Origin of the sequence: Neorhizobium fuzhouense (assembly GCF_042611105.1) — a bacterium.
Lineage (GTDB): Bacteria > Pseudomonadota > Alphaproteobacteria > Rhizobiales > Rhizobiaceae > Neorhizobium > Neorhizobium galegae_A.
Genome location: NZ_JBHFFP010000002.1, coordinates 359434 through 472514 on the forward strand (window position 1 = coordinate 359434; position 113081 = coordinate 472514).

Below are 113081 nucleotides of genomic sequence, written 5' to 3' on the forward strand. Positions count from 1 at the left end.
CGATGGGCAATGGCGAGCACCGTCTTTCCCTTCATCAGGGCGTCGAGATGCGTCTGGATAGCCGCTTCCACCTCCGAATCGAGCGCCGATGTTGCCTCGTCCAGCACCAGGATCGGCGCATCCTTTAGCATGACGCGGGCAATGGCGATGCGCTGGCGCTGGCCGCCGGAGAGCTTGACGCCGCGCTCGCCGACATGGGCATCGAACCCCTTGCGGCCGCGCTGGTCCTCCAGCGCCAGGATGAAACTGTCGGCTTCCGCCTGACGGGCGGCGGCAAGCAGTTGCGCGTCGCTGGCATCGGGACGGCCAAACAGGATGTTGTCGCGGATCGAGCGATGCAGCAGCGATGTATCCTGCGTCACCATGCCGATCTGCTGGCGCAGCGTCTCCTGGCTCACCCTGGCGATATCCTGCCCATCGATCAGGATGCGCCCGGACTCCACGTCGTAGAAGCGCAGGAGAAGGTTGACGAGCGTGGATTTTCCAGCCCCCGAGCGCCCGACGATCCCGACTTTTTCACCGGCCCGGATGGTGAGGTTCAAGCGATCGATCACGCCGGAGGCGCGGCCGTAGTGGAAGCTCACATCCTCGAAGCGGATGTCCGGCTGGCGCACGACAAGCGCCGGCGCGTCCGGTACGTCAGTCAGCGACACCGGCTGCGAGATCAGCTCGGCGGCATTCTGCACCGTGCCGAAATTGCGCATGATGCCGTTGAACTGCGTCATCAGGCGCCCGAGCAGGAAATTCAGCCTCAGCACCAGCGCCAGCGTGAAGGCGACCGCGCCGGAACTGATGCGCCCGTCGAGCCACAGATGGATGCACAGCGCCGCCATGCTGGTGATCATTACGCCCGACAGCAGCGCCATCGAGGCCCGCACGCCGGTGATGAAGCGGGTGAACATCATGGTCGAGGCCTGAAAGATATCGAAGCCTTCGCGCATGTAGCGGTCGTTCACCTCGTCGCGGCCGAACAGCCGCAGCGTCTGGATATTGCTGTAGGCATCCACCATGCGCCCGGAGAGCATGGAGCCGGCTTCCGCCGTCTCGCGCGAGTGAAAGCGGATGCGCGGCACAAAATACCGGGCAAGAAACGAGAAGATGCCGACCCAGACCAGCACGATGACGGCGAGCCGCCAGTCGAGCCCGCCGATCAGCGCCAGCATCGAGACCGCATATATGCCGACGAACCACACGCTTTCCATGAGCGAGGTGACGAGATCGCCCGTCGATTGCCCGCCGGACCAGACCTTCGTGACGATGCGCCCGGCAAAATCGTTCTGGAAGAAGGACAGCGACTGGCGCGCCACGTGCTGGTAGGACTGCCAGCGCACCATGTTGTAGAAGCCGGGTGTGATCACCTGCTGGTCCACCAGCGCCGTCAGCATCGTCACCAGGAAACGCACGGCGCCGATCAGCACCAGCATGCCGGCCAGTTCATAGCCGTGGGACGCCAGAAGCCCCGACCAGCCCGCCGCCCGGTCGACGCTTGCGAGAATATCGACAAGCCGGCCGACGAACCAGAACAGCGCCGCCTCGATGGCGGCCGTCAGCCCACCCAGCACCAGCATGATCAGGAACGGCGCCTTTGCCTGGCGCACGTAGAACCAGATGAAGGCGAAGGTCGCTCTGGGTGGCTGCAGATCGGGCCGCGGGGCAAACGGCCGGATACGGGTCTCGAAAAAGCGGAACAGGGCGTCAATCATACCCTTGGGTATAGGCGCTTTCGCGTCCGCAGCAAGACGCGCGCCGGCTTAAAGTTTGGCAATGTGGCGCCGGCTAATTCGTCCGGCGGCCGTAGAGCGCCTCATAATGCCGGTCTTTCGGCAGGCGGCCGGACACCGTCGTGGTCACCAATGTGTCGTCGCCGCGGAATTCCGCCCGCTGCAGCGCAAGGCGGGCGCTGTCGTAAAGCTGCGCCGGCGTGACCGCGCCGAACGCGGAGGCGGCACCCAGCCGGCACTGGACATTCGGCAGGTCGGGAACGCGCTTGCGGGCCAGACGCACCGTGGTTTCCAGAATGCGGCCGATCCGGCGCCCGAGATCCGTCAGCGACAGGTCGTCGGTGAAGCTCACCAGCATGCCCAGTTCGTCCATCTGCAGCCAGGAGGCCATTTCCTCCTTGCTCATCAGCCGGCCGGCCTGCTGGCCGAGCGTATCGAGCAGAAAATCGCGCGCACCGATCATGGCCGGGCGCTGATAGGCTTCAAGGCCCTTGAGGCGGCACAGCACCAGGCTCGACCCATCGAGCTGCTGGCCGTCGGTCGTCAGCGCCTTCATCCGCCCCATCAGGGCGGCGCGACCGGCCAGCCCGTGGACCAGGGGTGCAGCAGCGACCGGACGGGCGGCATCGGGGAGGCCAGCGCCTGCGGCCACAAGCCCGACAACGGCGCCGGCTCCGGCGCTGGCATCGGGAAAATTCGCCTCGACGGCGGGGGATGGGCCAGAGGGAGACAAGACCGATGTCGCCGGAGCCGGTCTTGCGACCGAAGGTCCGGCCCAGTCGTCCAGCGCCTGCATGACCTGCCGGGTGGCCTCCAGTTCCGCCGCACAGGCATCGGTCACCGCCTTCAGCACATGGGCGATCTGCGCCGGCGACAGGGCGGGTGCGGACTGAAGCAATGTGGCCGCCTTTTCGATCTTCTGCAGATTGCTGCTCACCGTCTCGTCCACGGCAGACAGGATGCCACGCAATTCCGTGGCCGCATCAAGAAGCGACAGGGCGGCGGTCAGGCGCTGGCCGGTTTGAAAGTGCTGCGGAAGGATATCGCGGGCCATGGCGGCCCATTCCTGCGGATCGATGGGGCGGGGAAGCAGCGCGAAGCGGCGCTTGATCTCCGGCCTCTCCCCTTCGATGAGCAGCGTCATCAGTTCGAAGTTGACAGGACTGAGGTCCAAGCCGAGGCGCAGGAGAAGAGCAACGGCCTGCCGGCCATTGGCGTTCGGATCAGGCTGCATGCTTGTGATGATAGACATCGCGCATTCTCCCAGATCAATAGGAGATCACCCTAAAATAAAAGCTAATCCAAGCCTTTAAGGGGAATGGTAAACGCATCGACAAAAGACAGGGAGCCATGCCGGGCCGCAATGCAGGCCCGGCATGGTGATCTCATGCGGCAAGCCGCTATTCCGCGGCCGCCTCCGTCTTGTCTTCGGCATCATCGCCCAGGAAGCCACCGGACTGGCGGTTCCACAGGTCGGCATAGATGCCGCCCTTTTCGACCAGTTCCTGATGCGTGCCCATTTCGACGATCCGGCCGGCATCGAGCACGATCAGCCGGTCCATCTGCGTCAACGTCGACAGGCGGTGGGCAATGGCGATCACCGTCTTGTCCTCGATCAGCTTGAACAGGCTTTCCTGGATCGCCGCCTCCACTTCCGAATCGAGCGCCGAGGTCGCCTCGTCGAGCACCAGGATCGGCGCATCCTTCAGGAAGACGCGGGCAATCGCGATGCGCTGGCGCTGGCCGCCGGACAATTTGACGCCGCGTTCGCCGACATGCGCATCGAGCCCCAGGCGCCCCTGCTGGTCGGCCAGGCCCTGGATGAAATCCCAGGCATTGGCGCGCTTGGCCGCCTCGATGATTTCGGCATCGGTGGCATCCGGGCGACCATAGGCGATGTTGTCGCGGATCGAACGATGCAGCAGCGAGGTATCCTGCGTGACGACGCCGACCAGCGCACGCAGGCTGTCCTGCGCCACATGCGAGATATCCTGCCCGTCGATGAGGATGCGGCCCTTCTCCACCTCGTAGAAGCGCAGGAGAAGGTTCATCAGCGTCGTCTTGCCGGCACCGGAGCGCCCGACGAGACCCACCTTCTCGCCCGCCTGGATAGAGAGCGAGAAATTGTCGATGACGCCCCTCTGCTTGCCATAGTGAAAGCGCACGCCGTCATAGACGATGGCGCCCTTCTGGGCCGAAAGCGGCTTTGCCGATGGCCGGTCGATGATCTCGTGCGGCTTCGTCATCATCGACAGCCCGTCATAGACCGTGCCGATATTTTCAAACAGCGCCGCCACTTCCCACATGATCCATTGCGACATGCCGTTGATGCGCATGGCAAGGCCGATGGCAACCGCAATTGCCCCGACGCTGACGCTGCCATCCAGCCAGAACCAGATGCCGAGCGAGGCGACGAAGAACTGCACGACGGCATTGTTGATATCGACGCAGATGTTGAGAAGCGAAATCTGGCGCATCTGCTTGTGAACGGAGACGAGGAAGGCATCCATGCCCTGCTTGGCATAGATCTCTTCGCGGCCCGCATGCGAGAACAGCTTGACGGTGGCGATATTGGTATAGCTGTCGACGATACGGCCGGTCATCATCGAGCGGGCATCGGCCTGCTCGCTCGACAGCGTGCGCAGCTTCGGGATGAAATTGCGCAGGATGAGGCCATAGACGATGATCCAAAGCACCAGCGGCACGCCAAGACGCCAGTCGACCGAGGCGACCAGCGCCAGCATCGAGACGAAGAAGCTTGCCGCATAAACGAAGACGTCGATGATCTTGATCGCCGCGTCGCGCACGGCAAGCGAGGTCTGCATGACCTTGGTGGACACGCGGCCGGCGAACTCGTTGGCAAAGAAGGTCATCGAATGGCGTAGCAGGAAGCGGTGCATCTGCCAGCGCGCAATCATCGGAAAATTGCCCGCCAGAACCTGATGCATGGTGACGGTATGCATCATGCCGGCAAGCGGCAGGCCGACAAGCAGCAGCCCCGCCATGGCGGCCAGCCGTCCGCCCTCCTGCGCGAGGAAGGTGGTGCGATCCGCATTGCTCAGCCAGTCGACGATATTGCCGAGGAACTGGTAGAGCAGCACTTCCGCCACCGCAATCACCATCGAGCAGGTGCCAAGCAGCAGCAGCCAGGGCCAGACCGGCTTCGTATAATGCCAGCAGAAGGCCAGAAGGCCCTTCGGCGGCAGGGCCGGCTCACCGGCCGGATAGGGGTTTACGCGATTTTCAAACCAGGCAAACATCAATAGGCTCCGTCACTCGGACTGCCGCGGCGACTGCGCATGATCTGGGCGCAGGGGCACTCACCGGCACGCGGCGAAATTCAAATGGCAAGGCCTGGCAAGGCCTCGAAAACGATCTTGGAGAGGTCAGGCTTTGCGGGAACCGCGAGAGCTTAGGCCAGCAGCAGAACAATCTGCGGTCGGAAGCGCAAAAACACGGTCATATCCATGAAGGCCTCCTTTGGCTGGCGTTGAAGACGAACTGCGTTTACCAGCAAAGGGAAAATTTGAAAAGCCGGAATCTGCACAGACAGGCGACAAGCCGGCAGCGTGACGGTTGCATGACGGGCCTGTGGATGAAATAGCCCTTGGCGTTCTAAATCTCCACCACAGGCTGCTCCATGACCGCGCTTCGCATTGCTCTCTACCAGCCCGACATTCCCGGCAATACCGGCACCATCCTCAGGCTCGCGGCCTGCCTGGGGCTTGGTGTCGATATCATCGAGCCCGCCGGCTTCGTGCTCACGGACAAGAACCTGCGCCGCGCCGGCATGGATTACCTCGCCAGCGTGACGATGACGCGCCATGTCAACTGGGCGGCCTTCAACGCCTGGCGGCTGTCGGAAAACCGGCGTCTGGTGCTTGCCTCGACCAAGGCCGCCACCCGCTACACCGATTTCCGCTTTGCCGGCAATGACGTGCTGCTGTTTGGCCGCGAAAGTGCCGGCGTGCCGGATGCCGTGCATGAGAGCTGCGATGCACGGCTGATCATTCCAATGATCGAGGGCCAACGCTCGATCAATGTGGCGATCTCGGCTGCGATGATCACCGGCGAGGCAATGCGGCAAATTGACTGGCAGGGCTGATACAGCCCGAAGTGGTATTGGCGGATCACGGGAACTGTGCGAAGCTTATGCTTGAGAATGCATATTCAAGAACACTTGCCAGCCTCCTCCCAGCTTCGGAGAGACACCCATGTTCCCGACCGCATTCACCCATTCCATCACCCAGTTCGCCCGCACCCTCAGCCTTCCGGAACGCATCCAGCATTCGCCGCTGCGCAACCTGTCGCTGGAAAGCCTGCGCCGGCGCAACACAACGCTCGACTCGCTGTTTTACGACGTCAAATCGGTCACGGCGGAAGAAGCCTTCTATATCAGCAGTTGTCTTGCTGCCGAGGGCGCCATTCTGATCGTGCCGCCAACGGGCGCAGGATCGCTGAAACTCTGCGACACGATCGACGACTATCTGCTGGGAGGTGGCGAGACGATCGACACGCTGGCGGTTGCCGGGGTGGGCTCGTCTGCGCTCGGCTCTGCCGCCTTTGCCCGCAACATCGCCGATGCCATCGACAAGCCGGTGGCGGTGGTTGTTTCCGGCTACGGTCTGGCCGACGTGATGACCGAAGCGCTCGGCGGCTATTTCCTCTTCGGCTATCTCAATGGCTTTCGCCACCAGTTCGAGCGGCTGGACGACTTTTTCGGCCGGCCGCAGTTCGGCGTGGCACCGAAACTCTCCATCGAAAAGCTGGCGGAAGCGAGCCTCGATACCCAGACGGTGGGTGCCCTGCTTGCCCATCCGCGCCTGTCCTTCAAGCTGATCCTTGGCCACTCCAAGGGCAATCTGGTGATCTCCGAAGCGCTGTACCGGCTGGCCCATGCCGATCTCGCGCTTGCTCAGACGCTCGCCGCCCGCGCCCGCATCATCACGATCAGTGCCCGCATCGCAATGCCGCGCCCGTTCCGCGATGTCATCGACGTCATGGGCGAGTGGGACTGGTTCGGGGAAATCAACTCGCGCCACGCAATTCCGGTGGATGAACTGGTGCCGCAGGCCGGCCACCATACGAATACCGATCTGCCCAACCATGTGCCGGTCACCGAAACGCTGCGCAAGGTGCTGGCCGGCTCAGCTGCGCTGGCGCCGACAGACGAGACAAGCCCGCGGCTGACGGATGCAACGATCCTGACGCTCCCCGTCATTGCCGAAGTGCCGCCCCCTGCCCCTGTTCCGGAAACGCTGCCGATTCCGGTGCCGGAACTGATTCCGGAAGCCTTGGCCGCGCCTCCGAGCGACGTGGATGCAGCACCGGAAGCAGAGCCTTTGCCTGCAGCCCTCACCGATCTCCTGGACGCACCCGATCCTTCCGCCGCGGTGGAGACCACCGAGATTGAAACGGCCGAACCGGCAGACGATGCAGAGCCCCTGGAGGCCGTAGCGGCCATCGAGGAGATGGCGCCGGAGGTGGCGGACGTCGATCTGCCGGAGGCCCTCGAAGAGCCGCAGGCGGCAAAACAGTCTGACCCGCAGACGGATGAGATCACAGAGCTTGCTGCGGCACCGGACGAGACGTCCGAAGCGCTTGTGGAGCCGGATGTCGTGTCGGAGCCCCTTGCCGAGACTGTACTCAAGGCCGAGGCCGCGCCAGTCGCTGCCGCCGAGCCTGCCCAACCCCAACCGGCAGCCCCCGCGCCGACGAAACCCAAAACCCCGAGTGCCGCCAGAGCAAAGCCGCGGCGCGGCCGATAGCATCTTTCAGGGGAACGTCCGTTGAGGACGGCAGGCTATGGGATGACACGGAGCGCGATGGTCGCTTCGTTCGTCCGGCGCCGTGGTCTTTCCTTTGACGAATCCGCTTGCAAAATGAAAGTGCCGACGGCGGACCCCGTCGGCACTTTCATCCTGGCGCATCGCCTCGACAGACAAGGGAAGCAGTCGAGGGCAACGGCCTGAAGCTCTCCCGGGCGGCGCGGTGCCGCCGGCTCGATCAGGCAAACAGCATCATGGTCTTTGCCATCGTGGCATTGGTGATGTTGAGCCCGATGGTCTGCAACTGCTGCTGGACACCCTGCGAAGAGAGTTTTACCGCCTCTTCCTCCATGTCCGCATCCACCATGCGGCCGATACCGATCTGGGTAATGTCCTGCAGGTTCTGCAGAAAATTCGTGTTGGAAGAGATGCGGCTGCTGGTTGCGCCGATGGCAGCGCCGCCGTCGATCATGCGCGCCATCATGCTGTTGACGGCAGACATCATGCCGTCGATCTCGTCATTGCTCGTGGCATCCGACACGCCGATCTCACGGGCACCGGCGCCATTCGGCACGGTGGAACCGGCATCGAGCAGGTAGTAGGATGCGCCGGAAGCACTCGTGCCGGAATAGGCGCGGGTGAGCAGACCATCGGCCGCATCGCCCTTCGCCACAAGCGTCGAGCCGCCCCTGTCGAAATCAATGACGTTGACCGAGACATTGCCGTTGCCGTCGCTTGCGACCGAGCCGACCATGCTTTCCACCTTGGGGCGCTCGCCGGCTCCCGTCTTCAGCCAGTTCTGGCCGTTAAAGGAACTGCTGTCGATCACGGTCGTCAACTGCTGTTTCAACTGGCTGATTTCGGCATTGACCGCCTTCCGGTCGACGCCCGGACTTTTGGCAAGGATCAGCTTCGACTGGATATCGGACATGATGTCGGTTGCCGCGGTCATGCCAAGGGCTGCCGTATCGGCGATGGCTGCGGAAAAGGCCTGCGCGTCCTCGGCACTCGACAAGGACAGACTGCTGGATTTCATCGTGGTCGCAATCGACCAGTAGGCCGCGTTGTCGGAGGCTTTATTGACCTCGCGGCCGGAGGCGACGCGGATGGTCGTGTCGTTCAACGCCCGGCTTGTGCCACCGAGAAGGGAAAGCGCTGATGCGGCTGTGGCATTGAGGGATGACGAATACATCGGTTCTCCGCTTGTGTCGGGCCAACCGCTTAACCGGTCTGGCTCAGGCATGGGAGACATGTAGCGGGCAAGGATTTGCGGTTCGGTTTAACCGGACGTTATAATTTTAGCGTTTGCGCGAATACCTGTCATCTCAGTCAGCCGTGGGCAGGCGGCGCATGGTAAATTCGATGCAATCGCCTTCCAGCTGCCGCCAGCTTTCGACTTCGGTCCAGTAGGCGGCCTTCGGGAAACTGTCGAACCATTCGCGGGCTTTGCGGCGGGCCTCCTCGCGCGACAGGCAGTAGGTCTGACGCACGAAATTGCCCTCGTGCTGTCGGCCGCTCACCTCCTGCCGATGGCGGTTGATCCTGCGCTTCAGTCCGTCAAGCGGCGGGGGTTTGGCCATGCGCTTCACCTCTTTGCTCCAGATCGATTTTTGACGATAACCCGGCAATGCAGGCATGGCGAGTCGATTATCGCCGCTTGCCCCTGCGTTACGCCTTGATGCCGGCGCAGTTGAGCGGTTGCCTGCGCACAGGGCGCCGGGTTATGTCCGGGCCCGATTGACGCTGCGGGCTCAAGGCCCGATTCGACGCGTCGGCGCCAGTTCGGGCCGGCACGGCAAGAAGGGAAAGATCGCCATGGAAAGACCGCATATCCCGCTCGGCCTGCCGGACGATATCGAGGGCAAGAAGGCGCAAGCCCGCGCCTGGTTCGAAAGCCTGCGCGACACGATCTGTCGAAGCTTCGAGGCCCTCGAGGATGAGCTGTCAGGGCCCTTGAGCGACCGGGCGCCCGGCCGGTTCCGGCCGAAGGACTGGCTTCGCGAGGACGGCGAAGGCGGCGGCGGGCGCATGTCGATGATGGAAGGGCGGGTCTTCGAAAAGGTCGGCGTCCACACCTCCACCGTGCATGGCGAGTTTTCCGAGGAATTCCGCAAGCAGATGCCGGGGGCCGCCGATGACCCGCGCTTCTGGGCCTCGGGCATTTCTCTGATCGCCCATCCGGTCAACCCGAATGTACCGGCCGTGCACATGAACACCCGCATGGTGGTGACGACCAGCCAGTGGTTCGGCGGCGGCGCAGACCTCACGCCGGTGCTCGACCGGCGCCGCACACAGGAAGACCCCGATACGGTGGCCTTTCACGCGGCCATGGAAGAGGCCTGCCGCGCGCATGACACTGTCGCCGATTATCCGCGCTACAAGGAATGGTGCGACGACTATTTCTACCTGAAGCACCGCAACGAGGCGCGCGGCATTGGCGGCATCTTCTTCGACTGGCTTTACCCTCAGCCGGGCAAAGGCGGCTGGTCTGCGAATTTCGCCTTCGTGCAGGCGGTCGGCCGCGCCTTTGCCGGCATCTATCCAGACCTCGTGCGCGGCAATTTCAACCGCCCGTGGACCGATCAGGATCGCGAGGAGCAGCTCGTGCGCCGCGGCCGTTATGTGGAGTTCAACCTGCTCTATGACCGCGGCACCATCTTCGGATTGAAGACCGGCGGCAATGTCGAATCCATTCTCTCCTCGATGCCGCCGATGGTGCGCTGGCCGTGATGGACACTGGCTCTACGCGGCGCGGGCGATTGCTCGCGGGTGCGGCAAATGCCTGATTCGCAGGGCTTTTGATGATTAATTAAGGAATCGTGAATTGACAAATTTGCGATCCACTTCATGCTATGGATGCTAGCTTTTGCTGGACTGCATCGGAGGAGGATCGCATGCCTACATCGCACAGCGTCGCCGTACCGCGGGAAGCCGACCAGGCCCGTCCGCTCGATACCCCCGAAATGATCAATCGCATGGCTGCCGATCTGCGGGCCCGCAGCGATACGGACCTGCCGCTTTCGTTCTACGTGGCGCAGGTGCGCCGGCAACTGACCGGCCGCACGCCTGCCAACAGCCAGCCGGAGAGAGCGGTGCCCGAGACGACGCGGGCCGGAGAAGCCCATCCGTCGGTTTTCCATTCCTGGGCCTTTTCCGACTGATCAAGGCCACGGACCGTTTCGTGGCATCTGGGGCGCCTGTCCGCACACCCGCCTGATGGAACGCCTGCAGCCCTTTCCCGTTTGGTTCTGACGACGGCTGCCGCCTTGTGCGGCCGTCGTCGACACCAAAGGAGGAAGCCATGAGACTGTTTGAATGCGGCACGCTCGTGCCGGGTTGCGATTGGCATACCCGCGCCGATGAAGATGCCGAAATCGTGCGCCGCGCCGTCGATCATCTTCGCACCACCCATGGTGAAACGGTGATCCGGGAAACCATGATCGACAACATCAAGGCGCGTATCCAGAGTGAGCAAGCGACCGACGCTTCCGCTGTGGCTGCTGTTCGATAGCCGGCCTTGTGTGGGAGGCGGATCTGCCCGCAAGCGGGCCTGACCGATCAATGCATATGCGTGTCAGGCGATGATCGAGTGGCGGACGCAAGGAGCGCCCGCCAGCAATGGATATGACTATCCCAAGCGGCAGGACCTGTTCGTCAGAGACCGGCGTCGATCGTCTCTTTCAGCCGGGCGGCAAGTGCTGCCCGGTCCATCGCAAAATTGCCGTCAACCCAGAGCGTTTCGAGTTCCTGAAGGAGTTTTCCGATGCGGGGGCCGGCCGGCACGCCAAGCGCCATCGCATCCGCCCCGTTTAGCGGGAACTTCGGCTTTGCGAATTTTTCCGCGCGCTTCAGAAGCGCAGACCAGCGGGCGGCCTTGACCATGTCGGCGTCATTGGACTGCGCGGCATGGCGGGCGCTGGCAAGTGCCAGTTTCAGCCGCATCAGAAGCCCGTCCTTGCCGTTGCGATAGAGCAGCCGGTCGAGAGCCGTTTCGGCAAGCTCGACGGAGGGCACCGGCGACCGCCCCCAGTCCACGAGCCGCTGCGCCTCGGCGTTCGACAATCGCCAGCGCTCGGCCAGCGCCTTCAGCCGCACCGCATCGGGCGGAATGATGGCGGCAAGGCGAAGAAGCGCATCCGGTTCCCAGCCCAGCGATTGCTCGGCCGCCACCAGTCCGTGAATGGCATCGATGCCCCATTTCTCACTTTCCGGCAGAACGGCGCCCAGCACACCGGTGGTGCGCATCCACAAAAGCGCCCGCGACGGATCGGGAGCCGACAGAAGCTTTTTCATCTCCGCCCAAACCCGCTCCGCCGAAAGGCCGCCCAGTCTGTCCTTGGCCTTGGCGACGGCGCGCAATCCTTCCGCATCCGGCCGGCCCGAGCCGTAGATGGCAAAGAAGCGGAAGAAGCGCAGCACCCGCAGGTAATCCTCGGCAATGCGGGTCGCCGCATCGCCGATGAAACGCAGCGTGCGACTTTCGATATCCGCCAGACCATCGACCAGATCGATCACCTGCCCTTCCTGCGTTACGTAAAGAGCGTTGATGGTGAAATCGCGTCGCATCGCATCGGCCTGCCAGTCGGTGCCGAAGGCAACCTCGGCGTGGCGCCCATCGGTTGCGATATCGCGGCGCAGCGTCGTCACCTCGAAGGGCTGGCCATCGAGGACGAGCGTGACCGTGCCATGGGCGATGCCGGTTGGCACCGCCTTGATGCCGGCTGCCTTCGCCCGCTCCATCACAACCTGCGGCAAAAGCGTCGTGGCGAAATCGAGATCGCTGATTGCCATGCCCATCAGCGCATTGCGCACCGCGCCGCCTACCACGCGCCCCTCGCCGCCATCGGCGTTCAGCAGGGAAAACACGCGCTGCACGGGGGCGGCATAAAGCCAGCCGGCACCGGCAAGATTTGCGGCCTCAGGCCCTCCTTCGGACGCGGTCGTCATGCGTATAACCTTTCATAGAGCGTGCGCAGAATACCGGCGGTAATGCCCCAGATATTCCACTCGCCATAGGGCATTTCATAAAAGTGACGAAGCGTGCCGTTCCATTCCCGGCTGCCGCGATTGTGGTTGGCCGGGTCCATCAGGAAGGCAAGCGGCACCTCGAACACTCGGTCCACTTCCGTCGGGTTTGGTGTCAGCTGGAAGCCGCGCTCCACCACCGACAGCACCGGCGTGATGCGAAAGCCGGTTGCGGCAAAATAATCCGGCAGGCGGCCGACGGGTTCGACGAAGGTACGGGACAGGCCGATCTCTTCTTCCGCCTCGCGAAGGGCTGCCGCCTCGACGCTTGCATCATCCGGATCGACGGCACCGCCGGGAAAGGCGATCTGGCCGGAATGCTTGCGCAGCGTTGCCGTGCGCTTCGTCAGGATCACCCGCGCGCCTTCGGAATCGTTGACGACGGGCACCAGCACGGCCGCATCCTTGAGCGTTACGCCTTCCAGATGCGTGATGATATCAGGGTTCAGCAGGTGGTCGCCATGCTCGCGCGCCGCCGTCTCGATCGGGCTGCCGCTCTGGCTTTGCGCACGCCGCCGAAATTCCGCGGCCGAATAGAAGGCCGGATTGGCGAGGGCCGGATGCATCGACAGGTTACTCATTGCGACAGCTGGTCCAGTTCATCGGCGGGCATCACGGGAAAGATCGCGCCGCCGGACCGCAGGGCAAACATCGGCACGCCCTTCACATCGATCACCTCTCCGCGCTCGATGAGTTCGTACATGACCGCGCGTGACAAGAGTGCCTCCAGCCGTCCGCGCACCAGAACATAGGGCTTCAGCTGGCGGTGCTCGCCTTCGATGACGAAGCGCAAGCGATGCTCGCTGCCGACCTCCACCACATCGCCGACATTGGTGCGCAAGGTCAGCACTGGCTCTCCGTCGCGCTCGCCCGCCGTCATCTCGACGCCCAGGAAATGCGCATCCTCGACCTTGATCCTGAGTTTTTCCACAGGCGTGACGAGATAGGTGTGCCCGTCTTCATCCTTGCGCAGCACGGTGGAAAACAGCCGCACCAGCGCCGGGCGGCCGATCGGCGTTCCCATATAGAACCAGCGGCCGTCGGCGCGGATTTCCATGTCGATATCGCCGCAAAAGGGTGGATTCCAGCGTTCTACGGGTGGCAGACCGCGTGCGCTGCCATCGCTGCGGTGTCCCACCTCTTCGGCGGCGCGCGCAATCAGGGCCGCCAGTCCGTCTGCATCCCTTGCGGTATTAATCGTCTCACCTGCCATAATTTCAGTCATGGTTCCGGTTTATGGGTCGTGTCACGAGATAGTCATTCATAACGTTCTTGTCAGCCGCCGCCACGCGAATAAGTTGGAGTGAACGGACTGCTCGCTGAACAAGACGCGATTCGACCATGCCGGCAGGACGCCGGACACGAGCCTGATGGAGACCGACATGGGCGTGATGACTTCCACCGATACTCCACTCGATGAGAAGGCAATCGTCGCTGCCGCCGAACAGGCGCTTTCCGATATTGCCGCCGTGCGCACCGAAGTGTCGAAGGTCATCTTCGGCCAGGAACAGGTGGTGGAAAACACGCTCGTTGCCGTACTGTCGGGGGGCCATGCACTTCTCGTCGGCGTTCCGGGCCTTGCCAAGACCAAGCTCGTGACGACGCTCGGCACCGTGCTGGGGCTCGATGCCAACCGCATCCAGTTCACGCCGGACCTGATGCCGTCGGATATTCTCGGCACCGAAGTGATGGACCAGGACGAGAACGGCCGCCGCTCCTTCCGCTTCGTCAAGGGCCCGGTCTTTGCGCAATTGCTGATGGCTGACGAGATCAACCGCGCAAGCCCGCGCACGCAGTCGGCCCTTCTGCAGGCCATGCAGGAATATCACATCACGGTGGCCGGCCAGCGCTACGACCTGCCGACGCCCTTCCATGTGCTGGCGACCCAGAACCCGCTGGAGCAGGAAGGCACCTATCCGCTGCCGGAAGCCCAGCTCGACCGCTTTCTGCTGCAGGTGGATGTGCTCTATCCGGAGCTTGCCGCCGAGCGCCAGATTCTGCTCGACACCACCGGCACGTCGGAAGCAAAGGCTCGCGCCGTTATCGACGCGCAGCGCCTGAAAGAAATCCAGTCGCTCATTCGCCAGATGCCGGTGAGCGACAAGGTCGTGGATGCCATCCTGTCGCTTGTGCGCTCGGCCCGTCCGGGCCAGGGCAATACGATGACCGACCGTCATGTCGCCTGGGGCCCAGGTCCCCGCGCCGGCCAGGCGCTGATGCTCTGCGCCCGCGCCCGTGCGCTTTACGAGGGGCGTCTTTCCCCCTCGCTCGACGATGTTCATGCGCTGGCAGAACCGGTGCTGCAACACCGCATGGCGCTGACGTTTTCCGCGCGCGCCGAAGGCATGTCGGTTCGCGACGTGATCGACGGGCTTGTCAAGCAGGCGCGTGGCTGACCGGCCGCCGCAAGACATAAACGGAGCCACGTCAGTGGCCGCAAGCAAGGTAATCAGCAGGCGTGGCATCCATAGGCCAGATCGTTCCGCAGACCCCAGGCAATGACGTGCTTGCCCGCGCAAGACAACGCGCGGCCCTCGTTCCGGATTGCATGGTCGAAGCCCGCCGCATCGCCAACACGGTGATTGCCGGCTGGCACGGCCGGCGCAAGCGCGGCATCGGCGAAAATTTCTGGCAGTTCCGCCCCTATAGCGAGGGCGAGAGCCTGGCGCGCATCGACTGGCGCCGCTCCGCTCGCGACGACCATACCTATGTGCGCGATCTGGAATGGGAGGCTGCCCACACCGTCTGGCTCTGGGCCGACATGTCGCCATCGATGATGTACAAGTCGACGCTCGGCACGGTTTCCAAGGAAAGCCGGGCGCTGGTGCTGATGCTGGCGCTTGCGGAAATCCTCGCCCGGTCGGGAGAGCGCATCGGATGCCCCGGCGTGATGGAGCCGGTGTCGGCCCGCAACGCCGCCGAGCGGCTGGCAACCGCCATCATGCATGCACCGCTTGCCGAAGGACTGCCGGATACGGGCATGATCCGCGGCGCCAGCGACATCGTGCTGATCGGCGATTTTCTCGATGATGCCGACCGCATCATGGAGCGCATCACCCCTTTGTCGCGCCGCAACCTGCGCGGCCATGTGGTGGAAATCGCTGATCCGGCCGAAGAGACCTTTCCCTATAGCGGGCGCACCGAATTCACCGATCCGGAAACCGGCGAGAGGCTTGTCTCGGGCCGCGCCGAAATGCTGCGCGAGGATTACCAGCGGGCCTATCTGGCGCGGCGGGAATATCTTGGCCAGTCGCTGCGCCGGCTTGGCTGGAGTTTCGTCTTCCACCGCACCGATCACTTGGCATCGGAGGCACTGGCCGCGGTGCACGGCTATCTCTCCGGCAACCCGCCGCGCCTTGCAGGAGCGCGCTGATGGGGTCCTTTGCCTTTGCAACACCGGTCATCCTGTCTGCGCTCATCGTTCTGCCGGCCATCTGGTGGCTGCTGCGGCTGACGCCGCCGCGTCCGAAGCAGGAAGTGTTTCCGCCGCTCGCCATTCTCGCCACCGTTCTCAAGCGCGAGGAAACACCCTCGAAAAGCCCGTGGTGGCTGACGCTCCTGCGCATGCTGATGGCGGCTGCCATCATTTTCGCGATTGCCGATCCGGTGCTCAATCCGCGCAGTGGCACCCTGTCCAGCCAGGGGCCGCTCGTGCTCTTGATCGACAACAGCTGGTCGACGGCAGGCGACTGGCAAAGGCGGGTGGAAACCGCCGACATGCTGATCGGCGATGCCGAACGGGCGGATCTGCCGGTCTCGATCGTCCTGACCGCCGATGCGACCCATGATGCCGTGCCGGGAAGTGCCGCCGCTGCCCGCGAAAAGCTCGCCGCCGCCCAGCCCCGACCGCAGGTTCCCTTGCGCGCAAGTGCTGCCGAAGCGGTGGTGGAGGCGCTGAACGGCACCCGTCCCGGCACCGTCGCGTTCCTCGCCGATGGGGTTTCGACGCCAGAAGACGGCGACATGATGGCCGATATTTCAAGCCTGTCGCCCGCAGACGTCCGGCTGATCGAAGGCGATGGCGAGGGGGCCGTGGCACTGACCGATGTCAGCAACACCGCAAATGCCATGGCCGTTACCGCCGCCCGCCTGACTCGCGACGCCCCGGCGCGCTATCGCATAAATGCGCTTGACCAGCAGGGCCGTTCGCTTGCCACGACCGACATCGACTTTGCGGCAGGGGCTGCGACCGCAAGTGCCGCCCTGTCTGCGCCCTTCGAGCTGCGCAACGACTTTGCCCGCATCACGATTGAAAACAAGGCGACGGCCGGCGCCACGCACCTTCTGGACGACGGCTTTAAGCGCCGCCGCGTGGCGCTTTTGTCCGGCGACGGCGGCAATGACCTGCAGCCGCTGCTTCTGCCGCTCTACTATATTAGCCGCGCACTGCAGCCCTATGCCGATATCATCGAGCCGCGTGGCGCCGATCTGTCGGCGGCACTGCCGGAGATCCTGGCCGGCAACCCCTCTGCCATCATCATGGCCGATATCGGTCGCCTGCCGGCCGATACCTATGCGCCGCTGCAGCAGTGGATTGCCCGCGGCGGCCTGCTGATCCGCTTTGCCGGCCCCCGGCTTGCCGCAGCCCCCACCGACGACCCGCTGGTGCCGGTGATCCTGCGCCGCGGCGAACGGGCACTCGGTGGCGCGCTCTCCTGGGCCGAGCCGCAGCCGCTGGCGGACTTTCCAACCTTCGGTCCCTTTGCCGGCATGCCGCGCGCCGAAGACGTGCGGGTGAACCGTCAGGTTCTCGCCGAACCGACGCCGGATCTGGCCGAGCGCACCTGGGCAAGCCTCGCCGATGGCACGCCGCTGGTCACGACCCGCCAGGTGGAAGCCGGCCGCATCGTGCTCTTCCATGTGAGCGCCGAGGCGACCTGGTCCAACCTGCCGCTATCGGGCAATTTCGTCGAAATGCTGCGCCGTCTGGTGCAGACGGCCCGCGCTGGCGGGGCACAGACCGCCACCCGCGGCAGCGAGGCGGGCGTGGCACTTCCCCCTTACCGCCTGCTGACCGCCGCGGGCATTTTGACGGCCGAGACCGGAGCGGCAAAGCCGATCACCGTGGCTGCCGGGCAGATGCCGGTGGCAAGCCTTGACCATCCGCCCGGCCTCTACGGTTCGGAAGACGGTTTTACCGCCGTCAACCTGCTGCCGGCCGGCACACGGCTCGATCCGGTCTCGCTCTCTGCAGAAGGCCTGACGATGACCCGCGACAGCCTGATCGGCCGAGAAGCGGTGTCGCTGCGCCCTGCCCTCTTCACGCTGGCTTTCCTGCTTCTCCTCATCGATGGCCTGATCGTGCTTGTCATCAACGGCGGATTTTCACGCCCTGCGAAAGCCGGACGCGGCATCACTGCTGCCCTGCTGCTCGCCCTCCTCCCGCTGGCCGGTCTTCAGACCGAAAGCCGGGCGCAGGACGCAAAACCCGGCGATGCGCAGGCGCTGGAGCGGCTGGACACGACCCACCTTGCCTATGTGATTACCGGGGAAGCCGATGTCGATCGCATTTCCGAGCAGGGGCTCGAAGGGTTGAGCCAGTTCCTCACCTATCGCACGACGCTCGAGCCTGGCGATCCGGTCGGCCTCGACATCACGAAGGACGAGCTGTCCTTCTACCCGATCATCTACTGGCCGATCTCGGCGACCGCCCCGATGCCGACGGCGGCGGCGATTTCGCGCATCGACGCCTATATGCGCAATGGCGGCACGGTTCTGTTCGACACGCGCGATCAGTTCACCTCGCTGGAGGGTGGCACAAGTGCCAACGGACAGCGGCTGCAGGAAATCTTGGCCAATATCGACATTCCGCCGCTTGAGCCGACGCCGGAAAACCATGTGCTGACGCGCGCCTTCTATCTGCTGACGAATTTTCCCGGCCGCTATTCGGGAAGCCCGCTCTGGGTGGAGGCGCGTCAGGATGCGCGCAATTCCGGCAGCCAGATCTCGTCTTCCGGCGATGGCGTGACGCCGCTTCTGATCACCGGCAATGATTTTGCCGGCGCCTGGGCAATCGACGCCAATGGGGCACCGGTTCTGCCGACCGTGCCGCCGGACGACATGCAGCGCGAATATGCCTACCGCGCCGGCGTCAACATCATGATGTATATGCTGACCGGCAACTATAAGGCAGATCAGGTGCATGTGCCGGCACTCCTCGAACGGCTGGGCCAGTAGGAGGCGCTTTCCATGAATCTCGAATTTGCTCCCTTCCTGCCATCGCCGGCCCTTGCAGCACTCGCCGTGCTCGCCGCCCTCCTCGTGGCGATCTCGCTCTGGCGGGGACTGCGCGGATCGCTGCTGCGCGGCCTGGCCCTTGCGGCCCTCCTTCTTGCGCTCACCAATCCGACGCTGACGCAAGAAGACCGCCAGCCGCTTTCGACCGTCGTCCCCGTGCTGGTCGACCGGTCGCAGAGCCAGGATACGCCGCAGCGCCGGGCGCAAACCGATGCCTCCCTTGCCCAGTTGCGCGACCGCTTCTCGCGCTTCCCGCAGATCGAGACGCGCATCGTCGAGGTGAAGGATGACGAAACTTCCGACACGCCTTCGACGCGGCTCTTCACCGCCCTCTCCTCGGCCATTTCCGACGTGCCACCGGCGCGCATCGGAGCAGCCGTCTTCCTCACCGATGGCCAGATCCATGACCTGCCGGGGCCGAACGCCGATCTCGGCTTCAATGCCCCGATCCACGGCCTGATCACCGGCCGCGCCGATGAATTCGACCGGCGGGTGGAAGTAGTGCGTGCGCCGCGCTTCGGCATTGTCGGCGAAGAACAGGACATGACGCTGCGCGTCTTCGATGACGGGCGCACGCAAAGCGGGACCGCGCCGGTGACGGTGCGCATGAACGGCGAGGTCATCGCCACGCTTCAGGCCACCCCCGGCACGCCCATTCCCTTCCGCTTCACCGTGCCGCGCGGCGGCAACAATGTCATGGAGTTCTCCGTCGCCGAACTTCCCGGCGAAGTGACCACCGCCAACAATCGCGCCGTCCATGTGATCGACGGCATCCGCCAGAACCTGCGCGTGCTGCTGGTGTCCGGCGAGCCGCATGCCGGCGAACGGGCCTGGCGCAATCTCTTGAAATCCGACGCCTCGGTCGATCTCGTGCATTTCACCATTCTGCGTCCGCCGGAAAAGCAGGACGGCACGCCGATCAACGAGCTGTCGCTCATCGCCTTTCCGACGCGCGAGCTGTTCGTTGAAAAGATCAACGATTTTGACCTGATCATCTTCGACCGCTACCAGCACCGCAACGTGCTGCCGATCCTCTATTACGATTACATCGCGCAATATGTGGAAAAGGGCGGCGCGCTGCTGATTGCCGCCGGCCCCGAACATGCCGGCCCCGATTCCATTGCCTCGACGCCGCTGTCCACGGTGCTGCCGGCAGCACCGACCGGTGAGGTTCACAGTGCCGCCTTTTTCCCGCGCCTCTCGGAGCTTGGCAAGAAACACCCCGTCACCCGCGGCCTTGATGGCGCAAGCGCCGAACCGCCGGCCTGGGGCCGCTGGTTCCGCACCATCGACGTGACGCAGCCGCAGGGCGAAACCGTGATGCAGGGCGATGACAACCGACCGCTCCTCGTGCTCAACCGGCAGGGAGAAGGGCGCGTGGCCATGCTGCTCTCCGATCAGGGCTGGCTCTGGGCGCGCGGCTTCGAGGGCGGCGGCCCGCATGTGGCGCTCTACCGGCGCATCGCCCACTGGCTGATGAAGGAACCGGAACTGGAGGAAGAGGCCCTGACTGCGCGCGCACTCGGGCGCACGCTGGAGGCAACCCGCCAGACCATCGGCGACGATCCGGGCCCCGCCACGATCAAATACCCGTCCGGCCGCACTGAAAGCGTGCCATTCACCACCGCCGGCCCCGGTCTTTACCGCATCGACAAGCGCATGGACGAAACGGGCCTTTTCGAGGTTACAAATGGCACGTTTTCGACGCTTGTGCATATCGGAACCGTCGACGCGCCGGAATTCAAGGCGATGATTTCCACCACTGCGACGCTTGCCCCCTATGCCCAGGCGACGCGCGGACTGGTGGCGCGCGTGGAGAACGGTTCGGGCGTCAGCCTTCCCGGCATCCTGCCGGTGCGCGGCACGGTGCGCATCAACGATCCGGACCGGATGGTGATCCGCCTCACCGATGAAACCGTGCTGCGCGGCATCGACACGACGCCGCTGTTTGCCGGATTTGCCGGTCTTGCCGCCCTGCTTCTGGCAGTATCGGCGCTCTGGTGGCGCGAGGGGCGATAGGGCTGGTCACCATAAGGGACAACCAAGCCGGGGTTTGATCGCCCTGGCGGCTATGGTAATTGCCAACCTCCCCATCCAGAAAGGCGAGGTTTCTCATGCCGCAGATGCTGACCGTCACCGACCGCCTGACGCCCGAAGACGAAAAGGCAGTGCGTGACCCGCTGGTTGCCTACAATATTGCCCGTTTTGGCGAGAGCGACCGGCGCGATCTTGCCGTGCTCCTGCGCAACGATGCGGGAGAGGCAGAGGGAGGGCTTACGGGTCATACCGGCCGCGGCTGGCTTTACGTGCAACTTCTGTTCATTCCCGAACACCGCCGCGGCGAAGGCCTTGCCGCGACACTGCTTTCACTTGCCGAAGATGAAGCCCGCGCGCGCGGCTGCGTCGGCGCCTATATCGACACGATGAACCCGGTTGCCCGCAGCGCCTACGTGAAGGCCGGTTACAGACCGCTGGGTGAACTGCAGTATCTGGAGGGCGGACATTCGATTACCTGGCTCTGCAAGCGTTTCGACTGCAAGGAGGAAAGCCATGAGCGTGGATGACAATGGCTGGTCCCAATCAGCCGCTGCCTGGACGACATCCCAGGGCCATGACGGCGATTTCAACCGGCAATTCGTGCTTGATCCGGCCATCGATAGGTTGCTCGAAGGCCGCACCTTTTCCCGCGCGCTCGACGTCGGCTGCGGTGAGGGTCGCTTCTGCCGGCGCCTGAAGGCGCATCACGGTATCGCCGAGGTGGTCGGCATCGATCCGACATTGCCGCTTCTTGAAACAGCGAGACTGCGCGACCCGGGAGGCGATTACCGTCAGGCCATGGCCGAGGCCCTGCCCTTCCCGGATGGCAGCTTTGATCTCGTCGTCAGCTATTTTACGCTGATCGACATCGCCGATATCGAGACGGCCATTGCGGAAATGGCGCGCGTGACGGCGGCGGGCGGCACGCTCCTGATTGCCAATCTCAACCCCTTCATCACCGCCTGCGGCGGGGCCGCCTGGGTGCGCGACGGCAAAGGCCACAAGCTCTATGTGAAAGTGGACCGCTATCTGGAAGACCATGCCGACTGGCAGGAATGGCGCGGCATCCGCATTCTCAACTACCACCGGCCGATGAGCCGTTACATGTCGCTGCTGCTTGCCGCCGGGCTGCAACTGGTGTCATTTGCCGAACCACCGGCGATCGGCGGGCCGGCAGAGGCACGCGAGGCCTATAACCGCGTGCCCTATGCGCATCTGATGGAATGGACAAAGCCGGGGGCGTGAAACGCCTATTCGGCAGCGGCCGCAAGCGCCATCGGCTGCCAGTCCTGCCAGGCGATCACACCCTTCAGGCGCGGATGCACGTCATCCGCCATCGGCACGACCAGCACGCGGCCGGGATCGACGGGGCCGGGAAAGGTGAGCGCACCGTAGGAAACCTTTTCGAAACCGAGCGGCATGTAATAGGGCGGATCCCCGACAAGAATCACCGCCTGCGATCCCTTGCGCCGTGCCGCTTCGATGGCAATGCGCACCAGTTCGCGCCCGATGCCGCGGTTCTTGTGCGAGGGCCGCACCGCAAGCGGCCCGAGCAGATGGGCATCGACATCACCGGCTTTTACCGCCGTCATCCGCACGGATCCGATGGTTTCGCCATCGTCGGCGCAGATGAACGACAGCGACCGGTCATGCGGCCCCTGTTCGCGAATGCGCGCGGCCGCCTTGGTGAACCGGCCGGGGCCGAAGGCCTCGGCATTGATCAGGTCGATGATGGCATCGTGGGAGGCGTCTTCAGTGAGGTAGACGAGGTCATGCTTGTTCATGATCAGCTAAAACCGGATATCGGACAGGACAAAGGAAGAGCGGCAGCGCTCGCAAGCGCAGTGCAGGCTTTTCAGCGTCGTCGAAGTGTCCGGACCGTGATCATCAGATCGATTTTCCTCGTGGGTTGATCCCCATTACCAGCATTTTCCGGGGGCGTCCACGGAAAAGCTCGCACGAGAACACAGTGTCACCCTGCAGGCCCTCGCATTTTCATGCACCGGCTGCCAGAATGCAACAAAACCGTGTGGCGGACGGATCAACACATTGGAAGGAAACATCAATGGGCATGCTCGTGGACGGCGTCTGGCAGGACGTGTGGTATGATACGAAATCGACAGGCGGCAAATTCCAGCGCTCGCAATCGCAGTTTCGCAACTGGGTGACCGCCGATGGCAGCGCCGGCGAAACCGGCAAGGCCGGTTTCAAGGCAGAGGCCGGGCGCTACCACCTCTATGTCTCGCTTGCCTGTCCCTGGGCGCACCGCACGCTGATCTTTCGCCGGTTGAAAAAGCTGGAGGCGCTGATTTCCGTCTCCGTCGTCCACCCGCTGATGCTCTCGAAGGGTTGGGAATTCCGCCCGCAGGACGATGAGGCCGCAACCTCCGACCCCCTCTTCGGCTCGGATGCGCTCTTTGAGGTCTACCTGAAGGCCGACCCGCATTATTCCGGCCGCGTCACCGTCCCCGTCCTCTTCGACACGGTCGAACAGACCATCGTCTCCAACGAATCTGCCGATATCATCCGCATGATGAACAGCGCCTTTGACGGCCTGACCGGCTCGACGGACGATTTCTATCCGCAGCCGTTGCGCGACGAGATCAACGCCTTGAACGCAAAAGTCTACGACACCGTCAACAACGGCGTCTACAAGGCCGGCTTCGCCACCTCGCAGGATGCCTATGAGGACGCGGTCAAAGCCCTGTTTGCAATGCTGGACGAGCTGGAAAACCGGCTGTCGGGCCAACGTTATCTCGTCGGCAATCGGCTGACGGAGGCCGATATCCGGCTGTTCACCACGCTGGTGCGCTTTGATGCGGTCTATGTCGGCCACTTCAAGTGCAATCTGTCCCGTATCGCCGATTATCCGAACCTGTCGGACTATCTGCGCGACCTCTACCAGCATGAGGGCGTGCGCGAGACAGTGAATTTCTCTCACATCAAGAGGCACTATTACGGCAGCCACGCGACGATCAACCCGACCGGGATCGTGCCGCTCGGACCGGTGCTGGACCTTGATCGTCCGCATGGGCGTGAAGCGCTCGGTCCTGCGGCCTGATTGCAAAACGCGAAGGCGGACCTCTACCAGATGTCCGCCTTCTGCACCTCGCCATTCAGTTCGCGAAGCCGCGCGAGCGTGGCCGTCGTCACCTTGTCGGGCAGCGCATCGAGCGCGAAGAAACCGCATTCGACGATTTCCCGGTCGGGCGGACGCGGCGCCGTCTGGCGCACCTTGACCCGGTAGAACACCACATGGTCGCGCGCGCTTGCGCCCTGGTTCTGGTAGACGTGGAAAAGCTCTGGCTCTGCGAGAATGACCAGATTGCCCTCCTCGCGCAATTCCTTGGCAAGCGCTGCCGGCACGGTTTCGCCGCGCTCGACGCCGCCGCCCGGCATGTACCAACCGGGCACATAGGAGTGACGGACGAGAAAAATCCGCCCCTCTTCGTCAAAGCAGGCCGCGCGCACGCCCAGTGTCATACTGCGCGTCACGGCAAAGACCTTGTGCATCAGAAAGACCATGGCCCGTGTTGTGAGGCCTGAAATTTCCGGAATGCCGTTACCGTTCATTGCAACCTTCCTGCCGCCATGCCTTGCCCGAAGGGGTGCATGGCTCTATGTCTCGACCCATGTTCAAGTTTGCGCATATCTCCGACATTCATCTGGGACCGCTTCCGCGCCTGACCCTGCGTGAACTGGCATCGAAACGCATCACCGGCTTTGTGAACTGGCATCGCAACCGCCGCAAGCATCTTCTGGTCAACACACTGGATCTGCTGCTGTCCGACATGCGGCTGAAACAGCCCGACCACCTGATGATCACCGGCGATCTGGTCAATCTTGCGACGTCGATCGAAATCCGGCTTGCAGGCGAGTGGCTGCGCAGCATCGGCGAGCCGCTGGAGACGACGGTGGTGCCCGGCAATCACGATGCCTATGTGCCCGGCGCCCATGATCGATCCGTGCGCGAATGGTATCCCTTCATCTCCGGCGATGGCGCGCCGGAGGACTGGCCGGACGAGGAGCATGTGTTTCCGACCTATCGTCGGCGCGGGCCGCTCGCCATCATCGGCTGCTCCACCTCCAACGCAACACTGCCGTTTTCCGCCGGCGGCTTTTTCAGCGCCCGCCAGGCGCGCGAAACGGCAAACCTGCTGAACCGGGCAAAGGACGAAGGCCTGTTTCGCGTCGTGATGATCCATCATCCGCCGATCCGCGGGGCTGCCCCCTCCCACAAGCGCATGATCGGCATTCGTCGCTTTGCCGCCGCGCTGTCGGTCGGCGGAGCCGAGCTCGTGCTGCATGGCCATACCCATCTCAACACCGTCTATCAGCTGAAAACCCATCACGGCCAGGTGCCGGTGGTGGGCATCGCGTCCGCCTCGCAGGGACCCGGCGGGCACAAGCCGCCGGCCGCCTACAACCTCTTCTCGCTGTCGGGCGAACCGGGTGCCTGGAACCTCTCCTGCGATCGCTACGGCCTGACCGCGGCCGCCGATGCCATCGCGCTCGAAAAACGCCATGTTTTCTACGGAAATCCACCCGATCTTGCCGAACCTCCCGCAATTGAGGCACAATTCTGAGACAGCCTGGGGAAAGCCAGATCTGGTTTCTTCCCGTTACCGAATGAAAGACCATTCCATCCAGCAGTCAGGCCAGCGGTTTTCATGAGCGATAAAACCCGACAGACGGATATCAGGCGCGACCTCGTGGGCTTTCTCCCGCAGATCCGCCGCTTTGCCATGGCGCTCACCAGACACCCAGCCGGCATCGACCAGCTGGTGGTGCGCGCCTGCGAGGAGGCGGTGGACAAATCGCACCTGCGGCGCGAAGACCAGCGGCTGGACCACTGGGTCTTCATGCTGATGCGCACGCTGTGGGCTGCCGGCGCGCTTGCGAAGGATTTTGGCGATACCGACACCTTGCCCCAGAGCACACGGTCGGGCGCAGGGTCTTCCTGTCATGCGGCCCTTGACGGCCTGCCCTTCACTAGTGCACCGGTGTTCCTGCTCTGCGCGGTCGAGGGCTTGAGCTATGCCCAGGCTGCCACCGTCATGGGGATCACGCCGGACGCGGTTGCCGTGCGCATGCTGCTTGCCCGCCGCGAGCTTTCCGCCCAGAAAACCCATGCCAGCGAACGCAGGGCCTGATTGATGGAAAATCTTCGACATGCGCCGCTCGACATGCGCATCAGCGCGCTTCTCGACAACGAATTGAGCGAGCCGGAGCGGCTTGAACTGGAAGCGCTGCTGGGCGCCGATCCGCAGGCGCGGGCGTTGTTCGATACGCTGCGCGCGGCCGATGACGAGGCGCGCCTTGCCTTCAAGGCCATGCTGAAGGAGCCGGTATCGCTGGACCTCGTGCGCTCCATCAAGACCGCCACGCCGCCGCGACGCGCCGTGCGCCTGCCCGAGGAACAGCGGCCGCGCTGGACGCTGCGCCCCTCGTTCAGCCTCGTCTGCGCCGCATCCTTCCTGATGTTCGGGCTTGGCACCGCGGCCGGATATCTTGTGGCCGGGCGCCCGCAGATGGTGACCTATGCGGAACTGGCGGGAGACCCGGTGCGCGCCTGGCTGGACGACGTTGCCTCCTATTACCGGCTCTATTCCCGCCAGACCCGGCATCTGGTGGAAGTGCCTGCCACCGAATCAGCCCATATCGTTGACTGGCTGATGGCAACGACCGGCGTCTCCTTCCGCATTCCAAACCTTGCGGCTGAAAAACTCGATTTCGTCGGCGCCCGCCTGTTTTCCGCCGGCGGACGCCCGGTCGGCCAGCTCGTCTACCGCAACAGCGATGGCGAGGTGATTGCCATCTCCTTCACCAAGCTGATCACGCCGAACGAGCCGCAAACCGATGCACCGCCGCTGCGCCAGACGATCCGCGACGACATTGGCCTCGTTACCTGGCAGGGCCTGCAGGCGAGCTATGTGCTGACCGGCCCCTCCTCCGATGCCGACCTCGACACGCTGGCCGCGAGGATCGCGGGCATCATGTGATCCGGCGCGTCCGGCCGCGCCTGCCTTGCGATCCTACCTCGCAAAGCGCCTTGCGCCCGCCACGCACAGCACGACGCCGAGTGTCACGACCAGCATCAGCGGGCTTACCGGCTCATGCAGCAGAAGGCCGGCGAGAAGCAGGCCGAAAAACGGCTGCAGAAGCTGCAACTGGCCAACGGCCGCGATACCGCCGAGCGCCAGTCCCCGGTACCAGAAGATAAAGCCGATCAGCATGCTGAACACCGAGACATAGGCAAGGCCTGCCCAAGCTGCGGCACCGACCGCCGACCAGTCGGCCGGAAGGCTTGCGAGCGAAATGACCAGCATCGGCGGCAGCGCCAGGACGAGCGCCCAGGAAATGACCTGCCAGCCGCCGAGACGGCGCGACAGGCGCGCCCCTTCCGCATAGCCGAGCCCGCAGACAAGGATGGCGGCCAGCATCAGAAGATCGCCGGAGACAGTGCCCGCACCACCGGTTGTGAGGGCAAAGCCCGCAACGGCAGCGCTGCCCAGCCCGGAAAACAGCCAGAACAGCGGCTTTGGCCGTTCGCCCCCGCGCAGCACGCCAAAGAGCGCAGTGGCCAGCGGTAGGAGACCGATGAAGACGATCGAATGGGCCGAGGTGATGGTTTTGAGCGCAAGCGCCGTCAACAGGGGAAAGCCGACCACGACGCCAGCGGCGATCACGGCAAGCGACAGGAGATCGGCACGCGCCGGGCGCGCTTCGCGCAGGCCCTTGAGCAGAATAGCGCCAAGCACGGCGGCAATCACAGCACGGGCCGATGTGAGAAACAGCGGCGAAAGATCCGCCACGGCCACACGCGTCGCCGGAAGCGATCCGCTAAAAATCACCACGCCGGCCAGGCCGCACATCCATCCATCCACTGACGCTTTCATTGTCCCTCGCTTGTCTGCTCTTGCGGGCACGATGGTGCGGCTCGACCGTCGACACCTGCCCCGGCCGCTTTACGCCGGGCTGCTTGCCAGAGACAGCAACAGAGGAATACAATTCGATCAAACTGTACTGGCAACAAAATCAATACAGATGAGCGATCCATGACCCGCAATGCCGCCGGCACACGCACAGGCGACGTGATGAGTTCCATCCGTACGCGGATCGACAGCCGTGCGCTCGTGGCGGGTGATCGCCTGCCCTCGGTGCGGGCGCTGGCCGAGACGATGAAGGTATCGGCCACCACCGTGGTGGAGGCCTATGACCGGCTGGTGGCTGAAGGGCTGATCCGGGCGCGGCGGGGCGCGGGGTTTTTCGTGGCGGAAAACACCACGCCACCACTCTCCCTTGCCCGGGCGGACACGCCGCAGGCCCGCGCGGTCGATCCGTTCTGGGTGTCGCGCCAGTCGCTCGATGCAGCAGAGGGCGTGCTGAAACCCGGCTGTGGCTGGCTTCCCGCCGACTGGATGCCGCAGGAGGCCATTTCGCGCGCCATGCGCCATCTTGCCCGAACCGATCCTGCCGTTCTTGTCGATTACGCAGAGACGCGCGGCTCACCAAGCCTGCGCCGCCTGCTCCTGGCGCGGCTTGCCGATCAGGGGATTGCCGCGGGTCCGGACCAGGTGTTGCTCACGGCAACCGGCACGCAGGCGCTGGATCTGGTCTGCCGCTTCCTCCTGCGCCCCGGCGATACGGTGCTGATCGACGATCCCTGCTATTTCAACTTCCGGGCCCTTCTGCAGGCGCATCAACTGCGCATCGTCGGCGTGCCGATGACCGACGGCGGACCGGATCTCGCCGCCTTCGAGGCGGTACTGTCTGCAGAAAAGCCGCGCCTCTACATCACCAATTCCGGACTGCACAACCCGACCGGTGCGACCTTATCCCCGCAAACGGCCCATCGCGTGCTGAACATGGCCGGCCAGCACAATGTCACGATCATCGAAGACGATATCTTCGGCGATTTCCAGCCGGAGGCCGGCGCCACGCTTGCCGCACTCGACGGCTTGAAACAGGTGATCCGCATCGGCAGTTTTTCAAAGACGCTCTCGGCGTCCATCCGCTGCGGCTATGTCTTTGCCCGCCCCGACTGGATCGACGGACTGGCAGACCTGCAGGTCGCCACCAATTTCGGTGGCCCGAGCCCGGTTTCGGCAGAAATCATCGCCCATATCCTGTCCGGCGGCAGCTACCGCAAACACATGGAAGACCTGCGCCGCAAGCTTTCCCATGCCCGTCGCGATGTGACGACCCGCCTCGCCCGCCTCGGCATCGAACCGGTCCTTGTCCCGCGCGGCGGCTTTTACCTCTGGTGTCGCCTGCCGGATGGCGCGGGGTCCGCAAGCCTTGCGCAAAAGGCACTGGCATCCGGCGTGGTTCTGGCGCCTGGCAATGTATTCAGCCTCGGCCAGACGGCGGACAACAGGATGCGGTTCAACGTGGCGCAGATGCACGACCCGCGCATCGATGAGGTGCTGGCAGAGGCGTTGCAGCAGAATTGCTGAAGGCCTCTTTCAATGAGGCGGGTACCTCGGCAACGCAAAACGCCCGGGCTTGCGCACCGGACGTTCTGTAGACGTGAAAAGCCGGGACCGGTCAGCGGCTGGCGATCACCCGGTTTGCCGCAGAGACGATGGCTTCCAGCGAGGCTGCCACGATGTTCGTATTGATGCCGACGCCGAACAGCTTGCCGCCGGGATGCTCCACCTCGACATAGGCAATGGCAGACGCGTTCGATCCATGCTGCAGCGAATGCTCGGAGTAATCGGCAACCGACAGGTCAATGCCGAGATAGGCCGACAGGGCATTGATGAAACCATCGATCGGGCCGGTTCCCTTGCCCTCGATACGCTTGACCTCGCCATTGTCGGTGATCTCGGCGGAAACGACGCGCACGCCCTTGTGCTCCATGCCGGCCGGATAGGTCTGGTGATCGACGAACTTGATGCGGCCTTCCGGCTGCTCGACATAATGCTTGAGGAAGTGCTCGTGGATGCGCTTGGACGGCAGCTCCACACCCTCTTCGTCGGTGATGCGCTGGATCTCCTCGCGGAATTCCACCTGCAGGTTGCGCGGCAGGTTGATGCCGTAATCCTGAGAGAGGATATAGGCGATGCCGCCCTTGCCGGACTGCGAGTTGATGCGGATGATCGCCTCATAGGTGCGGCCCACATCCTGCGGATCGATCGGCAGATAGGGCACTTCCCAGACCGGAGAATTGGCCGTCTTGATCGCCTTCATGCCCTTGTTGATAGCATCCTGGTGCGAGCCGGAAAAGGCCGTGTAGACCAGTTCGCCGACATACGGATGGCGCTCGGGGATGACCATCTCGTTGGAATATTCATAGACGGCCTTGATGCGCTCGATGTCCGTGCAGTCCAGTTCGGGATCGACGCCTTGCGTGAACATGTTGAGCGCCAGCGTCACCACATCGACATTGCCGGTGCGCTCGCCATTGCCGAACAGCGTGCCTTCCACTCGATCCGCACCCGCCATCAGGCCGAGTTCGGTGGCGGCGATACCGGTGCCGCGGTCATTGTGCGGATGCAGCGAAATGATGACGTTCTCGCGGTTGTCGATGTTGCGACACATCCATTCGATCTGATCGGCATAGATGTTCGGCGTCGCCATTTCCACGGTGGACGGCAGGTTGAGGATCAGCTTGTTCTCGGCCGTCGGCTTCACTTCGGCAATCACCGCATTGCAGATCTCCAGCGCCACCTCGAGTTCCGTGCCGGTAAAGCTTTCCGGCGAATATTCGAAGCGATAACCGCCACCAGCCTTCTGCGACATGTCCATGATCATCTTGGCCGCATCGACGGCAATCTGCTTGATGCCCGGCACATCCTTGGCAAACACCAAGCGGCGCTGCAGTTCTGACGTGGAATTGTAGAAGTGGATGATCGGCTTGTGCGCGCCTTCGAGCGATTCAAACGTGCGGGTGATCAGCTCGGGACGGCACTGCACCAGCACCTGCAGGGAAACATCCTCCGGCACGCCCCCCTCCTCCACGCACCAGCGGGCAAAGTCGAAATCGGTCTGCGAGGCAGACGGGAAGCCGATCTCGATTTCCTTGAAGCCCATGTCGAGCAGCAGCTTGAACATGCGCGCCTTGCGGTCATGCCCCATCGGGTTGACCAGCGACTGGTTGCCGTCGCGCAGATCGACCGAGCACCAGATCGGCGCCTTGTCGATCACTTTGGACGGCCAGGTGCGATCCGGAATGTTGATGGTGGGATAGGCCCGATACTTGCGGGCGGCATCGGGCATGCCCTTCTTGCCGGGAGCGGTGTCTGTGGCAGCGGAAATCTTGGCATCCATGGTCTCTTCTCCTTCGCGTCCAGCGTCGGCGCTTGTGGCCCAAGGCTGTTACAGCGCCGTGACGGTGGATCAAGGCCTCCTCAGAGGCTTTTGGTCTCAAATCGAGGATTTTCTGCGAGGAGCTTTCTGCCGACGGGCGCTTACGGCCGCCGGGCGCTCCTCAACGGACCCGGCAACCGCGGATAAGGCCGAGGAGAAGAAGCGAGTTTAGGGCGAACGACGACGCGCGGTCAGCCATGCGGCCCGCAGCGTATGAAGCAGAAATGGTTTCGCCCGAAATCTTCATGAGCCGAGAGATAACGCGAGAGAGAATGCAGCGCAAGGGGGTTATTGGGGCCAGGGCGCGCCTTTCAGCTTCTCGCCGATCCATACAGCGACAAGAGCTTCACGCGTCACACCCAGTCGAGTGGCTTCAGCGTCTAACTGCCGCAATTGCAATGCTGACAGACGCAAGCTGGTCTCGATCTGCTCATTGGGACGCCAAGCATTCTCCCAATCGAGATACTCCGAGATATCCTCTCCGTCATCGAACTTCTTATCGAATTCGGCTGCGGTTATAGTCTTCATAGCGTTCTTTCTCCATGGCTCGTGCCCGCCTGACGGAAATCAAACGGACCGTTTCATCGCGCAGCACGTAGACGGCAAGCCATAATCGCCCATGCATTTCGGCGATTAAAGCATATCGCGGCTCGTTGACATGCCTTGCCTTGATAACAAGCCTGAGTTTGTCCTTCCAGAGAGCCTGCGCATCGACGAAATCGACACCATGCTTGTCCTTGTTGCTCTTGCTTTTGGCCGGGTCAAACTCAAAGTCCATGAGCTAAAATAACACTAGCGCCGCCGGATTTCCAGCACCTCAGCCCTTCGTCGCCACCCGCTTCAGCCCCAGCATGACCGCCCCGGCAATCAGTCCCCAGAAGGCGCCGGAGACGCCGGCAAACGCAAGGCCGGATGCTGTGACAAGGAAGGTGATGGCGGAAGCTTCGCGGGTTTCGGCATCACGAAAGGCCGCCTGCGCCGAATTGGAAAAGGCGCCGATGAGCGCAAGGCCCGCCACCGCCTGCAACAGGATCGGCGGCGACAGCGCGACGAAGGCGATGATGGCAGAGGCCAGAAGGCCGAGCAAAATATAGCCGACACCGCCGATCAGCGCCGACCAGTAGCGGCGCTTCGGATCGGCATGCGATTCTTCGCCCGCGCACATCGCGGCCGTGATTGCCGCAAGATTGACGGGCACCGCACCGAACAGGGCTGCGGCCGCGGAAAACAGGCCGGTGGATACGAACAGATGGCTCGGCGCCGGCTGATAGCCATTGACCTTCAGGATGGCGATGCCCGGAATGTTCTGCGAGGCCATGGTGACGATGAACAGCGGCACGGCAACCGAGATGAAGGCATGCAGGCCAAAGACCGGGGGCACGAGGATGAGGTCCGGGTGGATGGCGCCGCCCAACCGCGCAAACACATCCGGCGGCAGATCGACCCCGAAGACGAGAACGGCGACGAAGGCGAGAAGGGCCGCCGGCACCGCCCAGAGGCGCTTCCAGATGACGACGATCATCCAGGTCGCGACGATAGGCAGGCCAAGGACGGGGTTGAACGCAATCGCCTTCACCGGCGCGAGGCAGAGATTGACCAGAATGCCGGCGAGCATGGCATTGGCAAGCGGCGCCGGGATCATCCGCACCGCCTTGCCGAGCGGCGAAAACAGTCCGGCCAGCACGATGAGGCCGGCCGCCATGACAAAGGCCCCGACCGCCGCCGGAAAGCCGCCCTCGATGACGCCGATGCTGGTGAGAAGTGCGGCGCCCGGCGTCGACCAGGCAATGCTGATCGGCATGCGCTTCCAGATCGGCAGGATGATGCCGAGCAGACCCATCAGCAGCGACAGCGCCAGAAGCGCCGAAGCCACCTCTTCCGGCCGCGCCCCCATGGCCGTGAGCCCCTGCATGATGACGGCAAAGGAACTGACAAAGCCGACAAAGGCCACGAGCAGACCCATGATGAAGGCCTGGATGGAAAAATCTTTCAGCATGCTGGAAACCCGGATAGCGGCGGCAAGAACCTGTCTGCAGAACCAGAACCGTGCCGGCTTGGCAAGCCGAAAGGCAGCCGCGACCGGCCTGCCGGACCTTAAAACAGGCGCCATGCCTCGCTTTCGGCTCGCAAGCCTGCGCCACCTTTGGCGCCGCCCCACATGAATGCGGTCCGTTGCGGCCATCCAGTTTTCCGCATTTTTCCGGAAAAACGTCAAATTGTGGCAGAGATTTCCCCTTGGCGCTTGCCTATGACAACGCTTTTCCCTACCTCGCGGGCCTTGGTTTTTATGCAGCGTGAGGAACAGCCCGTGATCCAGACGCCCTATTATCTGATCGACAAGTCGAAACTTCTGCGCAACATGGAGAAGATCGCGACCCTGCGCGAACTTTCCGGCGCAAAGGCGCTGTTGGCATTGAAGTGCTTTGCCACCTGGGGCGTATTCGATTTCATGCGCGATTACATGGATGGCACCACGTCCTCATCGCTCAACGAAGTGCGCCTCGGCCACGAGCGTTTCGGCAAGGAGACGCATGCCTATTCCGTCGCCTATGCCGATTACGAGATCGACGAGGTGATTTCGCATGCCGACAAGATCATCTTCAACTCTGTCGGCCAGCTGACCCGCTATGCCGACAAGGCCTCCGGCATCACGCGCGGCCTGCGGCTCAATCCCGGCGTCTCGTCCTCCTCGTTTGATCTTGCCGATCCAGCCCGCCCCTTCTCTCGGCTTGGCGAATGGGATGTGAAGACGGTCGAACCGGTGATGGATCTCGTCTCCGGCTTCATGATCCACAACAATTGCGAAAACGGCGATTTTGATCTGTTCGACCGCATGCTGGGTGAGATCGAGACAAAATTCGCGCCGCTTCTCAAAAAAGCCGAATGGGTAAGCCTTGGCGGCGGCATTCATTTCACCGGCGAGGAATATCCGCTCGAAAAATTTGCCGAACGGCTGAAGCGCTTTGCGGGCGAATATGGCGTACAGGTCTATCTGGAGCCGGGCGAGGCCTCGATCACGAAGTCCACGACGCTTGAAGTGTCCGTCCTCGACACGCTCTTTAACGGCAAGAAGCTCGCCATCGTCGACAGCTCGGTGGAGGCGCACATGCTCGACCTCCTCATCTACCGCGAGAGCGCCAAGATGAGCCCGAACGAGGGGCCGCACCGCATCATGATCTGCGGCAAGTCCTGCCTTGCCGGCGATATCTTTGGTGAATTCAATTTCGACCATGACCTTCAGGTCGGCGACCGGATCTCGATCCAGGACGCCGCCGGTTATACCATGGTCAAGAAGAACTGGTTTAACGGCGTGCAAATGCCGTCAATCGCCATCCGTGAACTGGATGGCAGCATCAGGACGGTCCGTGAGTTTGACTACACGGACTACGAACACAGCCTTTCCTAAGGCTTCTGACGATTGGACACGAAGGAGTTAGTCCTCATCATGAAAAAGAACGTTCTCATCATCGGCGCCGGTGGCGTCGCCCAGGTGGTTGCTCACAAATGTGCGCAGAACAACGACGTGCTGGGCGATATCCATATCGCCTCGCGCACCAAGGCGAAGTGCGACGCGATCATCGCCTCGGTTCACGAGAAGAAGGCGATGAAGCAGGCGGGCGTTCTTGAAGCCCATGCGCTCGATGCGCTGGACATTGAAGCCACCAAGGCGCTGATCAAGAAGCTGGGCACCGAGATCGTCATCAATGTCGGCACCGCCTTTTTGAACATGTCGGTGCTGCGCGCCTGCATGGACACCGGTGTGGCCTATATCGACACCGCTATCCACGAAGAGCCGAACAAGATCTGCGAAACCCCGCCGTGGTATGGCAACTACGAGTGGAAGCGTGCGGAAGAATGCGCTGAAAAAGGCATCACCGCCATTCTCGGCGCCGGATTCGATCCGGGCGTGGTCAATGCCTATGCCAAGCTCGCCAAGGACGAATATCTTGACAAGGTGACGGACGTCGACATCGTCGACATCAATGCCGGCAGCCACGGCAAATACTTCGCCACCAACTTCGACCCGGAAATCAATTTCCGCGAGTTCACCGGCGTCGTCTATTCCTGGCAGGGCGGCGAATGGAAGGTCAACAAGATGTTCGAGATCGGCAAGGACTATGACCTGCCGGTCGTCGGCACGCGCCGCGCCTATCTCTGCGGCCATGACGAAGTGCATTCGCTGGCGAAAAACATGGAAGGCGCCGACGTGCGCTTCTGGATGGGCTTTGGCGATCACTACATCAACGTCTTCACCGTCCTGAAGTCGATCGGCCTTCTCTCCGAACAGCCGGTCAAGCTTGCCGACGGTTCCGAAGTCGTGCCGCTCAAGGTGGTCAAAGCCTGCCTGCCTGACCCGGCATCGCTTGCCCCCAACTACGAAGGCAAGACCTGCATCGGCGACTACGTGAAGGGTTTCAAGGACGGCAAGGAAAAGACCGTCTTCCTCTACAACGTCGCCGACCACAAGGAAGCTTACAACGAAGTGGGAAGCCAGGGCATTTCCTACACAGCGGGTGTCCCGCCGGTTGCTGCGGCGATGCTGGTTGCCACGGGCGAATGGGACGTGAAGAAGATGGCCAACGTCGAAGAACTGCCGCCTAAGCCCTTCATCAACCTGCTCAACAAGATCGGCCTGCCGACGCGCATTCAGGACGAGGATGGCGATCGGGCTGTGGAGTTCTGAGAGCGATTGACGCTTGAAGATTGAAAGATTGGAGACCCCGCTGGAGCGATCTGGCGGGGTTTTCTGCTTGGTGGGTGGCGCTACGCAGAAAGCATCACACCGGCACTTCAAGCCCATTCGGAAGCGAAATCCAGATAACCGTCTGCGCCTCCGGGGAATGGCGTGACAGATGGCCCTTGCCTTGCGTGTCCTCCACCAACACAAAGCTGCCTGCCTGTACGTGCCGCACTTCGCCGTCACTCGTCTCGTATTCCACCGATCCGTCCAGCCTAACCGTCAGCACTGGCTCCGGTACAGTGTGCCAGGTGACTTCGCGCATCCCAGCGGGAATATGGGTGAAGCGGACACGGGATGCGGGATAACTGGCTGTAACGTCAAACGGCACGGCATCGGGATGGACTGACCGCTGTGTCGTCGGCAATTCGATCTCACCAAAGCGCGATTCGCCATTTTCAGTGGCATAGATTCGCAGGCATTTCATTGCTTCTGTCTCCTTGCTCCTCAAATATAAAGCGGTGCCATCCTGCGCCACGCACTCCCGCGGTGGGCGCGGCCGGTCCAGAGGTGGAGGCGGTGGTCGATGCCTTTTTCGGCCAGCAGGCGGCTCAAGTGAAAATTGTTGTCGAGGAAGGGGTCGGTCTCGCCGATGGTGAGCACGATCTCCATCTGGCGCAGACGCTCCAGGCGCCAGTCGCTCTCAAGGCCCGGCAAGAAATGCGTCGGCGTGCGGAAATAGACCTCGTCATCGTAATAGCCATCCATGAGGTCACCGAAGCTATCCACCTTCAGCGTCAGGTCATAGCGGCCGGAAAAGGCCACAAGCTTGCGGAAGAGATGCGGGTGGCGAAGCGCAAGGCTCATCGCCTGATAGGCGCCGAGGCTGCAGCCCTGCACAATCGTGCAGTCATGCGGGTTTTTCGCCGCCATCAGCGGCAGAACCTCGTTCAGCACATAGTCTTCAAAGGCGGCGTGGCGGCGGATGCGTTCGGCGGGCGGGCGGTTGCCATCGTAGAAACTTTCGCTCGCCAGCCCCTCAATGCAGAAGAGTTGAAGCTGCCCTGCCCTCACCTTGTCGCCAAGGCTCTCCACCACGCCCAGCTGTTCATATTCGAAAAACCGGCCCTCGCGGGTCGGGAACATCAGAACTTTTGCGCCGGCATGGCCGAAAATGAGAAGCTCCATGTCTCTGTGGAGCCGTTGACTGTACCAGCGCAGATATTCCCTGTTCATGGCACCCCGAAAAACCGCCGGATCTTCTGCGATAATTGCGCATGTTGCGCTGCAGACCCAGGATAATCGAAATGCCCGGCATCGAGAATGAAAGTTTCATTAAACTTTGATGGCGGCAGCGCGTTGGCGATGGTGAACTGACAGGGCGGAGCGACGGACGGATCAAAGCGCGCGGCCGCCACCAGCATGGGGGCCTCGATGCGGGTGGCGGCGGTTGCGGCATCGAAGAACCGCAGCACCTCATCCACCTGCGGATGCCGCTTGCGGTAAATCTGCACGGCAGCGCCACTGCCATTCGTCGGCAGGGTCAGCCAGAGCGGCCGGTTGCCGAAGGTCGGCACTTCCAGAAAGCCACGGTCGATCCGCAGATCGAAGGGAATGGCGAGCGCGCCGATGCCGCCGCCAAAGCTGATGCCGCTATAGCCGATGCGGCCGGCCACTTCCGGGTGAAGGGCGGCAAGCGTAGAGACCGCAATCCACAGATCCTCGACACAGCCGCCGATGACGTATTTGTCCGGATCGTCGATATTGTGCAGCACATGCCAGTGCGATTGCGGCGAAATCGGCGGATGCGGGCTTTTCGACAGGCCGCGAAAGCAGGGAAACAGAAGCACCGCATCGCGCACCGGAAAATCGAAATCCGGCGCCTCACGCCCGCCATAGCCATGGCCGACGACAATGCCGCGGCGGGGCTTCTCGCGCGCCGGCGTCAACAGCCAGCCGCCGATCAGCACGCCGTCCGTCGAGGTGTAGGAAAGCTCTTCGACGCGAAAATCGGGATGCGACAGCGGGCTTGGCCGCAGCTGCGGTTCAGGCGCAAGGGCAAGCGCACGCTTGTAGCGCCGCCTCCAGAAGGCGTCGAACCCCGTGGGCGCCTCCGGCGCGCGAAGCGCCAGCAGCGCCTCCAGCGACAGGCCATAGGTGGGATCGAAGGCGAAGGGGTGTTTTGTCGGAATGCTCATGGAAGCGGTTGTTTCGAAAAACGGCAGCGCAGACAAGGCAAAAGCGAAGAGCACTGACAAAGGCCGCCGAAATTTTCCGTCCCGGGCGGTTTGCCCTTCAGGCCCCGGACATGAAAAACCCGCCGGCTTGATGCCGGCGGGCCTAATTCTACGGCAAACAGGGTTTGCGAAAGGCTCAGCCGATTTCCGACTGGCTTTCGACGATCTTCGACACCAGACCGTAGCCAACGGCATCTTCGGCCGATAGCCAGTAGTCGCGGTCGATGTCCTTGGCGATCTTGTCTTCGCTCTGGCCGGTGGCCTTTGCAAAGATCTTGATCAGGCGCTGGTTCATCTTGATGATTTCGCGGGCCTGGATCTCGATATCGGAGGCCATGCCGCGGGTGCCGCCGGACGGTTGGTGCAGGAGGAAGCGCGTGTTGGGCAGGCAGATGCGGCGTTCCTTCGGAACCGAGACGTAGATCAGCGCGCCGGCGGAGGCGACCCAGCCGGTGCCGATGATCCACACCTTCGGCTTGATGAACTTGATCATGTCATGGATGGAATCGCCCGATTCCACGTGGCCGCCGGGCGAGTTCACGTAGATTCGGATGTCGTCGTCGCTGGCGGCTGCCAGCGCCACGAGCTGGGTGCAGACTTTTTGCGCCAGTTCCTGGGTAATGCCGCCATAGATGAAGATCGAACGCGACTTGAAAAGGTTCGCCTCCGTTTCCTTGCCGAGCGCCAATTCCTTCGTCTTGTCGTCGTCGTTCTCATCAAGCATCGAGCAGTCTCCAGTGTGGATTTCCTAACCCCGGACATAATGCGTTCGCCGTCACAAAACAATGCGCCATTCGCGAGGAGGCGCGCCGTAACGTGCCGTAAGGTGAATACCGTCTTCGTCATTTTGCGGATGGACAGATTTTTAGGCACTGCCTAATCTTGTCGCGATTGCGTTGCGGCGGGCTCCCACCGTCGGCGCCGCCAAAATTATTCAAGGGGAACTTGTCATGTTGAAACGTCTTATGCTGACCGCCGCCGCTTTTGCGGCAGCCGCCGCACCTGCCTTTGCCCATCTCGATCCGCTGGCGCATGGATCCTTTGCCGCCGGCCTGTCGCATCCGCTGTTTGGGGCAGACCATGTGCTGGCCATGGTGGCGGTTGGCCTGTGGGCGGCGCAGATCGCTTCCGTGCCGGGGCGCCGGGCAGCGCTTGTCATCGTGCCTGCCACCTTTGTCACCACCATGGCGCTCGGCTTTGCCCTTGCTCTCGTCGGCGTCCAGCTTCCCTTCGTCGAGCCCGGCATTCTCGCCTCCGTCATCGGCCTTGGACTGCTGGTGGCCATGGCCGTGCGTCTTCCGGTCGCCATCTCGGCTGCCATCGTCGCCGTCTTTGCGCTGTTCCATGGCCATGCGCATGGGGCGGAACTGGGTGCGGCAGGCGCCTGGAAATTCGGCGTCGGCTTCGTCATCGCCACCGCCTTCCTGCACGCGGCCGGCATTGTTGTCGGCCTTGCAACCGGACGTGCCGCACCGGTGCTGACGCGCATTGCCGGCGGCCTCACGGCCCTTGCCGGCCTGTCGCTGGCATTCGGCTGAAAAGCCCCACGCGGCAGGGGCTTCGGGGGCGCTCGACGCTCCCGAAGCTTACGGCGATTTAACAATCGCCGCTGATGAAAAAGCCCGAATCCGGCCCCATTTTCTCCTCATGGGCAGGGCTTGCCCGCGAAGGCATCGGCAGGCACGATGCCTGTCGAAAACAACGCAACCACCGGCGCCGCCGCTGCCGCATCGAGATGCCGGGCGCGCCTGTCGAGGAGATGACCATGTCACCGGAAGAACGCCAACTGCTGAGCGCCTTGTTCGACCGTATCCGCACGGCCAGCAGCACGCCGCGCGATCCCGAAGCCGAGCGCCTGATTGCCGATGCGCTACGCCTGACGCCGTCGGCGCCCTATTATCTGGCGCAGGCCGTCATCGTGCAGGAAAAGGGGCTGGAAGCGGCATCCGCCCGTATCAACGAGCTTGAGGCGCGCATTCGGGAGCTTGAAGCGGCAGCAGTGCAGGAACAGCCCCAGGCCCGCGGCGGCTTTCTGGATTCGATCTTCGGCTCCGGGCGCACCCCGGCACCAAGCGCCAGACCAGCGCAAGCCCCCGTGCAATCCCCAGCTCCGGCTGCCGGCCCCTGGGGCAGCCCGCAATCTGCAGGCTATGGACAACAGCAGGCTCCGATGGCGCCGCAGGGCTATGCACAGCAACCGGCCTACCCACCCCAGCCGTCCGGTCCCTGGTCTGCAGCGCGCGGCCCGTCGATGGGCGGCGGCGGCTTCCTCACCGGCGCACTCGGAACGGCAGCAGGCGTTGCCGGCGGCATGTTGCTTGCCAATTCGCTGAGCGGCATTTTCAGCAACCACATGTCGGGCCTAGGCCTCGGCAATCCGGCCGCCGAAGGGTTTGGCGGCGCGCCGATCGAAGAAACGGTGATCAACAATTATTATGGCGATGCGCCGAACGAGACGATCGATGCGAGCGACGTGCCGGACACGTCAGCCGACGATAACATCCAGCAGGCCGACGCCAGCTGGGGCGGTGACGACAGCGATTTCGACACAAGCGACGACAGCGATTTCGCGTAAATGATTGAGGGGCGGCGCCTGAGAGCCGTTCACACCGCTGCAGCTGGCTTTTGCGCCGGCCCTTCGCTTTGGCTCAGGGCGTTCGCTGCTCAAATCGCTCCACTGGAGCGATTTGCCGGCTTTGCCGTCGCAGCTCACCCACGTCCGCGGTAGGTGGGGACGCCTTGGTCGGGGAGCCAGACACCCTTCGGAAGCTCGCCGGTCTGCCAGAACACATCGATCGGGATGCCGCCGCGCGGATACCAGTAGGCGCCGATGCGCAGCCATTTCGGATCGAGAAGCTCCACGATGCGCCGGGCGATATAGACCGAGCAATCCTCGTGAAAGGCACCATGGTTGCGGAAAGACTGCAGGAACAGTTTTAGCGATTTCGATTCGACCAGAAAGCCGTTCGGAATGTAGTCGATCACGATATGCGCAAAGTCCGGCTGGCCGGTCATCGGGCAGAGCGAGGTGAATTCCGGCGCAGTGAAGCGCACGACATAATCGGTGCCGGCATTGCTGTTGGGCACTTTTTCCAGAACGGCCTGTTCCGGGCTTTGCGGGGCATCCACCTTCTGGCCGAGCTGCGACAGCCCGCTGACATCCGTCATGCTCATTGTTCGTGACCTTCTACCTGAACCTTCATACCATGTGCCCGCTCGCCTTCGGGCTCCACGTGAATGGCGAGAGAGGCGCCGGGAATAGCCTCTTTGATCGCATCTTCCAAGCGGTCGCAGATGGCATGCGCCGCAATGACCGTCATCGAAGCCGGCACCACCAGATGGAAATCGATGAAGGCGACGGCGCCGGCCCGGCGGGTGCGCAGGTCGTGCACGTCAAGCACGCCGGCCGAATGGGCCGTAATCGCTGCCTTGATCGCCGCTTCCTCTTCCGGCTCGACCGCCCGGTCCATCAGCCCGCCCACCGAATGGGAAATGACCTTGCCGCCCTGATAGAGAATGTTGATGCCGACAATGATGGCAAGCAGCGGATCGAGGATGGCGTAACCCGTGATGATGGCCAGCACCAGGCCAATCAGCACGCCGACGGAGGTGACGACATCCGACATGATATGGTGGCCATCCGCCTTCAGCGCCGGCGAGCGATGGCTGGTGCCGATGCGGATGAGAAGCGTTGCCCAGGCCGCGTTGATGGCGCCGGCGAGTGCATTGATGGCAAGGCCGAGCACGGGCGCATCCGGCAGGCGCGGCTCCATAAGTCCGCCCCAGGCTTCCTTGACGATCAAAAGCGCGGCGACAACGATCAGCACGCCCTCGATGACCGCCGAAATATATTCTGCCTTGTGGTGGCCGAACTGGTGGTCGTCATCGGCCGGACGCTGCGCATAGCGGATGACGAAATAGGCGATGAAGGCCGCCGTCACATTGACCGAACTTTCAAGCCCGTCCGACAGAAGCGCCACGGACCCGGTCACCCACCAAGCCAGCATCTTCAGGCCCATGACGCCGATGGCGAGCGGGATACCCCACAGCGCCAGGCGCTGAACCAGTGCGTTTTTCGTGTCGGTCATCGTCTTTCCATGCGTCTGCGAATGAGTTGCAAGTGCCCTGAAACGGCGAAACCGCCGGAGCGCACTGTAGCGCCCGGCGGTTTCGATTTCGTGGCGTCTATGACGAAGATTGCACGAAATGTCAAAGGACGTTTTTCATGCATTTGTCGTTGACCGCGTGTTAGAGAATTTACGGGGAAAACGGAATGACCCGAATTTCCCGCTCTATTCGCTTTTACGCAGTCCGAGCCAGAACCGCTCACGCACGTTTGGTTTCGACAGGCTCCCGGGCGCGGCGGCAAGCCTTAAATTTGCCATTGCGGCGGCATTCTGCTTTTTCAAATCCGGGCACGACGGGCGCCCGTTCGAGGGCATTTCATGAGCATGAAACGGATATTGACGCGGTCGGGGCTTGCCCTGCTCGGGCTTGGCTCAGCGCTCTTCGGTTACCTTGCCGTCCTGCAATGGACCGGCAATTTCCACGAGGTCCTGCCAGGACGCTACTATCGCTCGGCGCAGCTTTCGCCAGACATGCTCGCTGCCGAAATCGACCGATATCATATCAAGACCATCATCAACCTGCGCGGCGCAAAGCCCGGCGCCCGCTGGTACGAGGATGAACTGGCCGTAGCCAGGGCTCACGGTGCGACCCATGTCGATTTTGCGATGTCGGCCAACAAGCGGCTGACGCCCGAGGAGAGCTATGCCCTGGTGGCCGTGCTGCTGCAGGCGCAAGGCCCCCTCCTCGTTCACTGCAAGAGCGGCGCCGACCGCACCGGCCTTGCCTCTGTAATGTATCTGCAGCAGGTGGCCGGCGTCGATGAAGAGACGGCCGAATGGCAGCTGACGCCGCTCTACGGTCACGTGAACATCCCCTTCACCGGCGTTTACGCCATGGACGACACCTGGGAAGCGTTCGAAAAGCTGATCGGGCTGCCGAGTTGACGGAGTGTGTGCCGCAGTCCCTTTCGCTCTGGTATCGTCAGTTTGGCGCGCCGGATGCCGTGCTGTCTCTGGAAGAGCGCAGCCTTGCGGAGCGCCATCCCGGGCACATCCGCGTGCGCATGTCCGCCGCGCCCATCAACCCCTCCGACCTGATCCCGATAACCGGCGCTTATCGCCATCGCGTCCAGCCGCCGATGATTGCGGGATATGAAGGGGTCGGCACCGTGGTGGAGGCGCCGCCGCACGGACCTTACAGGGTCGGACAGCGTGTCCTGCCCTTGCGCGGCGCCGGCACCTGGCAAAGCCATGTGGACTGCGATCCGGCCTTTGCCATTCCGGTCCCTGAAGACATCGACGATGACCTTGCCTTGCGCGCCTATATCAACCCGCTTGCCGCCTTCCTGATGCTACGCAGCTTCAGCCCTGCCGGCCGCACCGTGCTGCTGACCGCGGCCAGTTCGACCTGCGCCGGGCTGCTTGCGCAATGGTGCCTTGCTGCCGGCGCCCGGTCCGTCATCGGCATCCATCGGTCTCCGCAACCGCTCAAGGCTCTGCAGGCATCCGGCATGACCCTCGTTCAGGCAGACGACCGCGAGACCATCACAGCCTTTGCAAAAACCAGCGATCTCGTCTTCGATGCCGTCGGAGGAGGTCTTGCCACGCGGATCCTAGCAAGCCTGCGCCCGGACGCGACAGTCGTCTCCTACGGCCTGCTCTCGGGGGAATTACCGGTATTTGCCAGCGGCGGGCCCATGCCGCAGCGCTTCCATATTCGCGATCACCTTGCCGGTGTCACGCCAGGGCTCTGGCAGGACTGGTTTGCCGCGATCTGGCCCTTGCTGCGCGCGGCGCACCTTCCGCCGGTCGCGCGGTTTCCTGTCGCGGACTGGCGGCAAGCCCTTGCGCATTTCCATAGGCCGGGGCGCCGGTCAAAGCCCGTCCTGGTGTTCGACCCCTGATCTGACGCCGCAACGGTTGCGATGCCATGGCGCCAGACTGCGGCGGAAACGCCTGTTGCGCGCCCGCCGCTTCGCCTTCTCAGGCCGCCTTTTCCTTCAACCGCTTGGCAAGCTTTTCCACGACGTTCTCGATCATCCGCATGCCGGCGTCACCGCCGAGCGTCATGATCGATTCCGGGTGGAACTGCACGGCCGCCACGGGTTCTTTCGCGTGTTCGATGCCCATGATCGTGCCATCCTCGCTTTCGGCGGTGATGATGAAATCCTGCGGCAGGGTTTTCGGGTCGGCAAAGATCGAGTGATAGCGGCCAACCGTGACTTCGCGGCCAAGGCCTTCAAACACCGTGCCCGCTTCCAGCACGCGAATACGCGACGGCTTTCCGTGCATCGGCACAGCAAGCTGGCGCAGTTCGCCGCCATAGGCTTCGGCCAGTGCCTGCAGGCCGAGGCACACGCCGAAGATCGGCAGGTTTTTCGCCCGTGCGGCCTTGATGGTGGCCTTGCAGTCAAAATCCTTCGGGCTTCCCGGTCCGGGCGACAGAACCACCAGGTCCGGATTGACGCGATCGTAGATTTCGGCTGCCACCGGCGAGCGTACGGTCGACACCTCCGCCCCCGTCTGGCGGAAATAGTTGGCAAGTGTGTGGACAAAGCTGTCCTCGTGATCGACCAGCAGGATTTTCACCCCCTGCCCGACCTTCTGGACATCACGCCCGACCTTGGCCGTATTGCCGGCACGGGCGTCGCGGATGGCGGAAATCATTGCGGATGCCTTCAGTTCGGTTTCGGCTTCTTCTTCCTGCGGATCGCTGTCGTTCAGAAGCGTTGCGCCAGCACGCACCTCGGCAATGCCGTCCTTGATGCGGATGGTGCGCAGCGTGAGCCCGGTATTCATGTTGCCATCGAAACCCACCATGCCGATTGCCCCGCCATACCAGGCGCGCGGGCTCTTTTCGTGTTTCTCGATGAAGCGCATGGCCCAGAGTTTTGGCGCGCCGGTGACCGTCACGGCCCAGGCATGGCTGAGGAAACCGTCAAACGCATCCATGTCGGGGCGAAGCCGGCCCTCGATATGGTCCACCGTATGGATGAGGCGCGAATACATCTCGATCTGGCGCCGGCCGATGACCTTGACCGAGCCCGGCTCGCACACTCGGCTCTTGTCGTTACGGTCGACGTCCGAGCACATGGTAAGCTCGCTCTCGTCCTTCTTGGAATTCAAGAGCTTCAGGATCTGCTCCGAGTCGGAGATGGCATCCTCGCCGCGCCGGATGGTGCCGGAAATCGGGCAGGTCTCGATGCGCCGGCCAGACACGCGCACGAACATTTCCGGCGATGCCCCGACCAGATATTCCTGATGGCCGAGATTGATGAAGAAGGAAAAGGGCGACGGATTGATCGCCTTCAGGCGGTTGGAAATCTGCGAGGGTTTTGAATCGCAGCGTTCCATGAACTTCTGGCCGGGTACCACCTCGAACAGATCGCCGCGGCGAAAGCTTTCCTTGGCCTTCACCACCAGTTCGGCATATTCGCCTGGCCGATGGTCGCCCTTCGGCGGAATTTTATCGGTGGTGCGGAAGGGATCGGGCGTGATCTCCTGGTCCTTTCCGAGGGTCGTCACGTCACCCCGCGAAAAATCATAGCGGTCGATCCAGGCCTTGGCGGCATGATGGTCCACGACCAGGATCTCGTCGGGCAGGAACAGCACCATGTCGCGCTGGTCGTCCGGCCGGTGCAGCGTGAGGTCGATTGCGTCGAACTGGAAGGCAAGATCGTAGCCGAAGGCGCCGAACAGGCCGATGGCGGAATCCGCATCCGAATAAAACAGGTCGACCACCGCCCGCAGGACCGTGAATACGGTCGGCATTTTCGAGCGCTCTTCCTCGGTAAAGGCGCGCGCCGGTGTGTTGACGGTCAGATCCAGCCTGCGCGCACTGCGCTCACCCAGCGTCAGTTCACTTTCGATCGCCAGCCGTTCGGCAATGAAATCGAGCAGCACTTCGCCGCGCCCGTTATAGGCCTCGATCCAGACCTTGCGGCCAAACGAGGAGAGGCCGAGCGGCGGATCGACAATCGCCGTATCCCAGCGCGTATAGCGACCCGGATATTCATAATTGGAGGAAAACACCGCGCCGCGGCGCTCGTCGAGCTTGTCCACATAGCTGGAAATGGCGTCCGCATAGGGCGCCGGCCGGCGCTTGCGGCTCACCGTGATGCCACCGCGGGTCTCGTAGACCTCAGAGCCATCGTCTTCGATAATCGTTACCATGCAGCTGCTCTCCATTATCCTTTGATCCGGACCTGGAAGGCGCTCTTAAGACAAAAAAGCCGCCTCGAGGTTCGGGCGGCTTTGTCTTGTCTTAGAACATGACTGGTCAAGGCCGCGTTTCAGCGAGCCCACCACCAGATAGCCATGATCATCGACGTTTTCATGGCAATGGTGATACCGCGTGACGACGGTTCCCGCAAGCCCCCTGTTTGGCGACACGAGTGGGCCGATAGACCATGGGGGGAAAGCGCTCTTCAGCTGCCGTGCAGCAGCGATCAAGGCCAAAACATCAGTTAGTCCTTAAATAATAAATCTATGTTTTAGTTACCGCATGACTAATGGCCGCGCCATACCGCAGCGGCACCTCTGACACAGTATCGGGGCCTGGGCATGAAAATAACAATCTCTCGGTTTCTTGCGCTGTTCGGCGTTACGCTTCTTGCAAGCGTCGGACTTGCCGTCGGGACATTGCTTTACTCCTTGCAGCAACTGAAAATCGACGGGCCGCAATATGGCTTGATAGTTGACGCCAAGGATCTGGTGGCCGACATCCTGCCGCCGCCGATGTTTCTGGTGGAAGCCTATCTGACGGCAAACGAGACCGCGCAGCATCCGGAAGAGACGCTCGCCAATATCGCCGTGCTGGAAAAACTGCGCCAGGACAGCGAGACACGACTGGCTTTCTGGGCGAGGAAAGACCTGCCGCCGGAGATCCGCGCCCAGATCGACACCAAGCTGAAGCCGGCAACCGAAGCCTTCTGGGATATGCTGTTCAAGCGGATCGTGCCGCAATTCAAGCTTGCCATGACGGATGGACGCGACACCAACCTCGCGCCGCTTCGGCGCCTGTTTCTGGAGCAGCGCGCCGCTGTCGTGACGCTGGTCGGCCTGTCGGACACCTATATGGCGCGCGTGGAAGCACAGGCGAAACAGGAGGATGTCACATTCCGTCTTCTGGCCTACGGCGCGTGCGTGTTTGCGGCGGCATCGCTGATCGCCGGCCTCGTCCTGTTCCGCCGCCTCGCGGTCAACCCGATGCGCGACATGGGTCGCTTCATGACCAATCTTGCCGCCGGCGATTACCATACGGCCGTTCCGCATCTTGGCCGTCAGGACGAGGTGGGCGAAATGGCCAAGGCCGTCGGCCATTTCAAGACGGCCGCGCTCGACAAGCTGGCGCTGGAGCAGGAAGCGGTTCGCCATGCCGACCAGGCCGCCAGCGAACGCTACCGCCAGCTTGCCGCCGAACAGGAACGGGCTGCCACGCTGAAGACAGTGATCGACGATCTTGGCGCGGGGCTCGACCGGCTGTCGAAGTTCAACATCCACGAGACGCTCGACGAGCCTTTCCATGCAGAGTTCGAGGTGCTGCGCGAAAACTTCAACCGCTCGCTTGCCGTCTTCCAGGACACCATGAAGCAGGTTCTGGGCAAGGCCGACGAAATCCGCGCCAATTCCGAAAGCCTTGACGGCTCTGCCGACAATCTGGCGCGACGCACCGAACAGCAGGCGGCAGCGCTGGAGGAAACCGCTGCAGCGCTCGACCAGATCACCTCGAAGGTAGCATCCTCCAGCAGCCTGACCCGCCACACCAAGATCAAGAGCAACCATGCCCGCAGCAATGTCGAGCGCTCTTCGTCCATCGTGCGCGAAGCCATCACCGCCATGAGCCGCATCGAGGATGCCTCGAACCAGATTGCCTCGATCACCGGCGTCATCGACGAAATCGCCTTCCAGACCAACCTGCTGGCGCTGAATGCCGGCGTGGAGGCCGCACGCGCCGGCGAGGCTGGAAAGGGTTTTGCCGTGGTGGCGCAGGAGGTGCGCGCGCTTGCCCAGCGCTCCGCCAGCGCCGCGCAGGAGATCAACACGCTGATCGGTCGGTCCGCCACGGCCGTGGCCGGCGGCGTCGACCTCGTCAGCCGCACCGGCGAGGCCTTGACCGAGATCGAAAGCGATATTGAAGCCATTGCCGCCGACATCGACACCATTGCGCTTGGCGCCGGCGAACAGGCCGACGTGCTGCAGGCCATCAACACCTCCGTCAACCAGATGGACCAGATCACCCAGAAGAACGCCGCCATGGTGGAGGAAATGAATGCCGCCACCCATTCGCTCACCGAGGAAGTGGGCGAGATGGTGAGCCTCGTCGGCCAGTTCATCCGCGATCACAGGCGGGCGGGTTCGACGGGAGCCCATGTCCGCGCCGCCTGAACGCAGGCCAGGCTGAGGAAGGATGTGCGGGCGAAAGGTCGATGGCCCCGCATCGGCTGGTCCTGCGACTGCCCATCATCCCTCGTCGCCCGACGCTTCGTTGGCGGGCGATGAGACCAAATCCCCGCTCGTGCGTTGTGCCTGCCGCAACGGACAAGAGGAGCGGGATCATGGGTCGCAAAACGGCGGGCAGGAACACCACGGGCAGGACATCGCTTTTTCTGGCAGCGGCAAGCCTGCTGCTGATGGGCATGAGCCTGCCGGAAAACGGCCCCCGTCCGCCGCAAAAGCCGCAAGCGCCCGATGAGGCGGTGACGGCAGTCCCGGACCCGGCCGGAAACGCCGCCCCGCCGGCTACCGGTGCGGCCGCCGCCGAGGCAGCACAGGACGCCGCGACGACCAAAGCCGGCACTCCGGCAAAAAACGTCGCAATTCCGGGCATTCCCGTACCGACCGAAAAACCTGACGATGCCGGCTTGGCACGTAAATCCGGCGAAGGCGGTGAGAGGAGCCCCGATGGCGCCAGCACCTCCGAGCCCGGGAAAGCTGCCCCGACCGGCACCGCCCCATCGAACGGCAAGGCGGCTGCCGCGGAGGACAAGCCGGACGGGGGACAGCAGCCGGACACCAAGAGCGACCCGGCAACGGACAAGGACGCGACCGAGCCCACCAAGGACGCATCCCCTGCCCCGCCGCCGATCGTCAAGGAAGATCCGGAGGCGTTGCAAGCCTGCCTCAGCGAACTCACCTCCCTTGGCGCCGAGTTCAAAACCCTGCCGGAGGTGAAGGATGACGAGAACGGATGCGGCATCGAAAAGCCGATCGCGCTTTCACAGGTTCTGCCGGGCATTCCGCTTGCCGACCAGTCCCCGATGCGCTGCGAGGCGGCCTTGTCGCTGGCACGCTGGATGAAGGGCACCGTAGAGCCGAGCCTAAAACTTGCCCTGCCGGAGCGCCGCATCATCGGCATCGATAATGCCTCGAGCTATGCCTGCCGGCTGCGCAACCACGCCGAAACCGGGAAAATCTCCGAGCATGCCCGCGGCAATGCCATCGACATCGGCGGCTTCAAGCTGGACAATGGCGACACCATCGCAATGACGCCGAAGGAAGAGGACTCAACCCTCACCGGCGCCTTCCAGCGCACGGCCACCGCCGGCGCCTGCCTCTATTTCACCACCGTACTCTCCCCCGGCAGCGACGCCACCCACCAGGACCACCTGCATCTCGACGTGCTGGAGCGCAAGGGCGGCTATCGGTACTGCCGGTAACGCGGCGGCCTCAGAACAGCCCCTCGATATACCCCGCATCGTTCAGCGCAATCCGTTCGGCAGACGGTGAGCGCGGAAGGCCCGGCATGGTGCGGATTTCGCCGGTAATGGCCACCACGAAGCCGGCGCCGGCCGAGAGGCGCACTTCGCGCACCGGCACCACATGGCCGCTCGGTGCACCGAGCAGGTCCGGGGTGGTGGAGAAGGAATATTGCGTCTTGGCAATGCAGACCGGCAGGTGGCCGTAGCCTTCCTCTTCGAAACGGCGCAGCTGTTCGCGCACGGCAGCATCCGCGGTCACGTCTCCGGCCCGATAGATTTCGCGCGCCACCGTCTCGATCTTCTCCATCAGCGGCAGGTGATCGGGATAAAGCGGCTTGAAATCGGCCGTGCCTCCATCGGCAATCTCGGCCACGCGGCGGGCGAGATCCTCGATGCCGGCCGAGCCTTCGGCCCAGTGACGGCAGAGAATGGCTTCCACGCCCAGTTCGGCCACATAGGCCTTCAACGCTTCGACCTCTTGCGGCGTGTCGGAGGAGAAATGGTTGATGGCAACCACGACAGGCACGCCGAACTTCTGAAGATTTTCGATATGGCGGCCAAGGTTGACGCAGCCGCGCTTCAGCGCATCGACATTTTCAGCGCCAAGATCCGCCTTTGCCACGCCGCCGTTCATTTTCAGGGCGCGAACGGTTGCAACGATGACGGCAGCCGCCGGGGAAAGCCCTGCCTTGCGGCACTTGATGTCGAAGAATTTTTCGGCGCCGAGATCGGCACCGAAGCCGGCTTCCGTCACGACGTAATCGGCAAGTTTCAGCGCCGTCTGCGTTGCCACCACGGAATTGCAGCCATGGGCGATGTTGGCAAACGGGCCGCCATGCACGAAGGCCGGGTTGTTTTCCAGCGTCTGCACGAGGTTCGGCTGCATGGCATCCTTCAGGAGGACGGCCATGGCCCCATCGGCCTTCAGGTCGCGGGCAAAGACCGGGGTGCGGTCGCGGCGATAGCCGACGATGATGGCCCCGAGCCGCTGTTCCAGATCCTGCAGGTCCGTCGACAGGCAGAGGATCGCCATGATTTCGGACGCAACCGTGATGTCGAAGCCGCTTTCGCGCGGAAAGCCGTTGGAGACGCCGCCGAGCGGGCCGACGATCTGGCGCAGCGCCCGGTCGTTCATGTCCATCACCCGCTTCCAGGTGATGCGGCGCAGATCGAGATCCAGCGCATTGCCCCAGTAGATATGGTTGTCCAGCATGGCGGCGAGCAGATTATGCGCCGAGGTAATGGCATGGAAATCGCCGGTGAAATGCAGATTGATGTCCTCCATCGGCACGACCTGCGCATATCCGCCGCCGGCCGCCCCGCCCTTCACGCCGAAACAGGGGCCGAGCGACGGTTCGCGCACGCAGATGATGGCGCGCTTGCCGATGCGGTTCAGACCATCGCCAAGCCCGACGGTGGTGGTCGTCTTGCCTTCGCCTGCCGGCGTCGGGTTGATGGCGGTCACCAGGATCAGCTTGCCATCCGGTCTGCCAGCCTGCGCGGCAATGAAGCGTGCGGAAAGCTTTGCCTTGTCGTGACCGTAGGGAACAAGATCCTCTGCTGGAATGCCAAGCGCTTCCCCGATCTGAAAGATCGGCTTCTTGACGGCGGCACGGGCAATCTCGATGTCGGACGGCACGGTTCCCATTCATTCCCTCGCTCTGGCATGCTGCGTGATGACGCCCTCATTAGCGCATCGGGATGCCGTCTGGAATGGCTGGCGCCATCGGATCGACGATGACGAACAGAAAAGGCGGCGCAACAAACATTGCGCCGCCTCACCTGATACACGGTGACTGGAGGTCAGAAACGCTGTGTCAGCGAAATCTTGAAGCTGCGACCAGGCTCCGAATAGAAGGCATTGTTGGTGGCGCCGCTGGTCGCGCGGATGGTGGTGTAGTCATAATAGGTCCGGTCGAAGAGGTTATAGACACCGGCATTGATGCGCAGGCCCCTCACCTGCTCGGGCTCCCACCAGGCCGTCAGATCGACGAGGCCATAGCCTGCAGCACGCGAATAGGTGGTCTGGTCGACCTTGCCATTGTCATGCGATCCGGCAACGCCCGTCACGTCGACGCCGACGCCCCAGATTTCGGTGTCATAGCCGAGGCTTGCCACCACTTTCATCGGCGCGACGGAGGCGAGGTTCTTGGAGGTGTCGAGGTTCTTGCCGGTCGAGGCGGCAAGACCGCCGCCGATGCGGAAACCGTTGTCGAAGGTCTTGTGGGCGGAAAATTCGACGCCGTAGATCTCGGCGCGGGCGACGTTGACATATTGCGAGATGCCGCCTTGCGGATAATCCGACAGGGACAGGCCAAGGGCGCTCGCCTCGGCAGCGCTCAGGCTGCGCGTGTCGATGAAATTCTTGTAGCGGTTATAGAACAGGCTGATGCGGCCGCCGAAGTCCTGGTCGCCGAGGTTTGCCCCGGCTTCAAAGCCGTGGCTGGTTTCGGTTTCGAGATCAGGATTGCCACGCCGCAGATAGGTGCCCGGACCACCGAACGAGCTGTACAATTCTCCCGCCGACGGCGCCCTGAAACCCATGGCCCACTGCCCGTAAAGCTCGACCTGCGGGGCCAGATCATAGGACAGCCGCACTTTTGGGGAGAGACCGGAATCCTGGAACCCATCGGGCAATGCGGGATTGCTGGCATTGCTGGCAAAGGCATCCGTCATCTTCGGGTCATGCTTCACCCAGTCGAAGCGCACGCCGGGCGTCAACTTGACGCCGCTGTCACCGATGGAAATGTCGTCATCGAGGTAAAGACCGATGCGGTTGCTGTCGACCTTCGGCGTATCGGCCTGGTTGGTATGAAGATTGGCGCAGGCGGAATAGCCGCTCGGATAGCTGCCATTGGACAGCGGCGCCGGGCAATTATCGTAGCCTGCGGAATATTGCTCGATGGTGCTGGTGGCAAGATCGAAGCCGAAGGTGAAGAGGTGGTTGGTCGCGCCGAGATCGACTTGCCTCTGCAGCGCGCCGATGAGGCCGAAGGTGCTTTCCTCGTTGGAATTGGCGCGTCCGATCGGGCCGACGACGGAGTTCGAGCGATAGCCGGTATAGCCATCCATCGTGCGGGTCCTCATCCAGTAAAGCGAGGCCCAGGCATTGTCGATGATGCTGTCATCGCTCTCGCTGTCGAACTTGTAATCCAGCGATACGCGGTCGCGCTCATTTTCCTTATTGTTGGTGTAACCGCCGGGACGATAATTGCCGGTCGGCGTCTGCGTGCTCATCATGTCGGTATCGCGATCCTTGCGATAGCGTTCCGCCGTGATGCCGATGGTGTGGCCGCCTTCCAGCTCCTGGCGCAGCTTGACCAGAAAATTGTGCTGGTCGAAGTCGGAGGGGTTCGCCTCGGTGCGTGTTGCGCCATAGCCACCGGTCGTGCCGTTCGTTTCGCGCTCGTGACCCTTGCGATAGCTGCCCTGGAACAGCATCGAGGTGTTGCCGATCTTCTTGGCGACGGCAGCCGAGCCTTCCCAGCTTTTTTCCGCACTGTCATAGGTGGACTTCAGGAGCACGCCCCAGTCACGTCCCTCGCCGATCAGGTCCCCAGGCTCGAGCGTGCGGTAGGCGATGACGCCGCCGAGCGCGCCGGCACCGGCACGGCTGGAATCGGCGCCGCGCATGACGTCGACTGCCGAGAGCGACGAGAAACTGAACGTATCGACGCCCCCGGTCGCGCTGCGCGTCGGGTCGTTGAAATAGGGGATCGGGATGCCGTCGATGGTGGAGAGAACCCGGTTACCCTCGAGGCCGCGGATGTTGACGGCACCGGTCGACCGGTTGAACGTGACGCCCGGTTCGGCAACACGGCCGAGATCTTCCAGATTGGTGATCTGCTTCTTGTCAAGCTCGGCGCGCGTGGTTTCGGTGGTGAGTGGACTATCGGTCGCGCTCCCCTTGGCAGCCGCCGTCAACCGTTCACCTTTGATGGACACTTTCGGCAGCACGGTCGTATCGGAAGCGGCACTTTGCTGGGAAACGGCCGCATTCTGTGCCGTGGCTGGAAGAGCCGGCGCAAGAAGCGAAAGACCTGAGCAGGCCAGGAGAGAAACACGCAAACGGTGGAGCATGACAACCTTTCCCATCCCCAAGCAACGGCGCGCGCAAAACCGCGGCCGCGCAAGGAGCGACGTTTGATACTGAGGATGAAGTGACCGGCGACGCAGGAGCGCCTTGTCCATGCCCAATAAAAAACATGATTGCCTTTGTCAACATTAAACATGACTATTATGATCATGTTTAGATGCACATTTCGTGATATATCCGACACATAGTCAGACAACTGCAAAAAAGCCGGCGGAATTCTCTGGAAATCCCTTGGGCACGCCCTATACGCCGTGCATACATTCGCCCAAAACACGAGCTTGACACGAGCCGCGTTGGTAAGGGGGACCGTTAATTGTAAATTCGCATATACGAAAATGGAGGCTGGTTCCCGCTTAGGAACTGTATTACATGTTCATGTGACGGCATTTGTCACACTTTTTAACAAGCGCGATTATGATTACCCTTGAACGGCAGTCGCTGATCAGCAAACACTTGTCGTCGGCTGAGACGCAAGCCGAAGTCGTCACTGCTTTATCCCGTATTGCCTACCATTTTGGTTTTACCTATTTCACTCTGGCCAATGCTCCCGTCTCCACGGATAATCTTCTGGAGCCGCTGATCGTCGAGACGACACTGCCGATCGACTATATCCGCACCTTTGACGAGAACCGCTTTCTGCCGATCTGTCCACTTGTGCCTTTGATGAAGAACATGGTTCTGCCGCTCTGCTGGATGTGCCGGCCGCCGGATGTTGAGGGCGGGCCGCCGCAATTTCCCGCCGCGTTGTGCAACCTTCTCCTGGACCACAACATGTCGACCGGCGTCGCCATGCCGCTGCAGTCCAGCGACGGTTCCAGCTATTTCATCCGGCTCGATGGCGCGCGCCCGCTTCTGACGCTGCCCGAACTGAACGAAGTCGGCATGCTGCTGTTGCAGGCCTTTACCGTATACGACCGGCTGCGCCGAGAGGCGCCAGCGACGGCCAAGCTGCTCTCGATCCGGGAGCTTGAGGTGTTGCGCTGGACATCGCAGGGAAAGACCTCCTCGGAAATCGCCAGAATTCTTTCGCTGTCCGATCACACCGTGAACGCCTATCTCAATAAGGCGATCAAGAAGCTGGATTGCGTCAACCGCACGCAGCTGGTTGCCAAGGCCATTCGCCTGCGGCTGATCAACTAAATCAAAACACCGCGCTATCAGGGAATGTTACAGGTTTGCTTCAGCCCCCCGAAAACGACACGATCCAGTTCGGCTATGAAAATTACGGCCTGTGTCCCAAGGAAATCTTGCAACTCTTCATGCAATTCAACCGGACCGGCTTCTGGCGACAGGACGTGGACACGGGTCACCTGTTCTGTTGCCCGGAGATAAGCCGGATTTTCCACATGGAACCGACCGATGGTCCGATTGACCTCGTCGAGCTCACCTCGCGCATCCATCCGGAGGATCTGGCAGCGGTGATGGAGGGCCATGAGGCTGCAGCTGCCACGCGTGTCGCCGTCCAGAAGACCTACCGCGTGCGCAATGCCGACGACAGTTACAAGCCGTGCTGCTCCATCGGTTTCTTCCGCGAGAAAGCTGGCACTGGTGGCGAGATCGTCGGCTTCACCTACGAAATGCCGTCGCACCACTGCGAACTGCGGATCATCCCGCCGGTCGGCGAAACTGCGCAGGACCATGATGTCTGAAGCGGCGCATGCCGCTTGAGCCCGGACCCCGCGCCGGCCCCACTGATGCCGGCTTTTCCTGGCAGAGTTTTAAGGCTCAGCGGTCGAGCACCGCGCGCATTTCCACGAGATTGGAGCGGGTGCGCAGGATGTAGAAGCCCATCGTCGCCAGATGGGTCGGCATGATCCAGCCATCCTCGCGGCCATTGGAAATAATGGCCGGTTGGATCCGCAGGGCCGACTGGAACTGCGACAGCGTATCGGAAAACAGCGGCGCCAGATTGCGCTCGCGCACCACCTGGTCGAAATCGGCGCGGGCGGCGGCCAGAATACAGTAATAGCCATAGAGCTGGCCGTAGGCGAACCAGAACCGATCGTCGGCGCGTGTGTCGAACCAGCCGCCATTGTGGTTTTCCGACCGTTCCCGCAGAACCGCGGAGGTGGAGCCGAGATCATTGGCGATGCGGTCGATGAACTGCACGAGGTTGTCGGCGCGGGTATCGAAAATCGCATTGCAGGCCGCCAGATCCGTGTTGAACTTGCGCAGGCTCTTGATGGCGGAACGGTAATAGCTCGGGCTCGGCGTCTTGAAGCCGAAGGGGTTGAGGCCGAAATACCAGGAAAACTCGTCAAACTGCAGGTTGCCGCGCGCATCCTGCAGATCGCCATTGATGCCGGACGTGCCGCGCACGCGCCCGAGCGTGTCGACCAGTTCGGCAGACGTGCGGCGCACCGCCTGGTTCACGCCGCGTTGAAAACTGGCCTTGTTGTCGAGGAAGGGCGTATGGTCCCAATCGATGCCGAAAAAGCCCGCCCGGTAGAGCAGCATGGACGAAATCCAGGCATTCTGATTGACATTCGTGTCGGTCAGGTCCGCTGCGACATCCACGATGGCCGAGGTCTGGCACTGGCGGGGTGCAGGCTGTGCCGCTGCGGCAGGTGTTCCGGCGGCGGCTGCGCCAGGCTGCGGAGCCGCCGGCAGTTCCTGACCGGCCGACAGCTTGCGTTCGGTCAGATTGTAGCGCGCGACGAAATTCGGATCAAAGCCCGTCCAGACCTGGGTCTGCCAGACGAAATAGCCGTAAAGGCCTGCAAGTCCTAGAAGAACAACGGCAAGCGGCACCTTGATCATCAGGTTGCGGCGGCCGTACCAGCCATGGGCGGCCATGAAGGGCCAGGCGATCCCGGCAAAGAGCAGCCGGGCGCTGCGTTTCAGGGCGTCCAGAAACCGGCTCAACAACGCAGCGACCATGCCTGAGATCTCCTCTGTTCTATCGGCCTTCAGGTAGGGATGCGGTGGTCGCTTGTCGAGCGCCGCCGAAACGATGATGATAAACCTCTGTGAGATGTACACGGCGGGTCTCGATGTGTCGCGCCGACAACAGCCCGGCCTGCCAGAGCCTGATGTGCCGCGACAGGGGCGGCAGTTCGCGCTCCATCTCGCCGACAAGCCCGGCATCGACGCCCGCCACCAGAAGAACAAAGGTCTCGACTTCGACGGACAGCAGGTTGGCGAGGATATAGACGCTTGCCAGCATGTCGATGACGAGATCGACCAGATCATTGGCCAGTTCCGCCAGGCCCTCGGCCTGCTGCGGGTTTGTCTTCCGTGGCGCGTCAGCTGTTACAGCAGCGGGAAGGCCACCGGCTTGCGCCAGCGTCTCGGCGCGTGTTTCCGCAAGGGTCTCGGCGCTTGCCAACAAATCCTCCAGAAAGAGGCGCTGCGTGTCCAGAACCGACAGGAGGGCTGCGATATCGGCGCCAAGAGGCCGTGCCCGCACGGCAAAGGCGGGCGGCGATCCCGGCCCGGGCCGCTGCGTGCCGGAAGGTTGGAACAACCGCGCAAGCAGCGACGGATCCGGTCGCGCCAGAGGCATGAGGTAGGGCGCAGACAGGTGCCGGATGGTGCCGGCAAGCCCGGCCAGCCGGTGGGCGGCGGCACTTTCGGCGACACGAAAGCGGCGGGCGATGTCGCCCAGGCCCTCCTCCAGCGCATCGAGCCGGGCGCGATCGGAGAAGTGGGGCTCTGCCGCGTACGACCGCAGATCGGAGAGCGACGCCGTCAGTGCTTCGCGGATGCCTGAAAAAAGCTGGTCCGCCTCATCCCCGTGTCGTGTCGTTTCGCCATCTGCCATAGTGCCTCTCCAAAGCGCGCAGCGACTGAACGTCTGTCGCATCTCCTGCATCAGCCCGCGATGCCCTCCCACGCATATACGGTTTGCATCAAGGATTTAACACAAGATAGCCTTCGACGCAGAACTTGCCTGCTTACCTGGCTAATTCTCAGTCGCAATGGCGGATAGCAAAATCCTCGCCCGCGCCAGAGGCGGGCGAAGAGCCGGCGCGTGTGGCGACGGGCACCAAGGCCCGTCACCCGCGGCATGGCTCAAAGGCCCAGCTTGGCGATCTCGGCATCCAGGCGGTCGCGGGTCTTCTTCGCCATCTTGGCGGATTTTACCGCATCGAGATTGGCCGGCGTGCCATCGCCGGCGACGACCAGCGCCACCATGCCCATGCCCCAGTGCGGCGTGCACTTGAACACGTAGGCGCCTTCCTTCTCGATCTTGACGACCAGTTCCTGGTTCATCTTGCCCTTGGATTCCTCGGCCCCTTCCGGGATCAGTTCCTTGACGGCTGCCGCATCATGCCCCTTGTCCACCGGCACGAAATGCACCACGTCGCCAACGGCCACCTTCACGGCTGCAGGTTCAAACACCATGGCTTCGCCATCGCTGCCCTTGTTGAGCATCTTCACCTCGATATCGGCGGCAAAGGCGGCTTGGGAGAGGAAGGCAAAGCCGAAAGCGGCAAGACCGGTTCTGATGAGGGCGGTTTTCATGGATCAAAAACTCCTGGCAGGCCGCCTCTCCTAAAACGGAACGAGACGGGCGGATATCGCGTGATTTGTGCGGTCCTGCTCATACGCGCTCGGGGCGGCGACAGTTTTGACTGAGGTCAAATCGAAAATGATCCAAATTGTCGCAAATACACCCTGTGGAGCGCCGCGATCCGGCGCGCTTGCTTGCGCTTCTTGGATATTGATAATGGCGGGGAACAAAAAGAAGGAACCACCATGCGCGCAACATCGATGAAATTCACGCTCGCCGCTTCCATCGCCGCGATCGTTTCAAGCCAGGCTTTGGCTGCCGATCCGGCAAGCTGTAGCGCCGTTCGGTTTTCGGATGTCGGCTGGACCGACATCACGGCAACGACGGCAACCGCCTCCGTCATCCTGGACGCGCTCGGCTACAAGCCGCAGGTGCAGGTTCTGTCGGTGCCGGTCACCTACCAGTCGCTGAAGAACAAGGACATCGACGTCTTCCTCGGCAACTGGATGCCGACGCAGGAAAACGACGTACGGCCCTTCCTCAACGACAAATCGGTGGAATCCTTCGGTCCGAACCTCGTCGGCGCAAAGTACACGCTGGCGACCAATGCCAAGGGCGCCGAGCTCGGCATCAAGGACTTCAAGGATATCGCCGCCCACAAGGCCGAACTGGAAGGCAAGATCTACGGTATCGAGCCGGGCAATGACGGCAACCGCCTCGTCATCGACATGGTCGACAAGAACACCTTTGGCCTGAAGGGCTTCGAAGTGGTCGAATCGTCCGAGCAGGGCATGCTGGCACAGGTTGCCCGCGCCGACCGCTCGTCCAAGCCGGTGGTCTTCCTCGGCTGGGAACCGCACCCGATGAACGCCACCTTCAAGCTGACCTACCTGACCGGCGGCGACGACATCTTCGGGCCCAATTTCGGCGGCGCCAGCGTGTTTACCAATATCCGCGCCGGCTTCACCAAAGACTGCCCGAATGCCGGCACCTTCATCACCAACCTGAAATTCTCTCTGCCCATGGAAAACCAGATCATGGGCAAGATCCTGAATGATGGCGAAGACCCGCAGAAGGCGGCAACCGCCTGGCTGAAGGCCAACCCGACCGCCGTCGAGCCCTGGCTTGCCAAGGTCACGACGCTGGACGGCAAGGACGGCCTCGCCGCCGTCAAGAGCAAGCTCGGCCTCTAAAGGCTTTCTGCCCGCCCGGTCCCTCTTCTGCGGCAGCTGAGCTTGCCGCAGAAGAGGGACCGGACGGGGATTCCGATGTGTTCATCCGTCGCCCGCAAATCCATCCGCGCGACGGAGTTCGCCGAAGAGCGGCCGCCCGACCGATGCGGCCCGCCTTCCTGCCGAAACCTGACCCGCACTGGAAGAAGCCCTTGGAAATTCTGACCGACCACCGTATTCCGATCGGGATGTGGGCCAAAAATGCCGTGGACTGGCTGACGCTCAACGGCGCCTGGTTCTTCGACTGGCTCTCCTCCGTCCTGTCGAGCGTGATCAATGGCCTGCTGTTCGTGCTGCAATGGCCGCATCCGCTCGTCATCGTCTTTGCCTTTACCGCCCTGTCCTGGTTCATGCGCCGCTCGTTCGGCACGGCCCTCTTCACCTGTCTCGGGCTGCTCCTCATCATCAACCAGGGCTACTGGAAGGAAACCACCGAGACGCTGGCTCTGGTCGTGGCCTCTGCCGCCGTCAGCATGGCGATCGGCGTGCCGCTCGGCATTGCGGCGGCCCGCAGGCCCTGGCTTTACGAGGTCATGCGCCCGGTGCTCGACCTCATGCAGACCATCCCGACCTTCGTCTACCTCATTCCGGCGCTCATCCTCTTCGGGCTCGGCATGGTGCCGGGCCTCATCGCCACCGTTATCTTCGCCATCCCGGCCCCGATCCGGCTCACCCGGCTCGGCATCGTCTCGACGCCGGATGCCTTGACGGAAGCGGCCATGGCCTTTGGGGCGACGCCCGCGCAGGTGCTGCGCAAGGTGGAACTGCCCTTTGCCATGCCGCAGATCATGGCGGGCCTCACCCAGACCATCATGCTGTCGCTGTCGATGGTCGTCATTGCGGCGCTTGTCGGCGCAAGCGGCCTTGGGGTGCCGGTGGTGCGGGCTCTCAACACCGTCAACATCGCCCGCGGCTTCGAGGCGGGCCTGTGCATCGTCATCCTCGCGATCATTCTCGACCGCATGTTCCGCACCGACACAGGAGAAGGCGCATGAGCGACGCGATCATATTCGGCGGTGTCGACATCGTCTTCGGCGACCGGCCCGATCGGGCGCTGCCGCTGATGGACCAGGGCCGCACCCGCGACGAAATCAGCGCCCAGACGGGTCTGGTGCTCGGTGTGTCGAACGCCTCGCTCACCATCAAGGAGGGCGAGATCCTCGTGCTGATGGGCCTGTCCGGATCGGGAAAGTCGACACTCCTGCGTGCCGTCAACGGACTTGCGCCGGTTGTGCGCGGCAGTGTCACGGTGCAAAGCGCCAAGGGCTCGATCGATCCCTACCGGGCCTCGGCAAAGGCCCTGCGCGACCTTCGCATGCACACGGTCTCGATGGTGTTCCAGCAGTTCGGCCTTCTGCCCTGGCGCACGGTTGCCGACAATGTCGGCTTCGGCCTGGAGCTCGCCGGCGTGCCGGAGGCGGAGCGGAAACAGCGTGTCGCCGAACAGCTGGAGCTGGTCAACCTGTCGCGCTGGGGAGAGCGCAAGGTGGGCGAATTGTCAGGCGGCATGCAGCAGCGTGTCGGCCTTGCCCGCGCCTTTGCCACCGGCGCGCCGATCCTTCTGATGGACGAGCCGTTTTCTGCGCTCGATCCCCTGATCCGCACGCGGCTGCAGGACGAATTGCTGGAATTCCAGAGCCGGTTGAAGAAAACCATCCTGTTCGTCAGCCATGATCTGGACGAGGCCTTCCGCATCGGCAACCGCATTGCCATCATGGAGGGCGGGCGCATCATCCAGTGCGGCACGCCGCAGCAGATCGTGCAGGCGCCGGCCGACCAGTATGTCGCCGATTTCGTGCAGAACCTCAATCCGATCACCATGCTGACCGCCGGCGACATCATGCGGCAGGGCGCGGCCCTCTCCGGCGCGCAGCAGCCTGTCACGGCCACCGCCCGGGCCGAAACGCCACTCGTCGACATCCTCGATGCCATGGCGCGCCAGCCGGGCATTGTCGGAATTGTCGACAATGGCACCGTGATCGGAACGGTCGGCGCCGACGAGGTGATCGCCGGCCTGACGCGGCATCGCCGGCGCGAGGTCTAACAACGTGTCTGACAAGCCTTCGGTTCTGCGGGACACAGACGAGGCAGCGCTCAAGCAGGCGCGCTGCCTCGTGCGGGCGGCTCGCAGCGTGTCATTGGGTGTCCTTGATCCGGAAACCGGCTTTCCGCAGGTCAGCCGCGCGCTGGTTGCAACCGATCTCGATGGCGTGCCGATCATCCTCGTCTCGCAGCTGGCAGGGCATACAAGAAGCCTTAAGGCAGATCCGCGCTGCTCGCTGCTGGCCGGCGAACCGGGCAAGGGAGATCCGCTTGCCCATCCGCGCATCACCGTGTCCTGCACGGCAGAAGCGGTCGCGCGCGACAGCGACGACCATTTTCGCATACGCATGCGTTTCCTCAACCGGCACCCTAAGGCCTCTCTTTATATCGACTTTCCGGATTTCCGATTCTTCCGATTGATACCGCAACTGGCCGCGCTCAACGGCGGCTTCGGGCGCGCCTACCGAATCGATGGCAGCGCGCTGTTTTTCAAAATGCCGGAGGATCTGCCGGACTGGCTGGCTCTTCAGGAAACTATTATAATGCAGCATAGCGATGTCCGCGGGATTGCTGCGGCAGCCGGGGCACGAGATTCAAAAATCTACCGAATTTGTGGGGTAGATCCGGCGGGATTCGACCTGATTTGCCCGTCGAATGCCGTTCGCCATGAATTTTCGTCCCTCTGCCGTACCTCTAAAGACGCACAGCAGGAAATTGATATAATACTTAAAGCTGTATAACGAGTACGTAAAATTTAGGGATATACAATCCGACCCGAAAATTGCTAGATTTGTGATACATTGTTACCGGTTACGGCCGGTGGCGATCGCTAGGGGATGACTGAGGAACGAAAAGATGAACCCACTTACTGATCACTCGGCTGCAGCAGCGAATTTATTGTCTGCCATGGCCAACCCGAAACGGCTTATGATTTTGTGTTGCCTGGTCAAGGGCGAGGTTGCCGTCGGGGCACTGGCAACGAAGGTCGGGCTCAGCCAGTCGGCTCTGTCTCAGCATCTGTCCAAGCTGCGCGCCCAGAAGCTCGTCAACACGCGCCGCGATGCGCAGACGATCTACTATTCCAGCTCGGCCGAGTCGGTGATGAAAGTTCTCGAAACGCTCGAGTTCCTGTATTGCGAGCCGGAACAGGCTAAATCTGCAGCCTGATGACAGCGCTGCCATCCGGCTGAACATGATCGAGTGACAGGCGGGAGCCGGGCAAGATTTTGCTCCGGTCTGTCAGTTTTGGCGCGCTTTTGGGCGCGCCCTTGCCGGTTTTGGTGCGCCTTGGCGCTGCACCGGCCGCTGACTTTCCTTTCATCAAATTTCGTCGCGAATTGAGGTCTTTGCATCGGCAAAGCCCGCTTGACGACCGTGCCGCGCTCGGTAACTTTAAGCGCATTGCCGCTGGCCAGAGGGTCGCCGGCCGGGTACTGGCCCCCGCTCTGGCAAGGCCATGGAGATCATGATGTCGAATCGCCTGAATACCGCCCCCAACGACTTGCGGGCGTTCTGGATGCCGTTCACGGCAAACCGCCAGTTCAAGAAGGAACCGCGCCTCTTCGTCGGCGCCAAGGACATGCACTATACGACCCATGACGGCCGTCAGGTGCTGGACGCGACGGCGGGCCTCTGGTGCGTGAATGCCGGCCACTGCCGCCCGAAGATCACCGAGGCGATCCGAGAACAGGCCGGCGAACTGGATTATGCGCCGGCCTTCCAGCTCGGCCATCCGAAAGCCTTCGAACTCGCCAACCGCCTGGTCGACATCGCGCCCGAGGGGCTCGAGCATGTGCTCTACACCAATTCCGGCTCCGAATCGGTCGACACGGCGCTCAAGGTCGCGATCGCCTACCACCGCGCCAAGGGCAATGGCGCCAAGTTCCGCCTGATCGGCCGCGAGCGCGGCTACCACGGCGTCAATTTCGGCGGCATTTCCGTCGGCGGCATCGTCTCCAACCGCAAGATGTTCGGCACGCTCTTGACCGGCGTCGACCACATGCCGCACACCCACCTGCCCGGCCAGAACTCCTTCACCCGCGGTGAGCCCGAAGTGGGCGGCGATCTGGCGACCGAGCTGGAACGCATCGTGACCCTGCACGACGCCTCCACCGTGGCCGCCGTCATCGTGGAACCGGTTGCCGGCTCCACCGGCGTGCTCATTCCGCCGAAGGGCTATCTGCAGAAGCTGCGCGACATCTGCACCAAGCACGGCATCCTGCTGATCTTCGATGAAGTCATCACCGGTTATGGCCGCCTCGGCACGCCGTTCGCATCGCAGTATTTCGGCGTGAAGCCGGATATCATGGTGACCGCCAAGGGCCTCACCAATGGTGTGATCCCGATGGGCGCTGTGTTCGTCACCGCCGAAATTCATGATGCCTTCATGAACGGCCCGGAACACATGATCGAGTTCTTCCACGGCTACACCTATTCCGGCAACCCGATCGCCTCCGCCGCAGCCCTTGCCACGCTCGACACCTACAAGGAAGAAGGCTTGTTCGAGCGCGCGGCCGACATCGCCTCCTACTGGGAAGACGGCCTGCATTCGCTGAAGGATTGCAAGAATGTCATCGACATCCGCAATCTTGGCCTGATCGGCGCCATCGAACTCGATCCGATCGTCGGCGAACCGACCAAGCGCGCCTTCTCCGCCTTCCTGAAGGCCTATGACAATGGCCTGTTGATCCGCACCACCGGCGACATCATCGCCATGTCGCCGCCGCTCATCGTCGAAAAGCACCATATCGACGAGATTTTCGGCAAGCTGCGCGAGATCCTCAACAACAACATCTGATCATCGACGGGGGCGGCAGCGTCATGCGGCCGCCCCCGCATCGTCTCACTGCGGGACCCCGTCTGCGCAGCCATGCGGGAAGCAAATACCGCCCTGCCCCTTTCCGCCCCGGCGCCATCCCGGTAATCTCTGTCCATGGAAACAGACCGAGGTAGACGATGAGCGATCTTGAGAGCCGCATAGACCAGGGCACCGGCCGGGCGAAAGCCGATTTCGTGCTGAAGGGTGGCCGCTTCTTCGATCTGGTCACCGGCGAGCTTGTCGCCTCCGACATCGCGCTTTGCGGCGATACCATTGTCGGCACCTGCGAGGCTTACGAGGGCGTCGAGGAAATCGACATCACCGGCAAGATCGTCGTGCCGGGCTTCATCGATACGCATCTGCACATCGAATCTTCCCTCGTAACCCCGCATGAATTCGATCGCTGCGTGCTGCCCTATGGGGTGACGACCGTCATCTGCGATCCGCACGAGATCGCCAATGTCATCGGCACCGAGGGCATCCAGTTCTTCCTCGATTCGGCCGAGCAGACGATCATGGATATCCGCGTTCAACTCTCCTCCTGCGTGCCGGCCACGCATCTGGAAACGGCGGGCGCGGATCTGCCGATCGAGCGGCTCCTGCCGTTTCGCCATCATCCGAAAGTCATAGGCCTTGCCGAGTTCATGAATTTCCCGGGCGTGATCCACAAGGACCCCGTCTGCATGGCCAAGCTCGAAGCCTTTCAGGGCGGCCATATCGACGGCCATGCGCCGCTGCTTGTCGGCCACGGCCTCAACGGCTATCTGGCGGCCGGCATCCGCACCGAGCATGAGGCGACGAGCGCCGAAGAGGCGATGGAAAAGATCCGCAAGGGCATGCACATCCTCGTGCGCGAAGGCTCCGTCTCGAAGGATCTGCATGCACTGATGCCGATCATCACCGAGCGCCTGTCGCCCTATCTGGCGCTCTGCACCGATGACCGCAATCCGCTCGATATCGCCGAGGAAGGCCATCTGGATTTCATGATCCGCACTGCCATTGCCCATGGTGTCGAACCGCTCGCCATCTATCGCGCCGCCTCGATTTCGGCTGCCCGCGCCTTCGGACTTCGCGACCGCGGCCTTGTGGCGCCTGGCTGGCGGGCTGATCTCGTCGTCGTCGACAGCCTTGAAAACTGCAAGGCGGACATGGTGTTTGCCGCCGGCCGCCGCGTTACGAAAGAACTGTTTGCCACCCGCCTGCCGGTCGAGCCGGTCGGCCTCGACAGCGTCAAGGCGCGCATGGTCAAGGCCGCGGATTTCGCCGTCCCGGTGAAGACGGAAGAACAGCCAGTGATCGGCGTTCTGCCGGGAAAGATCATCACCGAGCACCGCCGCTACCGCCTGCCGTCCTCCGGCAACCAGACGACGGTCGATCTCGCAAACGACATCATCAAGGTCGCCGTCATCGAACGCCACGGCAAGAACGGCAACCATGCCAATGGTTTCGTACAGGGGTTTGGCCTGAAGCGCGGCGCGATCGCCTCCACCGTCGGCCATGACAGCCACAATATCTGCGTCGTCGGCGTCAGCGAAGAGGACATGGCGCTGGCCGCCAACCGACTGTCGGACATCCGCGGCGGCTTCGTCGTGGTCGAGGATGGCAAGGTGACCGGCGAGATTGCGCTACCTCTGGCCGGCCTGATGAGCCTTGAGCCCTATGAGCGCGTGCGTGACACGCTGACGGACCTGCGCAAGGCGGCGTTTGCACTCGGCACCACGCTTGCCGAACCGTTCCTGCAGGTGGCCTTCCTGCCGCTGCCGGTCATCCCACACCTGAAGATTTCCGACAAAGGCATGGTCGACGTCGACAAGTTCATGCTGCTGGCTTGAGGGCCGGGATGGCGCACGGGCCGCCTATTGCGGTCCCCTCGCCTCTCCCGGTGTCAGCACATGGGCCACGGCTTCGGCGGCCGAGGTCGCCGTCGTCTTGATCGCCTCGGTGATCGCTTCCACATGCGCCACCTGGCGATGGAACTCATCAAGCGCCCGTCCGCGCAGCACGGTCCCGGCTGGCATCTGCGCCTTGGTCGGGTCTTCGTAATTATTGCCGACGCGCAGTTCGTAATAGAGATGCGGGCCGGTGGAGAGACCGGTGGAGCCGACAAAGGCAATCACCTGTCCCTGCGAGACCCGCTGGCCGACCTTCAAATCCTTCGGGGTGCCGTCGATATGGGCATAGGTGGTCTCGTAACCGCCATCGTGGCGGATGCGCACGAATTTGCCATAGCCGTCTTCCCAGGAAATCTTCTCCACAACGCCATCGCCGGCGGCCATGATCGGGGATCCCTTGGGCGCCCTGAAATCCACGCCGTTGTGAAACTTCTTCACCTGCAGAATGGGGTGGACGCGCCAGCCGAAACCATCGCCCTGCTTGCCCGCCGGCACCGGCTTGTGCATCAGGCTTTTTGAAACGGACCGTCCCTCATGGTCGAAAAATTCCGTTCGCCCGTCCTCGGAGGCCTGGTAGCGATAGAAATGCCGCTCGGCATCGCCTTCATGTAGCGTGATCGAGACGAGATCGTCGCTGCCGTCCTCGCTCTTGCGGAACACCACGTCGAGCACGGGCATCTCGTCGGGCTTCGACCAGTGGATATCATTGGCCTTCAACAGCTCGATGACCTGAAGGCCAACGCGGACCGGCACCTTGCCCTGTTTCAGATGGGCAGCAAGCTTGGGAAAATCGGCGGCCGCCCGGCCAAGATCACGGCTTTCCTGCGGGCGAACAGCCGGCTTCGGCGCGGCCGGAGCCTCCGCCGCCATCGCTTCTGCCACCAGCCGGTCGTAGAGATGGCGGTCGGGAGCAGTCCGGAACCGCCCGTCATCCAGACGCGCCAGAAGCCGCTCGCCGCGTCCCTTGGAGACATGGCGGGCATAGACGATCTGCGTCGGGCCCTGCCCCGGCTGCTGCACCAGAATATCCAGTTCCTCGCCCGGCTTGACGCTGTCGGCGCCCAGTTCCCGGGCAAGGCTTGCAAACTCTTCCCGGGGCACATCGACCGCACCCTCGATATTGCCGAGCGGTTCCTCACGCGCCGGCAAGGAAACAAGCCGGCGAATGCTGGATACCGCAGGCTTCACCGGTGCGACGCTGACATTGATGGGTTCACTGCGCACAAAAGCCTGACGCCCGGCCTTGACGACCGTTGCAAGCTTTGCAGGACGCGCGCTCGGCAGCACAGTGGCCGGCGCAGGCGCACCGCTCGCAAGGCCGCCCCGCATGACGAGATCGAACGGATCGCTGCGCGCCGGCGCCTCCTGATAGGCACTGACGGGCGTCGGTTTCACCGCGTCCGCATCCGCTGCCAGATCAAGCGACACGTCGAAATAGGCGGAGCGGGCAAAGGACCCGTCGCTCATGCGCTCGATGAGGTCGAGCTTCGGCGCGTCGGCCAGGACCGGCATCCAGACACGGCTCTGCTTGGGCGTGCTCCTCGCCTCACGGCGCGGCGCGCGCCACACGGTGGATTTTTGCGGTACGGCCCGGCTTGCCAGCGTAAACGCCATGCATTCGCCGAGCAGGAAGAGGGAGGCGGTCGCCAGCAGCACGAGGGCGAGGATCGCGCGCCAGTGGCTGAGCAGGGAAAACCGGATAACGGTTTGTGCCGGATGGATAAATCCAAACCCGCGCTGCTGCGTCGGTTCGCGCAGTATCCAATCCGTCATCCGCCAATGCCCTCTCAGGTCCCAGCGTGACACTATCAGGATCCGTGGCAAAAATGTGTCGCGGGGGTGCGGGCGACAGTTTCACACAGGCCACCACCATCCCTGGGCGGCAGGACCAGAGATCAGCGCAAGCGTTGCGTGCGCATGACCTTTCCCTTGCGGTGCGCGCCCAGTCTTGCAGCGACCAGATCAACGCCAAGCCGCCGACTTTGTGAGCACAGATGCGGCAGTTCTAGTCGCGGGTAAGCACCATGCCGGCGTGATAGAGGATATCGTTGCGAAACTCTCCGTCGGCGGTAAAGCCGGTATCGTCCTTGTAGAAAATCTGGTCGCCCTTGATCTCGTAGCGCCCCTTGTAGGCGCCTTCGCGGGAACCGCGCGCTTCCACGTAGCGCCCATTGGGCAAAAGTGCGTGGCGGATATGGCCATCCGCAGTGACCCAGAGGCCGGTATAAGCGTGAGACGTCATCGTCATCTCCCTGTCGAAATTGGAAGGATGGGAAGCCGGCAGGGCAAATGCCGGCCCGCCGAGGTCAACCGTTCATGTAGCGGCGGCGAAGATCCGCATCCCGGCGCCTGGCAAGCGTCGCGCGATAGGTTTGCCGGGCCCGGTCAAACCGGTCCACGAGCCATGTCATGGGACTTTCGAGCAGTCGCTGGAAATTACGCATCTCCGTCTCCTTTCTTCGACATCATCAGCATGTCGTTTGCTGAACCCAATATGGCCGAGGCCAGCAGGAACGCGGTAGATCAGGAATCCGCGAAGATTGCACAAAAATCCGGAAGTTCGGAACAGGCTCTTTCGCAGGCACAGCCGGGCTGCTAGTTTCACCCTACACAAAAGGCCGCAACGCACGGTTTTCCAAGGAGTGTCGAGTCTGCCGATGATGCACCGATTGAACGAACTCACCCGCCTTATTGCACAACACACCGATCAGGACGGCATGGTTGCAACCGCCATCCCGCGACTTTCGCTGGTGCGCATGTCCAAGGAGACGGAACCGTCGCAAAGCGTGCAGCAACCCTCGCTCTGCATCATCGCGCAGGGCACGAAGCAAGTGCTGCTGGCGGATGAAGTCTTTGAATACGGGCCATCCCGCCATCTGATCGCCTCTGCCGACTTGCCGATCACCGGCCAGGTGACCAATGCGACGCCGCAGCAGCCCTATCTGAGCCTGAGGCTTGATCTCGACATGACGGCACTGAGTGCCATGATGATGGAGGTGATGCCGCAGGCCGCCAAGGGCCCGGCAACCGCGCCCTATACGAAGAGCTGCGGCAAGGCGCTGTGCCTCAGCCGCAGCGATCCGCAGCTTCTCGATGCGGCCGTCCGGCTTGTACGTTTGCTCGATACACCGGAGGATATTCCGTTTCTGGCGCCGCTTGCCGAGCGCGAACTGCTCTACCGGCTGATGCGCGGCGACCAGGGCGAGAAACTGAAGCGCATGCTGATGCCGGAAAGCCGGCTGTCGCAGGTCAACCGCGCGATCGCCTGGATCCGCCAGAATTTCGACAAGCCGTTCAGCATCGACAGAGTGGCCGAAGAGGCGCGCATGAGCGCATCCTCGCTGCATGAGCATTTTCGCGAAGTCACCGCCATGAGCCCGCTGCAATACCAGAAACAGCTGCGGCTTCAGGAAGGGCGGCGGCTCATTCTGTCCGAAGCGCTCGATGCGGCAAGTGCGGCCCACCGGGTGGGCTATGACAGCCCCTCGCAGTTCAGCCGCGAATACCGGCGCCTCTTCGGCGCACCGCCCATTCAGGACGTCTCGCGCCTGAAGAGCGAGCCGGCGCGCTATGCGCCGGCCTCGGCCTGATCGTTCAGCAAGGCCTCCGGGTCAGAGGCGGGCGCAGAACACGTCGAGTGCCGCAAGCTTGACGACGCCATCCTCGACCGGCGGATCATAGCCGGGCATCGGCTGCGGCGTAGCGCCCGCCATCGCCGCCGGCAGGGCAAAGTCCTGCGGTGCGCGCGTGAGGTTGAAGACGAACAGCAGCCGCTCGCCGGCCTTTTCCCGCACGAAGGCGAGAAGGTCGGTCGTCGTATCGAGGAAGGTCATGTCGCCATCGAGCAGCACCGGATGCGCCTTGCGGAAGGCAAGCGTGCGGCGATAGTGGTTGAGCACCGAGCTCTCGACATTCTCCTGCCCGTTGACGGCAAGCGCCTGATGCTCTGCCGGCACCGGCAGCCAGGCTTTGTTGCCCTCGCTGAAGCCGGCCAGCGGCTTGTCGACATCCCAGACCATCGGCGTACGGCATCCGTCGCGGCCCTTGAAAGCAGGCCAGAAGCGGATGCCGTAAGGATCGCGCAGATCCTCGAAGGCAAGCTCGGCTTCCGGCAGGCCCAGTTCCTCGCCCTGATAGAGGCAGATGGAACCGCGAAGCGTGGAAAGCACGCTGATCGCAATCTTCGCCACCGCTTCCCGCTCGCCGGCATGTTCCATGAAGCGCGTCACATGGCGCACCACGTCATGGTTGGAAAAGGCCCAGCAGACCCAGCCATTGGTGACGATTTCCTGGCACTTCGACACGACGCTGCGAATATGTTCTGCGGTAAAGCGCGGGCTCAGCAGGTCGAACGTGTAGCACATGTGCAGCTTGTCATTGCCGCTGGTATAGATGGCAAGCGTGGTCAGCGACCGGTCGCCGTCTCCCACTTCGCCCACCGTCGTGCGGCAATCATATTCGTCCAGCAGCGCGCGCAGCCGCTTCAGGAACTCGATGTTTTCCGGCTGGCTCTTGTCATAGAGATGGTGCTGCATCGAATAGGGATTGGTATCGGTTTCCAGCCCCGTCGAATGCGGGTCGTAGACCATCGGCGGATTGTCGCGCAGCTGCCGGTCGTGGAAATAGTAGTTGACCGTATCGAGGCGGAAGCCGTGTACGCCGCGCTCCAGCCAGAATTTCACCGTGGCCAGCATCGCATCCTGCACATCCGGATTGTGAAAGTTCAGATCCGGCTGCGAGGCGAGGAAGTTGTGCATGTAATATTGCTTGCGCACGCCATCCCATTCCCAGCCCGGCCCGCCGAAAATCGACAGCCAGTTGTTGGGGGCAGTGCCATCGGGCTTGGGGTCGGCCCAGATGTACCAGTCGGAGCGCGGATTGCTGCGGCTCGACCGGCTCTCGATGAACCAGGGATGCTGGTCGGAGGTGTGCGAGATCACCTGGTCGATGATGACCTTGAGCCCCAGGCGCTCGCACTCGGCCATCATGGCATCAAAATCGGCAAGCGTCCCGAACATCGGGTCGACATTGCAGTAATCGGCAACGTCATAGCCCATGTCGGCCATGGGCGATGTGAAGAAGGGCGACAGCCAGATCCCGTCAACGCCAAGCGAGGCGATATGCGGCAGGCGCTCGGTGATGCCCCGGATATCGCCGATGCCATCGCCGGTCGTGTCCTGAAAAGAGCGCGGGTAGACCTGATAGATCACCGCGCCGCGCCACCAGTTCGGATCGCCCTTCTGTGCCGTTAGCATCGCCATGTGCGTCTTTCACTCCTTCGATGTTCCGTTCACCCCACAACCTAGCTCCCTTCTCACAAAAGACAAATGTCGACATCATGGCGAGCCCGAAGATGCAGGCAAAAGCCTGAACATCGCCACAGAGCGGGCCTTGCCTTGGCCGCCGCTTCAGCCTATTGCCGAACGGTGTCACGGGGAGAATGGGATGGCAAAGCGGGTTCTTTCGATCGGCGAATGCATGGTGGAACTGGCCCAGGCGGGCCAGGGACTTCTGCGCAAGGGCTTTGCCGGCGATACGTTCAACACGGCCTGGTATCTGCGCGCGGCCCTTCCCGCCGACTGGCAGGTGGATTACCTGACCGGTCTTGGCGACGATCCGCTGTCGGATGAAATGCTGTCCTTCATGGAAAAAGCCGATATCGGCACGCAATCGATCCGGCGGATTTCCGGCCGCACGCCGGGCCTCTACCTGATTTCCCTGAAAGACGGCGAGCGCACCTTCAGCTACTGGCGTGACACCTCTGCCGCCAGGCTTCTGGCCGATGATGCCGATCACCTGCGGCAGGGCATCGAAAGTTCTGACCTCCTCTATTTCTCCGGCATAACGCTTGCCATTCTCGGCGTCACCGGCGCCGAAACACTGCTTTCGGAACTGCGCCGCGCGCGCGCCGCCGGAAAGACGGTGGCCTTTGACCCGAATATCCGCCCGCGCCTCTGGAACGACCGTGTGCGCATGCTCGACACGATCAGCGCCGGCGCCCGCGCCGCCTCCATCGTGCTGCCGAGCTTTGACGACGAGGCGGCCCATTTCGAGGATGCCAATGTCGCCGCCACCATCGAGCGCTACCGGTCGCTCGGCGCCGAAAAGATCGTGGTGAAGAACGGCGCGCAGGGTGCAACCGTCGCCGAGGGCGACAGCACCGTCTTCGTCCCCGCGGTGCCGCCGGAAAAACTGGTCGATACGACGAGCGCCGGCGACAGTTTCAACGCCGGCTTCCTCGCGCGCCTGATGACCGGCGCCTCGCTTGCCGAATCAGCCGCCCACGGCGCCGCCATCGCCTCCGTCGTCATCGGCCACCACGGCGCCCTCATCGAGCCCGCGCTACTGCCGAAGTGATGGTTCAGGCGAGATCCGTCTGGCGAAAATCCTCGCGCTTGTAGAGCAGCGTCAGCCCGGCTGACTTCCAGCATCCCAGAGTTCGTCGGTAAATGCTTTCTGGTCAAACGCGTCCGCCGACGGACCGATTGCGTCCGCCGTTGCGCGCGCCGCAGCCAATCGTTCACGCACGGGCATTTGCTGGCGCGTGCGGGCAAGCTCGTTGCGAAGAGCGCGGCGCAAGGCTTCCGTCTTGCTGGGCGCCTTCGTGAGGTGCTGCAACTCGGCGGCCATGGCGGTGATCTCATCATCACGCACGAAAAGCGGCATAGGATATCTCCACGTCACGCCGAAGATATCATTTCCGCCGTATGGGGGCAACGAAGGGTCGGAGCCCGCGCTACTGCCGGAGTGACGCTGACATTCCCCTGTTACAAATCTGGCCGATAGAAACGGCCAGAGACGCCGCAATGCGCGAGTCGGTCGCGCACTGGCACCAGGGGGCCTGCGCCGCACATGACCAAGATCACCATCGTCACCGACGCCTGGTATCCGCAAGTGAACGGCGTGGTACGCTCCATCGAAAACACCAATCGCGAGCTCACGCGGATGGGCATTGAGGTTTCGATGATCACGCCGCAGGAATTTAGCAGCGTGCCCTGCCCCACCTATCCGGAAATTCGGCTGTCGGTGGCAAGCTATGCCGCCGTGGCCCGCGCCATCGAAAAATTCGGACCCACCTCGGTGCATATCGCGACTGAAGGCCCGCTGGGGCTGCTTGCCCGCCGCTGGTGCCTCAAGAACAACCTGCCGTTTTCCACGAGCTATCATACGCGGTTTCCGGAATATGTTGCCGCCCGCTTTCCCGTGCCGATCCGCTGGCTGCGCGCCTTCGTGCGCTGGTTCCACAATGCCGGCAATGGCTGCATGGTGGCAACGGCAAGCCTGGAGCGGGAACTTTCCAAGCTGGGCCTCAAGAACCTTCTGCGCTGGAGCCGAGGGATCGACCAGACGCAGTTTCACCCGATGCCGCTCGAAGCCGCCCCCTTCGGTCTTCCCCGGCCGATCTTCATGACGGTAAGCCGGATCGCGGTGGAAAAGAACCTGCCGGCCTTTCTCGATCTCGATCTGCCGGGCTCCAAGGTGGTGGTGGGCGACGGGCCCGAGCGCGAGGAATTGCAGCGGCGCTATCCGCATGTGCTGTTTACCGGCATGAAGACGGGCGAGGATCTGGCACGCGCCTATGCGCAGGCGGATGTTTTCGTCTTTTCGTCCAAGACCGACACCTTCGGCAACACGATCCTGGAAGCGCTGGCCAGCGGCGTTCCGGTTGCCGCCTATCCGGTGACGGGCCCGGTCGACATCATTGCCGAGGGAAGCGGCGCGGGTGCCCTCAACGAGGATCTGCGTCTTGCCTGCCTTGAAGCGCTCTCCTGCTCGCGCGAAAACGCAAGGCGGCTTGCGCGTGACTTTACCTGGGAAGCCGCGTCAAAACAGTTCCTCAACAATGTGCTGATTGCGCAAGGGCGCAAGATGCGCCCTCTCGGCCGCAACGGTTTTCGCGCGCTGCCCTCGTAAACGCCGGCGCCTTCCCAGCGTCAGCGCTTCTTGCGCTTGTTCTCGAACGGGTTTTCAGACGCGCGCAAATGAATGCGGATCGGCACGCCCGGCATGGCGAAATCGGCGCGCAGGCCGTTCGTCAGATAGCGCAGGTAGGATTCCGGCACCGAATCGGGGCGCGTGCACGAAATCATGAAGGCCGGCGGGCGGGCTTTCACCTGCGTCATGTATTTCAGCTTCAGGCGACGGCCCGACACAGCCGGTGGCGGATGCTGAACCTGCACCGTATCCAGCCAGCGGTTGAGCCTGGCCGTCGAGATGCGCTTGTTCCACACCATGTCGGTGTCGATGATGTTCTGCATCAACTTGTCGAGACCATAGCCGGTCTGGCCGGATATCGGTACGGCACGGATGCCGCGCGCCTGCGGCAAAAGCCGCTCGGTCTTTTCGCGAAGCTCGGCCAGCAGCGCCTGCGGGTCTTCCACCAGATCCCACTTGTTGAAGGCGAGCACCGCCGCGCGGCCCTCGCGCAGCACCAGATCGACGATCTGCAGGTCCTGCTTTTCAAACGGAATGGTGGCATCGAAGACGATGACCACGGTTTCGGCAAAGCGGATGGCGCGCAGCGCATCGGCCACCGACAGCTTTTCAAGCTTTTCCTGAACGCGGGCCTTGCGGCGCATGCCGGCAGTGTCGAACATCTTGATCGTGCGGCCGCGCCAGTCCCATTCGACGGAAATGCTGTCGCGGGTAATGCCGGCCTCCGGGCCGGTCAGCAGACGGTCTTCGCCGAGAAAACGGTTGATCAGCGTCGACTTGCCGGCGTTCGGGCGCCCGACGATGGCCACGCGCAGCGGCTTGCTATCGTCATAGGCCGGCTCGAAGTCCTCGTCCTCGTCCTCGTCGCCGTCGCGCTCGTGGTCGCGCAGGTCGACATCGGTTTCAGCCTCGTCATCGTCGTCGCCAAAGGCCATCTCCGGGCCGATGGCCTCGACGATGGCATCGCGCAGATCGATCATGCCCTGCCCGTGTTCGGCCGAAATCGGCACCGGATCGCCAAGGCCGAGCGTGAAGGCGTCGTAGAAGCCGCCATCGGAGCCGCGCGCTTCGGACTTGTTGGCAACCAGCACGACGGGCTTGCCACGCCGGCGCAGCATTTCGCCAAGCGTCTGGTCGACGGGGGTGAGACCGAACTTCGCATCCACCACGAAGAGCGACAGGTCCGCCTCGTCGATGGCCGCTTCCGTCTGGGCGCGCATGCGGCCCTCGAGCGTTTCCGGGCCGGCTTCTTCAAGCCCTGCCGTGTCGATGATGGTGAAGCGCAGGTCGATGAGCTTTGCGTCGCCGGGGCGACGGTCACGCGTGACACCGGGCGTATCGTCCACCAGCGCAAGCTTCTTGCCCACCAGCCGGTTGAACAGCGTGGACTTGCCGACATTCGGGCGCCCGACGATGGCGACTGTGAAGCTCATGGTGGTCCCTTTCCGGGCTTTCTTGTTGTTTGGTCGTCCTGGTGGGTCTTCCCCAGGCAGTTCTGCCTCAGGCAGCCTTGCCGGAGGCGGCAATCGTATCGAGCATGATCTGCGCGCGGTTGGCAACATTGCGCGGCGCGGCCGCGTCGCTGGCAATCTGCTGGAACCAGTCCTTGGCCTTTGCCATGTCGCCAGCCTTGTAGGCGGCAAGGCCCAGGGCTTCGCGCGCCGAATTGCGCAGCGCATGGCCAGGTGTTGCCATGACTTCCACCTGGGCCGAAACCTGATCATAGGTTCCGCCATCGATCAGCAGCCAGCCGGCGCGCACGCGCGCCACATCCCGGATGATGGCCGGCACCGCATTATCCTTGGACACCGCATCAAAGGCTGCCACGGCGCCGGTCACGTCGCCCTTTTCAGCCAGAAGCGTTGCCGAGCGCAGGCGCGCCAGAACCGGATAGGAGCCACTGCCGTCCTTTTCCAGCGTTGCAAAGGCTGCCAGCGCCTGGTCCGCCTTGTTGTCCTTGGCAAGGTTGAGGGCTGCCAGGAACTGGTCGCCATACTCAGAGGAATTGCGGTTGTGCCAGTATTCATAACCGCGATAGCCGGCCGTGCCGAGAACGATCAGCACCGCCACGCCCATGATGACATAGCGGAACCGCTTCCAAGCCCCGGTGAACTGCTCGGAACGCAGTTCGTCGTTGACTTCGCGGATAAAGCTGTCGTTGTCCTGTACCATGCCAAACTCCGGCCGCACGGCGGCCCTTCAACTCGAAAGCCTGCCTTCTAACCTATTTTTCCCGCGATGTAAGGGGGTGCGTGACGACAGTTGCCGCAGAGTTGATGCCCTGTCGATGACATGTCCTTCCAACGATTGCCGCATTCCGACAGCACAAGACCGCCTTTGCATTCCCAGACAGGTTTTCCTTTTGCCGATTTCACCCTCCCTTTGCCGCCCTTTGACTGTCACGCTTGCCAGCCTCGTCCTGGGTGTCTTGCCCGTTCATGCAGAAGAGAAGCCGAAACAACTGGTGATGATCTCGTTCGACGGCGCCGGCAACAATGCGCTGTGGGAGAGAAGCCGGGAGATGGCAAAGCGGGTGAACGCGCATTTCACCTACTTCCTCTCCTGCACGCTGGTCATCGACCGGGCGCGGGCCAAGACCTATGAAGGGCCACAGCAGAAGCCGGGCCGCTCCAATATCGGCTTTGCCCAGACGGCCGAGGAGGCGCGCACCCGGCTTGACCATATCTGGAACGCCCATCTGGAAGGCCATGAAATTGCCAGCCACACCTGCGGCCATTTTGACGGGCGGCAGTGGTCGAGTGCGCAATGGCGCGAGGAGATGGTCAAGTTCCGCTCGGTGCTCACCTCCGCCTGGGGCGATCTCGATGCGGGCGATCGCGAGCCGCAGGGCTGGCGGCCCTTCATTGCCGGCATCAAGGGGTTTCGCGCCCCGTATCTGTCGACGAGCGAGGCATTGAACACCGCCGAGAAGCAGGAAGGCTTTGCCTATGATGCAAGCGGGGTCACCAAGGGGCCGATGCGGCCGCGGCGTGAAAACGGCGTCTTAAACTTCGGCCTGCCGCTGATCCCGGAGGGACCGGAGGGGCGCAACATCATCGCCATGGACTATAACCTCTTTATCCGTCATTCGGCGGGCGTCGAAAACCCCAGCCGCTCGGCGGAATTCGAGGACCGTGCCTATTCCGCCTTCCGCAAGGCCTTCGATGCGCAATACGACGGCGACCGCCTGCCGCTGCAATTCGGCTTTCACTTCGTGCTGATGAACGGGGGCGCCTATTGGCGCGCGCTCGACCGGCTGGCTTCGGACATCTGTGCTTTGCCCGATGTCGCCTGCGTGACCTATGGCGAGGCCATGGCCGCCCTTGAAAAGACCGGTGCGCCGGGGAGCGGGCACGACACCGAACGGGCGGCATCCGGCCTTTGAGCGCAGAAAAACCGCACCGGTTGCCCGATGCGGTTCAAAATGCGTGCTGCTTGCGTCGCAGGCGCGGCCGTCAGTACGGCCGGTCCGCCGCGATCTCGCCAGCCTCTGCCTCGCGCTTCAGGTAACGCTGGTCGATCTCCGGCAGCGGCTTGTCGTCTATTGCCGCCTCGAACGCCTTCAGGCGCTTGTGGATGGACAAAAGCTCGATGATTGTCGACCAGTAGCTGACCAGATACTGGAAGCTGTTGGTGACTTCGCCGAATGCCGTGGCGATCTGTTGCCAGAGGCCCATGGTGATCTTGCCGGCCACCACCGTCGGGATCAGGATTACCGTCAGGAAAATGCCGTCAAGCTGGTTGTAGCCGAAGCGCGCAACGTTGAAATAGGTGTAGTGCCAGTACATGCGGAAATAGTTTTTGCGCACATTGGCAAAGAGTTCGCGCACGGTGGCAGGCTGGGCACGCTCGGCATGATCTTCGCCATAGACCAGCTCCTTGCGGAAGGCCGCCTCGACGCGCTGGTTGCGGAAATTCAGGCCCGGCAGCTTGATACCGGCGACCATCAGCAGAACGGTACCGAACAGCGACCAGCCGATCGCCAGCCAGAACAGCGCGTGCGGCACGGCGCCCAACAGCGGCAGTTCGCTGACATGTTCCGACATCCGAAACAGGATCGGCAGGAAGACCACCAGCGTCATGACGGAATTGATCAGCGCGACGCCCAGACCCTCTAGGATATTGGCAAACCGCATCGTGTCTTCCTGCACACGCTGCGAGGCGCCTTCGATATGGCGCAGCTTGTCCCATTTCGACAGGTAGAAGTCGTTCATCGCCTGGCGCCAGCGAAAGACATAGTGGTTGGTAAAGAACGCGGTGACGACCGAGAGCGTTACGCCGACCAGACCGATTTCGAGGAAGCGCAGCTGCAACTCGTAAAGCTGGCCCGCCGTCACCGTGCCACCACCATTCAGCGCCTGCTGGAACAGGTCGAAGAAGGGACCGCGCCAGTTGTTGACGGCGACCGAGATCTGCACGCTGAAATAGGCGATGAAGATGATGAAGGCGGACCCCCAGACCGACCAGTTGAGCCAGGGGTGGCCACGGGCGATCACCTGCCATGTGAGGCCGAACAGGCCGACGAAGACGGTGAAGTAGAGATAGAACCACAGATTGTCGGGGGTGAAGAAGAAGGCAAGCCCCACCGGCGGGGTCTGGCCGGCGGCCAGCGGCGGCAAGCCGACGGCGGCGCCGAGCCGCGGGCCGACCGTATACCAGACCAGGATACAGACCAGCGACCAGATGGCTGCGGAGGTGAAAAACAGTTTCGGTTTGGGAAAGAAGGAGTGGAACACGGAAACGGACTTTCCTTGATGCTGATCCGGCCGTGATACGGGTCCGGCCGTGATACGGATCTGGCACGAATGCTGCCAGCTTCGGGCGGCGAAACTATGCCAGTTCGATGCAGGCGGCAATGGCGGGCATGCAATGTGAAGGAAATGTAAGAGAAGCGCTGAAGGACCGCCGCACCGATCCCGTTTCCGTGACCGCCAAAACCATTCTTTTTAAACCGATCGATCGGTCGGACTTAAAAATCCGCGCTTTGCCTTAATTTTCTGGCAACCACAAAATGTGATGACGTAACTGATCTTTTCGGCTTGATGACCAAGCTTTGTCCGCGCATGGCTCCTGTTATCATCCGACCACTTCCGACGCGGGGAAGAAACGGATCTCTCTATTTGAGGTCATGTTTTGTCCTTCCTGAAGAATACTCCCATTCGATTGAAGATCCTGTCGCTGGTTGCATCCATCGGCCTTATCGGCATTGGCGGCGTCAGCCTGATGGCCACGAGCTACAAGGCGGCAAACAGCACGTATTCCACCTTCCTCAATCAGGATACGGTGGCATCCGTCGAGATGGCGCGCTCGACCGCCTCGCTGGTCGCTGCCGCCTATGCCGCCTACCAGATGACCGTGTTCGACCCGGCCACGGTGCAACGGCTGAAGACGAAGGAAAGCTTCGCCTCGGGCGAAACCACGCTGTTCAAACGTCTCGAAACGGCAAAGACGCTGACGCCGGAAAATGCCGCAGCCATCGACAGCTTCACCGTGCGCGCCCACGCCATTTTCAACAACCTGCACAAGGCGCTGGAGCTTGCCGGGCAGAACAAGACCAGCGATGCGCTGGCTTTGCTGTCTGATATGGACACGGAAGTGTCCGGCTGGCGCAATGACGTGCGGGACTGGAATGACCAGAGGCTACTGAGGCTGAAAGGCATGGCTCAGGATCTCGCCGATCAGGCCAATAGCACGATCTTCACGACGCTTTTGACGCTCGGCCTCCTGTTTGCCGCCATCTTTGCCGCCTCCCTTCTTGTTGCCTCGCGCGGCATCATCCAGCCGCTTGTCGCGCTGCGGGCGCGCATGACGACGCTTGCGGCCGGCGAGACGAAAGAGCCGGTCGACGGTCTCGACCGGCGTGACGAGCTGGGCCAGATGGCCGCCGCCGTTGCGGTTTTCCGCGACAACGCCATAGAGCGGACACGGCTGTCGCAGGAGGCCGAGGCCAATCGCAGCCTGTCGGAACGCGAACGGATCGAGCGGGAAGAGCAGCGCGCCCGCGAGGCGGCCGGTGTGCAGCATGCCGTCGACAGCCTGGCGGCTGGCTTGTCGCACCTGTCGGACGGCGATGTCACCTATCGCATCACCGATCCCTTCGCGCCAGCGCTCGACACGGTGCGCCATGATTTCAACCGCTCCGCCGAAAAGCTGCAGTCGACGCTGGTGCAGGTCGCGGAAAATGCCCGCGGCATCGATGCCGGCGCAAACGAGATCAGGTCGGCCGCCGACGATCTTGCCAAGCGCACCGAGCAACAGGCGGCATCCGTCGAGGAAACCGCCGCAGCCCTGGAGCAGATCACCACGACGGTGCGCGATTCCACCCGCCGCGCGCAGGAGGCCGGCCAGCTCGTGGCCCGCACCCGGACCGGCGCCGAAACGTCCGGCGAGATCGTGCGGCGCGCGGTCATCGCCATGGGCAAGATCGAAACCTCGTCGAGCGAGATTTCCTCGATCATCGGCGTGATTGACGAGATCGCCTTCCAGACCAACCTTCTGGCGCTCAATGCCGGCGTCGAGGCAGCGCGTGCGGGAGAAGCCGGCAAGGGCTTTGCCGTGGTTGCCCAGGAAGTGCGCGAGCTTGCCCAGCGCTCTGCCCAGGCCGCCAAGGAAATCAAGGCGCTGATCAACGCGTCCAACGCCCAGGTTGCCGAAGGCGTCAACCTCGTCGATGAAACCGGCAGGGCGCTGCAGGCGATCGTTTCCGAGGTTCAGGAGATCAACCAGCATGTGAGCGCCATCGTCGAATCCGCGCAGGAGCAGTCGTCGGGCCTCCAGCAGATCAACACCGCCGTCAACCAGATGGACCAGGACACGCAGAAAAATGCCGCAATGGTGGAGGAATCGACTGCTGCCAGCCATAGCCTTGCCCGCGAAGTGACGGCGCTCAACCAGCTGCTCACGCAGTTCAAGCTGCAGGACGGCACCCGGCAGGCCGCACCGACCGCTCTGCCGGCCGCCAGCCGCCCGGTGCCCTCGCCGGCACGTGCCCTCGGCCGCAAACTGGCCGGAGCGTTTTCCGGGCGCAGCACGGCAGCCGTTGCACAGGAAAGCTGGAGCGAGTTCTGACCGTTAAAGATCGTTCCGGAAAACATGAAGGGCGCGCGACCATGGCTGCGCGCCCTTCTTCTTTGCGGGTCTGTCCATCCGCTCGCATCCTCAAAGCAGCGTCAGCCGGCCGAGGATGACGTCGTGTGAGGCTTAATCGGCAAGCGTCAGGATCAACGGGCCGTTGCGGGTCACGACGATGGTGTGCTCGAACTGCACGGTCGGCGCCTTCGGATCGCCGTAGAGCGTCCAGGGATCGCCGTTGCCGCCGTCTTCCGCCCAGGTGGCGCCAAGCGACAGGAAGGGCTCGACGGTAAACACCAGCCCCTCCTGCATCAGTCGGGTCTCATCGACATCCGGCCAGGTCGGCACTTCCGTCGGTTCCTCGTGGAGGGAACGACCGACGCCGTGGCTCGCCAGATTGGTGATCAGCGTATAGCGGTTCTTGGCGGCGAATGCGCCGATGGCATTACCGATACCAGCGATCGGCTTGCCGGTTTTCACCTGCTGCAGGCCTGTCCAGAGGGCGCGCCTGCCGTCACGCACCAGCCGCTCGATCTCGCGCTTGACCGGCGGAACCGCAAAGGACGCGCCGGTATCGCCGAAGAAGCCGTCCTTGACAGCCGACACATCGATATTGACGAGATCGCCGGCACGGATCACCCGATCACCGGGAATACCGTGAGCGACTTCCTCGTTGACGCTGATGCAGGTGGCACCGGGAAACTGGTAACAGAATTCCGGGGCCGACTGCGCGCCGGCCTCTTCCAAAACCTTTCGGCCGATGAGATCGAGTTCGGCCGTGGTGATGCCCGGTTCCAGCGCCTTTGCCATCGCATTGACGGCCTGCGCGCATAGGCGGCCGATCGCTTTCAGCTTGTCGAGTTCGGTCTCGTTGGAAACGATCATGCCATAAATTCCCGGTCGGCTTTTTTTCAGGCCGCCGGTTTCGCCCCATCCTGCGCAGGCGTCAACGCTTTTCTGACCAGCGGTGCAACCTTCGTGCCGAAGAGTTCGATACCGCGCATGATCTGCTCATGCGGCATCAGGCCAATCGCCATCTGGATCAGCAGCCGGTCATTGCCGAACACCTTGTGCGCAGCGACGATCTTTTCCGCCACCGTTTCCGGATCGCCGACGAAGAGATTGCCGGGGGCCGAGCGGGCGCGATCGAACTGGGCGCGATTGGTGGGCGGCCAGCCGCGCTCGCGGCCAAGCCGGTCCATCACGGCGGCCTGCGGGCCGTAAAACTGGTCGGCCGCCTTGTCGGTCGTATCGGCGATGAAACCGTGCACATTGATGCTGGTCTTCAGCGATTTCGGATCCTGCCCGGCGCGCCGGGCCGATTCGCGGTAAAGCTCGAAGAAGGGCGCAAAGCGGGCATAGTCGCCGCCGATGATCGCCACGGCGAGCGGCAGGCCCATGGCACCGGCGCGTGCCACCGATTGCGGCGTCCCGCCGACGGCAATCCACACCGGAAGCTTGTCCTGCAACGGACGCGGATAGACGCCGCGCCGCTTGATCGGCGCGCGAAGCTCCCCTTCCCAGTCGACGATCTCGTTGTCGCGCAGCGTCAGAAGCAGGTCGAGCTTTTCGGAAAACAGCCGGTCGTAATCGTTGAGGTCGTAACCGAACAGGGGGTAGGATTCGATGAAGGAGCCCCGCCCCGCCATGATTTCCGCCCGGCCGTTGGACAGAAGATCCACGGTCGAAAACTGCTGGAAGACGCGGATCGGATCATCCGAACTCAGCACCGAGACGGCACTGGTGAGGCGGATGTTCTTCGTCTTCACCGCAGCCGCCGCCAGCACGGTCGACGGCGAGGAGACGGCATAATCGGGCCGGTGATGCTCGCCGAGACCAAAGACATCGAGCCCCACCTGGTCGGCAAGCTCGATCTCTTCCAGGAGATGTTTCAGGCGAACGGCGGCATCTGCGCCACGGCTACCGCTCGCAATGGCCGGATCGACGTCCGCGAAAGTGTAAAGGCCAAGTTCCATCATCTGTATCCATGATTTGCGTTTGGACCCTAGATAGAAAGACCGCCCCTAAACTCAAAGGCGAAAGTTTCGACCGCGGACTTCGAAAATCTGGATAGCGCCCCGGCAAAAGAGCGCTTGTTTCCAGAGGCTTGTCGCGCCTGGCGGACTCAATCTCGCAAGCAGCATCGCCATTCCAAGCGAAAAATGCAGCAGATTCAGAGACTTTGCAGGCAGAGCCGCAGCGTTCGTGCGCATCCGATTGAAAAGAAAAGGAAAGTCACGACTGACCAAAGCGGCCCAGCGCGCGGCATCAATGGCCGGCGACTGGCAGCCTTCGCCCCTTGCCCGCCCCTTCCGGCACGCATGTGCGCTGAAGGCAAGCCGTTACTGGCGGACCCGCCTCCCCTTCCAGCGCAGGACTGCGGCAAAATCCGACAGCCTGTCATCAACCCTTTGTGAGGCGCGAGCGCCAAGGGTTGATCCCGCCCTTAACCTTTCGCTAATCCTCTGCCCTTTCAATCGCACGCTGTTGCACCCACTGTCGTCTCGCGCGGCGGATGTTGCCATCCAACTCATTTCGTGGAGTATTTGATGTCCAGAAAGACATATGTCCTTGCCGTATCCGCCCTCCTGATGTCCGCGCTTGCCGCCAGCGCCCAGCCGACCCGGGTCAAGCAGTTCGATGCATGGGGCGTATATTCTTATGGCAGCGGCAAGGCCAAGCGCTGCTACGCGCTGTCGGTGCCGACCTCGCAGCAGCCGGCGGCGGTCAATCACGGCGAAAACTTCTTCCTCGTCGCACCCCAGGCCGGTTCTTCCAGCCTGATGCCGCAGGCCATCATGGGCTACGGACTGAAAGCAGATTCGCGCGTCGCGCTGTCGCTCGGTTCGGACAACTTCACCCTGGTGCCGAAGGAAAATGCCGCCTGGGTGCGCGATCCTGCCCGCGAACCGGCGCTGGTGACCGCCATGCGCGCCGGCACCGACATGACCCTGAAGGCTGTCTCCGCCCGCGGCACGAACACGACCTACACCTATTCGCTGAAAGGCATTACGGCCGCTCTCAACGAAGTCAGCCGCTGCCGGTAAATCACGACAACCGGGTGGTGCGATGACACACTCACCCGGTTGAAACAGCCGTTGCCAGCCCTCCCCGTTTGCGCATACCTTGCCTCTTGCGCTGCAGCAGAACAGGCGCATGGGGAGAGAGGCATGGAAAGAACCGTGGTCGTCACCGGATCCACCAGCGGCATCGGGCTTGGCATTGCCCGCGCCTTTGCGCGCGACGGTGCGCATGTGGTGATCAACGGGTTCGGCAAGGCCGACGAGATCGAGGCCGCGCGCGCCGAGCTTGAAACACTCGGCCCCGGCCGGGCGCTTTACCACGGCGCCGACATGACGAAGCCGGACGAAATCGCCGACCTCATCGCAACGGCAAAGGATGCCTTTGGCAGCGTCGATGTCCTCGTCAACAATGCCGGCATCCAGCATGTGGCGAAGATCGAGGATTTCCCCGTCGAAAAGTGGGATCAGTTGATCGCCATCCTGCTGTCATCGGCGTTCCACACCATGCGCCACACCATTCCGCTGATGAAAGCCGCCGGCAAAGGCCGCATCATCAATATCGCCTCGGCGCATGCACTTGTTGCATCGCCGTTCAAATCTGCTTATGTGGCTGCAAAGCACGGCATTCTTGGTCTCACCAAGACCGCCGCACTGGAATTGGCCGAATTCGGCATTACAGTGAACGCCATCTGCCCCGGCTACGTGCTGACGCCCCTCGTGGAGAAACAGATCCCCGACACGGCGCGCGAACGTGGTATCTCGGAAGAGGCGGTCAAGACGGATGTCATGCTCCGTTTGCAGGCAACGAAGCAATTCGTCAGCATCGAAGAGGTTGCGGCCACCGCCCTCTATCTCGCCAGCGACGCCGCACGACAGATCACCGGAACCCATATCTCCATCGATGGCGGCTGGACCGCCCAGTAACGACTGCAGGGGCACGCATGACTTCAGCCATCCGCTTCATCCTGAACGGCGACGACATTGTGCTGGGGGATTTTCATCCCACCGAAACGCTGCTCGATTATCTGCGCCTCAGAAAGCGGCTGACCGGCACCAAGGAAGGCTGCGCGGAAGGCGATTGCGGCGCCTGCACGGTGCTGGTCGGGCGCCTCGTCGGCGGGGCGCTGCGCTATGAGAGCGTCAACGCCTGCATCCGGTTCCTCGGCTCGCTGCACGGCACGCATGTGGTGACGGTGGAGCATCTGGCGGCCAAGGACGGCAAACTGCACCCGGTGCAGCAGGCGATGGTCGACTGTCACGGCTCGCAATGCGGGTTCTGCACGCCGGGCTTCGTGATGTCGCTCTATGGCCTGTGGATGGCCAATGGCGAGCCGAACCGCGAGGAAATCGAACAGGCGCTGCAAGGCAATCTCTGTCGCTGCACCGGCTACGAGCCCATCGTGAAGGCCGCCGAACAGGTGGCCGCGGAGCGCCCGAGCGCGCTGTTTGATCCGATCGAGCGCGACCGGGCCGAGGTGATGGCAAAGCTATGGACCATCCGCGCCACCTCCGACACGATCACCGTCACCAAGGGCAATGATCGCGCCATCATTCCCGGCACACTCGCAGCGCTCGCCGACACACTGGCCCGCGAGCCGCAGGCGACCGTGGTGGCCGGCGGCACAGATGTCGGGCTCTGGGTCACCAAGCAAATGCGCAAGCTGGATCCGGTCGTCTTCATCAACCAGCTGACGGATCTGCAGACCATCACCGAGGACGAGGCCGGCATCACGCTCGGGGCCGGCGTCACCTATGCCCATGCGCTGAACGCTCTCGACCTTGCCTATCCCGCCCTTGGCCGCCTGATCGACCGCATCGGCGGCGCGCAGGTGCGCAACATGGGCACGATCGGCGGCAATATCGCCAATGGCTCGCCGATCGGCGACATGCCGCCGGCACTGATTGCGCTCGGGGCAACCGTCACGCTGCGCTCGGCGACAGGATCGCGCACGCTGCCGCTTGAGGATTACTTCATCGACTACGGCCGGCAGGACCGCCAACCCGGCGAATTCGTCGAAAAGATCGTCGTGCCGGCCTTGCATGAGGATGCGTTTTACGCGGTCTACAAGATCTCCAAGCGCCGCGACGAGGATATCTCTGCGCTCTGCGGCGCCTTCCTGATCACGCTTGACGGCGAAGGCTGCGTCGAGACCTGCCGCATCGCCTTCGGCGGCATGGCGGGTACGCCCAAGCGCGCCAAAGCCGTGGAAGCCGCCCTTCTCGGCCAGCCCTGGAGCTGGAACACCGTGGCTTCCGCGCAGGACGCCTTTGCCGAGGATTACCAGCCGCTGACCGACTGGCGTGCCAGCGCCGAATACCGCGCGCTGACGGCGAGAAACCTGCTTACCCGCTTCTTCCTTGAAACCGCCGGCCAGCCGCATGAGCTGAAGCGGTTTGACGTGGAGGAGGCGTGAGGATGATGATCTATATCCGTCAGCAAAAGAAAAACCCCTCCCCAACCCCTCCCCACAAGGGGGAGGGGCTTAACATGCCGCGCCGTCAGTGTTCACATTTGGCGAGAGCGTTGCCGCGGGTCCTCTCCCCCCTTGTGGGGGAGATGGCGGCAGCCAGAGGGGGTCTTTTCCGAGCCGGACAGTGTCATCGCCACCAGCCGTTTGCTAAACATATCGTCATCGAAGGAACCCGCTGATGGACAACACCACCTTCGACACCAAAACCACCATCAACGGCCCGATGCACGCTTCGCTGCGGCATGATTCCGCCCACAAGCATGTGACGGGCACCGCAGAATACATCGATGACATGCCGGAACCGGCAGGCACGCTGCATGCCGCCCTCGGCATGGCGGACCGGGCGCATGCCGAAATCCTGTCCATCGATTTGTCGGCCGTGCGCTCCGCCCCCGGCGTGGTGGCGGTCCTGACGGCAGACGACATTCCGGGGGTCAACGACGTCTCCTCCAATGGCAGCCATGACGAGCCGCTGCTGGCCACCGACAAGATCGAGTTCCACTGCCAGCCGATCTTCGTCGTGATCGGCGAAAGCCGCGAGGCGGCGCGCCGGGCAGCACGGCTTGCCAGGATCGACTACCGCGACCTGCCGCACTGGACCGATATCGAAGGCGCGCTTGCCAATGGTGCGCCGATGGTCGTCTCGCCCATGACGCTGAAGCGCGGCGAGCCGGAGACCGAAATCAACCGGCCACCGCTTCGCATCCAGAACCGCATGGTGATCGGCGGGCAGGAGCATTTCTACCTTGAAGGCCAGATCGCGCTTGCCATTCCCGGCGAAGACGAGGATGTGACCGTCTGGTCGTCCACCCAGCACCCCACCGAGGTGCAGCATATGGTGGCGCATGTGCTGGCCTGCGCAAACCATGCGGTGACCGTCAACACGCGCCGCATGGGTGGCGGGTTTGGCGGCAAGGAAACGCAAGGCAACCATTTTGCCTGCCTTGCCGCCATTGCTGCCAAGAAACTGAACCGCGCCGTCAAATTCCGGCCCGACCGCGACGAGGACATGGCCGTCACCGGCAAGCGTCACGATTTCCGCGTCGATTACGATCTGGCCTTCGACGAGGAAGGCCGCATCCATGCGGTGGATGCGACCTTTGCGGCGCGCTGCGGCTTTTCCTCGGATCTGTCCGGCCCCGTCACCGACCGCGCGCTGTTTCATGCCGATTCGAGCTATTTCTATCCGCATGTGCACCTGACCTCGCAGCCGCTGAAAACGCATACCTGCTCCAACACCGCCTTTCGCGGGTTCGGCGGGCCGCAGGGTCTGCTCGGCGGCGAGCGCTTCATCGAGGAAATCGCCTATGCGGTGGGAAAGGACCCGCTCGACGTGCGCAAGCTGAATTTCTATGGCGAGACGGGGTCCGGCCGCACGCTCACCCCCTATCACCAGGAAGTGGAGGACAATGTAATCCTGCGCGTGGTGGAGGAACTGGAAGCCTCCAGCGACTACCGCGCGCGCCGCCAGGCGATCATCGATTTCAACAGGAACAGCCCGGTCATCCGCAAGGGCATTGCGCTCACCCCGGTCAAATTCGGCATATCCTTCACCATGACCGCCTTCAACCAGGCGGGGGCCCTCGTGCATGTCTATTCCGATGGCTCGATCCATCTGAACCACGGCGGCACCGAGATGGGCCAGGGCCTCTATACCAAGGTGGCGCAGGTGGTGGCGGATGCCTTCAATGTCGATATCGAGCGGGTGAAGATCACCGCGACGACGACCGGCAAGGTGCCGAACACCTCTGCCACCGCCGCTTCCTCCGGCTCGGACCTCAACGGCATGGCCGCCTATGATGCCGCACGCCAGATCCGCGAGAGGCTCGTCGAGTTCGCCTGCCGCAAATGGCAAGTGACGGCAACCGATGTGGAATTCCTGCCCAACCGGGTGCGCGTCGGCACCGACACGATCTCCTTCGACGCACTGGTGAAGGCCGCCTATTTCGACCGCGTGCAACTGTCTGCCGCCGGTTTCTACAAGACGCCGAAAATCCACTGGGATCGCGCCGCCGGCCGCGGCCGCCCCTTCTATTACTACGCCTATGGCGCCGCCTGCTCGGAAGTTTCCATCGACACGCTGACGGGCGAATACATGGTGGAGCGCACCGACATCCTGCATGATGTCGGCCGCTCGCTGAACCCGATCATCGACATCGGGCAGGTGGAAGGCGCCTTCGTGCAGGGCATGGGCTGGCTGACGACGGAGGAATTGTGGTGGGATGGCAAGGGCAGGCTTCGCACGCATGCCCCCTCCACCTACAAGATCCCGCTTGCCTCCGACCGGCCCAAGATTTTCAACGTGAAGCTGGCCGAATGGTCGGAAAACCGCGAGCCCACCATCGGCCGCTCCAAGGCTGTCGGCGAGCCGCCCTTCATGCTGGCGATTTCGGTGCTGGAGGCGATTTCCATGGCGGTGGCTTCCATCGCCGATTACACCGTCTGCCCGCGGCTCGATGCACCGGCGACGCCCGAACGCGTGCTGATGGCGGTGGAGAGACTGAAAGCATTATAACCCTCACCCGGCCGCACATGCGCCCTATCGGACACCGGTTGCGATCGATAAGGTTGAAACCCTATGAAATGCGGTCGGAGACAAGACGCAGTGAAGGAATTCCCGAAAGACGGCGGCCAGATGGGACAGGCGATCCGCCTGTTCGACTGGTCCCGCACGGGGCTCGGTGACATCGACACCTGGCCCTCGTCGCTGCGCGCCATCTTGCAGATGATGGTCCAGCAGGGGCATTCGATCTGCCTTTTCTGGGGGCCCGACCTCAACATGCTTTATAACGATGCCTATCGGCCGTTTCTCGGCGCGAAGGAGGCGGGCGCCCTTGGGCAACCGTTCCACATCATCTGGTCCGACGTCTGGGACGACGTAAAACCGCTGGTGGATCAGGCACTGTCGGGCAAGAGCACCTTTGTCGAAAACATGCGCCTCATCATGACGCGCAACGGCTATCCGGAGGAAACCTTCTGGACCTTTTCCTATAGCCCGCTTTACGATGACGAGGGCATGGTGCGCGGCCTGATCAATGTCGCCGTCGACACAACGCCCCTCGTCAAGAGCCAGCGTGAGCAGGAAATGCTGCGGCGGGAACTGGTGCATCGGGTCAAGAACACCATGGCTGTCACTACCGCCGTTGTCAGCGCCACCATGCGCCATGCCCAGACGCTGGAAGAAGCGCGCCTGACGCTTGGAAACCGTGTTGCAGCGCTTGGCAAGGCCCAAAGCCTCATTCACCAGTCGGAAAACGATGCGCTGATCGAGGCGATCGTGACGGAAAGCATGGCAGCCCATGTGGATGATCCCGCACGCGTCCGCATCTCCGGTCCGGACGTTCGCGTTTCGCCGCAGCAAGCTGTTGGCCTGTCTCTTGCCGTCTATGAACTTGCCACCAATGCGCTGAAATATGGCGCGCTGTCCAATGGCAGCGGAACCATCGATATCATCTGGTCGGCCGGGGCGGACAATGCCTTTCGCTTTACCTGGCACGAAAGAGGTGGACCGCCGGTTTCCGCCCCGACGCGCCGCGGCTTCGGCTCGCGCCTCACCGACCAGATCGTCGCCAACTATTTTTCCGGAACCGGCGCGACGATCTACGACCCGGACGGGCTGAGGTTCGAACTGGTTGGCGTCTTCCGCCAGGGCGACGATGTCTGAAGCCGGGCTGGAACTGTTTCTCAACAGGCATTCCGCTTGCGTCTGCGTGACGATCCGCCAGGCCAAGGGATCGACGCCGCGTGAGGCAGGCGCCATCATGCTCGTTGCCCCCACCGCAAGCTGGGGCACGATCGGCGGTGGGCAGCTGGAATTCATGGCCATCGACAATGCACGTCGCATGCTCGACGGCCAAGGTCTGGGCGAGATGGACATTCCGCTCGGCCCTGATATCGGCCAGTGCTGCGGCGGGCGCACGCTGCTGAGTTTCGAGACGGTGACGCCACAGATGGCCGCTAACCTTCGGGCACGCGCTGCCGCAGAGTCTGCGGCCTTCCCCGGAGTCATGCTGTTCGGCGCCGGCCATGTCGGACAGGCGCTGGCGCGCGCGCTCCTGCCCCTGCCCTTTGCCGTTACCGTGGTCGAGACGCGCGCCGAGGCGCTGGAAGGCTTGCCCGAGGGCGTAAAAACGCACCATGTCGCCATGCCGGAAGCGCTGGTTAAAAACCTTGCCCCCGGCAGCGCCGTGCTCATTCTCACCCACGATCACGCGCTGGATTTTCTGATCGCCCGCGAGGCGCTGTCCCGCACCGATCTGCCTTATGTCGGCATGATCGGTTCAGCCACCAAACGCGCCACCTTTCGCAGCTGGCTGGCGCGGGAAACGGACGGCGCCCTCTCCGCCGATCGGCTCATCCTGCCCATCGGCGGCACAACTGTGCGTGACAAGCGCCCGGCCGTCATCGCAGCGCTGGTGGCCGCCGAACTGCTCGCCGTTTATGCCGCTTAACCCGGCGCATCTTCATAACGACCGGCGCAGCATGGCATCGCGGGCTGCGTCGAAGGCGGTCTTGTGAGGCAAACCGTGACGCGTCTGGCGCCCATCGCAAAACCCGATGTCCTGCAACTGCGATTCCGGCATCTCCTCCAGATGAAGCGCATTGCTGCGTGGCCTGCTCTTTCCGCCAAGCCACACGCCGATCCGGCGCCACATATCAAGCAGCAGTCTCGGCCGTACGACGCCTCTAATTTCGTGCAAACTCATGGACTTGCTCCCTCTATCCTGTCGAGTGAATTGTCTTTAGGATGCGGGAAAAGACGGCGAGGATCCAATCGAAGCTTCGTCTGCATGGATCAAGAGGATTGATGCAATGAAAATGTCGAAGCAGTTCCCGCTGAATGCGCTGCGGGTGTTCGAGGCGGTGGCGCGCCATCTCAGCTTCACCAAGGCGGGTGAGGAACTCGGCCTGACGCAAACCGCGGTCAGCTATCAGGTGAAGCTCCTGGAGGATACGCTGGGCGAAATCCTGTTTCTGCGCCAGCCGCGCAAGATCCTGCTGACAGACGCCGGGCAGCGGCTGGCGCCCAAGGTTTCCGACGGGTTCGACCTGCTGCGGTCGGCCGTCAGCGAGATGCAGGGCGTTGCCGACGGCACTCTCATCATTCACGCCACCACCACCTTTGCCAGCCAGTGGCTGGCGCGTCATCTCGGCATTTTCCAGCTCGACAATCCAAACCTTGCGGTGCGCCTGGAAACCTCGCAGGAGGTCATCGATTTTTCCAAAACCGAGGCCGATCTTGCCATTCGGTCCGGCAAGGGTGAGTGGCCTGGCCTTCGCGCGCATTTCGTCATGCGCAACCATTTTACGCCAATGCTCTCCCCCAAGCTTGCCGAGACGATCGGCGGCGTCAGGGAACCGCTCGATCTCCTGAAGCTGAAGATCATCGATCCGAGCGATCCCTGGTGGAGACTGTGGTTTACCGCGGCCGGCCATCCCGATGCGTCGCTCGAAGACCGGTCACGCACCCGGCTTGGCGCACAGTCCGTCGAAGCGGCCGCCGCCATGGCCGGTCATGGCGTGGCCATTCTGCGCCCGGAATTCTATCAGGACGACGTCGCCATGGGCCGGCTCATCCAACCCTTTCCGCTCACCTGCGAGGATGGCTCGCACTACTGGCTGGTCTACCCGCACGCGCGCCGCCATACCGCCAAGATCCGCGCCTTCCGCGACTTCCTGAAAAAGACGCTGCCCGGTTTCGATGCGGGCCCGCCCGACAGCACGACGTGACGCAAAAGGCATCAAAGCCGTGGCAATCGCGCCGTGCGAATGCGCTCCCACAGATCGTCCTGTCGTGCCGGGAGCTTTTGCGGTGGCGCCGACACATCGATGCGCAGCGCATCGGGCAGTTCGGTGACAGGAATTGGTGAACGCCGCCACTCCGGTTTCAGCCAGAACGAGAACACGCGTCTCCACCCGGCAGAACCTCTGGTCCAGACCGCCATGATCGTCTCCAGATCACTGTTTTTTTGATATCTGGCTCGACAGATGAACCGATATGCGATGACATACCACCCGTTTCCGGCGCCATACCAATTCAATCGAAAACAGCAGCCAGAAAGAGAGCTTATCGATGAAGCTGTCGCGCAAGGTGCCGCTCAACGCGATCCGGGTGTTTGAGTCCGTGGCGCGGCTTGGTAGCTTCACCAAGGCCGGCGAGGAACTCGGCATGACGCAAACGGCGGTCAGCTACCAGATCAAGCTTCTGGAGGAGCATGTCGGCGAGATGCTGTTCCTCCGGCAGGCGCGGCGCAGCATCCTGACGGCGACCGGCGAGCGCATGCTGCCGAAGATCGTGGACGCCTTTGCACTCCTGACCGATGCTCTGGCCGACGCGCGCGAACAGGCGGACGGCATTCTGGAAATCCGTTCGACGCCGACCTTTGCCTCTCACTGGCTTGCTCGCCATATCGGCGCCTTCCAGTTGCAGCATCCGGGGCTGGCGGTGCGTATCCTGCGCATGGACAAACCGGCGGAGTTCAGCATCGACAATGCCGATGTCGCCATCTGGCGGGGCGAGCGGCCGCCGACTGATATGGAGGCGCAGGAACTGTTCCGGCTCACCTATGCACCCATGCTGAGCCCGAAGCTCGCCGAAACAATCGGCGGCGCAACCACCCCGGCGGATCTTCTGAAACTGCCGCTGATCGGCGCCAGCAGCAAATGGTGGGGGATCTGGTTTCGCTCGAACGGCATCGACACGGCCCTCCCCGGCACGATCACCATCGATGCGGACGGTGCGCTGGATCTGGAAGGCAGCGCCGCCATTGCCGGCCACGGGGTGGCGCTGCTCAGCCCGTTTCTTCACCGTGAGGAGCTGGAGGCCGGCCGCCTGATCATGCCCTTCGATGTCTTCAAGACGGACGACCTGAGCTACTGGCTGATCTCGCCGAAAAGCCGCCGCAAATCGGCAAAGGTGATCGCCTTCCGCGAGTGGATCGCGAAGACCCTGCCGGCTTGGGTGTCACCGGGTCAATAGCCCATGTCCGGCGCGTAGAAGCAGCGCAGCGTATCCTCATTCGGATAGAGACAGAGATGATAGTCCTCGTCGCCACTGCGGCGCGTCTGGCTCTGCGGCACGATAAATTCGTGGCTCCGCGTCACAAGCCGGTGTTCGCCGGGCCGCAGCGAGATATCATAGCCCTGCGGCGTCACCTTGACGTTCTTCGTCGAGATCATCTGGCAATCGCCATTGTGCTCGTTGCCATTGCAACAGAAGGCTTCATATTTCCAACCGGTCAGCGCCTCATGGGCGAAAAGGCCGGACGGGAACGCAGACGCAACCACCATCAGTATCGGAATGCCTCGCATGAGCTTACTCTCCGTTGATGCGTGCATGTCATCGCCGGTGGCATGCTTGCCTTCACCGGCTGCCTTGCGACGACCACTTTAGCGCATTCGCATGCAGCGGCTAAGCCGCATTTGTCGCGATGCACAAATGACAGTTGCCGACAGCCTCACACCAGCCTCGCCCGCGGCCGTTTTCACCGCACGGCATCTGTTGCGGCGCACCCTTTCCGCTTCCCTTCGTCTTAAAATTTTCGCAAACTACCGGGCCGGGGAACAAGAAGGGATTCTGGAATGTACGAATATGCCATCGCCTGGGAATGGCTGAGCTTTGCCGCGCGCTGGCTGCATGTGATCACCGCGATCGCCTGGATCGGTTCGTCCTTCTATTTCATCGCGCTCGATCTCGGACTGGTGAAGCGTGCCCATCTGCCGGCCGGCGCCTATGGCGAGGAATGGCAGGTGCATGGCGGCGGCTTCTATCACATCCAGAAATATCTCGTGGCGCCCGCCTCGATGCCGGAGCACCTGACCTGGTTCAAGTGGGAAAGCTATGCCACCTGGATGTCCGGCTTCCTGATGCTCGCCATCGTCTATTATGGCGGTGCCGACCTCTTCCTCATCGACCACAGCCTTCTGGAACTGGCCCCGTGGCAGGCGATCTGTCTTTCCATCGCCTCGCTGTCGGTTGGCTGGATCATCTATGACCAGCTTTGCAAATCGCCCATCGGCAACAACACCTGGGGCCTGATGGCGCTCCTCTATGTCGTGCTGGTCGGCATGGCCTGGGGCTATACACAGGTGTTTACCGGCCGCGCCGCCTTCCTGCATCTCGGCGCGTTTACCGCCACCATCATGTCGGCCAATGTCTTCTTCATCATCATTCCCAACCAGAAGATCGTCGTCGCCGACCTGATTGCCGGGCGCACGCCCGATCCGAAATATGGCCGCATCGCCAAGCAGCGCTCGCTGCACAACAATTATCTGACGCTGCCCGTCATCTTCTTCATGCTGTCGAACCATTATCCGCTGGCCTTTGGCACGCAGTTTAACTGGATCATCGCTGCGCTGGTGTTTCTGATGGGCGTCACCATCCGCCACTGGTTCAACACGACGCATGCGCGCAAGGGAAAGCCGACCTGGACATGGCTCGTCACGGTGATCCTGTTCATCCTCATCATGTGGCTCTCGACCGTGCCGAAGGTGCTGACGGGCGAGAAGGGGGTGTCGCTCTCTCCCATCCAGCAGAAGTTTGCGAGCGACGTGCATTTCGCCTCCGCCCGCGATGTCGTGCAGGGGCGCTGCGCCATGTGCCATGCGGCAGAACCGGTCTGGGAAGGGATCCATTTTCCGCCGAAGGGCGTAAAATTCGAAACCGACGGCGAGATTGCCGCCCATGCCCACGAGATCTATATCCAGGCGGGCCGCAGCCACGCCATGCCGCCCGGCAACATCACCGAAATCATGCCGGAGGAGCGCAAGCTTCTGACGGCATGGTATGAAAGCGCCACGGGCGCCACCGGAGCCACACGCTAATGACATGCCTTCTCCTGCGCGGCCGCCTTCTGTCCTTCCACCGCGCACCCGAAAGCCTCTCCGATACCGCAAGCTACCTCTATGAGGAGGATGGCGGGCTGCTGATCGAGGATGGTCGTATCGTGAAGGCCGGCGCCTATCGCGACGTGAAGGCGCACGCTCCTGAGACCGCCGAGGAGGTGGACCACCGCCCGCACCTCATCCTGCCCGGCCTCATCGATACGCATGTGCATTTTCCGCAGATGCAGGTGATTGCCTCCTATGCGGCAAACCTGCTCGAATGGCTGGATACCTACACGTTTCCCGAGGAATGCCGGTTTGTCGAGACCGCGCACGCGGCGCGCATTGCCACGCATTTCTATGACGAGTTCCTACGCCAGGGAACGACCACGGCCGTTGCCTATTGCTCGGTTCACAAGACTTCCGCCGATGCCTTCTTTGCCGAAGCCATGCGCCGCAACATGCTGATGGTGGGCGGCAAGGTGATGATGGACCGCAACGCGCCGCAGGGCCTGCTCGACACCGCCCAGCTCGGTTATGACGAAACCCGCGCGGTGATCGAGGAATGGCACGGCAAGGGCAGAAACCACGTCGCGATCACGCCGCGTTTTGCCATCACCTCCACGCCGCAGCAGATGAGCGCCGCGCAGGCGCTGGCGCAAGAATTTCCCGACCTGCATATCCAGACACATCTGTCGGAAAACCACGACGAGATCCGCTATACCTGCGAGCTTTACCCTGAGGCGACCGACTACACCGACATCTATGCCCGCTACGGCCTTCTCGGCCAAAAGACCCTGCTCGGCCATGCCATCCATCTGTCGGAGCGCGAGGCGGATGTGCTGGCAGACACCGGCTCGGTGGCGGTGCATTGCCCCACCTCCAACCTCTTTCTCGGCTCGGGCCTGTTTCCGCTTAAGGCGCTCGCACGCCGAGAAAAGCCGGTGCGCATCGGGGTCGCCACCGATATCGGCGGCGGCTCCAGCTATTCCATGCTGAAGACGCTGGACGAAGCCTACAAGATCCAGCAGCTGCTCGGCGAGCGCCTGAACCCGCTCGACAGTTTTTACCACATGACGCGCGGCAATGCCGAGGCGCTGTCGCTTGCCGACCGCATCGGCACGCTGGAGGAAGGCACCGACGCCGATCTGGTGGTGCTCAATGCCGCGGCAACGCCGGCCATGAAACTGCGCATGGAAACCGTCAAGACACTGCCGGAAGAGCTTTTCCTCCTGCAGACGCTGGGCGACGACCGCAGCGTGGTGGAGACCTATGTGGCCGGGCGGGCGCTGAAAAGCGGCTTATGACCGCTCCTTGCCCGCCTTGTAGACCTCGGATCTTTCCCGCTTGCCAACGGCCACGACCACAACGGTAATCCGGCTGTCTTCTACGCGGTAGACAAGCCGATATCCCGCCGCGCGCAACTTGATCTTGTAATGATCGGGCATGCCGCGCAGGAGATCACCGGGGACACGCGGATTCTCCAGCCGTTCGGCGAGTTTGCGCTTGAACTGAGCGCGCAATGTATCTCCGAGTTTTTCCCACTCCTTGAATGCGGCGGGCAGGAACTCGAGCCTATAGGTCATCGAGTTCAACCGGAACGCCCTTATCCCCTGCCCGCGCGCGCGCAATCTCGGCAAGCGTCTGGTCGTCCAGCGCATCCATCAGCGCTTCATAGGTCCGGGCAGGCACCATGTAGGCGATCACCTTGTTATGGTTGAGGACGGCAACTGCCTGTCCGTTTGCCCCGTCCACGACAGCGGTAGGGTTTTTCTTCATATCGGAGACACTGACGGCCACTTCGGCTTCCACACGCTGCATTTGACACCTTTTTACGGTCTGACTTTAGTACCCTATAACACACTCAAGACAATGTGCCACAGGGGCCCCGTCTGGATTGCTTCTCAAGGAAATTGCTTTCCTCATCCGCGCCATATGATAGTGGTCAGGGCAGCACTTCGGAGGAGAATACCGCACCCATGTCCAAGCCGCTCACCATTGCCGACCTCAAAAACCTTGCCCGCCGCCGCGTGCCAAAGATGTTCTTCGATTATGCCGACAGCGGCTCGTGGACGGAGGGGACATACCGGGCAAACGAGCAGGATTTTGCGGCGATCAAGCTGCGCCAGCGGGTGCTGGTGGACATGACGAACCGGTCGCTGAAAAGTGAGATGATCGGCCACCCGGTGACGATGCCGGTGGCGCTTGCCCCGACAGGCATGACCGGCATGCAGCATGCCGATGGCGAGATGCTGGCGGCCAAGGCTGCCGAAGAGTTCGGCGTGCCCTTCACGCTCTCGACGATGAGCATCTGCTCGATCGAGGACGTCGCCTCCGTCACCACCAAGCCGTTCTGGTTCCAGCTTTACGTGATGAAGGACCGCGCCTTCATCGAAAACCTCATCGAACGCGCCAAGACCGCGGGCTGCTCGGCGCTTGTCGTCACGGCCGACCTGCAGATTCTTGGCCAGCGCCACAAGGATTTGCGCAACGGCCTTTCCGCACCGCCGAAATTCACGCCCAAACACATCTGGCAGATGGCAACGCGGCCCAAGTGGTGCCTCGACATGGCGCGCACCAAACGCCACGGCTTTGGCAATATCGTCGGCCATGCCAAGAATGTTTCGGACCTTTCTTCGCTCAGCGTCTGGACGGCCGAACAGTTCGACCCGCGCCTTTCCTGGTCCGATATCGCCTGGATCAAGGAACGCTGGCAGGGCAAGCTGATCATCAAGGGCATTCTGGACGAGGAAGACGCGCGCGCAGCCGCCGATACCGGCGCTGACGCCATCATCGTTTCCAACCACGGCGGCCGCCAGCTGGATGGCGCACCGTCTGCCATCAGCATGCTGCCGAAAATCGTCGAAGCCGTTGGCGACCGCATCGAGGTACATCTCGACAGCGGCATCCGCTCCGGCCAGGACGTGCTGAAGGCCGTCGCGCTCGGCGCCAAGGGCACCTATATAGGCCGCCCCTTCCTCTACGGCCTCGGCGCCATGGGCAAGGAAGGCGTCGAGCTTGCGCTATCCATCATCGCCAAGGAGATGGACATCACCATGGCGCTTTGCGGAAAGCGCGACATCAAGGCCGTGGGCAAGGATATTATTGCGCATTCGCCGTATTGAGGCGAGGCGTTACGCCAGCCACCCCGTCGCCAGACCGGCCGCCCAATCAGGGCGGCCGTTTTCGTCTGCGAGGCGTGACTGCGCCATGTTGTCGTAGCGGACCAGGCGAAAACTGACGGTCCAGCCGGCATCACCCGTTTCGCAGATGGCATAGGAGGCCATCGGCGTTCCGGCCTCGACGCGGTGGTAGACCGGGGTATCGTCGTCATAGGCCGGGCAGCCGACGCTGCCGGGATTGACGATCAGCCGGCCGTCCGACAGTTGCACCGCGCGCGGCAGGTGCGAATGGCCGCAGAGGATGAGCGACTGCGAAATGCCTTCGGCGCGCGCCTCGATCTCGGCGCGTGGCCGCAGATGCACCGCGCCGTCCGGCGAGACCGTCTCCAGCCAGTAGGTGTTATCGTCCTCAGGCGTTGCATGGCAGAGATAGACATCGCGATGCCAGGTGAGCGACACGGGCAGGCTCTTCAGCCATTCCAGATGTTCGGGCAAAAGCAGGTCATAGGCCGCCGCATCCGAGGCATGCATGTCAGCCCGCGGCTGCTCGATCAGGTATCGATCATGGTTGCCGCGGACGGTCGGAAGGTCGAGCGACATCAAGAGGTCGGCTACACGATCCGCTTCAAGCGGCCCTGAAAAACAGTCGCCCAGGTTGACGATGGCATTGGTGGCAATTCCCTGAGCGCCGATATCGAGCAGCACGGCCTCAAGGGCGGCACAATTGCCATGAATGTCTGCGATGGCGGCAAAACGCATCCGGTCAGCTCCCGCGATAGGTGGAATAGCCATAGGGCGAGATGAGAAGCGGCACGTGATAGTGCCCCGCTTCATCGGCAATGCCGAAGCGGATCGGGATCACGTCCAGAAACGCCGGCTCGGCAAGCGGCGCCTGCACCGTGCGCAGGTAATCGCCGGCATGAAACACCAGCTCGTAGATGCCTGCCTTGAAATCCTCGCCAACCAGAATGGGACCTCCATCAACACGCCCGTCGGCATTGGTCACAACGCTCTTCAAAAGGTCACGGCCTTCGCCGTCCAACCGGAAGAGGTCGATGCGCAGCCCTTGCGCAGGCGTGCCAAGGGCCGTGTCGAGAACATGCGTGGTCAATCCGGTCATGAGTGTGGCTCGCTGATGAGAAAAGGCTGATCGAAGAAGAATTCTTCCAGATTGTTGCCGGGGCCGTCGCGATCGACAACCAGGAAGTCGCTGGCGGCACCGATCGTCATCAGGGGATGGTGCCAGACATTGGCCCGATAGTTCACGCCCTGATCGCCGCGTGCCAGAAATGCCTGCGGCACGCCCGGGCGCCCGCCCTCATCCTCCGACACCACGACCAGATAGGGTCGGCCGGAAAGCGGTGAAAAGCTCTGGCTTCCAAGCGGATGACGCTCCATCATGGTGACGGAATAGGGAAATTGGCGTGGCTGCCCGCGAAAGATGTTGAGGATGACGCGGGCGCCCTCGCCCAGCGCTTCAGTGCTCCCGAGCGAATGAAACCGCTCGGTATTGCCGCCATTGATGAGCTTCATTGTGGCGGGATCGGCCTCGATCACGTCGCCGAAGGGCAGGAAGGCATCGCGCGTCAGCGCACGAACGGGGAGCGTGGTCGGCATCGAAATTCATTCACCCTGGGCATGGATCTGGCGCAGCATGCGCAATTGGAAGAGAAGGTCGGGGACGGCCTTGGTCGCCGTCGCCCAGACCGTGTCGAGATTGATGCTGAGGTATCCGTGGGCGATGCGATTGCGCATGCCGCGCATCTCCACCCATGCCATCTCGGGGTGGTCCGCCGCGAAATCCGGATAAGCATCGGCGAGCTGGGTCGCCGCCTCGCCGATCATGAGAAGATTCATCCCCACCGCGCGCTGCGTGAGAACGTCGCCGAGAAACCCGTCCTTGGACATGCCGGCGATGAACTGACCGATTTCCGCGCACGCCCGCGTCATTTCCTCCAGATACACGATCAGGCGCGGGCGCGTCATACGGGCCTTGCTTCCTGCAGCACCTGTGTACGGATGCGCTGGGGGAAATCTCCGGGTGTCAGAAGATGGATTTCGGCACCCTGCAAAGCATTCTGCAGATCGACCAGCAGTCCGCCCAGATCAAAAAGGGTGGTGCCCTCCAGCGGGTCGACCAGAATATCGAGATCACTCCCGTCGCGGTCTTCGCCGCGCGCAACCGAACCGAAGACGCGCGGGTTTTCAGCCTTACGCTTTGCCACAAGGCGGCGAATGACGTCCCGGTTTTTCTCCAGCACTTCCGATGGGCGCATAAAAACATCCTTCTGCAGCGACGACTATAAGGGACGTTGCCCTGGGCGAAAAGCCGTCTTCACGGATCCGGCAGCAGGCCCTCGAGCCGCAGCAGCGCGATGCGCTCCACCTGCGCGCAGGCCGTCTCGAACTCCGTCTCGCGACTGTTGCCGATGCGGACCTCGAAGGCTGCCAGAATGTCGTTCTTGTTCAGCCCCTTCACGGCGATGATGAAGGGAAAGCCGAATTTTTCGACATAGCCCGTGTTCAGCTCGGTAAAGCGGGCGTGCTCCTGCGGGCTCAGCCGATCAAGGCCGGCACCCGCCTGTTCGCGGGCGCTGTCCTCGGTCAGACCGCCGGAAATCGCAAGCTTTCCGGCAAGATCGGGGTGAGCGCGCAGAACGCAAAGTTTCTCCTTGGCGGTTGCGGTGCGAAACACCGCCACCAGGGCCGCATGCACGCGGTCGACGTTCAGATGGTTGCCGAGAACCATGCCGTCATCATAGGCACGCTCGGCAATAAAAGGCGAATGTTCGAAGACACCGCCGAAGCGGTCGACAAATTCATCTCGCGAGATCATCAGAGACTGTCCGGTTTGTGATGCGCGTGCCAGTGGCGGGCGATCTCGATGCGTTTCGGGATCCAGACTTTTTCGTGTGACAGCACATATTCCATGAAGCGCTTCAGCGCGGCGATACGGCCCGGACGCCCGACAAGGCGGCAATGGAGGCCGACGGACATCATCTTCGGCGCCCCTTCCTGGCCTTCCAGATAGAGCGTATCGAATGTGTCCTTCAGGTAAGAATAGAACTGGTCGCCCGAATTGAAACCCTGCGGCGTTGCAAAACGCATGTCGTTGGCATCGAGCGTATAGGGAATGATGAGGAACGGCTTGCCGTCCACGCCCTTCACCCAGAACGGCAGGTCATCGGCATAGCTGTCGGAGGAATAAAGAAAACCGCCCTCCTCCTGCACCAGCCGCAAGGTGTTCACCGACGGCTTGCCCTGGTACATTCCGTAGGGCCGCTCGCCGGCGACCTCCGTGTGCAGGCGCACGGCATCCAGAATGTGCTGGCGTTCCAGTTCCTCCGGGTAATCCTTGTATTCGTGCCAGCGATAACCGTGGCTGGCAATTTCCCAGCCCGCCTCGTTCATGGCGGCAACGGCTTCGGGGTTGCGCAGCATGGCAAGCGTTACCCCATAGACGGTGCAGGGCACGTTCAGCCCGGTAAACAGCCGGTGCAGGCGCCAGAAGCCGGCGCGCGAGCCGTATTCGTAGATGCTTTCCATGTTGAGGTTGCGCTGGCCCGGCCAGGGGGCGGCGCCGACGATTTCCGACAGCAGGTTTTCAGAGGCCGGATCGCCGTCGAGAATGGAGCTTTCGCCGCCCTCCTCGTAGTTGATCACGAATTGCACGGCGACCCGCGCATCGCCGGGCCAGACGGGATGCGGAATATGACGCCCATAGCCCTTGAGATCGCGGGGGTAATCAGTCTCTGCCATCATCAAATCACCTTTTGAAGCAAAGGCCTGACGGTAGCATCCACGTGGTGAATGTCGAGACGCAATGATGCCGCGGCGGACAGCTTTTGTCAGGCGATGCGGCGCGCAGAGACGCTGCCGAGAGGATGCAGCGAATGGACGACGAACGGCGCCCCCGGCTCGCTTTCCACAAACAGCGCGAGATTGAGAACCTCCGGCGGCCGTTCGAGGAAGGGTTCGAAATAGCGGCGCAGCATCTCGTCGAAGCGGGGGATTTCGGAAGGCCCCACAGGCCCGGTCAGCGTCATGTGGAAGCGGAACTCGTCCATCACATGAGGATGGCCGAAGCGGTAGAGATTGGAAAACTGCGCCGCCGACAGACGGCCGGGATCGGCACGCTCCAGTTCCGCCTCGGTGAGGCTTGCGCGAAACACGTCGAAGTGCTGCACGACGGCGCCCGCCAGATGATGCAGTTGTTCACAGGGCAGCACGGGGGCGAGGGCAAAGCGATTGCCCAAGCGCACCACATCCAGCTTTGGCAGCCTGAACGGCGGATGCTGGCCGGAAAAATGCATTAGATTGCGTAACAGCAGAGCCTCGGTCATGCCGTCCGCCAGCCGGAACGGCGGCTTCAGCGTGCCGTGGAACCCGTAACGGCGCGGAACCGCCGTGTTGAAGGCAATCTCGTGCAACCCCAGTCCGCGAATCGCCGGCGGCTCCATGGCCTCGCCGGAAAAGGCGTTGCGGCCAAGCCATTGCGCGGCGGCAAGCGTCAGCGGATCACTGGCCGGCGGCGTGAAATTGATGGCATATCGCATGCGTCACCTCGTCGTCTCGCCCGCCTGGACCCGTCCCTGTCGAGAGGATCTAGGTGATTTGCGTGACAGATTGACGACGCGGCATAGGGGTTATTTTTGCGTTTGCGCAACTTCAAGATGATGTGACAGCGCAAAGGAAGCCGGTAGCGAGCAAGCCGTCCCGCCGGTCGCGGCAAGTGCGGCATCGGCCAACCGGTGGGCAAGACCGAAACTCACCTTGAAGCCCCCCGTCAAAGCAATGACATGCGGAAAATCGGGATGCGGACCCACCATCGGGTCGCGATCGATGGCTTTGGGTCGGAGGCCGGCCCAGCGTTCCACGATCTCTGCGTCATGAAGTTTTGGCGACAGCGCCCGCGCCTTTTCGATCAGCTGGTCCAGCTGGCCATCGGTGGTGAAGGGCGCATCGAACACGTCCTCGCTGGTGCTGCCGATCGCCACATGACCATCCTCGTGCGCCACGACATAAAGCCCGTTGAGGAACAGCACCGGCAGATCCGGATCGACATCCGCCTTCAACAGCGCCGCCTGCCCCTTGACCGCGGTCCCGAGCGGCCGCACGAGCGGCAGGCTTGCGGCCCCCAATTGCTGCAGGAGCGGAAACGAGCCCGGCCCTGCAGCGATGATGACATGCCCGAAGGCAATGGTCTCGCCATTGGACAGATGCGCCGCCCGCCCCTCCAGCCGGTCGACGCCAAGGCCGTCCACCCGTCGCACATGCCGCCCCGCATCGATCGCCTGGACGAGCGCCGCCGTCAGCCGGCGCGGCGAGACGCGTGCGGCAAACGTATCCTCGACCACGCCCGAGGGGGCCGCGGCCTGCGACAACCAGTCCGGCTGCGGCGGCCGGTCGAGCACGTTCCAGAAAAAGTGCCGCCCGGGCGCCTGCCAGTGGGCTTCGGCCTGTCTCGAATGGCCTTCGGCAAGGCTGCGCAGATGCGGTTTTGGCAGCGGGATCAGCCGGCCACAGCGGCGATACCCGCAAGGAAGCCCGGTTTCGGCCTCAAGGCGCGCCACTTCGTCTTCAAGCGAAAGCAGCGCATCGAACTGGAACTGCTTCTTGTCGTTGAAGCGGTCCGGCATGTGCGGCATGAGCGCGCCGAGAAGACCGCCGCTGGCACCGGCTGCGGGATGAGCCTGATCGATGAGCAGCGTGCTGATCCCCAGCCGATCCGCCTTGACGGCCGCCCAAAGCCCCATGACGCCCGCACCGACGATCAGAAGATCGACACAGGCCGGGATCGCCGCGGCAGGACTTGCGGATTGACCGCCGAGCGAGACGGGACTATCGGCTTTTGCCATGAGAGACTGGCCCCTTACAGATCCTGCGTCAGATGCCGAAATGACAGAGACAAAACCGGATAGCGCGCTGCAATGGCGCGACGGCGATATGCCCTATTCAAGCCAGTTTGGCGATCATTTTTATTGCCAGACCGATGGCCGTCTGGAATGCGGCCATGTGTTTCTGGCCGGAAACGGCCTGCCCGAGCGCTGGCAAGAGGCGCCATGCTTTCGCATCGGCGAGCTGGGTTTTGGCACCGGCCTCAATTTCTGCGAGACGCTTCGCCAGTGGAAGCTTTTTGCCCCCTCAAGCGCCAGCCTGCACTTCACCTCGTTCGAACTTTACCCGATGGCAGGCTCCGACATCGATCGGGCGCTGGCGCACTGGCCTCAGATCAATCAGGAGCGCCAGGCCCTCGTTGCCCTCTGGCCGGATGTCCGGGAAGGATCGATCACGCTGCAGATGGAGCCAAACGTGCATCTGACCGTCGTCTGTGGCCCGGCGGAAAACACGGTGGCTAAGGTCGATACCGGCTTCGACGCCTGGTTTCTCGACGGCTTTGCGCCGTCGCGCAATCCAGCCATGTGGTCACCGGAACTGATGCAGGCGGTGTTTGACAAGACGAGTCCTGGCGGCAGCTTCGCCACCTATGCGGCCGCCGGCTTCGTGCGCCGAAACCTCCAGGCCGCAGGCTTTGCCGTGTCGCGCCGCCCGGGCTTTGCGGGAAAGCGCGAAATGCTCTGCGGCACGAAACCCGCCTGACGGGCCCGCAAACTCAGCCGCGCGAAACTTCGCTGCTGCAGGCATGCACCCGCCAGCGGCTCATCTTCGCCTCCAGAATTTCCGGACTGATCGGTTTCGACAGGTAATCGTCCATGCCGGCGGCGAGGCAGAGATCCCGGTCGCTCTCCAACGCATGGGCGGTCACGCCGACGATGGGCACATGGCCACCCTCCTGCGCCTCTATCTCGCGGATCCGGCGGCAGGCCTGATGACCGTTCATCACCGGCATGGAGACATCCATCAGGATGAGCGCGGGCTTCTGCGCCTTCCAGGCCTCGACGGCCTCGGCCCCATTACCGACGATGCGGAAGCGCAGCCCCGTCGCCTGCAGGATCTGGGTGAAGACGATCTGGTTGACCTCGTTGTCTTCCGCCACCAGCACGTCAAGCTGGTCGACGCGCTCGGCCGGCCTGTCGGTGATCATGCGGGCAATCACGCTGGTCGAAACGGGGGGCGCCACGGGTGCGGCGAGCGCCGGCGCCTGCGTCTGTACGTGGTGCCCCGACGGCACTGTGGCCCGGCGACGGTCCTCACGGCTGGTGCGCACCACATCGGCAATGGTCGAGCGCAGAAGATGCGCACGCGCCGGCTTCATCAGATGCGCCTGGATGTTGAGCGTCTGGAAGGCCTGCTCGCTGCTGGCCGTATCCATCGACGTCAGAAAGACGATGGCGAGATCGGCAAGGGCCTTGTCCTTGCGGATTTCCACGGCGACATCGAGCCCGCTCATCTGCGGCATGTGGTAGTCGAGGATGATCGCGTCGACCTCCACCCCCATGGCCGCCGCCGCGCGCAGCACGGCAAGCCCCTCCAGGCCGCTGTCCACGGCAACGGCGTCAAATTCCCAGTGCGACAGCTGTTCGGTGAGGATCTGCCGGTTGACCGGGTTATCGTCGATGACGAGGATGCGGGCACCGCGGGTGCTCGCCGTCGAGGGCTGGCTGATGCTGCGCCTGGCGCCGACCGCAAACGGCAGGGTGACGGAAAACACCGAGCCCTTGCCGTGCACGCTTTCAACGCCGATCGTGCCGCCGAACAGCTTCACAAGGCCCGCCGTGATGGCAAGGCCGAGGCCCGTGCCTTCGTAGCGGCGGGTCGAGGATGTATCGACCTGCGAAAACTTGTCGAAGATCGTCTTCAGCTTGTCTTCGGGAATGCCAAGGCCCGTATCCTCGATACGGATCGTCAGGGACACCGTCGCCTCATCGAGTGGCGTGGTGGACACGTCGATCAGCACGTGCCCCTTCTCGGTGAATTTCACCGCATTGCCGACGAGATTGGTGACGATCTGGCGAAACCGGCCGGGATCGCCGACCACCGTATCGTGGGTCGAGGCGCCGCGCACCAGAAGCTCGATGTCCTTTTCGGCCGCCGAGGACGACAGAAGGGTTGCCACGTCCTCAATGGCGTCCACCGGATCGAAATCCGCCTTGCGCAGCGTCATCTGCCCGGCATCGATCTTGGAGAAATCCAGGATGTCATTGATGATGGTGAGCAGCGCATTGCCGGATTTGACGATGATATCGGTAAACGTCTTCTGGCGCGTATCCAGATTGGACTTGGCCAGCAGTTCGGCCATGCCCAGCACGCCGTTCATCGGAGTGCGGATCTCGTGGCTCATATTGGCGAGAAATTCGGATTTTGCCCGATCGGCCGATTCGGCGCGTTCCAGCAGCCGTTCCAGCTGGCGCTCGCGCTGACGCACCTCGGTGACGTCGGTGAAGACGGCCAGCCAGTTGCCATTGCCGCTGAGGTTCATCTCCACGTCGATCCAGCAGGTCTCCTCGATGCAGAGCGAGGCGGAAAAGCCCTTGCCCTCCGTTTCCATCGTCTGCCAGTAGCGAAACGTGTCCTCCGCCTGTTCCGGCGAACCGAAATCGCCGCGGGCTGCCATATAGGCAAACACCGCCCGCCAGGGTTTTCCCGCCTGGATCAGGCCTTGTGGCACCTGCAGGATATCGGCGAGCGCCTCGTTGGAAAACACCACCCGCCCCTCGCGCAGGATCAACAGCCCCTGCGACATCACGCTCGTCGCATCCTGCATCATGGCGCCGTGCTGTTCGAGGGCGGCGCGCGCCTCCTGCACCTCCTGCTCGCGCCGGCGCATGGCCGTCGTGTCGATGTAGCTCAGCAGCATCTTTGCGTCGGACAGATGCTCGCGCGACATCACAAGCGTGCGGCCCTCCGTGGTCAAAAGCTCGATCGGCGGCAAATCGTCCGGGCTGGTGAGTGCTTTAAGGCGCGCGGCATAAAAGGCATCAAAACCGTCCGGGTCTTGCCCATAGACCCCCGCATTGTATTGCGTGCGCAGAAAGTCGCGGTATGCCTGACCGGCAAGGTTGCCGCAGCTCTCCCCTTCGCCGCACAGCAGTTCGTGAAAGCTGCGATTGGCATATTCGAAGGCGTGGTTACGATCGAGAATGGCGACACCGACGGGAAGCGAATCCAGGATGGCCTGCACTTCAAGATGCAGCCGCTCAGCCTCCTTCTGGGCTTTGCGCACCAGGGAGACATCGGTGATGGAGCCGACGACATAGGGCTCGCCTGCCGGTGAGGAAATGCGCGCGAGCCGCGTAATGGCTGCAATGCTGGTCCCTTGCGGAAGCGCAATATCCTCCGTCTTCTCGATCGAGCCGCCTTTGGCGAGCAGCTCTTCATTTTCCCGGCGGAAGCGGTCGGCATCGTCCGGAAACATGTCCTCTTCGGTTAGCCCGATCAGATCCGCTCGCGATTTGCCCAGCATCGTCTCATAGGCGCCATTGGCATAGACCAGGCGGCGCTGGCTGTCGCGCAGGAACACGGCCACCGGCAGATCCTCGAAGGCGGCACGGAAAATCTCGGCCTCCTCGATATTCTTGCCGAGGCGCATTTCCTGCACCTTGTATTCGGTGACATCCAGCCGCAGCATGATCAGCCAGCCATTGTCCAGCCGACGGTTGACGCTGCGCATCCAGCGTCCATCCATCAGCGGCTCCATGGCCTGCCAGCTCTGCAGATGGAGAATGCGCATGCGCTCTTCGATCCATTCGCGGCGCCGATCGTCCGCTCCGTCTTCCTCGGGCACGCCTGCCTTGTGATCATAGAGCCGCTCGACCAACTGATCGAGCTTCAGGCGCGGTGAAAGCGCGACGCCGAGGCTCTCGAAATAGTGCCCCAGCTGTTCGTTATGATAGAGGAGCTCGTCGGTTTCGCTGAAAATGCCGATGCCGGCATCCAGGAGATCGAGCGCCGTGCCCAGCATTTCGAGGCTCACATGCCCGCTCGCCAGCCGGCTTGCCAACTCATTCACCTCTCCGCCTTCCTTATCGGCGGCGCCTTGCGGCACGGCGGCAGATGCCACAGGCTCGAAAATGCCGAACAGATAGGCCCGGTCATCATCGGTGACGAAGCGCTCGATGCGCAGTTCATGCCGCAGGACGCCTGCCGCATCCCGGCACAGTGCCACCTCGTCGCTGCCGAAGACCAGCGCCCGGCGCTGCTTGTCGAGCGCCGCCTCGTCTTCCAGCGAGCGCGCAACATCGCCCGTGGACAGCCCCGCAAAAGCCGCCCGCGTGACGCCGCATAGTTGGGCGTAGGCATCGTTGACGCAGACGTACCGAAGCGTCCCATCCTTGATGAAGGCCGGCACGTCGAGATCGTTGATCCTTTCGCAGGCCCGCTGCAGAAGTTCACTATCGCTACTCACCCGATCCCCCAACGAACCGCCACACGGACGCCACCGCCCATGATTCGCACCATGATGCATCAAACCGGAACTTGAGCACCAGTATGGTTAACAATCGGTTTCGAGGGGCACTCCAGCCGCGCCCGAGACAGAGGATGCGCGATCAAAGGCACCCGCAGACACCCAAAATGGCCTGCCATTCTTCTGCCACTGAGCCGCCGCCATTTCGCCACAATACCATCAGCCCGTGCCGGCAGCACGCGAGACTTCAACCTCAGACTTTCGCCAGATGAACGGATGTTCAGACTTATCCTTTTGTTTTTCCTTTAATTTGCCGCGATCTGGGATGATCTTGACGATGTACCCGATAAGGATCAAACGGGTGAAAGGAACAAAGCCATGTCAGTTCTGAAGAAGAGTTTTACTGCGGGTCTTGTCGCGCTCTCGCTGACCAGCGCGCTGATCGCAACCGCCCCTGCTGCTGAAGCGCGGGATCATTTCTGGGCCGGTGTCGCAGCCGGCACGGTTGGTGGCCTCATCGGTGGCGCGATCGCTTCGCAGCCGCGCGGGCCCGTCTATGAAGAACGCATCTATGATGTGCCGCCGCCGCCCCCGCCGCGCCAGGTGGTTTATGAACGCACCTACTACCGCGAGGCGCCGCGCCCGCATTGCCATTTCGAATGGCAGGAGAATGAGTGGGGCGATGCCTACCGCGTCCGCGTCTGCCCGGCCTATTGACGGCAGGCGCGATGACGGCCAGGCGTTGCAGCCTTTGCCAGAATGCCAAAATAGACCATCGCTCGATTAAAGGAGCCCGCGCCGATCTCGACGCGGGCTCTTGACTTTCAGGTGCAAAAGACGCACATGCAGCATCAGCTTTCACCTTCCGGCCGCCGCGTGAGCTGGCCCTGCGACGAGAATATTCGCGAAGAAGGAACAAGGCGCACTTACTGAAGGCCCTAAGAGGCCAGCGCTGGGAAGCAATTTCCACAGACAAGTTCCCACTTCACGCGGGGTTCTTGACGCCAGAAGCAGACCGGACGGCATGGTGCCGCACCGGCGGCACGCTTTTGGCGCCCCGAAAAGGTATTCGACTTGACGAATTTCCACGAGCTTGGTCTGACCAAGCAGCTCGTTGCCGCCGTAACCAGCCTTGGCTACGACACCCCCACCCCGATCCAGGCCCAGGCCATTCCGCTTCTGCTCGAAGGCCGCGACATGATCGGCCTTGCCCAGACCGGCACCGGCAAGACCGCAGCCTTTGGCCTGCCCCTCATCGAAATGCTGCTGAAGGAACAGAAGCGTCCGGACAACCGCACGACGCGTACCCTGATCCTGGCACCGACCCGCGAACTGGTGAACCAGATCGCCACCAACCTGAAAAGCTATGTGCGCAACACGCCGCTGAAGATCAATTCCGTCGTGGGCGGCGCTTCGATCAACAAGCAGCAGATGCAGCTTGAAAAGGGCACCGACATCCTGGTCGCCACCCCCGGCCGCCTGCTCGACCTGATCAGCCGCCGCGCCATCGGGCTCACCACCGTGCGCTACCTGGTGCTTGACGAAGCCGACCAGATGCTGGACCTCGGTTTCGTGCATGACCTGCGCAAGATTGCCAAGATGGTGCCGGCCCGGCGCCAGACGCTGCTCTTCTCGGCCACCATGCCGAAGGCGATTGCCGATCTCGCCGGCGATTTCCTGAAGGATCCGGTCAAGGTCGAAGTCACGCCTCCGGGCAAGGCGGCCGACAAGGTCGAGCAGTATGTGCATTTCGTCAACGGCAAGAACGACAAGACCGAACTCCTGAAGGCCTCGCTGGAAAAGAATCCCGATGGCCGCGCCATGGTGTTCCTGCGCACCAAGCATGGCGCTGAAAAGCTGTTCAAATATCTGGAGCATATCGGCTTCAAGGTTGCCTCCATTCACGGCAACAAGAGCCAGGGCCAGCGCGAACGCGCGCTCAAAGCCTTCCGCGACGGCGAAATCCGCGTTCTCGTGGCAACCGATGTGGCAGCGCGCGGCATCGACATCCCGGGCGTCACGCATGTGTTCAACTACGACCTGCCGGAAGTCGCCGACGCCTATGTTCACCGCATCGGCCGCACCGCGCGCGCCGGCCGTGACGGCATCGCCATTGCCTTCTGCGCGCCGGATGAAACGCGCCTGCTGCGCGACATCGAGCGCCTGATGAACATCGAGATCACCGTTGCCTCAGGCGAGCGTCCGACGGTGCTGGCAAGCCCGGCCCGCTCCAGCGGCAAGCCTGCCCGTAGCGGCCCTGCCCGCAATGGCGCCGGCCGCGGCCGCCCGGACGGTGGACGTTCTGAAGGTGGACGCGGTGAAGGTGCCGGCCGTGGCCGCGCCGAAAACCGTCCGTCGCGGCGTCCGCGCACGCCGGAAGGCGCTGCCCTTTCGGCCCGTGGCGAGGAACTGGGCGAACGCTCCTTCCGCGGCCAGCGCCGCGGCGAAGAAGCCCCCCGCTTCGAAGCCGACAACGATCTGGCCTCGACCTCGGATTTCCGCGCGACGAAGAAGCCGGCCGGTGGCCGCCCCGACGGTCGCCCGGCCCGCAACGGCGAGCGCAAGGGTGGCCATGCCGCCCACGGCGCCCATGAACCGGCAAGCCAGCGCACCGCCCGCAATGGCCAGGGCCGCCCCGGCCAGAAGCCGGCCGGCAATGGCGGCCCGGTAAAGTTCGGCGGCGAAAACCGCACCGGTGGCCAGGGCGGCCGCAACCGCGACCGCGCCTGAGCCTTTGCCAGCCGGCAAAAGAACGTCACCCGCTCCCTTCCAGCCCGAGGGGGGCGGGTTTTCTTTGAGTACGCGTGGACGTGCTGCCGGCAGTTGCAACCCTTGACACCAGCTGCCAGACCATTGCCCGGCAGACGCGGAAAAATCGTCCCGCGCGCCCCCGCACACCGCGGCGGCGGAACTGCCGCGACTTTGTGCACGCGCCGTCAAAGGCCTGTCTGTTTTCTGTCCAGCCGCAATAGTTTGAAGGACTTGGCGCCGCCGATCGTGGCGCGGCGCAAGGCGCCCGCGCATTTTAGCGCCCCATCACGTAGCCTGCCCGACAGGCCTTGGCGACGCTTGCCGGTGCCGCCGACCGCCCGTACCCTGCCCTTTCGGCCGCCTTTGAATTAAATCAACGCGGACTGTGCATGGTTCTTGCATTGCCATCTGCGTTGTACTCTTATGGTCAAAAACCGGGGACGCACCATTGGCATTCGATGAAATGTTAACCGCGGACAATAGTCCGCGTCCGCCTTACCAGACTTACCAGGAGTGGTATGCAAGCCAGGATCCGGCGCATCTCATCCAGAAATCGCGGGACGCGGAAAACATCTTCCGCAAGACCGGCATTACCTTTGCAGTCTACGGCCATGCCGATTCCTCCGAAAAACTGATCCCCTTCGACATCATCCCGCGCATCATTGCCGCCCGTGAGTGGCGAAGGCTGGCACAGGGCATCGAGCAACGCGTTCTGGCGCTCAATGCCTTTCTGGACGACATCTACCACAAGCAGGAGATCATCCGCGCCGGGCGCATTCCGCGCGAACTGATCGAGAAGAACGTCGCTTTCCTGCCGGAAATGATCGGCTTCAAGCCGCCGGGCGGCGTCTATACGCATATCGTCGGCACCGACATCGTGCGCACCGGCGAAGACCAGTTCTACGTGCTGGAAGACAATGCCCGCACGCCCTCCGGCGTCTCCTACATGCTGGAGAACCGGGAAACCATGATGCAGATGTTTCCCGAGCTGTTTTCGCAGAACAAGGTGCAGCGCGTCGAGGATTATCCCTATCTGCTGCGCCAGTCGCTGGCCTCGCTTGCGCCTCCCGGCTGCAAGGGGCGCCCGCGCGTCGCCGTTCTCACGCCCGGCATCTACAATTCCGCCTATTACGAACACTCCTTCCTTGCCGATACGATGGGCGTGGAACTGGTGGAGGGATCGGACCTGCGCGTCATCGACGGCAAGGTGAAGATGCGCACCACCCGCGGCTACGAAGCGATCGACGTTCTCTATCGC

At 62.7% G+C, this 113081-nt stretch carries 106 protein-coding genes (2 of these 106 only partly in view); 54 read left to right on the plus strand and 52 right to left on the minus strand.

Annotation, left to right across the window (positions count from 1 at the left end; translation table 11 throughout):
- The 3 genes from ACEXP3_RS05500 to ACEXP3_RS05510 form a co-directional block, all read right to left on the minus strand.
- Positions 1 to 1703, minus strand: the 5' portion of a protein-coding gene (locus ACEXP3_RS05500; RefSeq protein WP_377296356.1) for an ABC transporter ATP-binding protein. The gene continues 160 nt to the left of window position 1, outside the view; 1703 of the gene's 1863 nt are visible here — the first part of the coding sequence; it begins with the start codon at positions 1701 to 1703; its stop codon lies beyond the left edge, outside the window.
- Positions 1704 to 1776: 73 nt separating this feature from the next.
- Positions 1777 to 2973, minus strand: coding sequence for a hypothetical protein (locus tag ACEXP3_RS05505; protein ID WP_377296357.1), 1197 nt, complete (start codon positions 2971 to 2973; stop codon positions 1777 to 1779).
- 148 nt (positions 2974 to 3121) lie between these two features.
- Positions 3122 to 4981 carry an ABC transporter ATP-binding protein gene (locus tag ACEXP3_RS05510; protein ID WP_377296358.1) on the minus strand — a complete coding sequence of 620 codons (1860 nt, stop codon included), beginning with the start codon at positions 4979 to 4981 and terminating at the stop codon, positions 3122 to 3124.
- 380 nt (positions 4982 to 5361) lie between these two features.
- On the opposite strand from ACEXP3_RS05510, the gene ACEXP3_RS05515 reads away from it, so the two are divergent.
- Complete coding sequence (locus ACEXP3_RS05515) at positions 5362 to 5826, plus strand: tRNA (cytidine(34)-2'-O)-methyltransferase (RefSeq protein ID WP_210104423.1); 465 nt, start codon at positions 5362 to 5364, stop codon at positions 5824 to 5826.
- 109 nt (positions 5827 to 5935) lie between these two features.
- A complete protein-coding gene (locus ACEXP3_RS05520) occupies positions 5936 to 7489 on the plus strand; it encodes a hypothetical protein (RefSeq protein WP_377296359.1) in 1554 nt (517 codons plus the stop codon).
- 238 nt (positions 7490 to 7727) lie between these two features.
- On the opposite strand, the gene ACEXP3_RS05525 is transcribed toward ACEXP3_RS05520, so the two are convergent.
- The gene (locus tag ACEXP3_RS05525; RefSeq protein ID WP_377296360.1) at positions 7728 to 8681 is read right to left on the minus strand and encodes a flagellin N-terminal helical domain-containing protein; all 954 of its coding nucleotides are present in this window, start codon (positions 8679 to 8681) and stop codon (positions 7728 to 7730) included.
- A gap of 133 nt (positions 8682 to 8814) precedes the next feature.
- Positions 8815 to 9069, minus strand: a complete 255-nt coding sequence (locus ACEXP3_RS05530) for a hypothetical protein (protein ID WP_245365684.1) — start codon at positions 9067 to 9069, stop codon at positions 8815 to 8817.
- Between the two features lie 235 nt (positions 9070 to 9304).
- On the opposite strand from ACEXP3_RS05530, the gene hemF reads away from it, so the two are divergent.
- The 3 genes from hemF (at position 9305) to ACEXP3_RS05545 (ending at position 11000) form a co-directional block, all read left to right on the plus strand.
- Positions 9305 to 10219: an oxygen-dependent coproporphyrinogen oxidase gene (gene hemF / locus ACEXP3_RS05535; RefSeq protein WP_377296361.1), complete on the plus strand. Its 915-nt coding sequence runs from the start codon at positions 9305 to 9307 to the stop codon at positions 10217 to 10219.
- Between the two features lie 164 nt (positions 10220 to 10383).
- The gene (locus tag ACEXP3_RS05540) at positions 10384 to 10650 is read left to right on the plus strand and encodes a hypothetical protein (RefSeq protein ID WP_210104419.1); all 267 of its coding nucleotides are present in this window, start codon (positions 10384 to 10386) and stop codon (positions 10648 to 10650) included.
- Between the two features lie 140 nt (positions 10651 to 10790).
- Positions 10791 to 11000 (plus strand): DUF1059 domain-containing protein, encoded by a 210-nt coding sequence (locus tag ACEXP3_RS05545; RefSeq protein WP_210104418.1) that lies wholly within the window; start codon positions 10791 to 10793, stop codon positions 10998 to 11000.
- Between the two features lie 143 nt (positions 11001 to 11143).
- Here ACEXP3_RS05545 and ACEXP3_RS05550 read toward each other — a convergent pair whose 3' ends face one another.
- The 3 genes from ACEXP3_RS05550 to ACEXP3_RS05560 are packed head-to-tail and all read right to left on the minus strand — an operon-like array spanning position 11144 to position 13727.
- Positions 11144 to 12436 carry a CCA tRNA nucleotidyltransferase gene (locus ACEXP3_RS05550; protein ID WP_377296362.1) on the minus strand — a complete coding sequence of 431 codons (1293 nt, stop codon included), beginning with the start codon at positions 12434 to 12436 and terminating at the stop codon, positions 11144 to 11146.
- On the minus strand, positions 12433 to 13086 hold the full coding sequence (locus ACEXP3_RS05555) for a CoA pyrophosphatase (protein WP_377296597.1): 654 nt from the start codon (positions 13084 to 13086) through the stop codon (positions 12433 to 12435). The genes ACEXP3_RS05550 and ACEXP3_RS05555 overlap by 4 nt, the downstream gene beginning before the upstream one ends.
- Before the next feature lie 5 nt (positions 13087 to 13091).
- A complete protein-coding gene (locus ACEXP3_RS05560) occupies positions 13092 to 13727 on the minus strand; it encodes a DUF1285 domain-containing protein (RefSeq protein ID WP_377296598.1) in 636 nt (211 codons plus the stop codon).
- Positions 13728 to 13896: 169 nt separating this feature from the next.
- Between ACEXP3_RS05560 and ACEXP3_RS05565 the strand changes: the two genes are divergently transcribed.
- The 6 genes from ACEXP3_RS05565 (at position 13897) to ACEXP3_RS05590 (ending at position 22033) form a co-directional block, all read left to right on the plus strand.
- Entirely contained in the window at positions 13897 to 14910 is a 1014-nt protein-coding gene (locus ACEXP3_RS05565) for an AAA family ATPase (RefSeq protein ID WP_377296363.1), read from the plus strand.
- Between the two features lie 62 nt (positions 14911 to 14972).
- A complete protein-coding gene (locus tag ACEXP3_RS05570) occupies positions 14973 to 15887 on the plus strand; it encodes a DUF58 domain-containing protein (protein WP_377296364.1) in 915 nt (304 codons plus the stop codon).
- On the plus strand, positions 15887 to 18691 hold the full coding sequence (locus ACEXP3_RS05575) for a DUF4159 domain-containing protein (RefSeq protein ID WP_377296365.1): 2805 nt from the start codon (positions 15887 to 15889) through the stop codon (positions 18689 to 18691). Before ACEXP3_RS05570 ends, ACEXP3_RS05575 begins: the two co-directional genes overlap by 1 nt.
- A gap of 12 nt (positions 18692 to 18703) precedes the next feature.
- The gene (locus ACEXP3_RS05580) at positions 18704 to 20770 is read left to right on the plus strand and encodes a hypothetical protein (protein ID WP_377296366.1); all 2067 of its coding nucleotides are present in this window, start codon (positions 18704 to 18706) and stop codon (positions 20768 to 20770) included.
- Between the two features lie 95 nt (positions 20771 to 20865).
- Positions 20866 to 21315, plus strand: a complete 450-nt coding sequence (locus ACEXP3_RS05585) for a GNAT family N-acetyltransferase (RefSeq protein WP_377296367.1) — start codon at positions 20866 to 20868, stop codon at positions 21313 to 21315.
- On the plus strand, positions 21302 to 22033 hold the full coding sequence (locus ACEXP3_RS05590) for a class I SAM-dependent methyltransferase (RefSeq protein WP_377296368.1): 732 nt from the start codon (positions 21302 to 21304) through the stop codon (positions 22031 to 22033). The genes ACEXP3_RS05585 and ACEXP3_RS05590 overlap by 14 nt, the downstream gene beginning before the upstream one ends.
- Positions 22034 to 22038: 5 nt before the next feature.
- Here ACEXP3_RS05590 and ACEXP3_RS05595 read toward each other — a convergent pair whose 3' ends face one another.
- Positions 22039 to 22572 (minus strand): GNAT family N-acetyltransferase, encoded by a 534-nt coding sequence (locus ACEXP3_RS05595; protein WP_210104409.1) that lies wholly within the window; start codon positions 22570 to 22572, stop codon positions 22039 to 22041.
- Positions 22573 to 22853: 281 nt separating this feature from the next.
- Here ACEXP3_RS05595 and ACEXP3_RS05600 point away from each other — a divergent pair, with 281 nt between their 5' ends.
- Positions 22854 to 23849, plus strand: a complete 996-nt coding sequence (locus ACEXP3_RS05600; protein ID WP_377296370.1) for a glutathione S-transferase family protein — start codon at positions 22854 to 22856, stop codon at positions 23847 to 23849.
- Positions 23850 to 23872: 23 nt separating this feature from the next.
- Here the strand turns inward: ACEXP3_RS05600 and ACEXP3_RS05605 are convergent, their stop codons facing one another.
- Positions 23873 to 24361, minus strand: coding sequence for an NUDIX domain-containing protein (locus ACEXP3_RS05605; protein WP_377296371.1), 489 nt, complete (start codon positions 24359 to 24361; stop codon positions 23873 to 23875).
- Between the two features lie 59 nt (positions 24362 to 24420).
- Here ACEXP3_RS05605 and ACEXP3_RS05610 point away from each other — a divergent pair, with 59 nt between their 5' ends.
- From ACEXP3_RS05610 to ACEXP3_RS05620, 3 genes are all read left to right on the plus strand, one after another.
- Complete coding sequence (locus ACEXP3_RS05610; protein WP_377296599.1) at positions 24421 to 25374, plus strand: metallophosphoesterase family protein; 954 nt, start codon at positions 24421 to 24423, stop codon at positions 25372 to 25374.
- Between the two features lie 84 nt (positions 25375 to 25458).
- Positions 25459 to 25941 (plus strand): sigma factor-like helix-turn-helix DNA-binding protein, encoded by a 483-nt coding sequence (locus tag ACEXP3_RS05615; RefSeq protein ID WP_377296373.1) that lies wholly within the window; start codon positions 25459 to 25461, stop codon positions 25939 to 25941.
- Positions 25942 to 25944: 3 nt separating this feature from the next.
- On the plus strand, positions 25945 to 26790 hold the full coding sequence (locus tag ACEXP3_RS05620; RefSeq protein ID WP_377296374.1) for an anti-sigma factor family protein: 846 nt from the start codon (positions 25945 to 25947) through the stop codon (positions 26788 to 26790).
- 33 nt (positions 26791 to 26823) lie between these two features.
- Here ACEXP3_RS05620 and ACEXP3_RS05625 read toward each other — a convergent pair whose 3' ends face one another.
- Positions 26824 to 27687, minus strand: coding sequence for a DMT family transporter (locus ACEXP3_RS05625; RefSeq protein ID WP_210104404.1), 864 nt, complete (start codon positions 27685 to 27687; stop codon positions 26824 to 26826).
- A gap of 159 nt (positions 27688 to 27846) precedes the next feature.
- Between ACEXP3_RS05625 and ACEXP3_RS05630 the strand changes: the two genes are divergently transcribed.
- Positions 27847 to 29247 (plus strand): aminotransferase-like domain-containing protein, encoded by a 1401-nt coding sequence (locus ACEXP3_RS05630; protein WP_377296375.1) that lies wholly within the window; start codon positions 27847 to 27849, stop codon positions 29245 to 29247.
- 91 nt (positions 29248 to 29338) lie between these two features.
- Here ACEXP3_RS05630 and leuA read toward each other — a convergent pair whose 3' ends face one another.
- The 4 genes from leuA to ACEXP3_RS05650 form a co-directional block, all read right to left on the minus strand.
- On the minus strand, positions 29339 to 31063 hold the full coding sequence (gene leuA / locus ACEXP3_RS05635; RefSeq protein WP_377296376.1) for a 2-isopropylmalate synthase: 1725 nt from the start codon (positions 31061 to 31063) through the stop codon (positions 29339 to 29341).
- A 327-nt stretch (positions 31064 to 31390) separates the two neighbouring features.
- Positions 31391 to 31630, minus strand: coding sequence for a type II toxin-antitoxin system BrnA family antitoxin (gene brnA, locus ACEXP3_RS05640; protein WP_377296377.1), 240 nt, complete (start codon positions 31628 to 31630; stop codon positions 31391 to 31393).
- A complete protein-coding gene (locus ACEXP3_RS05645; protein ID WP_377296378.1) occupies positions 31599 to 31880 on the minus strand; it encodes a BrnT family toxin in 282 nt (93 codons plus the stop codon). The genes brnA and ACEXP3_RS05645 overlap by 32 nt, the downstream gene beginning before the upstream one ends.
- A gap of 39 nt (positions 31881 to 31919) precedes the next feature.
- Positions 31920 to 33098 carry a benzoate/H(+) symporter BenE family transporter gene (locus tag ACEXP3_RS05650; RefSeq protein ID WP_377296380.1) on the minus strand — a complete coding sequence of 393 codons (1179 nt, stop codon included), beginning with the start codon at positions 33096 to 33098 and terminating at the stop codon, positions 31920 to 31922.
- A gap of 312 nt (positions 33099 to 33410) precedes the next feature.
- Between ACEXP3_RS05650 and ACEXP3_RS05655 the strand changes: the two genes are divergently transcribed.
- Positions 33411 to 34508 (plus strand): carboxynorspermidine decarboxylase, encoded by a 1098-nt coding sequence (locus ACEXP3_RS05655; protein ID WP_377296381.1) that lies wholly within the window; start codon positions 33411 to 33413, stop codon positions 34506 to 34508.
- A gap of 39 nt (positions 34509 to 34547) precedes the next feature.
- The gene (locus tag ACEXP3_RS05660; protein WP_377296382.1) at positions 34548 to 35786 is read left to right on the plus strand and encodes a saccharopine dehydrogenase family protein; all 1239 of its coding nucleotides are present in this window, start codon (positions 34548 to 34550) and stop codon (positions 35784 to 35786) included.
- Between the two features lie 94 nt (positions 35787 to 35880).
- Here the strand turns inward: ACEXP3_RS05660 and ACEXP3_RS05665 are convergent, their stop codons facing one another.
- From ACEXP3_RS05665 to ACEXP3_RS05680, 4 genes are all read right to left on the minus strand, one after another.
- Positions 35881 to 36267, minus strand: coding sequence for a cupin domain-containing protein (locus tag ACEXP3_RS05665; protein ID WP_377296383.1), 387 nt, complete (start codon positions 36265 to 36267; stop codon positions 35881 to 35883).
- A gap of 20 nt (positions 36268 to 36287) precedes the next feature.
- Positions 36288 to 37016: an esterase family protein gene (locus ACEXP3_RS05670; protein ID WP_377296384.1), complete on the minus strand. Its 729-nt coding sequence runs from the start codon at positions 37014 to 37016 to the stop codon at positions 36288 to 36290.
- On the minus strand, positions 37013 to 37978 hold the full coding sequence (locus ACEXP3_RS05675; protein WP_377296385.1) for an acetylxylan esterase: 966 nt from the start codon (positions 37976 to 37978) through the stop codon (positions 37013 to 37015). Before ACEXP3_RS05675 ends, ACEXP3_RS05670 begins: the two co-directional genes overlap by 4 nt.
- 175 nt (positions 37979 to 38153) lie before the next feature.
- Positions 38154 to 38741 carry an ATP-dependent Clp protease proteolytic subunit gene (locus ACEXP3_RS05680; RefSeq protein ID WP_210104396.1) on the minus strand — a complete coding sequence of 196 codons (588 nt, stop codon included), beginning with the start codon at positions 38739 to 38741 and terminating at the stop codon, positions 38154 to 38156.
- A 226-nt stretch (positions 38742 to 38967) separates the two neighbouring features.
- On the opposite strand from ACEXP3_RS05680, the gene ACEXP3_RS05685 reads away from it, so the two are divergent.
- Both ACEXP3_RS05685 and ACEXP3_RS05690 read left to right on the plus strand, forming a co-directional pair.
- Complete coding sequence (locus ACEXP3_RS05685) at positions 38968 to 39555, plus strand: HupE/UreJ family protein (protein WP_377296386.1); 588 nt, start codon at positions 38968 to 38970, stop codon at positions 39553 to 39555.
- Positions 39556 to 39782: 227 nt separating this feature from the next.
- Complete coding sequence (locus ACEXP3_RS05690) at positions 39783 to 40592, plus strand: DUF2076 domain-containing protein (RefSeq protein ID WP_377296600.1); 810 nt, start codon at positions 39783 to 39785, stop codon at positions 40590 to 40592.
- A gap of 134 nt (positions 40593 to 40726) precedes the next feature.
- Here ACEXP3_RS05690 and queF read toward each other — a convergent pair whose 3' ends face one another.
- Positions 40727 to 41191: a preQ(1) synthase gene (gene queF / locus ACEXP3_RS05695; protein WP_210104393.1), complete on the minus strand. Its 465-nt coding sequence runs from the start codon at positions 41189 to 41191 to the stop codon at positions 40727 to 40729.
- Positions 41188 to 42105 carry a cation diffusion facilitator family transporter gene (locus ACEXP3_RS05700; protein WP_377296387.1) on the minus strand — a complete coding sequence of 306 codons (918 nt, stop codon included), beginning with the start codon at positions 42103 to 42105 and terminating at the stop codon, positions 41188 to 41190. Before ACEXP3_RS05700 ends, queF begins: the two co-directional genes overlap by 4 nt.
- A 118-nt stretch (positions 42106 to 42223) precedes the next feature.
- Between ACEXP3_RS05700 and ACEXP3_RS05705 the strand changes: the two genes are divergently transcribed.
- Genes ACEXP3_RS05705 through ACEXP3_RS05715 form a run of 3 tightly spaced genes read left to right on the plus strand, consistent with a single transcriptional unit; the run spans position 42224 to position 43988 of the window.
- A complete protein-coding gene (locus ACEXP3_RS05705; RefSeq protein WP_377296388.1) occupies positions 42224 to 42466 on the plus strand; it encodes a hypothetical protein in 243 nt (80 codons plus the stop codon).
- Positions 42463 to 43029: a dual specificity protein phosphatase family protein gene (locus tag ACEXP3_RS05710; protein WP_377296389.1), complete on the plus strand. Its 567-nt coding sequence runs from the start codon at positions 42463 to 42465 to the stop codon at positions 43027 to 43029. Before ACEXP3_RS05705 ends, ACEXP3_RS05710 begins: the two co-directional genes overlap by 4 nt.
- Before the next feature lie 8 nt (positions 43030 to 43037).
- A complete protein-coding gene (locus ACEXP3_RS05715) occupies positions 43038 to 43988 on the plus strand; it encodes a zinc-dependent alcohol dehydrogenase family protein (protein ID WP_377296390.1) in 951 nt (316 codons plus the stop codon).
- 79 nt (positions 43989 to 44067) lie between these two features.
- On the opposite strand, the gene ACEXP3_RS05720 is transcribed toward ACEXP3_RS05715, so the two are convergent.
- A complete protein-coding gene (locus tag ACEXP3_RS05720) occupies positions 44068 to 46257 on the minus strand; it encodes an anthranilate synthase (protein ID WP_377296391.1) in 2190 nt (729 codons plus the stop codon).
- A 390-nt stretch (positions 46258 to 46647) separates the two neighbouring features.
- On the opposite strand from ACEXP3_RS05720, the gene ACEXP3_RS05725 reads away from it, so the two are divergent.
- Complete coding sequence (locus ACEXP3_RS05725) at positions 46648 to 48471, plus strand: methyl-accepting chemotaxis protein (RefSeq protein WP_377296392.1); 1824 nt, start codon at positions 46648 to 46650, stop codon at positions 48469 to 48471.
- Positions 48472 to 48641: 170 nt separating this feature from the next.
- Entirely contained in the window at positions 48642 to 49742 is a 1101-nt protein-coding gene (locus ACEXP3_RS05730; RefSeq protein ID WP_377296393.1) for an extensin-like domain-containing protein, read from the plus strand.
- Between the two features lie 10 nt (positions 49743 to 49752).
- Here ACEXP3_RS05730 and ACEXP3_RS05735 read toward each other — a convergent pair whose 3' ends face one another.
- Positions 49753 to 51432 (minus strand): formate--tetrahydrofolate ligase, encoded by a 1680-nt coding sequence (locus ACEXP3_RS05735; protein ID WP_377296394.1) that lies wholly within the window; start codon positions 51430 to 51432, stop codon positions 49753 to 49755.
- Between the two features lie 155 nt (positions 51433 to 51587).
- Positions 51588 to 53864 (minus strand): TonB-dependent hemoglobin/transferrin/lactoferrin family receptor, encoded by a 2277-nt coding sequence (locus ACEXP3_RS05740; protein WP_377296395.1) that lies wholly within the window; start codon positions 53862 to 53864, stop codon positions 51588 to 51590.
- Positions 53865 to 54294: 430 nt separating this feature from the next.
- Between ACEXP3_RS05740 and ACEXP3_RS05745 the strand changes: the two genes are divergently transcribed.
- Entirely contained in the window at positions 54295 to 55020 is a 726-nt protein-coding gene (locus tag ACEXP3_RS05745; RefSeq protein ID WP_377296396.1) for a helix-turn-helix transcriptional regulator, read from the plus strand.
- A 119-nt stretch (positions 55021 to 55139) separates the two neighbouring features.
- Positions 55140 to 55529 (plus strand): PAS domain-containing protein, encoded by a 390-nt coding sequence (locus ACEXP3_RS05750; protein ID WP_377296601.1) that lies wholly within the window; start codon positions 55140 to 55142, stop codon positions 55527 to 55529.
- A gap of 76 nt (positions 55530 to 55605) precedes the next feature.
- On the opposite strand, the gene ACEXP3_RS05755 is transcribed toward ACEXP3_RS05750, so the two are convergent.
- The 3 genes from ACEXP3_RS05755 to ACEXP3_RS05765 all read right to left on the minus strand — a co-directional run bounded on the left by ACEXP3_RS05755 (position 55606) and on the right by ACEXP3_RS05765 (position 58347).
- Positions 55606 to 56760, minus strand: coding sequence for a DUF2333 family protein (locus ACEXP3_RS05755; protein WP_377296397.1), 1155 nt, complete (start codon positions 56758 to 56760; stop codon positions 55606 to 55608).
- 19 nt (positions 56761 to 56779) lie between these two features.
- On the minus strand, positions 56780 to 57643 hold the full coding sequence (locus tag ACEXP3_RS05760) for a hypothetical protein (RefSeq protein ID WP_377296398.1): 864 nt from the start codon (positions 57641 to 57643) through the stop codon (positions 56780 to 56782).
- Positions 57644 to 57894: 251 nt separating this feature from the next.
- On the minus strand, positions 57895 to 58347 hold the full coding sequence (locus tag ACEXP3_RS05765) for a pseudoazurin (protein ID WP_377296399.1): 453 nt from the start codon (positions 58345 to 58347) through the stop codon (positions 57895 to 57897).
- Positions 58348 to 58581: 234 nt separating this feature from the next.
- Here ACEXP3_RS05765 and ACEXP3_RS05770 point away from each other — a divergent pair, with 234 nt between their 5' ends.
- From ACEXP3_RS05770 to ade, 7 genes are all read left to right on the plus strand, one after another.
- Complete coding sequence (locus ACEXP3_RS05770) at positions 58582 to 59529, plus strand: choline ABC transporter substrate-binding protein (RefSeq protein WP_210104382.1); 948 nt, start codon at positions 58582 to 58584, stop codon at positions 59527 to 59529.
- A 191-nt stretch (positions 59530 to 59720) separates the two neighbouring features.
- Positions 59721 to 60563, plus strand: a complete 843-nt coding sequence (gene choW / locus ACEXP3_RS05775; RefSeq protein WP_210104381.1) for a choline ABC transporter permease subunit — start codon at positions 59721 to 59723, stop codon at positions 60561 to 60563.
- Positions 60560 to 61612, plus strand: coding sequence for a choline ABC transporter ATP-binding protein (gene choV, locus ACEXP3_RS05780; protein WP_377296400.1), 1053 nt, complete (start codon positions 60560 to 60562; stop codon positions 61610 to 61612). The genes choW and choV overlap by 4 nt, the downstream gene beginning before the upstream one ends.
- A gap of 4 nt (positions 61613 to 61616) precedes the next feature.
- Positions 61617 to 62351: a HugZ family pyridoxamine 5'-phosphate oxidase gene (locus ACEXP3_RS05785; RefSeq protein ID WP_377296401.1), complete on the plus strand. Its 735-nt coding sequence runs from the start codon at positions 61617 to 61619 to the stop codon at positions 62349 to 62351.
- 115 nt (positions 62352 to 62466) lie between these two features.
- The gene (locus ACEXP3_RS05790; protein ID WP_210104378.1) at positions 62467 to 62778 is read left to right on the plus strand and encodes an ArsR/SmtB family transcription factor; all 312 of its coding nucleotides are present in this window, start codon (positions 62467 to 62469) and stop codon (positions 62776 to 62778) included.
- A 301-nt stretch (positions 62779 to 63079) separates the two neighbouring features.
- Positions 63080 to 64408, plus strand: coding sequence for an omega-aminotransferase AptA (gene aptA, locus ACEXP3_RS05795; RefSeq protein WP_377296403.1), 1329 nt, complete (start codon positions 63080 to 63082; stop codon positions 64406 to 64408).
- Between the two features lie 158 nt (positions 64409 to 64566).
- Complete coding sequence (gene ade / locus ACEXP3_RS05800) at positions 64567 to 66261, plus strand: adenine deaminase (RefSeq protein ID WP_377296404.1); 1695 nt, start codon at positions 64567 to 64569, stop codon at positions 66259 to 66261.
- A gap of 24 nt (positions 66262 to 66285) precedes the next feature.
- On the opposite strand, the gene ACEXP3_RS05805 is transcribed toward ade, so the two are convergent.
- The 3 genes from ACEXP3_RS05805 to ACEXP3_RS05815 form a co-directional block, all read right to left on the minus strand.
- Positions 66286 to 68094, minus strand: a complete 1809-nt coding sequence (locus ACEXP3_RS05805; RefSeq protein WP_210104375.1) for a M23 family metallopeptidase — start codon at positions 68092 to 68094, stop codon at positions 66286 to 66288.
- A 232-nt stretch (positions 68095 to 68326) separates the two neighbouring features.
- On the minus strand, positions 68327 to 68569 hold the full coding sequence (locus ACEXP3_RS05810; protein WP_210104374.1) for an Atu4866 domain-containing protein: 243 nt from the start codon (positions 68567 to 68569) through the stop codon (positions 68327 to 68329).
- A gap of 58 nt (positions 68570 to 68627) precedes the next feature.
- A complete protein-coding gene (locus tag ACEXP3_RS05815) occupies positions 68628 to 68765 on the minus strand; it encodes a hypothetical protein (protein ID WP_210104373.1) in 138 nt (45 codons plus the stop codon).
- 216 nt (positions 68766 to 68981) lie between these two features.
- Between ACEXP3_RS05815 and ACEXP3_RS05820 the strand changes: the two genes are divergently transcribed.
- Positions 68982 to 69911 carry an AraC family transcriptional regulator gene (locus tag ACEXP3_RS05820; RefSeq protein ID WP_377296602.1) on the plus strand — a complete coding sequence of 310 codons (930 nt, stop codon included), beginning with the start codon at positions 68982 to 68984 and terminating at the stop codon, positions 69909 to 69911.
- A 21-nt stretch (positions 69912 to 69932) separates the two neighbouring features.
- Here ACEXP3_RS05820 and bglA read toward each other — a convergent pair whose 3' ends face one another.
- The gene (gene bglA / locus ACEXP3_RS05825) at positions 69933 to 71576 is read right to left on the minus strand and encodes a beta-galactosidase BglA (RefSeq protein WP_377296603.1); all 1644 of its coding nucleotides are present in this window, start codon (positions 71574 to 71576) and stop codon (positions 69933 to 69935) included.
- 190 nt (positions 71577 to 71766) lie between these two features.
- Here bglA and ACEXP3_RS05830 point away from each other — a divergent pair, with 190 nt between their 5' ends.
- Complete coding sequence (locus ACEXP3_RS05830) at positions 71767 to 72678, plus strand: sugar kinase (RefSeq protein ID WP_377296405.1); 912 nt, start codon at positions 71767 to 71769, stop codon at positions 72676 to 72678.
- Between the two features lie 51 nt (positions 72679 to 72729).
- Here ACEXP3_RS05830 and ACEXP3_RS05835 read toward each other — a convergent pair whose 3' ends face one another.
- Positions 72730 to 72987, minus strand: coding sequence for a type II toxin-antitoxin system VapB family antitoxin (locus ACEXP3_RS05835; protein ID WP_377296406.1), 258 nt, complete (start codon positions 72985 to 72987; stop codon positions 72730 to 72732).
- A 186-nt stretch (positions 72988 to 73173) separates the two neighbouring features.
- On the opposite strand from ACEXP3_RS05835, the gene ACEXP3_RS05840 reads away from it, so the two are divergent.
- Positions 73174 to 74235: a glycosyltransferase family 4 protein gene (locus tag ACEXP3_RS05840; protein WP_377296407.1), complete on the plus strand. Its 1062-nt coding sequence runs from the start codon at positions 73174 to 73176 to the stop codon at positions 74233 to 74235.
- Positions 74236 to 74255: 20 nt separating this feature from the next.
- On the opposite strand, the gene der is transcribed toward ACEXP3_RS05840, so the two are convergent.
- Entirely contained in the window at positions 74256 to 75689 is a 1434-nt protein-coding gene (der, locus tag ACEXP3_RS05845; RefSeq protein ID WP_377296408.1) for a ribosome biogenesis GTPase Der, read from the minus strand.
- Positions 75690 to 75756: 67 nt separating this feature from the next.
- Positions 75757 to 76428, minus strand: a complete 672-nt coding sequence (locus ACEXP3_RS05850; protein WP_377296409.1) for a tetratricopeptide repeat protein — start codon at positions 76426 to 76428, stop codon at positions 75757 to 75759.
- Positions 76429 to 76684: 256 nt separating this feature from the next.
- Between ACEXP3_RS05850 and ACEXP3_RS05855 the strand changes: the two genes are divergently transcribed.
- A complete protein-coding gene (locus ACEXP3_RS05855) occupies positions 76685 to 77641 on the plus strand; it encodes a polysaccharide deacetylase family protein (protein WP_377296410.1) in 957 nt (318 codons plus the stop codon).
- 70 nt (positions 77642 to 77711) lie between these two features.
- On the opposite strand, the gene sbmA is transcribed toward ACEXP3_RS05855, so the two are convergent.
- The gene (gene sbmA / locus ACEXP3_RS05860) at positions 77712 to 78992 is read right to left on the minus strand and encodes a peptide antibiotic transporter SbmA (protein ID WP_377296411.1); all 1281 of its coding nucleotides are present in this window, start codon (positions 78990 to 78992) and stop codon (positions 77712 to 77714) included.
- Between the two features lie 397 nt (positions 78993 to 79389).
- Here sbmA and ACEXP3_RS05865 point away from each other — a divergent pair, with 397 nt between their 5' ends.
- Positions 79390 to 81324 carry a methyl-accepting chemotaxis protein gene (locus ACEXP3_RS05865; protein ID WP_377296412.1) on the plus strand — a complete coding sequence of 645 codons (1935 nt, stop codon included), beginning with the start codon at positions 79390 to 79392 and terminating at the stop codon, positions 81322 to 81324.
- 132 nt (positions 81325 to 81456) lie between these two features.
- Here ACEXP3_RS05865 and map read toward each other — a convergent pair whose 3' ends face one another.
- Positions 81457 to 82212 (minus strand): type I methionyl aminopeptidase, encoded by a 756-nt coding sequence (gene map / locus ACEXP3_RS05870; protein ID WP_377296413.1) that lies wholly within the window; start codon positions 82210 to 82212, stop codon positions 81457 to 81459.
- A gap of 26 nt (positions 82213 to 82238) precedes the next feature.
- A complete protein-coding gene (locus tag ACEXP3_RS05875) occupies positions 82239 to 83303 on the minus strand; it encodes an LLM class flavin-dependent oxidoreductase (RefSeq protein ID WP_377296414.1) in 1065 nt (354 codons plus the stop codon).
- Between the two features lie 573 nt (positions 83304 to 83876).
- On the opposite strand from ACEXP3_RS05875, the gene ACEXP3_RS05880 reads away from it, so the two are divergent.
- From ACEXP3_RS05880 to xdhC, 6 genes are all read left to right on the plus strand, one after another.
- Entirely contained in the window at positions 83877 to 84374 is a 498-nt protein-coding gene (locus ACEXP3_RS05880; protein WP_377296415.1) for an invasion associated locus B family protein, read from the plus strand.
- A gap of 123 nt (positions 84375 to 84497) precedes the next feature.
- Positions 84498 to 85274, plus strand: a complete 777-nt coding sequence (locus ACEXP3_RS05885; protein ID WP_377296416.1) for a 3-hydroxybutyrate dehydrogenase — start codon at positions 84498 to 84500, stop codon at positions 85272 to 85274.
- 17 nt (positions 85275 to 85291) lie between these two features.
- The gene (gene xdhA, locus ACEXP3_RS05890) at positions 85292 to 86764 is read left to right on the plus strand and encodes a xanthine dehydrogenase small subunit (RefSeq protein ID WP_377296417.1); all 1473 of its coding nucleotides are present in this window, start codon (positions 85292 to 85294) and stop codon (positions 86762 to 86764) included.
- Positions 86765 to 86999: 235 nt separating this feature from the next.
- Positions 87000 to 89336 carry a xanthine dehydrogenase molybdopterin binding subunit gene (gene xdhB, locus ACEXP3_RS05895; RefSeq protein ID WP_377296418.1) on the plus strand — a complete coding sequence of 779 codons (2337 nt, stop codon included), beginning with the start codon at positions 87000 to 87002 and terminating at the stop codon, positions 89334 to 89336.
- Positions 89337 to 89426: 90 nt separating this feature from the next.
- Positions 89427 to 90485 carry a sensor histidine kinase gene (locus tag ACEXP3_RS05900; RefSeq protein WP_348635460.1) on the plus strand — a complete coding sequence of 353 codons (1059 nt, stop codon included), beginning with the start codon at positions 89427 to 89429 and terminating at the stop codon, positions 90483 to 90485.
- Positions 90478 to 91272 (plus strand): xanthine dehydrogenase accessory protein XdhC, encoded by a 795-nt coding sequence (xdhC, locus tag ACEXP3_RS05905; protein WP_377296419.1) that lies wholly within the window; start codon positions 90478 to 90480, stop codon positions 91270 to 91272. The genes ACEXP3_RS05900 and xdhC overlap by 8 nt, the downstream gene beginning before the upstream one ends.
- Positions 91273 to 91284: 12 nt before the next feature.
- Here the strand turns inward: xdhC and ACEXP3_RS05910 are convergent, their stop codons facing one another.
- On the minus strand, positions 91285 to 91527 hold the full coding sequence (locus ACEXP3_RS05910; protein WP_377296420.1) for a hypothetical protein: 243 nt from the start codon (positions 91525 to 91527) through the stop codon (positions 91285 to 91287).
- Positions 91528 to 91633: 106 nt separating this feature from the next.
- On the opposite strand from ACEXP3_RS05910, the gene ACEXP3_RS05915 reads away from it, so the two are divergent.
- Positions 91634 to 92551, plus strand: coding sequence for a LysR substrate-binding domain-containing protein (locus ACEXP3_RS05915; protein ID WP_377296421.1), 918 nt, complete (start codon positions 91634 to 91636; stop codon positions 92549 to 92551).
- Positions 92552 to 92562: 11 nt separating this feature from the next.
- Here ACEXP3_RS05915 and ACEXP3_RS05920 read toward each other — a convergent pair whose 3' ends face one another.
- On the minus strand, positions 92563 to 92766 hold the full coding sequence (locus ACEXP3_RS05920) for a hypothetical protein (RefSeq protein WP_377296422.1): 204 nt from the start codon (positions 92764 to 92766) through the stop codon (positions 92563 to 92565).
- 128 nt (positions 92767 to 92894) lie between these two features.
- Between ACEXP3_RS05920 and ACEXP3_RS05925 the strand changes: the two genes are divergently transcribed.
- On the plus strand, positions 92895 to 93800 hold the full coding sequence (locus tag ACEXP3_RS05925; RefSeq protein ID WP_377296423.1) for a LysR substrate-binding domain-containing protein: 906 nt from the start codon (positions 92895 to 92897) through the stop codon (positions 93798 to 93800).
- Here the strand turns inward: ACEXP3_RS05925 and ACEXP3_RS05930 are convergent.
- Positions 93794 to 94132: a hypothetical protein gene (locus ACEXP3_RS05930; RefSeq protein ID WP_377296424.1), complete on the minus strand. Its 339-nt coding sequence runs from the start codon at positions 94130 to 94132 to the stop codon at positions 93794 to 93796. The genes ACEXP3_RS05925 and ACEXP3_RS05930 overlap by 7 nt on opposite strands.
- Before the next feature lie 270 nt (positions 94133 to 94402).
- On the opposite strand from ACEXP3_RS05930, the gene puuD reads away from it, so the two are divergent.
- A complete protein-coding gene (gene puuD / locus ACEXP3_RS05935) occupies positions 94403 to 95644 on the plus strand; it encodes a urate hydroxylase PuuD (protein ID WP_377296425.1) in 1242 nt (413 codons plus the stop codon).
- Positions 95644 to 96951 carry a guanine deaminase gene (guaD, locus tag ACEXP3_RS05940; RefSeq protein WP_377296426.1) on the plus strand — a complete coding sequence of 436 codons (1308 nt, stop codon included), beginning with the start codon at positions 95644 to 95646 and terminating at the stop codon, positions 96949 to 96951. Before puuD ends, guaD begins: the two co-directional genes overlap by 1 nt.
- On the opposite strand, the gene ACEXP3_RS05945 is transcribed toward guaD, so the two are convergent.
- Entirely contained in the window at positions 96946 to 97230 is a 285-nt protein-coding gene (locus ACEXP3_RS05945; protein ID WP_377296427.1) for a type II toxin-antitoxin system RelE family toxin, read from the minus strand. The two genes, guaD and ACEXP3_RS05945, sit on opposite strands and share 6 nt — an antisense overlap.
- The gene (locus tag ACEXP3_RS05950; RefSeq protein WP_377296428.1) at positions 97220 to 97465 is read right to left on the minus strand and encodes a type II toxin-antitoxin system Phd/YefM family antitoxin; all 246 of its coding nucleotides are present in this window, start codon (positions 97463 to 97465) and stop codon (positions 97220 to 97222) included. Before ACEXP3_RS05950 ends, ACEXP3_RS05945 begins: the two co-directional genes overlap by 11 nt.
- 158 nt (positions 97466 to 97623) lie before the next feature.
- Between ACEXP3_RS05950 and ACEXP3_RS05955 the strand changes: the two genes are divergently transcribed.
- Positions 97624 to 98769 carry an alpha-hydroxy acid oxidase gene (locus ACEXP3_RS05955; RefSeq protein ID WP_377296429.1) on the plus strand — a complete coding sequence of 382 codons (1146 nt, stop codon included), beginning with the start codon at positions 97624 to 97626 and terminating at the stop codon, positions 98767 to 98769.
- A gap of 9 nt (positions 98770 to 98778) precedes the next feature.
- On the opposite strand, the gene ACEXP3_RS05960 is transcribed toward ACEXP3_RS05955, so the two are convergent.
- The 9 genes from ACEXP3_RS05960 to ACEXP3_RS06000 all read right to left on the minus strand — a co-directional run bounded on the left by ACEXP3_RS05960 (position 98779) and on the right by ACEXP3_RS06000 (position 104624).
- The gene (locus ACEXP3_RS05960) at positions 98779 to 99525 is read right to left on the minus strand and encodes a metallophosphoesterase family protein (protein ID WP_377296430.1); all 747 of its coding nucleotides are present in this window, start codon (positions 99523 to 99525) and stop codon (positions 98779 to 98781) included.
- A 4-nt stretch (positions 99526 to 99529) separates the two neighbouring features.
- Entirely contained in the window at positions 99530 to 99886 is a 357-nt protein-coding gene (gene uraH, locus ACEXP3_RS05965) for a hydroxyisourate hydrolase (RefSeq protein ID WP_210104346.1), read from the minus strand.
- The gene (locus ACEXP3_RS05970) at positions 99883 to 100383 is read right to left on the minus strand and encodes an ureidoglycolate lyase (RefSeq protein WP_377296431.1); all 501 of its coding nucleotides are present in this window, start codon (positions 100381 to 100383) and stop codon (positions 99883 to 99885) included. Before ACEXP3_RS05970 ends, uraH begins: the two co-directional genes overlap by 4 nt.
- Before the next feature lie 6 nt (positions 100384 to 100389).
- Positions 100390 to 100752, minus strand: a complete 363-nt coding sequence (locus ACEXP3_RS05975; protein WP_377296432.1) for a HepT-like ribonuclease domain-containing protein — start codon at positions 100750 to 100752, stop codon at positions 100390 to 100392.
- Positions 100749 to 101042, minus strand: coding sequence for a nucleotidyltransferase family protein (locus ACEXP3_RS05980; RefSeq protein ID WP_377296433.1), 294 nt, complete (start codon positions 101040 to 101042; stop codon positions 100749 to 100751). The genes ACEXP3_RS05975 and ACEXP3_RS05980 overlap by 4 nt, the downstream gene beginning before the upstream one ends.
- A 59-nt stretch (positions 101043 to 101101) precedes the next feature.
- Entirely contained in the window at positions 101102 to 101602 is a 501-nt protein-coding gene (gene uraD / locus ACEXP3_RS05985; protein ID WP_377296434.1) for a 2-oxo-4-hydroxy-4-carboxy-5-ureidoimidazoline decarboxylase, read from the minus strand.
- Positions 101602 to 102528, minus strand: coding sequence for an allantoinase PuuE (gene puuE, locus ACEXP3_RS05990; RefSeq protein ID WP_210104341.1), 927 nt, complete (start codon positions 102526 to 102528; stop codon positions 101602 to 101604). The genes uraD and puuE overlap by 1 nt, the downstream gene beginning before the upstream one ends.
- Positions 102529 to 102614: 86 nt before the next feature.
- A complete protein-coding gene (locus ACEXP3_RS05995; RefSeq protein WP_210104340.1) occupies positions 102615 to 103322 on the minus strand; it encodes a DUF1045 domain-containing protein in 708 nt (235 codons plus the stop codon).
- 90 nt (positions 103323 to 103412) lie between these two features.
- Positions 103413 to 104624, minus strand: a complete 1212-nt coding sequence (locus ACEXP3_RS06000; RefSeq protein ID WP_377296436.1) for an NAD(P)/FAD-dependent oxidoreductase — start codon at positions 104622 to 104624, stop codon at positions 103413 to 103415.
- A gap of 40 nt (positions 104625 to 104664) precedes the next feature.
- Between ACEXP3_RS06000 and mnmC2 the strand changes: the two genes are divergently transcribed.
- On the plus strand, positions 104665 to 105366 hold the full coding sequence (gene mnmC2 / locus ACEXP3_RS06005; protein ID WP_377296437.1) for a tRNA (5-methylaminomethyl-2-thiouridine)(34)-methyltransferase MnmC2: 702 nt from the start codon (positions 104665 to 104667) through the stop codon (positions 105364 to 105366).
- Between the two features lie 13 nt (positions 105367 to 105379).
- Here the strand turns inward: mnmC2 and ACEXP3_RS06010 are convergent, their stop codons facing one another.
- Entirely contained in the window at positions 105380 to 109072 is a 3693-nt protein-coding gene (locus ACEXP3_RS06010) for a PAS domain-containing hybrid sensor histidine kinase/response regulator (RefSeq protein WP_377296438.1), read from the minus strand.
- 378 nt (positions 109073 to 109450) lie between these two features.
- Here ACEXP3_RS06010 and ACEXP3_RS06015 point away from each other — a divergent pair, with 378 nt between their 5' ends.
- The 3 genes from ACEXP3_RS06015 to ACEXP3_RS06025 all read left to right on the plus strand — a co-directional run.
- A complete protein-coding gene (locus ACEXP3_RS06015) occupies positions 109451 to 109789 on the plus strand; it encodes a hypothetical protein (RefSeq protein ID WP_377296439.1) in 339 nt (112 codons plus the stop codon).
- A gap of 357 nt (positions 109790 to 110146) precedes the next feature.
- Entirely contained in the window at positions 110147 to 111802 is a 1656-nt protein-coding gene (locus ACEXP3_RS06020; protein ID WP_377296440.1) for a DEAD/DEAH box helicase, read from the plus strand.
- 469 nt (positions 111803 to 112271) lie between these two features.
- Positions 112272 to 113081 carry the 5' portion of a circularly permuted type 2 ATP-grasp protein gene (locus ACEXP3_RS06025; RefSeq protein ID WP_210104334.1) on the plus strand. 600 nt of this gene lie beyond the right edge of the window, so 810 of the gene's 1410 nt are visible here — the first part of the coding sequence; it begins with the start codon at positions 112272 to 112274; its stop codon lies beyond the right edge, outside the window.

Excerpts from the sequence above, each read along its gene's own strand:
- brnA (WP_377296377.1), bottom strand. The coding sequence starts at position 31,630 with ATGAAGACTATAACCGCAGCCGAATTCGATAAGAAGTTCGATGACGGA.
- ACEXP3_RS05520 (WP_377296359.1), top strand. The coding sequence starts at position 5,936 with ATGTTCCCGACCGCATTCACCCATTCCATCACCCAGTTCGCCCGCACC.
- ACEXP3_RS05530 (WP_245365684.1), bottom strand. The coding sequence starts at position 9,069 with ATGGCCAAACCCCCGCCGCTTGACGGACTGAAGCGCAGGATCAACCGC.
- uraH (WP_210104346.1), bottom strand. The coding sequence starts at position 99,886 with ATGACCGGATTGACCACGCATGTTCTCGACACGGCCCTTGGCACGCCT.
- ACEXP3_RS05720 (WP_377296391.1), bottom strand. The coding sequence starts at position 46,257 with ATGGTAACGATTATCGAAGACGATGGCTCTGAGGTCTACGAGACCCGC.
- puuE (WP_210104341.1), bottom strand. The coding sequence starts at position 102,528 with ATGATGGCAGAGACTGATTACCCCCGCGATCTCAAGGGCTATGGGCGT.
- ACEXP3_RS05645 (WP_377296378.1), bottom strand. The coding sequence starts at position 31,880 with ATGGACTTTGAGTTTGACCCGGCCAAAAGCAAGAGCAACAAGGACAAG.
- ACEXP3_RS05995 (WP_210104340.1), bottom strand. The coding sequence starts at position 103,322 with ATGCGATATGCCATCAATTTCACGCCGCCGGCCAGTGATCCGCTGACG.
- ACEXP3_RS05560 (WP_377296598.1), bottom strand. The coding sequence starts at position 13,727 with ATGGCAGGTGAGACGATTAATACCGCAAGGGATGCAGACGGACTGGCG.
- ACEXP3_RS05950 (WP_377296428.1), bottom strand. The coding sequence starts at position 97,465 with ATGCAGCGTGTGGAAGCCGAAGTGGCCGTCAGTGTCTCCGATATGAAG.
- ACEXP3_RS05600 (WP_377296370.1), top strand. The coding sequence starts at position 22,854 with ATGGGCATGCTCGTGGACGGCGTCTGGCAGGACGTGTGGTATGATACG.
- ACEXP3_RS05770 (WP_210104382.1), top strand. The coding sequence starts at position 58,582 with ATGCGCGCAACATCGATGAAATTCACGCTCGCCGCTTCCATCGCCGCG.
- ACEXP3_RS05515 (WP_210104423.1), top strand. The coding sequence starts at position 5,362 with ATGACCGCGCTTCGCATTGCTCTCTACCAGCCCGACATTCCCGGCAAT.
- ACEXP3_RS05620 (WP_377296374.1), top strand. The coding sequence starts at position 25,945 with ATGGAAAATCTTCGACATGCGCCGCTCGACATGCGCATCAGCGCGCTT.
- ACEXP3_RS05910 (WP_377296420.1), bottom strand. The coding sequence starts at position 91,527 with ATGAGTTTGCACGAAATTAGAGGCGTCGTACGGCCGAGACTGCTGCTT.
- ACEXP3_RS05540 (WP_210104419.1), top strand. The coding sequence starts at position 10,384 with ATGCCTACATCGCACAGCGTCGCCGTACCGCGGGAAGCCGACCAGGCC.
- puuD (WP_377296425.1), top strand. The coding sequence starts at position 94,403 with ATGTACGAATATGCCATCGCCTGGGAATGGCTGAGCTTTGCCGCGCGC.
- ACEXP3_RS05605 (WP_377296371.1), bottom strand. The coding sequence starts at position 24,361 with ATGAACGGTAACGGCATTCCGGAAATTTCAGGCCTCACAACACGGGCC.
- map (WP_377296413.1), bottom strand. The coding sequence starts at position 82,212 with ATGATCGTTTCCAACGAGACCGAACTCGACAAGCTGAAAGCGATCGGC.
- ACEXP3_RS05525 (WP_377296360.1), bottom strand. The coding sequence starts at position 8,681 with ATGTATTCGTCATCCCTCAATGCCACAGCCGCATCAGCGCTTTCCCTT.
- ACEXP3_RS05745 (WP_377296396.1), top strand. The coding sequence starts at position 54,295 with ATGATTACCCTTGAACGGCAGTCGCTGATCAGCAAACACTTGTCGTCG.
- ACEXP3_RS05505 (WP_377296357.1), bottom strand. The coding sequence starts at position 2,973 with ATGTCTATCATCACAAGCATGCAGCCTGATCCGAACGCCAATGGCCGG.
- ACEXP3_RS05880 (WP_377296415.1), top strand. The coding sequence starts at position 83,877 with ATGTCCAGAAAGACATATGTCCTTGCCGTATCCGCCCTCCTGATGTCC.
- ACEXP3_RS05810 (WP_210104374.1), bottom strand. The coding sequence starts at position 68,569 with ATGACGATGACGTCTCACGCTTATACCGGCCTCTGGGTCACTGCGGAT.
- queF (WP_210104393.1), bottom strand. The coding sequence starts at position 41,191 with ATGAGCATGACGGATGTCAGCGGGCTGTCGCAGCTCGGCCAGAAGGTG.
- ACEXP3_RS05615 (WP_377296373.1), top strand. The coding sequence starts at position 25,459 with ATGAGCGATAAAACCCGACAGACGGATATCAGGCGCGACCTCGTGGGC.
- ACEXP3_RS05585 (WP_377296367.1), top strand. The coding sequence starts at position 20,866 with ATGCCGCAGATGCTGACCGTCACCGACCGCCTGACGCCCGAAGACGAA.
- ACEXP3_RS05980 (WP_377296433.1), bottom strand. The coding sequence starts at position 101,042 with ATGCGCCCATCGGAAGTGCTGGAGAAAAACCGGGACGTCATTCGCCGC.
- ACEXP3_RS05930 (WP_377296424.1), bottom strand. The coding sequence starts at position 94,132 with ATGCGAGGCATTCCGATACTGATGGTGGTTGCGTCTGCGTTCCCGTCC.
- ACEXP3_RS05630 (WP_377296375.1), top strand. The coding sequence starts at position 27,847 with ATGACCCGCAATGCCGCCGGCACACGCACAGGCGACGTGATGAGTTCC.
- ACEXP3_RS05725 (WP_377296392.1), top strand. The coding sequence starts at position 46,648 with ATGAAAATAACAATCTCTCGGTTTCTTGCGCTGTTCGGCGTTACGCTT.
- xdhB (WP_377296418.1), top strand. The coding sequence starts at position 87,000 with ATGGACAACACCACCTTCGACACCAAAACCACCATCAACGGCCCGATG.
- ACEXP3_RS05730 (WP_377296393.1), top strand. The coding sequence starts at position 48,642 with ATGGGTCGCAAAACGGCGGGCAGGAACACCACGGGCAGGACATCGCTT.
- ACEXP3_RS05820 (WP_377296602.1), top strand. The coding sequence starts at position 68,982 with ATGCACCGATTGAACGAACTCACCCGCCTTATTGCACAACACACCGAT.
- ACEXP3_RS05760 (WP_377296398.1), bottom strand. The coding sequence starts at position 57,643 with ATGGCAGATGGCGAAACGACACGACACGGGGATGAGGCGGACCAGCTT.
- ACEXP3_RS05740 (WP_377296395.1), bottom strand. The coding sequence starts at position 53,864 with ATGCTCCACCGTTTGCGTGTTTCTCTCCTGGCCTGCTCAGGTCTTTCG.
- ACEXP3_RS05575 (WP_377296365.1), top strand. The coding sequence starts at position 15,887 with ATGGGGTCCTTTGCCTTTGCAACACCGGTCATCCTGTCTGCGCTCATC.
- ACEXP3_RS05580 (WP_377296366.1), top strand. The coding sequence starts at position 18,704 with ATGAATCTCGAATTTGCTCCCTTCCTGCCATCGCCGGCCCTTGCAGCA.
- ACEXP3_RS05665 (WP_377296383.1), bottom strand. The coding sequence starts at position 36,267 with ATGAAATGCCTGCGAATCTATGCCACTGAAAATGGCGAATCGCGCTTT.
- ACEXP3_RS05590 (WP_377296368.1), top strand. The coding sequence starts at position 21,302 with ATGAGCGTGGATGACAATGGCTGGTCCCAATCAGCCGCTGCCTGGACG.
- ACEXP3_RS05960 (WP_377296430.1), bottom strand. The coding sequence starts at position 99,525 with ATGCGTTTTGCCGCCATCGCAGACATTCATGGCAATTGTGCCGCCCTT.
- ACEXP3_RS05610 (WP_377296599.1), top strand. The coding sequence starts at position 24,421 with ATGTTCAAGTTTGCGCATATCTCCGACATTCATCTGGGACCGCTTCCG.
- ACEXP3_RS05830 (WP_377296405.1), top strand. The coding sequence starts at position 71,767 with ATGGCAAAGCGGGTTCTTTCGATCGGCGAATGCATGGTGGAACTGGCC.
- ACEXP3_RS05735 (WP_377296394.1), bottom strand. The coding sequence starts at position 51,432 with ATGGGAACCGTGCCGTCCGACATCGAGATTGCCCGTGCCGCCGTCAAG.
- ACEXP3_RS05660 (WP_377296382.1), top strand. The coding sequence starts at position 34,548 with ATGAAAAAGAACGTTCTCATCATCGGCGCCGGTGGCGTCGCCCAGGTG.
- ACEXP3_RS05545 (WP_210104418.1), top strand. The coding sequence starts at position 10,791 with ATGAGACTGTTTGAATGCGGCACGCTCGTGCCGGGTTGCGATTGGCAT.
- ACEXP3_RS05955 (WP_377296429.1), top strand. The coding sequence starts at position 97,624 with ATGTCCAAGCCGCTCACCATTGCCGACCTCAAAAACCTTGCCCGCCGC.
- xdhA (WP_377296417.1), top strand. The coding sequence starts at position 85,292 with ATGACTTCAGCCATCCGCTTCATCCTGAACGGCGACGACATTGTGCTG.
- ACEXP3_RS05850 (WP_377296409.1), bottom strand. The coding sequence starts at position 76,428 with ATGGTACAGGACAACGACAGCTTTATCCGCGAAGTCAACGACGAACTG.
- ACEXP3_RS05685 (WP_377296386.1), top strand. The coding sequence starts at position 38,968 with ATGTTGAAACGTCTTATGCTGACCGCCGCCGCTTTTGCGGCAGCCGCC.
- ACEXP3_RS05710 (WP_377296389.1), top strand. The coding sequence starts at position 42,463 with ATGAGCATGAAACGGATATTGACGCGGTCGGGGCTTGCCCTGCTCGGG.
- ACEXP3_RS05815 (WP_210104373.1), bottom strand. The coding sequence starts at position 68,765 with ATGCGTAATTTCCAGCGACTGCTCGAAAGTCCCATGACATGGCTCGTG.
- ACEXP3_RS05550 (WP_377296362.1), bottom strand. The coding sequence starts at position 12,436 with ATGACGACCGCGTCCGAAGGAGGGCCTGAGGCCGCAAATCTTGCCGGT.
- ACEXP3_RS05705 (WP_377296388.1), top strand. The coding sequence starts at position 42,224 with ATGTCAAAGGACGTTTTTCATGCATTTGTCGTTGACCGCGTGTTAGAG.
- ACEXP3_RS05915 (WP_377296421.1), top strand. The coding sequence starts at position 91,634 with ATGAAAATGTCGAAGCAGTTCCCGCTGAATGCGCTGCGGGTGTTCGAG.
- mnmC2 (WP_377296437.1), top strand. The coding sequence starts at position 104,665 with ATGACAGAGACAAAACCGGATAGCGCGCTGCAATGGCGCGACGGCGAT.
- choV (WP_377296400.1), top strand. The coding sequence starts at position 60,560 with ATGAGCGACGCGATCATATTCGGCGGTGTCGACATCGTCTTCGGCGAC.
- ACEXP3_RS05650 (WP_377296380.1), bottom strand. The coding sequence starts at position 33,098 with ATGCTGAAAGATTTTTCCATCCAGGCCTTCATCATGGGTCTGCTCGTG.
- ACEXP3_RS05945 (WP_377296427.1), bottom strand. The coding sequence starts at position 97,230 with ATGACCTATAGGCTCGAGTTCCTGCCCGCCGCATTCAAGGAGTGGGAA.
- ACEXP3_RS05625 (WP_210104404.1), bottom strand. The coding sequence starts at position 27,687 with ATGAAAGCGTCAGTGGATGGATGGATGTGCGGCCTGGCCGGCGTGGTG.
- guaD (WP_377296426.1), top strand. The coding sequence starts at position 95,644 with ATGACATGCCTTCTCCTGCGCGGCCGCCTTCTGTCCTTCCACCGCGCA.
- ACEXP3_RS05925 (WP_377296423.1), top strand. The coding sequence starts at position 92,895 with ATGAAGCTGTCGCGCAAGGTGCCGCTCAACGCGATCCGGGTGTTTGAG.
- bglA (WP_377296603.1), bottom strand. The coding sequence starts at position 71,576 with ATGCTAACGGCACAGAAGGGCGATCCGAACTGGTGGCGCGGCGCGGTG.
- ACEXP3_RS05835 (WP_377296406.1), bottom strand. The coding sequence starts at position 72,987 with ATGCCGCTTTTCGTGCGTGATGATGAGATCACCGCCATGGCCGCCGAG.
- ACEXP3_RS05675 (WP_377296385.1), bottom strand. The coding sequence starts at position 37,978 with ATGAGCATTCCGACAAAACACCCCTTCGCCTTCGATCCCACCTATGGC.
- ACEXP3_RS05680 (WP_210104396.1), bottom strand. The coding sequence starts at position 38,741 with ATGCTTGATGAGAACGACGACGACAAGACGAAGGAATTGGCGCTCGGC.
- ACEXP3_RS05755 (WP_377296397.1), bottom strand. The coding sequence starts at position 56,760 with ATGGTCGCTGCGTTGTTGAGCCGGTTTCTGGACGCCCTGAAACGCAGC.
- ACEXP3_RS05565 (WP_377296363.1), top strand. The coding sequence starts at position 13,897 with ATGGGCGTGATGACTTCCACCGATACTCCACTCGATGAGAAGGCAATC.
- ACEXP3_RS05840 (WP_377296407.1), top strand. The coding sequence starts at position 73,174 with ATGACCAAGATCACCATCGTCACCGACGCCTGGTATCCGCAAGTGAAC.
- ACEXP3_RS05970 (WP_377296431.1), bottom strand. The coding sequence starts at position 100,383 with ATGCCGACCACGCTCCCCGTTCGTGCGCTGACGCGCGATGCCTTCCTG.
- ACEXP3_RS05790 (WP_210104378.1), top strand. The coding sequence starts at position 62,467 with ATGAACCCACTTACTGATCACTCGGCTGCAGCAGCGAATTTATTGTCT.
- ACEXP3_RS05875 (WP_377296414.1), bottom strand. The coding sequence starts at position 83,303 with ATGGAACTTGGCCTTTACACTTTCGCGGACGTCGATCCGGCCATTGCG.
- der (WP_377296408.1), bottom strand. The coding sequence starts at position 75,689 with ATGAGCTTCACAGTCGCCATCGTCGGGCGCCCGAATGTCGGCAAGTCC.
- ACEXP3_RS05595 (WP_210104409.1), bottom strand. The coding sequence starts at position 22,572 with ATGAACAAGCATGACCTCGTCTACCTCACTGAAGACGCCTCCCACGAT.
- hemF (WP_377296361.1), top strand. The coding sequence starts at position 9,305 with ATGGAAAGACCGCATATCCCGCTCGGCCTGCCGGACGATATCGAGGGC.
- ACEXP3_RS05670 (WP_377296384.1), bottom strand. The coding sequence starts at position 37,016 with ATGAACAGGGAATATCTGCGCTGGTACAGTCAACGGCTCCACAGAGAC.
- ACEXP3_RS06015 (WP_377296439.1), top strand. The coding sequence starts at position 109,451 with ATGTCAGTTCTGAAGAAGAGTTTTACTGCGGGTCTTGTCGCGCTCTCG.
- ade (WP_377296404.1), top strand. The coding sequence starts at position 64,567 with ATGAGCGATCTTGAGAGCCGCATAGACCAGGGCACCGGCCGGGCGAAA.
- xdhC (WP_377296419.1), top strand. The coding sequence starts at position 90,478 with ATGTCTGAAGCCGGGCTGGAACTGTTTCTCAACAGGCATTCCGCTTGC.
- ACEXP3_RS05885 (WP_377296416.1), top strand. The coding sequence starts at position 84,498 with ATGGAAAGAACCGTGGTCGTCACCGGATCCACCAGCGGCATCGGGCTT.
- ACEXP3_RS05805 (WP_210104375.1), bottom strand. The coding sequence starts at position 68,094 with ATGACGGATTGGATACTGCGCGAACCGACGCAGCAGCGCGGGTTTGGA.
- ACEXP3_RS05690 (WP_377296600.1), top strand. The coding sequence starts at position 39,783 with ATGTCACCGGAAGAACGCCAACTGCTGAGCGCCTTGTTCGACCGTATC.
- ACEXP3_RS05510 (WP_377296358.1), bottom strand. The coding sequence starts at position 4,981 with ATGTTTGCCTGGTTTGAAAATCGCGTAAACCCCTATCCGGCCGGTGAG.
- uraD (WP_377296434.1), bottom strand. The coding sequence starts at position 101,602 with ATGATCTCGCGAGATGAATTTGTCGACCGCTTCGGCGGTGTCTTCGAA.
- leuA (WP_377296376.1), bottom strand. The coding sequence starts at position 31,063 with ATGGATGCCAAGATTTCCGCTGCCACAGACACCGCTCCCGGCAAGAAG.
- aptA (WP_377296403.1), top strand. The coding sequence starts at position 63,080 with ATGTCGAATCGCCTGAATACCGCCCCCAACGACTTGCGGGCGTTCTGG.
- ACEXP3_RS05765 (WP_377296399.1), bottom strand. The coding sequence starts at position 58,347 with ATGAAAACCGCCCTCATCAGAACCGGTCTTGCCGCTTTCGGCTTTGCC.
- ACEXP3_RS05920 (WP_377296422.1), bottom strand. The coding sequence starts at position 92,766 with ATGGCGGTCTGGACCAGAGGTTCTGCCGGGTGGAGACGCGTGTTCTCG.
- ACEXP3_RS06000 (WP_377296436.1), bottom strand. The coding sequence starts at position 104,624 with ATGGCAAAAGCCGATAGTCCCGTCTCGCTCGGCGGTCAATCCGCAAGT.
- ACEXP3_RS05975 (WP_377296432.1), bottom strand. The coding sequence starts at position 100,752 with ATGACGCGCCCGCGCCTGATCGTGTATCTGGAGGAAATGACGCGGGCG.
- ACEXP3_RS05750 (WP_377296601.1), top strand. The coding sequence starts at position 55,140 with ATGCAATTCAACCGGACCGGCTTCTGGCGACAGGACGTGGACACGGGT.
- ACEXP3_RS05700 (WP_377296387.1), bottom strand. The coding sequence starts at position 42,105 with ATGACCGACACGAAAAACGCACTGGTTCAGCGCCTGGCGCTGTGGGGT.